The 115,343-nt window shown below is 41.6% G+C and carries 102 protein-coding genes, 1 tRNA gene, 24 pseudogenes and 1 riboswitch (2 of these 128 cut by a window edge); of the genes and pseudogenes, 102 read left to right on the forward strand and 25 right to left on the reverse strand.

Annotated elements, in window-relative coordinates; all coding sequences use genetic code 11:
* Positions 1-413 (forward strand): annotated as a pseudogene (locus M5V91_RS00325) (DEAD/DEAH box helicase); it begins 897 nt to the left of the window's first position.
* A gap of 260 nt (positions 414-673) precedes the next feature.
* A pseudogene (locus tag M5V91_RS00330) lies at positions 674-1,564 on the forward strand (deoxyribonuclease IV).
* A gap of 70 nt (positions 1,565-1,634) precedes the next feature.
* On the opposite strand, the gene M5V91_RS00335 reads toward M5V91_RS00330, so the two are convergent.
* Entirely contained in the window at positions 1,635-1,889 is a 255-nt protein-coding gene (locus tag M5V91_RS00335; RefSeq protein ID WP_019382849.1) for a DUF2624 domain-containing protein, read from the reverse strand.
* A gap of 159 nt (positions 1,890-2,048) precedes the next feature.
* Here M5V91_RS00335 and M5V91_RS00340 point away from each other — a divergent pair, with 159 nt between their 5' ends.
* From M5V91_RS00340 to zur, 3 genes are read left to right on the forward strand one after another with little or no spacing between them, the layout of a single operon-like run.
* Positions 2,049-2,849 carry a metal ABC transporter ATP-binding protein gene (locus tag M5V91_RS00340; RefSeq protein WP_019382848.1) on the forward strand — a complete coding sequence of 267 codons (801 nt, stop codon included), beginning with the start codon at positions 2,049-2,051 and terminating at the stop codon, positions 2,847-2,849.
* Positions 2,846-3,688, forward strand: coding sequence for a metal ABC transporter permease (locus M5V91_RS00345; RefSeq protein WP_009332976.1), 843 nt, complete (start codon positions 2,846-2,848; stop codon positions 3,686-3,688). Before M5V91_RS00340 ends, M5V91_RS00345 begins: the two co-directional genes overlap by 4 nt.
* Positions 3,689-3,740: 52 nt before the next feature.
* Entirely contained in the window at positions 3,741-4,154 is a 414-nt protein-coding gene (gene zur, locus M5V91_RS00350; RefSeq protein ID WP_019382847.1) for a zinc uptake transcriptional repressor Zur, read from the forward strand.
* 331 nt (positions 4,155-4,485) lie between these two features.
* Here the strand turns inward: zur and M5V91_RS00355 are convergent, their stop codons facing one another.
* A complete protein-coding gene (locus M5V91_RS00355) occupies positions 4,486-5,061 on the reverse strand; it encodes a 5' nucleotidase, NT5C type (protein ID WP_019382846.1) in 576 nt (191 codons plus the stop codon).
* A 386-nt stretch (positions 5,062-5,447) separates the two neighbouring features.
* Here M5V91_RS00355 and M5V91_RS00360 point away from each other — a divergent pair, with 386 nt between their 5' ends.
* On the forward strand, positions 5,448-5,807 hold the full coding sequence (locus tag M5V91_RS00360) for a hypothetical protein (RefSeq protein WP_157380206.1): 360 nt from the start codon (positions 5,448-5,450) through the stop codon (positions 5,805-5,807).
* 74 nt (positions 5,808-5,881) lie between these two features.
* Here M5V91_RS00360 and M5V91_RS31055 read toward each other — a convergent pair whose 3' ends face one another.
* From M5V91_RS31055 to M5V91_RS00370, 4 genes and pseudogenes are all read right to left on the reverse strand, one after another.
* Complete coding sequence (locus tag M5V91_RS31055) at positions 5,882-6,277, reverse strand: hypothetical protein (RefSeq protein WP_500797322.1); 396 nt, start codon at positions 6,275-6,277, stop codon at positions 5,882-5,884.
* Positions 6,278-6,316: 39 nt separating this feature from the next.
* Positions 6,317-7,002, reverse strand: a pseudogene (locus M5V91_RS31060) (flavodoxin/ferredoxin-dependent (E)-4-hydroxy-3-methylbut-2-enyl-diphosphate synthase); the annotation flags it as partial.
* A 109-nt stretch (positions 7,003-7,111) separates the two neighbouring features.
* Positions 7,112-7,258 carry a hypothetical protein gene (locus M5V91_RS31065; RefSeq protein ID WP_500797323.1) on the reverse strand — a complete coding sequence of 49 codons (147 nt, stop codon included), beginning with the start codon at positions 7,256-7,258 and terminating at the stop codon, positions 7,112-7,114.
* Between the two features lie 338 nt (positions 7,259-7,596).
* Positions 7,597-8,367, reverse strand: coding sequence for a DUF1189 domain-containing protein (locus tag M5V91_RS00370; RefSeq protein WP_251175143.1), 771 nt, complete (start codon positions 8,365-8,367; stop codon positions 7,597-7,599).
* Positions 8,368-8,600: 233 nt separating this feature from the next.
* On the opposite strand from M5V91_RS00370, the gene M5V91_RS00375 reads away from it, so the two are divergent.
* The 10 genes and pseudogenes from M5V91_RS00375 (at position 8,601) to phoU (ending at position 20,107) form a co-directional block, all read left to right on the forward strand.
* On the forward strand, positions 8,601-10,232 hold the full coding sequence (locus M5V91_RS00375) for a Na/Pi cotransporter family protein (protein ID WP_009332969.1): 1,632 nt from the start codon (positions 8,601-8,603) through the stop codon (positions 10,230-10,232).
* 152 nt (positions 10,233-10,384) lie between these two features.
* Positions 10,385-10,866 (forward strand): annotated as a pseudogene (locus M5V91_RS00380) (DUF456 domain-containing protein).
* Between the two features lie 210 nt (positions 10,867-11,076).
* The gene (locus M5V91_RS00385; protein ID WP_009332967.1) at positions 11,077-11,685 is read left to right on the forward strand and encodes a superoxide dismutase; all 609 of its coding nucleotides are present in this window, start codon (positions 11,077-11,079) and stop codon (positions 11,683-11,685) included.
* 140 nt (positions 11,686-11,825) lie between these two features.
* Positions 11,826-13,042: pseudogene (locus tag M5V91_RS00390) on the forward strand (MFS transporter).
* A gap of 131 nt (positions 13,043-13,173) precedes the next feature.
* A pseudogene (locus M5V91_RS00395) lies at positions 13,174-15,352 on the forward strand (peptidoglycan D,D-transpeptidase FtsI family protein).
* Positions 15,353-15,590: 238 nt separating this feature from the next.
* Entirely contained in the window at positions 15,591-16,559 is a 969-nt protein-coding gene (locus tag M5V91_RS00400; protein ID WP_009332964.1) for a PstS family phosphate ABC transporter substrate-binding protein, read from the forward strand.
* A gap of 133 nt (positions 16,560-16,692) precedes the next feature.
* Positions 16,693-17,649: a phosphate ABC transporter permease subunit PstC gene (pstC, locus tag M5V91_RS00405; RefSeq protein ID WP_009332963.1), complete on the forward strand. Its 957-nt coding sequence runs from the start codon at positions 16,693-16,695 to the stop codon at positions 17,647-17,649.
* Between the two features lies 1 nt (position 17,650).
* Entirely contained in the window at positions 17,651-18,535 is an 885-nt protein-coding gene (pstA, locus tag M5V91_RS00410; RefSeq protein ID WP_009332962.1) for a phosphate ABC transporter permease PstA, read from the forward strand.
* An 18-nt stretch (positions 18,536-18,553) separates the two neighbouring features.
* The gene (pstB, locus tag M5V91_RS00415) at positions 18,554-19,381 is read left to right on the forward strand and encodes a phosphate ABC transporter ATP-binding protein PstB (protein WP_009332961.1); all 828 of its coding nucleotides are present in this window, start codon (positions 18,554-18,556) and stop codon (positions 19,379-19,381) included.
* 66 nt (positions 19,382-19,447) lie between these two features.
* Positions 19,448-20,107 carry a phosphate signaling complex protein PhoU gene (phoU, locus tag M5V91_RS00420; RefSeq protein WP_026041601.1) on the forward strand — a complete coding sequence of 220 codons (660 nt, stop codon included), beginning with the start codon at positions 19,448-19,450 and terminating at the stop codon, positions 20,105-20,107.
* Positions 20,108-20,176: 69 nt separating this feature from the next.
* Here the strand turns inward: phoU and M5V91_RS00425 are convergent, their stop codons facing one another.
* Positions 20,177-20,662: an MltG/YceG/YrrL family protein gene (locus M5V91_RS00425; protein ID WP_251175146.1), complete on the reverse strand. Its 486-nt coding sequence runs from the start codon at positions 20,660-20,662 to the stop codon at positions 20,177-20,179.
* Positions 20,655-21,047: a hypothetical protein gene (locus tag M5V91_RS00430; protein WP_226280633.1), complete on the reverse strand. Its 393-nt coding sequence runs from the start codon at positions 21,045-21,047 to the stop codon at positions 20,655-20,657. The genes M5V91_RS00425 and M5V91_RS00430 overlap by 8 nt, the downstream gene beginning before the upstream one ends.
* Before the next feature lie 323 nt (positions 21,048-21,370).
* Here M5V91_RS00430 and M5V91_RS00435 point away from each other — a divergent pair, with 323 nt between their 5' ends.
* The 13 genes and pseudogenes from M5V91_RS00435 to M5V91_RS00500 all read left to right on the forward strand — a co-directional run bounded on the left by M5V91_RS00435 (position 21,371) and on the right by M5V91_RS00500 (position 31,817).
* Positions 21,371-22,030, forward strand: a complete 660-nt coding sequence (locus tag M5V91_RS00435) for a DUF4912 domain-containing protein (protein ID WP_251175147.1) — start codon at positions 21,371-21,373, stop codon at positions 22,028-22,030.
* Complete coding sequence (locus tag M5V91_RS00440; protein WP_284521648.1) at positions 22,008-22,838, forward strand: glycosyltransferase family 4 protein; 831 nt, start codon at positions 22,008-22,010, stop codon at positions 22,836-22,838. The genes M5V91_RS00435 and M5V91_RS00440 overlap by 23 nt, the downstream gene beginning before the upstream one ends.
* A 32-nt stretch (positions 22,839-22,870) precedes the next feature.
* Positions 22,871-23,242: a glycosyltransferase gene (locus M5V91_RS00445; protein ID WP_284522233.1), complete on the forward strand. Its 372-nt coding sequence runs from the start codon at positions 22,871-22,873 to the stop codon at positions 23,240-23,242.
* Positions 23,243-23,472: 230 nt separating this feature from the next.
* On the forward strand, positions 23,473-24,114 hold the full coding sequence (locus tag M5V91_RS00450) for a hypothetical protein (protein WP_009332955.1): 642 nt from the start codon (positions 23,473-23,475) through the stop codon (positions 24,112-24,114).
* Positions 24,115-24,191: 77 nt separating this feature from the next.
* Positions 24,192-24,340 (forward strand): annotated as a pseudogene (gene rpmG / locus M5V91_RS00455) (50S ribosomal protein L33).
* A 116-nt stretch (positions 24,341-24,456) separates the two neighbouring features.
* Positions 24,457-25,032 carry a 5-formyltetrahydrofolate cyclo-ligase gene (locus M5V91_RS00460; RefSeq protein ID WP_217026195.1) on the forward strand — a complete coding sequence of 192 codons (576 nt, stop codon included), beginning with the start codon at positions 24,457-24,459 and terminating at the stop codon, positions 25,030-25,032.
* Positions 25,025-25,716, forward strand: a pseudogene (locus tag M5V91_RS30215) (DUF92 domain-containing protein). Before M5V91_RS00460 ends, M5V91_RS30215 begins: the two are co-directional and overlap by 8 nt.
* A 145-nt stretch (positions 25,717-25,861) precedes the next feature.
* Positions 25,862-26,805 (forward strand): annotated as a pseudogene (locus tag M5V91_RS00475) (L-lactate dehydrogenase).
* A 92-nt stretch (positions 26,806-26,897) separates the two neighbouring features.
* Positions 26,898-27,098, forward strand: a complete 201-nt coding sequence (gene yqgO, locus M5V91_RS00480) for a protein YqgO (RefSeq protein ID WP_009332950.1) — start codon at positions 26,898-26,900, stop codon at positions 27,096-27,098.
* 223 nt (positions 27,099-27,321) lie between these two features.
* Entirely contained in the window at positions 27,322-28,842 is a 1,521-nt protein-coding gene (locus M5V91_RS00485; RefSeq protein ID WP_251175150.1) for a rhomboid family protein, read from the forward strand.
* Between the two features lie 171 nt (positions 28,843-29,013).
* Positions 29,014-30,474, forward strand: coding sequence for a spore germination protein (locus M5V91_RS00490; protein ID WP_009332948.1), 1,461 nt, complete (start codon positions 29,014-29,016; stop codon positions 30,472-30,474).
* 160 nt (positions 30,475-30,634) lie between these two features.
* The gene (locus M5V91_RS00495; RefSeq protein ID WP_009332947.1) at positions 30,635-30,835 is read left to right on the forward strand and encodes a YqgQ family protein; all 201 of its coding nucleotides are present in this window, start codon (positions 30,635-30,637) and stop codon (positions 30,833-30,835) included.
* A gap of 19 nt (positions 30,836-30,854) precedes the next feature.
* Complete coding sequence (locus tag M5V91_RS00500; protein WP_019380408.1) at positions 30,855-31,817, forward strand: ROK family glucokinase; 963 nt, start codon at positions 30,855-30,857, stop codon at positions 31,815-31,817.
* A gap of 65 nt (positions 31,818-31,882) precedes the next feature.
* Here M5V91_RS00500 and M5V91_RS00505 read toward each other — a convergent pair.
* A protein-coding gene (locus tag M5V91_RS00505; RefSeq protein WP_284521651.1) for an IS3 family transposase occupies positions 31,883-33,216 on the reverse strand; the annotation gives its coding sequence in 2 pieces (ribosomal slippage) (positions 31,883-32,844 and positions 32,844-33,216; 1,335 coding nt in all).
* Between the two features lie 216 nt (positions 33,217-33,432).
* On the opposite strand from M5V91_RS00505, the gene M5V91_RS00510 reads away from it, so the two are divergent.
* The 4 genes from M5V91_RS00510 to M5V91_RS00525 all read left to right on the forward strand — a co-directional run bounded on the left by M5V91_RS00510 (position 33,433) and on the right by M5V91_RS00525 (position 36,337).
* On the forward strand, positions 33,433-34,620 hold the full coding sequence (locus M5V91_RS00510; RefSeq protein WP_019380409.1) for a M14 family metallopeptidase: 1,188 nt from the start codon (positions 33,433-33,435) through the stop codon (positions 34,618-34,620).
* Between the two features lie 224 nt (positions 34,621-34,844).
* Entirely contained in the window at positions 34,845-35,495 is a 651-nt protein-coding gene (locus M5V91_RS00515; RefSeq protein WP_284521652.1) for a YqgU-like beta propeller domain-containing protein, read from the forward strand.
* Positions 35,458-36,006 (forward strand): YqgU-like beta propeller domain-containing protein, encoded by a 549-nt coding sequence (locus tag M5V91_RS00520; protein ID WP_284521653.1) that lies wholly within the window; start codon positions 35,458-35,460, stop codon positions 36,004-36,006. The genes M5V91_RS00515 and M5V91_RS00520 overlap by 38 nt, the downstream gene beginning before the upstream one ends.
* Positions 36,007-36,022: 16 nt before the next feature.
* Positions 36,023-36,337, forward strand: coding sequence for an MTH1187 family thiamine-binding protein (locus M5V91_RS00525; protein ID WP_009332943.1), 315 nt, complete (start codon positions 36,023-36,025; stop codon positions 36,335-36,337).
* A 97-nt stretch (positions 36,338-36,434) separates the two neighbouring features.
* Here M5V91_RS00525 and M5V91_RS00530 read toward each other — a convergent pair whose 3' ends face one another.
* Together M5V91_RS00530 and M5V91_RS00535 are read right to left on the reverse strand one after the other, a co-directional pair.
* Positions 36,435-36,608, reverse strand: coding sequence for a DUF2759 domain-containing protein (locus M5V91_RS00530; RefSeq protein ID WP_009332942.1), 174 nt, complete (start codon positions 36,606-36,608; stop codon positions 36,435-36,437).
* Positions 36,609-36,731: 123 nt separating this feature from the next.
* Positions 36,732-37,211, reverse strand: coding sequence for a hypothetical protein (locus M5V91_RS00535; RefSeq protein ID WP_009332941.1), 480 nt, complete (start codon positions 37,209-37,211; stop codon positions 36,732-36,734).
* Positions 37,212-37,299: 88 nt separating this feature from the next.
* On the opposite strand from M5V91_RS00535, the gene M5V91_RS00540 reads away from it, so the two are divergent.
* Together M5V91_RS00540 and M5V91_RS00545 are read left to right on the forward strand one after the other, a co-directional pair.
* Positions 37,300-37,935: an MBL fold metallo-hydrolase gene (locus M5V91_RS00540; RefSeq protein ID WP_251175081.1), complete on the forward strand. Its 636-nt coding sequence runs from the start codon at positions 37,300-37,302 to the stop codon at positions 37,933-37,935.
* A 205-nt stretch (positions 37,936-38,140) separates the two neighbouring features.
* A pseudogene (locus M5V91_RS00545) lies at positions 38,141-39,201 on the forward strand (class I SAM-dependent methyltransferase).
* Between the two features lie 45 nt (positions 39,202-39,246).
* Here M5V91_RS00545 and M5V91_RS00550 read toward each other — a convergent pair.
* Both M5V91_RS00550 and M5V91_RS00555 read right to left on the reverse strand, forming a co-directional pair.
* On the reverse strand, positions 39,247-39,492 hold the full coding sequence (locus M5V91_RS00550) for a DUF2626 domain-containing protein (RefSeq protein ID WP_009332938.1): 246 nt from the start codon (positions 39,490-39,492) through the stop codon (positions 39,247-39,249).
* A gap of 150 nt (positions 39,493-39,642) precedes the next feature.
* A pseudogene (locus M5V91_RS00555) lies at positions 39,643-40,339 on the reverse strand (helix-turn-helix transcriptional regulator).
* Between the two features lie 246 nt (positions 40,340-40,585).
* Between M5V91_RS00555 and M5V91_RS00560 the strand changes: the two are divergent.
* Positions 40,586-40,939 carry a Spx/MgsR family RNA polymerase-binding regulatory protein gene (locus M5V91_RS00560; protein ID WP_019380414.1) on the forward strand — a complete coding sequence of 118 codons (354 nt, stop codon included), beginning with the start codon at positions 40,586-40,588 and terminating at the stop codon, positions 40,937-40,939.
* Positions 40,940-41,179: 240 nt separating this feature from the next.
* Here the strand turns inward: M5V91_RS00560 and M5V91_RS00565 are convergent.
* Positions 41,180-41,251 (reverse strand) — tRNA-Gln (locus M5V91_RS00565).
* A 165-nt stretch (positions 41,252-41,416) separates the two neighbouring features.
* Between M5V91_RS00565 and comGA the strand changes: the two are divergent.
* The 9 genes and pseudogenes from comGA to M5V91_RS00610 all read left to right on the forward strand — a co-directional run bounded on the left by comGA (position 41,417) and on the right by M5V91_RS00610 (position 46,132).
* Positions 41,417-42,468, forward strand: a pseudogene (gene comGA / locus M5V91_RS00570) (competence type IV pilus ATPase ComGA).
* On the forward strand, positions 42,455-43,351 hold the full coding sequence (gene comGB / locus M5V91_RS00575) for a competence type IV pilus assembly protein ComGB (RefSeq protein WP_369425922.1): 897 nt from the start codon (positions 42,455-42,457) through the stop codon (positions 43,349-43,351). Before comGA ends, comGB begins: the two are co-directional and overlap by 14 nt.
* Positions 43,352-43,484: 133 nt before the next feature.
* On the forward strand, positions 43,485-43,808 hold the full coding sequence (comGC, locus tag M5V91_RS00580; RefSeq protein WP_019380175.1) for a competence type IV pilus major pilin ComGC: 324 nt from the start codon (positions 43,485-43,487) through the stop codon (positions 43,806-43,808).
* Positions 43,805-44,245 carry a competence type IV pilus minor pilin ComGD gene (gene comGD / locus M5V91_RS00585; RefSeq protein WP_019380176.1) on the forward strand — a complete coding sequence of 147 codons (441 nt, stop codon included), beginning with the start codon at positions 43,805-43,807 and terminating at the stop codon, positions 44,243-44,245. Before comGC ends, comGD begins: the two co-directional genes overlap by 4 nt.
* Positions 44,229-44,558, forward strand: a complete 330-nt coding sequence (locus M5V91_RS00590) for a hypothetical protein (protein ID WP_009332930.1) — start codon at positions 44,229-44,231, stop codon at positions 44,556-44,558. Before comGD ends, M5V91_RS00590 begins: the two co-directional genes overlap by 17 nt.
* Complete coding sequence (gene comGF / locus M5V91_RS00595; protein WP_226280632.1) at positions 44,509-44,988, forward strand: competence type IV pilus minor pilin ComGF; 480 nt, start codon at positions 44,509-44,511, stop codon at positions 44,986-44,988. Before M5V91_RS00590 ends, comGF begins: the two co-directional genes overlap by 50 nt.
* Positions 44,978-45,361, forward strand: coding sequence for a competence type IV pilus minor pilin ComGG (gene comGG, locus M5V91_RS00600; RefSeq protein WP_019380177.1), 384 nt, complete (start codon positions 44,978-44,980; stop codon positions 45,359-45,361). The genes comGF and comGG overlap by 11 nt, the downstream gene beginning before the upstream one ends.
* 39 nt (positions 45,362-45,400) lie before the next feature.
* Positions 45,401-45,869 (forward strand): annotated as a pseudogene (locus tag M5V91_RS00605) (shikimate kinase).
* A 77-nt stretch (positions 45,870-45,946) separates the two neighbouring features.
* Positions 45,947-46,132 (forward strand): YqzE family protein, encoded by a 186-nt coding sequence (locus M5V91_RS00610; RefSeq protein WP_009332926.1) that lies wholly within the window; start codon positions 45,947-45,949, stop codon positions 46,130-46,132.
* A gap of 46 nt (positions 46,133-46,178) precedes the next feature.
* Here the strand turns inward: M5V91_RS00610 and M5V91_RS00615 are convergent, their stop codons facing one another.
* Both M5V91_RS00615 and M5V91_RS00620 read right to left on the reverse strand, forming a co-directional pair.
* Positions 46,179-46,973: a YqhG family protein gene (locus M5V91_RS00615; protein ID WP_009332925.1), complete on the reverse strand. Its 795-nt coding sequence runs from the start codon at positions 46,971-46,973 to the stop codon at positions 46,179-46,181.
* Positions 46,951-48,637: pseudogene (locus tag M5V91_RS00620) on the reverse strand (DEAD/DEAH box helicase). Before M5V91_RS00620 ends, M5V91_RS00615 begins: the two are co-directional and overlap by 23 nt.
* Positions 48,638-48,817: 180 nt before the next feature.
* A riboswitch (glycine riboswitch) is annotated at positions 48,818-48,905 on the forward strand.
* 500 nt (positions 48,906-49,405) lie between these two features.
* On the opposite strand from M5V91_RS00620, the gene gcvT reads away from it, so the two are divergent.
* From gcvT to gcvPB, 3 genes are read left to right on the forward strand one after another with little or no spacing between them, the layout of a single operon-like run.
* Positions 49,406-50,509 (forward strand): glycine cleavage system aminomethyltransferase GcvT, encoded by a 1,104-nt coding sequence (gene gcvT, locus M5V91_RS00625; RefSeq protein ID WP_019380181.1) that lies wholly within the window; start codon positions 49,406-49,408, stop codon positions 50,507-50,509.
* Between the two features lie 15 nt (positions 50,510-50,524).
* Positions 50,525-51,871 (forward strand): aminomethyl-transferring glycine dehydrogenase subunit GcvPA, encoded by a 1,347-nt coding sequence (gene gcvPA, locus M5V91_RS00630; RefSeq protein ID WP_019380182.1) that lies wholly within the window; start codon positions 50,525-50,527, stop codon positions 51,869-51,871.
* Positions 51,864-53,324 (forward strand): aminomethyl-transferring glycine dehydrogenase subunit GcvPB, encoded by a 1,461-nt coding sequence (gcvPB, locus tag M5V91_RS00635; protein ID WP_284521654.1) that lies wholly within the window; start codon positions 51,864-51,866, stop codon positions 53,322-53,324. Before gcvPA ends, gcvPB begins: the two co-directional genes overlap by 8 nt.
* Positions 53,325-53,577: 253 nt before the next feature.
* On the opposite strand, the gene M5V91_RS00640 is transcribed toward gcvPB, so the two are convergent.
* Positions 53,578-53,961, reverse strand: coding sequence for a rhodanese-like domain-containing protein (locus M5V91_RS00640; RefSeq protein WP_009332920.1), 384 nt, complete (start codon positions 53,959-53,961; stop codon positions 53,578-53,580).
* 182 nt (positions 53,962-54,143) lie between these two features.
* On the opposite strand from M5V91_RS00640, the gene M5V91_RS00645 reads away from it, so the two are divergent.
* The 4 genes from M5V91_RS00645 to M5V91_RS00660 all read left to right on the forward strand — a co-directional run bounded on the left by M5V91_RS00645 (position 54,144) and on the right by M5V91_RS00660 (position 60,049).
* Positions 54,144-54,980, forward strand: coding sequence for a lipoate--protein ligase family protein (locus M5V91_RS00645; protein WP_019380183.1), 837 nt, complete (start codon positions 54,144-54,146; stop codon positions 54,978-54,980).
* A gap of 344 nt (positions 54,981-55,324) precedes the next feature.
* Complete coding sequence (locus M5V91_RS00650) at positions 55,325-57,886, forward strand: vitamin B12-dependent ribonucleotide reductase (protein WP_009332918.1); 2,562 nt, start codon at positions 55,325-55,327, stop codon at positions 57,884-57,886.
* 147 nt (positions 57,887-58,033) lie between these two features.
* Complete coding sequence (gene splB, locus M5V91_RS00655; protein ID WP_009332917.1) at positions 58,034-59,059, forward strand: spore photoproduct lyase; 1,026 nt, start codon at positions 58,034-58,036, stop codon at positions 59,057-59,059.
* Between the two features lie 105 nt (positions 59,060-59,164).
* The gene (locus M5V91_RS00660) at positions 59,165-60,049 is read left to right on the forward strand and encodes a patatin-like phospholipase family protein (protein ID WP_009332916.1); all 885 of its coding nucleotides are present in this window, start codon (positions 59,165-59,167) and stop codon (positions 60,047-60,049) included.
* Positions 60,050-60,178: 129 nt separating this feature from the next.
* On the opposite strand, the gene M5V91_RS00665 is transcribed toward M5V91_RS00660, so the two are convergent.
* Positions 60,179-60,505, reverse strand: a complete 327-nt coding sequence (locus M5V91_RS00665) for an SA1362 family protein (protein WP_284521655.1) — start codon at positions 60,503-60,505, stop codon at positions 60,179-60,181.
* 474 nt (positions 60,506-60,979) lie between these two features.
* On the opposite strand from M5V91_RS00665, the gene M5V91_RS00670 reads away from it, so the two are divergent.
* The 4 genes from M5V91_RS00670 (at position 60,980) to efp (ending at position 63,763) form a co-directional block, all read left to right on the forward strand.
* Positions 60,980-61,456, forward strand: a complete 477-nt coding sequence (locus M5V91_RS00670) for a YqhR family membrane protein (protein ID WP_439649970.1) — start codon at positions 60,980-60,982, stop codon at positions 61,454-61,456.
* A gap of 214 nt (positions 61,457-61,670) precedes the next feature.
* Positions 61,671-62,117: a type II 3-dehydroquinate dehydratase gene (aroQ, locus tag M5V91_RS00675; RefSeq protein WP_009332913.1), complete on the forward strand. Its 447-nt coding sequence runs from the start codon at positions 61,671-61,673 to the stop codon at positions 62,115-62,117.
* A 1-nt stretch (position 62,118) separates the two neighbouring features.
* The gene (locus M5V91_RS00680; RefSeq protein ID WP_009332912.1) at positions 62,119-63,180 is read left to right on the forward strand and encodes a M24 family metallopeptidase; all 1,062 of its coding nucleotides are present in this window, start codon (positions 62,119-62,121) and stop codon (positions 63,178-63,180) included.
* 25 nt (positions 63,181-63,205) lie between these two features.
* Positions 63,206-63,763, forward strand: coding sequence for an elongation factor P (gene efp, locus M5V91_RS00685; RefSeq protein WP_009332911.1), 558 nt, complete (start codon positions 63,206-63,208; stop codon positions 63,761-63,763).
* Between the two features lie 32 nt (positions 63,764-63,795).
* Here the strand turns inward: efp and M5V91_RS00690 are convergent, their stop codons facing one another.
* The 3 genes from M5V91_RS00690 to M5V91_RS00700 form a co-directional block, all read right to left on the reverse strand.
* Positions 63,796-63,963: a hypothetical protein gene (locus M5V91_RS00690; protein ID WP_009332910.1), complete on the reverse strand. Its 168-nt coding sequence runs from the start codon at positions 63,961-63,963 to the stop codon at positions 63,796-63,798.
* Positions 63,964-64,048: 85 nt separating this feature from the next.
* Complete coding sequence (locus tag M5V91_RS00695; protein ID WP_019380187.1) at positions 64,049-64,735, reverse strand: SIMPL domain-containing protein; 687 nt, start codon at positions 64,733-64,735, stop codon at positions 64,049-64,051.
* A gap of 73 nt (positions 64,736-64,808) precedes the next feature.
* Entirely contained in the window at positions 64,809-66,191 is a 1,383-nt protein-coding gene (locus M5V91_RS00700; RefSeq protein ID WP_251175083.1) for an alkaline phosphatase, read from the reverse strand.
* Positions 66,192-66,381: 190 nt separating this feature from the next.
* Between M5V91_RS00700 and spoIIIAA the strand changes: the two genes are divergently transcribed.
* From spoIIIAA to recN, 20 genes and pseudogenes are all read left to right on the forward strand, one after another.
* The gene (gene spoIIIAA / locus M5V91_RS00705; protein WP_019380189.1) at positions 66,382-67,305 is read left to right on the forward strand and encodes a stage III sporulation protein AA; all 924 of its coding nucleotides are present in this window, start codon (positions 66,382-66,384) and stop codon (positions 67,303-67,305) included.
* On the forward strand, positions 67,306-67,821 hold the full coding sequence (gene spoIIIAB / locus M5V91_RS00710) for a stage III sporulation protein SpoIIIAB (protein ID WP_009332906.1): 516 nt from the start codon (positions 67,306-67,308) through the stop codon (positions 67,819-67,821). It begins immediately after the preceding gene.
* 54 nt (positions 67,822-67,875) lie between these two features.
* Positions 67,876-68,082 carry a stage III sporulation protein AC gene (gene spoIIIAC, locus M5V91_RS00715; RefSeq protein WP_009332905.1) on the forward strand — a complete coding sequence of 69 codons (207 nt, stop codon included), beginning with the start codon at positions 67,876-67,878 and terminating at the stop codon, positions 68,080-68,082.
* 14 nt (positions 68,083-68,096) lie between these two features.
* The gene (gene spoIIIAD / locus M5V91_RS00720) at positions 68,097-68,486 is read left to right on the forward strand and encodes a stage III sporulation protein AD (RefSeq protein ID WP_172581968.1); all 390 of its coding nucleotides are present in this window, start codon (positions 68,097-68,099) and stop codon (positions 68,484-68,486) included.
* Positions 68,487-68,577: 91 nt separating this feature from the next.
* Positions 68,578-69,775, forward strand: a pseudogene (gene spoIIIAE / locus M5V91_RS00725) (stage III sporulation protein AE).
* 78 nt (positions 69,776-69,853) lie between these two features.
* A pseudogene (gene spoIIIAF / locus M5V91_RS00730) lies at positions 69,854-70,324 on the forward strand (stage III sporulation protein AF); the annotation flags it as partial.
* Positions 70,325-70,411: 87 nt separating this feature from the next.
* Positions 70,412-71,092 (forward strand): stage III sporulation protein AG, encoded by a 681-nt coding sequence (spoIIIAG, locus tag M5V91_RS00735; RefSeq protein WP_284522234.1) that lies wholly within the window; start codon positions 70,412-70,414, stop codon positions 71,090-71,092.
* A complete protein-coding gene (locus M5V91_RS00740) occupies positions 71,083-71,622 on the forward strand; it encodes a SpoIIIAH-like family protein (RefSeq protein ID WP_009332900.1) in 540 nt (179 codons plus the stop codon). The genes spoIIIAG and M5V91_RS00740 overlap by 10 nt, the downstream gene beginning before the upstream one ends.
* 378 nt (positions 71,623-72,000) lie before the next feature.
* The gene (gene accB / locus M5V91_RS00745; protein ID WP_019380191.1) at positions 72,001-72,507 is read left to right on the forward strand and encodes an acetyl-CoA carboxylase biotin carboxyl carrier protein; all 507 of its coding nucleotides are present in this window, start codon (positions 72,001-72,003) and stop codon (positions 72,505-72,507) included.
* A 13-nt stretch (positions 72,508-72,520) separates the two neighbouring features.
* Positions 72,521-73,873, forward strand: a complete 1,353-nt coding sequence (gene accC / locus M5V91_RS00750) for an acetyl-CoA carboxylase biotin carboxylase subunit (protein ID WP_009332898.1) — start codon at positions 72,521-72,523, stop codon at positions 73,871-73,873.
* Positions 73,874-73,893: 20 nt separating this feature from the next.
* Positions 73,894-74,301 (forward strand): Asp23/Gls24 family envelope stress response protein, encoded by a 408-nt coding sequence (locus M5V91_RS00755; RefSeq protein WP_009332897.1) that lies wholly within the window; start codon positions 73,894-73,896, stop codon positions 74,299-74,301.
* A 278-nt stretch (positions 74,302-74,579) separates the two neighbouring features.
* Entirely contained in the window at positions 74,580-74,969 is a 390-nt protein-coding gene (gene nusB, locus M5V91_RS00760; protein WP_019380192.1) for a transcription antitermination factor NusB, read from the forward strand.
* 107 nt (positions 74,970-75,076) lie between these two features.
* A complete protein-coding gene (gene folD / locus M5V91_RS00765; RefSeq protein WP_009332895.1) occupies positions 75,077-75,952 on the forward strand; it encodes a bifunctional methylenetetrahydrofolate dehydrogenase/methenyltetrahydrofolate cyclohydrolase FolD in 876 nt (291 codons plus the stop codon).
* 361 nt (positions 75,953-76,313) lie between these two features.
* Positions 76,314-77,654, forward strand: coding sequence for an exodeoxyribonuclease VII large subunit (xseA, locus tag M5V91_RS00770; RefSeq protein WP_019380193.1), 1,341 nt, complete (start codon positions 76,314-76,316; stop codon positions 77,652-77,654).
* A 5-nt stretch (positions 77,655-77,659) separates the two neighbouring features.
* Positions 77,660-77,893, forward strand: coding sequence for an exodeoxyribonuclease VII small subunit (gene xseB, locus M5V91_RS00775; protein WP_009332893.1), 234 nt, complete (start codon positions 77,660-77,662; stop codon positions 77,891-77,893).
* Between the two features lie 2 nt (positions 77,894-77,895).
* The gene (locus M5V91_RS00780; protein WP_009332892.1) at positions 77,896-78,786 is read left to right on the forward strand and encodes a polyprenyl synthetase family protein; all 891 of its coding nucleotides are present in this window, start codon (positions 77,896-77,898) and stop codon (positions 78,784-78,786) included.
* Between the two features lie 449 nt (positions 78,787-79,235).
* Positions 79,236-81,061 (forward strand): annotated as a pseudogene (gene dxs, locus M5V91_RS00785) (1-deoxy-D-xylulose-5-phosphate synthase).
* 3 nt (positions 81,062-81,064) lie between these two features.
* The gene (locus M5V91_RS00790; protein WP_251175084.1) at positions 81,065-81,907 is read left to right on the forward strand and encodes a TlyA family RNA methyltransferase; all 843 of its coding nucleotides are present in this window, start codon (positions 81,065-81,067) and stop codon (positions 81,905-81,907) included.
* Between the two features lie 267 nt (positions 81,908-82,174).
* A complete protein-coding gene (gene ahrC, locus M5V91_RS00795) occupies positions 82,175-82,624 on the forward strand; it encodes a transcriptional regulator AhrC/ArgR (RefSeq protein ID WP_009332889.1) in 450 nt (149 codons plus the stop codon).
* Positions 82,625-83,099: 475 nt separating this feature from the next.
* A pseudogene (gene recN / locus M5V91_RS00800) lies at positions 83,100-84,780 on the forward strand (DNA repair protein RecN).
* On the opposite strand, the gene M5V91_RS00805 reads toward recN, so the two are convergent.
* Positions 84,772-85,068 (reverse strand): hypothetical protein, encoded by a 297-nt coding sequence (locus M5V91_RS00805; RefSeq protein ID WP_284522322.1) that lies wholly within the window; start codon positions 85,066-85,068, stop codon positions 84,772-84,774. The pseudogene recN and the gene M5V91_RS00805 overlap by 9 nt on opposite strands.
* A gap of 67 nt (positions 85,069-85,135) precedes the next feature.
* Here M5V91_RS00805 and spoIVB point away from each other — a divergent pair, with 67 nt between their 5' ends.
* Together spoIVB and spo0A are read left to right on the forward strand one after the other, a co-directional pair.
* Positions 85,136-86,251 carry a SpoIVB peptidase gene (gene spoIVB / locus M5V91_RS00810; RefSeq protein WP_439649971.1) on the forward strand — a complete coding sequence of 372 codons (1,116 nt, stop codon included), beginning with the start codon at positions 85,136-85,138 and terminating at the stop codon, positions 86,249-86,251.
* A 367-nt stretch (positions 86,252-86,618) separates the two neighbouring features.
* Positions 86,619-87,407, forward strand: a complete 789-nt coding sequence (spo0A, locus tag M5V91_RS00815) for a sporulation transcription factor Spo0A (RefSeq protein WP_019380201.1) — start codon at positions 86,619-86,621, stop codon at positions 87,405-87,407.
* Positions 87,408-87,539: 132 nt separating this feature from the next.
* Here the strand turns inward: spo0A and M5V91_RS00820 are convergent, their stop codons facing one another.
* Positions 87,540-87,680, reverse strand: a complete 141-nt coding sequence (locus M5V91_RS00820; protein ID WP_009332885.1) for a YycC family protein — start codon at positions 87,678-87,680, stop codon at positions 87,540-87,542.
* Positions 87,681-87,699: 19 nt separating this feature from the next.
* Positions 87,700-87,936 carry a DUF2627 domain-containing protein gene (locus M5V91_RS00825; protein WP_019380202.1) on the reverse strand — a complete coding sequence of 79 codons (237 nt, stop codon included), beginning with the start codon at positions 87,934-87,936 and terminating at the stop codon, positions 87,700-87,702.
* Positions 87,937-88,090: 154 nt separating this feature from the next.
* Here M5V91_RS00825 and M5V91_RS00830 point away from each other — a divergent pair.
* The 18 genes and pseudogenes from M5V91_RS00830 to M5V91_RS00915 all read left to right on the forward strand — a co-directional run bounded on the left by M5V91_RS00830 (position 88,091) and on the right by M5V91_RS00915 (position 108,954).
* A pseudogene (locus tag M5V91_RS00830) lies at positions 88,091-90,156 on the forward strand (sigma-54 interaction domain-containing protein).
* A 207-nt stretch (positions 90,157-90,363) separates the two neighbouring features.
* Positions 90,364-91,266 (forward strand): phosphate butyryltransferase, encoded by a 903-nt coding sequence (yqiS, locus tag M5V91_RS00835; RefSeq protein WP_009332882.1) that lies wholly within the window; start codon positions 90,364-90,366, stop codon positions 91,264-91,266.
* Between the two features lie 111 nt (positions 91,267-91,377).
* Positions 91,378-92,472, forward strand: a complete 1,095-nt coding sequence (gene bcd / locus M5V91_RS00840) for a branched-chain amino acid dehydrogenase (protein ID WP_009332881.1) — start codon at positions 91,378-91,380, stop codon at positions 92,470-92,472.
* A gap of 163 nt (positions 92,473-92,635) precedes the next feature.
* A pseudogene (buk, locus tag M5V91_RS00845) lies at positions 92,636-93,737 on the forward strand (butyrate kinase).
* Positions 93,738-93,755: 18 nt separating this feature from the next.
* The gene (lpdA, locus tag M5V91_RS00850) at positions 93,756-95,177 is read left to right on the forward strand and encodes a dihydrolipoyl dehydrogenase (protein WP_009332879.1); all 1,422 of its coding nucleotides are present in this window, start codon (positions 93,756-93,758) and stop codon (positions 95,175-95,177) included.
* Between the two features lie 79 nt (positions 95,178-95,256).
* The gene (locus tag M5V91_RS00855; protein ID WP_009332878.1) at positions 95,257-96,252 is read left to right on the forward strand and encodes a thiamine pyrophosphate-dependent dehydrogenase E1 component subunit alpha; all 996 of its coding nucleotides are present in this window, start codon (positions 95,257-95,259) and stop codon (positions 96,250-96,252) included.
* Between the two features lie 11 nt (positions 96,253-96,263).
* The gene (locus M5V91_RS00860) at positions 96,264-97,247 is read left to right on the forward strand and encodes an alpha-ketoacid dehydrogenase subunit beta (RefSeq protein WP_019380204.1); all 984 of its coding nucleotides are present in this window, start codon (positions 96,264-96,266) and stop codon (positions 97,245-97,247) included.
* 124 nt (positions 97,248-97,371) lie between these two features.
* Positions 97,372-98,691: a dihydrolipoamide acetyltransferase family protein gene (locus M5V91_RS00865; RefSeq protein WP_284521657.1), complete on the forward strand. Its 1,320-nt coding sequence runs from the start codon at positions 97,372-97,374 to the stop codon at positions 98,689-98,691.
* A 199-nt stretch (positions 98,692-98,890) separates the two neighbouring features.
* Positions 98,891-100,753, forward strand: a complete 1,863-nt coding sequence (locus tag M5V91_RS00870) for a methylmalonyl-CoA mutase subunit beta (RefSeq protein WP_251175088.1) — start codon at positions 98,891-98,893, stop codon at positions 100,751-100,753.
* Complete coding sequence (gene scpA, locus M5V91_RS00875; RefSeq protein WP_251175089.1) at positions 100,743-102,935, forward strand: methylmalonyl-CoA mutase; 2,193 nt, start codon at positions 100,743-100,745, stop codon at positions 102,933-102,935. The genes M5V91_RS00870 and scpA overlap by 11 nt, the downstream gene beginning before the upstream one ends.
* Positions 102,936-103,082, forward strand: coding sequence for a hypothetical protein (locus M5V91_RS00880; protein ID WP_284521658.1), 147 nt, complete (start codon positions 102,936-102,938; stop codon positions 103,080-103,082).
* The gene (gene meaB / locus M5V91_RS00885) at positions 103,039-104,049 is read left to right on the forward strand and encodes a methylmalonyl Co-A mutase-associated GTPase MeaB (RefSeq protein WP_284521659.1); all 1,011 of its coding nucleotides are present in this window, start codon (positions 103,039-103,041) and stop codon (positions 104,047-104,049) included. Before M5V91_RS00880 ends, meaB begins: the two co-directional genes overlap by 44 nt.
* A 229-nt stretch (positions 104,050-104,278) precedes the next feature.
* Entirely contained in the window at positions 104,279-104,716 is a 438-nt protein-coding gene (locus M5V91_RS00890; protein WP_009332872.1) for a BrxA/BrxB family bacilliredoxin, read from the forward strand.
* Between the two features lie 324 nt (positions 104,717-105,040).
* A pseudogene (locus M5V91_RS00895) lies at positions 105,041-105,831 on the forward strand (transporter substrate-binding domain-containing protein).
* A 97-nt stretch (positions 105,832-105,928) separates the two neighbouring features.
* Positions 105,929-106,588: an amino acid ABC transporter permease gene (locus M5V91_RS00900; RefSeq protein ID WP_009332870.1), complete on the forward strand. Its 660-nt coding sequence runs from the start codon at positions 105,929-105,931 to the stop codon at positions 106,586-106,588.
* A pseudogene (locus M5V91_RS00905) lies at positions 106,581-107,302 on the forward strand (amino acid ABC transporter ATP-binding protein). The gene M5V91_RS00900 and the pseudogene M5V91_RS00905 overlap by 8 nt, the downstream one beginning before the upstream one ends.
* Positions 107,303-107,419: 117 nt before the next feature.
* Positions 107,420-108,411, forward strand: a pseudogene (locus tag M5V91_RS00910) (aromatic acid exporter family protein).
* A 21-nt stretch (positions 108,412-108,432) separates the two neighbouring features.
* Positions 108,433-108,954 (forward strand): L,D-transpeptidase, encoded by a 522-nt coding sequence (locus M5V91_RS00915; protein ID WP_009332867.1) that lies wholly within the window; start codon positions 108,433-108,435, stop codon positions 108,952-108,954.
* Between the two features lie 208 nt (positions 108,955-109,162).
* On the opposite strand, the gene prli42 is transcribed toward M5V91_RS00915, so the two are convergent.
* The gene (prli42, locus tag M5V91_RS00920) at positions 109,163-109,258 is read right to left on the reverse strand and encodes a stressosome-associated protein Prli42 (protein WP_019380208.1); all 96 of its coding nucleotides are present in this window, start codon (positions 109,256-109,258) and stop codon (positions 109,163-109,165) included.
* Positions 109,259-109,437: 179 nt separating this feature from the next.
* On the opposite strand from prli42, the gene mce reads away from it, so the two are divergent.
* The 6 genes and pseudogenes from mce to gnd form a co-directional block, all read left to right on the forward strand.
* The gene (gene mce, locus M5V91_RS00925; protein WP_009332866.1) at positions 109,438-109,848 is read left to right on the forward strand and encodes a methylmalonyl-CoA epimerase; all 411 of its coding nucleotides are present in this window, start codon (positions 109,438-109,440) and stop codon (positions 109,846-109,848) included.
* Between the two features lie 3 nt (positions 109,849-109,851).
* Positions 109,852-111,401 (forward strand): annotated as a pseudogene (locus M5V91_RS00930) (acyl-CoA carboxylase subunit beta).
* Positions 111,402-111,478: 77 nt separating this feature from the next.
* A complete protein-coding gene (locus M5V91_RS00935; protein WP_009332864.1) occupies positions 111,479-112,591 on the forward strand; it encodes a tripeptidase T in 1,113 nt (370 codons plus the stop codon).
* A 137-nt stretch (positions 112,592-112,728) separates the two neighbouring features.
* Positions 112,729-113,205 (forward strand): chemotaxis protein CheW, encoded by a 477-nt coding sequence (locus M5V91_RS00940; RefSeq protein ID WP_009332863.1) that lies wholly within the window; start codon positions 112,729-112,731, stop codon positions 113,203-113,205.
* A 121-nt stretch (positions 113,206-113,326) separates the two neighbouring features.
* Positions 113,327-114,619 (forward strand): DNA polymerase IV, encoded by a 1,293-nt coding sequence (locus tag M5V91_RS00945; RefSeq protein WP_034296531.1) that lies wholly within the window; start codon positions 113,327-113,329, stop codon positions 114,617-114,619.
* 171 nt (positions 114,620-114,790) lie between these two features.
* Positions 114,791-115,343: the beginning of an NADP-dependent phosphogluconate dehydrogenase gene (gene gnd, locus M5V91_RS00950; protein WP_009332861.1), read on the forward strand. The gene runs 857 nt beyond the window's last position; the window shows 553 of its 1,410 coding nt (coding positions 1-553); the start codon lies at positions 114,791-114,793; its stop codon lies off the right edge, out of view.

Below are 115,343 nucleotides of genomic sequence, written 5' to 3' on the forward strand. Positions count from 1 at the left end.
ATTGTGGCAACAGACCTGGCAGCCCGGGGCATTGACATACAGGGAATCAGCCATGTAATCAACTATGAACTTCCGACAGATCTTGATTTTTATATACACCGGGTTGGCCGGACAGCGCGTGCAGGATTCTCGGGAATTGCTGTGACGGTGTATGAGACTTCCGATGAAGATGCATTAAACAGACTTGAAAAAATGGGATTGGAATTCCAGCACAAAGATCTGCAAAAAGGTGAATGGACAGACCTGGATAATCGCAATAAGCGAAAAACAAGACAGAAACAAACAGATGACATTGATAAAAAAGCTGCATCACTAGTGAAAAAACCAAAAAAGTAAAACCAGGATATAAAAAGAAAATGAAATGGGAAATGGATAAAATTAAAAAACGCGAAAGAAGAATAAAGCGCAAATAAATTTTTGCAAGACTTTTGACCTGCTAACTCGTCTTAACCACTGAGTTGGTTGGGAGCTGATGGGATTTGATTCTTGAAAAGTTAATTCAAGGAAGCTTAGTCAAAGTCCTGCGGGAGGAGAGGGAGTGAGAGACCCTGCAGTCGAATCCGAGAAGGCTCTCATTCCTCCGGAAATCAAAATGCACGCAGTGGAAATCAACGGGCATGGTTTATAAGTAAAACAAATTTTTAAAAGAAATATTAAAGGGAGAGGTATCGTCATGCTGAAAATTGGATCACATGTGTCCATGAGCGGAAAAAAATGCTTTTAGCAGCAAGTGAAGAAGCTGTTTCATATGGCTCCAATACATTTATGATCTATACAGGAGCCCCGCAAAACACAAGAAGAAAAAATCGAAGATCTGAACATTGAGGCCGGGCTGAAGCATATGGCAGAGCACGGGATTGCTGATATCGTTGTACATGCTCCTTATATTATCAATATCGGGAATACTTCAAACCCTTCAACATTTGAATTAGGCGTTAATTTCCTTCGCTCTGAAATCGACCGCACCGAAGCGATTGGTGCTAAGCAGATTGTTCTTCATCCAGGTGCACATGTAGGAGCTGGAACAGAGGCCGGCATCAAACAAATCGTGGAGGGCTTGAATGAAGTCTTAAATGGCGAAGAAAATGTGCAGATCGCACTAGAAACCATGGCCGGAAAAGGTTCGGAGTGCGGGAAATCCTTTGAAGAGCTGGCTATGATTATAGAGGGAGTCAATTATAACAACCATTTATCTGTATGCTTTGATACTTGTCATACGCATGATGCAGGATATGATATTGTAAATGATTTCGATGGTGTATTGGAAGAATTCGATAAGATTATTGGGCTTGACCGCCTGAAAGTGCTCCATATTAATGACAGTAAGAATGAGCGCGGAATGCGTAAAGACCGTCATGCGAATATCGGATTTGGCCACATTGGCTTCAGTGCGTTAAACTACATTGTTCATCATCCTCAATTACAGGATATCCTTAAAATTCTGGAGACTCCTTATGTTGGCGAAGATAAAAACAATAAAAAAGCGCCTTATAAGCAAGAAATTAATATGCTGCGCAGCCAGGAATTCAATGAAAATCTACTAGAAGCCATTACGGCTGGATAACTATAATAAAAAGCTGTGCCCGAGAATGCACAGCTTTTTGCATGAGTAATTAAGTATTATAAGCCAAGTCCTATTTTGTAAATTGCAAAAACAGCCTGTTTACTTCCCTTGCAGTTTCCGGACCCGCAATCCTGGCAATTTCTTTTATTATTTTTGTCCGTTCCCGATCATCAAAGATGTTTACTTGCTTTCCTCTCAAATGGTCTGCAATTTTCTGAGCCTGCGCTTTAGTAATTCTGATGTTGAACTGCTCTCCATATTTTAATAATTCATCTGCTGTAATATTGCTTAGTTTGTGATTAATGATGTTTTCGAATATTTTCATGTTCATCACTCCTCCTCAGTACTTTATGAGTTAAGAATATGAATAGTGACAATAAGTTTTGAAATTCCAATAAATAAGCATGTACCTTTACTTTGAATGCAGGTTCCTGTATACTGTGTTAGTAAATCGTAATGATTCTTAATATGTAAGGTGATAAAAATGGCACAGCCAATTATTGAAATAGATCATGTTTCTTATAGATATGAGAAAGAAAATGTCCTGGAGGATATTAATCTGACCATTAATTCAGGAGATTTCCTTGGAATCGTCGGGCCAAATGGTTCGGGAAAATCAACCCTGCTAAAGCTTATCCTGAATTTGCTTAAAGTGCAGAAGGGGAGCGTTAAACTGTTTGGCAATGAAATAAGCCGCTTTAAGGATTGGCAGAACATTGGGTTTGTTTCTCAAAAGGCAAATTCATTTAACACAGGATTCCCGGCAACGGTCTTTGAAGTCGTTTCAAGCGGCCTTACAAAGAAGCTGGGGCTTTTTAAATTTATGGGCAAGGCCGATCAGGCAAAAGTTCTGCATGCTATTGAATCTGTTGGCATGCAAGAGTTTGCCGGACGCAATATAGGCGAGCTTTCAGGCGGGCAGCAGCAGCGGGTTTTCATTGCCCGGGCATTGGTAAGCGATCCAAAATTGCTAATATTGGATGAACCCACAGTAGGTGTAGATGTAAAAAATGTCCAGTCTTTCTACGAGATGCTTGATGATTTAAATAAGAAGCTTGGTATAACTCTATTGCTGGTTACACATGACATTGGCACAATTTCTGATAAAGTCACTCATGTGGCTTGCCTGAATAAGAATTTGCATTTCCATGGAAATACAGCAGAATTTGAAAGCTTAAATATCAATGAAATGTCAGAAATCTACGGGCATGATGTACATGTTCTGACACATAATCATGACCATCATCATGACCATCATCACCACGATAAAGGAGCAGGCAGATGATTGCAGGAATCCTTCAATATGAATTTTTACAAAATGCTTTTTTAACGGGAATCATCATCGGAATCATTGCTCCTCTACTGGGTGTGTTCATTGTTGTCAGGAGGCTGTCTTTAATTGCCGATGCTTTAAGTCATGTGACACTTGCTGGGATCGCTGCAAGCTTGCTGCTTGAAAAGAAATTTATCGGATTGAGCGGGTTGAATCCGTTATATATGGGGATGGCTTTTTCCGTAGCAGGGTCATTGTTTATTGAAAAACTGAGGGCTGTTTATAAACATTATCAGGAGCTTGCTATTCCTATTATTTTATCTGGAGGCATTGGGCTTGGAGTAATATTTATTTCACTCGCTGACGGGTTCAATACTGATTTATTCAGTTATCTCTTTGGCAGTGTCAGTGCGGTCAGCCGGCTGGATTTATGGACGATTTTAATCATCAGCGTGTTTGTTATTGCACTTGTGGTGCTGCTCTATAAAGAATTGTTTCTGCTGTCATTTGATGAAGAGCATGCCAAGGCATCTGGAATAGCTGCTAAAAGTGTCCACTTCATATTTATTGTCATGGTAGCTTTGGTCATAGCTGCTTCCATGAGAATAGTGGGTATTTTATTGGTTTCATCACTTATGACTTTGCCGGTTGCTGCCAGCATCAGAATCGCAAAAGGATTCAAACAGACGATTTTCCTGTCCATGCTTTTCGGTGAAATTTCAGTTTTAGGCGGGCTGACGATTTCCTACTATATAGATTTAGCTCCAGGCGGAACAATCGTCATGATTGCCGTGTTAATACTGATTGTGACAATCTTGTTTAAAAAAATTGCAGGCCTGAGGCCGGCATAATATAAAGGAATTCTATCCGAAGTTATTTCAGAGCAAACAATGAGGTGAAAGTATGAATGTTGATGAAGCCATGCAGCTTTTAAAGGATAAAGGCTATAAGCATACAGGGAAGAGGGAAGAAATGCTTCAGCTATTTGCTGATAGCGATAAATATTTAACGGCAAAAGATGTTCTGGAAAAAATGAAGGATAATTACCCTGGACTCAGCTTTGATACAATCTACAGAAACTTATCATTATTCGTGGACCTGGATATTTTTGAGATGACAGAGCTATCAGGGGAAAAACACTTCCGCTTTACTTGCTCACATGAACATCATCATCATCACTTTATATGTCTGGATTGCGGCAAAACGAAGGAAATCGAAGTCTGTCCCATGAAGCAGGTACAGGAAAATCTCAAGGGATATGATGTTTCTGGACATAAGTTCGAAATATATGGGAAGTGCCCGGAATGTTTTCAATAAGGAAATAAAAAAGAGGCATGGAGCTATTTATTATAGTCCCATGCTTCTTTTTGTAATCTAGGAAATAAAAAAATATAAAGATGTGAACTTTGTGGAGAAATAATAATCTGCATCCAGCTACAGCGCCTAGCCTCTTGGTTCATAAGCCAAATTACTCCAGAAACCAGGAACAAGAAATGCTTCGGCAGCGATACATCGCCCGACCAAAGTAGCTTTGGGAGGTTTCCTGCGTGATTCGTCTTATGCCTGCCGGACTTGCACAGGATGTGCTGGCTTCAACGTTCGCCACATGAGGTGGCGGTTTTTAGTTTGAGTTCATCTGATCAAGGCGCTACCGCTTTTGTTCCTGCAGCCAGTCTTCCACCCATGCATATGCTTCCTTCCAGCTTCTTACTCTAATGACGCCATTGGGAAGGGGTTCCTGGTTATAGGGTGTATCGAATAAGATGACAGGAATTCCACATGCCTCATGAATCATAACTGCATTATCATGTTTGTCTTCAAAAAATATATCCACTTCATATTTTTTTGCTGCTTCGATTTTATCATGGCTCCCGATCAGTTCAATATGATCGAACTCCAATGTGTTCTCTAGAAACCATTCCTCTGTTATTTGCTGAAGGTGAGAACCCCTGGCACTTATAAAATACAATTCATGCTTGCGTTTCCAGTTGGTCAAAGCTTCCTTTGCGCCTTTTGCAATGGGTGATTCTTTGTATATAATGGGCTCATTTTCATAAAACCAATCTGCAAATTGTTCTTCTGAAATCGTCACCAAAGGTGTTAAATCATATTGCTTAATATCATTTAAAGTAATATTCAGATTAAATGCTTCATTTAAATACGGAACCATGGCTTCAGGGCGCGTAACCGTTCCGTCTATATCAATGCCAAAACGCTTCTTCATCATTATGATCTCCTTTAATGCATATATCCCTTATCTTAACAAAAGTCCCGGCCTTGAAAAAGAGTGTTGCCTGAACAGGTATGAAAGTTAAACATTTACATCTTAAAAAGGGCTTATATCGCAAACACTATAAATGCTCCATTAAGCAATACTTTTTAGTAACACAGCAAAGGAAGCGAGGGATCATGATGGCAGACCAAGAGCGCAGTAATGAAGAGTATGACCTTCGATACAGTGAGCGGATTGGCGAAGCAGATCCAGATTATTCTGAAGAAGCTGCTGCAGAAATAGCAGCTCCAGGTATCTACGGCAGATCGCTGGATCGGGATGAGGAAAACGAAACAGCTGCAGTCCATGAAGATTATTCTGAAGAAGCTGCTGCAGAAATAGCAGCTCCAGGTGTCTACGGCAGATCGCTGGATCGGGATGAGGAAAACGAAACAGCTGCAATTCATGCAGATTATTCTGAGGAAACCTCTGCCGAAATAGCAGCGCCTGGTGTCTATAATAGATCAGCGAACAGGGATGAAGAAAATGAAACAGTTGCAGCCGGCAGAGGAGTCGGATATGCTGCCCTGGCACTTTCCATTTTATCTTTGTTTGTGCTGCCGGTTCTTTTTGGAGCAACAGGAATTGTCCTTGGTTTTATCGCACGCCGCAGGGGTTCAGAAAGCCTTGGGGGCTGGGCGATTGCAATAGGGGCTATATCCATTATTGTCGGTATGTTTATTCTGCCGTTTTTTTAGAAAAAGAAAAAAGCCTGGCTCCCAAAATTATTTGGTGCCAGGCTTTTTCTATTTCGGAAAGGGACAATATTGCCTTACGGCAGCAGGCTTTCTGCCTGTGCTTTTTCCTCTTCCTGTTTGGCAAAATACTCTGCAGCGATTTTGTCGATTTCAATCTTAAGTTCTTCAACCATTGTCTCTTCTGGAACTTTCCTTACAATCTGGCCTTTACGGAAAAGAAGCCCTTCACCGCGGGCACCTGCAATGCCGATATCAGCTTCCCTGGCTTCACCAGGCCCGTTAACGGCACAGCCCAATACAGCAACTTTAATTGGCGCTTTAATTTTTTGAATATAGTCTTCCACTTCATTTGCAATGCTGATTAAGTCAATCTCGATCCTTCCGCATGTTGGACAGGAAATTAAAGTTGCTGCATTGGAGGATAATCCAAACACTTTAAGAAGTTCACGGGCAACCTTTACTTCTTCCACGGGATCTGCGCTAAGTGAAATTCTTAACGTATTTCCAATTCCTTTGCTTAAGATTGCACCAAGTCCAGCGGCACTTTTTACAGTACCTGCAAAAAGTGTGCCTGATTCTGTTATACCTAAATGGAGAGGGTAGTCAAATGCTTGTGCTGCTTTCTCATAAGCCTCAATGGCCAAATTAACATCGGATGCTTTCATAGAAACGATGATGTCATGGAAATCAAGGTCTTCTAAAATTTTGATATGATGCAGGGCGCTTTCAACCATACCATCTGCAGTAGGATATCCATATTTCTCAAGGATTCTTTTTCAAGAGAACCTGCATTTACACCAATGCGGATAGGGATGCCTTTTTCTTTTGCAGCCTTGACCACTGCTTCCACTTTTTCACGTTTACCAATATTTCCAGGATTAATTCGGATTTTATCTGCTCCGCCTTCGATTGCCTTCAATGCTAGCTTGTAGTCAAAGTGGATATCAACAACAAGCGGTATGTTAATTTGTCTTTTAATATCTGCTATGGCATTTGCAGCTCTTTCATCCGGGCAGGCAACACGCACGATTTGACATCCTGCTTCTTCCAGCCTTTTAATTTCAGCTACAGTCGCTTCAACGTCATGTGTTTTCGTAGTGGTCATACTCTGGATGAACAGCTCATTGCTTCCGCCAATTGTTAATGGCCCAACTTTAACAGGCCTTGTTTTAGTGCGATGTATAATTTCACTCAATGGAGATTCGCTCCTTTTTATCTTTTCATATAACAGCTGAGATGTATGCTGTTAGAGAAGGTTCCACTTTATTGTATCAATGAACCGCTGAAATTGACAAGAATGATGATTAGTTGTCCTGAGTATATTTTGGAAATTTATAGGTCGTCCCTGATTTAATGTCTTCAGGCTGCATTCCATTGTTTAATTCCGAGAAGTCTGACACAACCTGGTCTATGGCTACAGGAATGGGACCATCAAGGTTTAGTTCTATAATTGATAGAACTGTTTCTCCAGGATTGACCTTTTTTCAAAATAGGGTTCACCTGTTTCTGTGGGGAGGGAACTTGCCTCCAATGCTTGCTTTTGTCCAGCGGGCAGTGTGCCATGATTAAGGTCATAAAAGATTACATATATAACTAGGATTGAAAGCAATACTCCCCAAGCTTCTTCATACTGGCCAAACCCCTTGTTTACCCAATATGTATGCTTGTCCAAATATGATTAGACCAAAAAAAGTCCTCAATTTGTATTATTCTGCATTAATAACTGCTTTATTTATAAAATTACTCCTCTTTTTAATTGCAAAAATAAAAACGCGCCATTGGCACGTTTTTATTTAGAGTTATGAGATGGGACTTCCTTTATGGACAAGAGGAGGATGATAAGAGAAACAAACCAGTTAATAATCGCTCCGTTTTGCACTGCTGTCTGCAGGGCTGTCATGATAGTAAAGAAAATGGCTGGCAAAGTAATGCTGTAAGCAGACATGCGCCATAAATGACGATACTCCAATTTCTTGGCAAGAGCTTTTTTAATAAGCAGACCTGCAAGTGCTAACAGGGAGATCTCGATAAATCGAATGCCCGCTGCAAAAATATAAATGACAATCGCTATTAAGGGAATAATAATCGGCATAAGGGATTCTGCAGATGCAAGGAAGTCTGATAAGTCATTTTTTGTTAGTGTGCCGCTTGTCAGTAATGTATATGGATATGTCTGTTCCTGTCCTTCAGCAAGTATGTAGACTTCATTTTTTAATAAGGCAATCGTATTGCCGCTTTCGGATAAAACAGAAGGGTCTACTGCTCCTGTCGAATCAACAATGATTGTAAAGTTATTTTTATTGAGGGTTACAGGTACTTCCTCCTCTGTGTGAAGCTGTCCTTCTGCAATTTCAAAATCCGGTAAATTACTGTCAATTGTTTCATCAATAGCATTTAAACCATTAATGATTGCCGAACCGGAATAAAACAAGGTTGGCAGTGCTGATAGCAGGGTAAGGAAAAACACATACAAAATAGTCTTTCCTATGCCCTGACGACGAAATAAAGCGATATCTTTAGGAGAAAACAAGCTTTTATAAAACTGAAGAAAAATATTCATTTGGACACACCCTTTTTGAGATTCACTATTATATTTTAGCCAAATATCCAGATGTTACAAGTAAACGCGTTTGCAAGGCTTTTTGGAGTTTGTAACAAAAATGTAATATAAGCATGTAATGTTAAGGAATTGTAAATTTAGTCCGCAACAGGTTTACATTTCTATAGGTTTCCATTAATAATTGTATGGGGTTTGATGAATCATGTCGAATAAACAGTTATAGGGGTTGGATAATGGTGGAACTTAATGTTCAGCAAATGCTTTTTGAGTTTTTGGGCGGGCTTGGTATTTTCCTTTATGGAATCAAGTTCATGGGTGATGGGCTCCAAAAATCAGCTGGTGACCGGCTGAGGGATTTATTAGATCGCTTTACTACAAATCCAATCATGGGTGTATTGGCGGGTGTTCTTGTCACCATTCTTATACAGAGCAGCTCTGCAACCACTGTTATTACAGTTGGATTAGTATCTGCCGGATTCATGACATTGCGCCAGGCAATAGGTGTTATTATGGGAGCAAATATCGGGACAACGGTAACTGCTTTCATCATCGGAATAGATATCGGGGAATACGCTTTGCCGATCATTGCTTTAGGCTCTATTCTATTGTTTTTCTTTAAAAGCAAAAAAGTTCACAATGCCGGTCAGATTGTATTTGGCTTTGGTGCATTATTCTATGGACTTGAATTAATGAGCGGGGGAATGAAGCCTCTTCGTACATTGGAAGCTTTTCATGACTTGACCGTAAGCATGAGTTCAAATCCAATTCTAGGTGTGGTTGTCGGAACAGTGTTTACTGTTATTGTTCAGAGCTCAAGTGCCACAATCGGTATTCTCCAAGGGCTGTTTTCTGAAGAGCTGATAAACCTGGATGCAGCATTGCCTGTTCTGTTTGGAGACAATATTGGAACGACCATCACAGCTGTTTTAGCCGCTATTGGAGCATCTGTTGCTGCAAGAAGAGCTGCAGCCGTGCATGTATTGTTTAACTTAATTGGTACTACTATCTTCTTGATTTTATTAAAGCCGTTTACATTATTGATTGAAACACTGCAGGGGAAAATGGATTTAAATCCTGAAATGACCATTGCCTTTGCGCATGGAATTTTTAATAGTACTAATACACTTATTCAACTGCCATTTGTAGCCGTGCTGGCATGGATTGTAACGAAGCTTATTCCGGGAGAAGATGCGGTTGCTGAATATAAAGCAAAACATTTGGATCCTGTTTTTATAGAACAATCCCCTTCGATTGCTCTTGGACAAGCTAAAGAGGAAGTGCTTCGCATGGGGGCATTCTCTTTACGGGGACTTGAAGAAACGGTTCAATATTTGAAAACCGGCAATCAAAAACATTCCGAAAGTGCATACCAGTTAGAGGACGCGATCAATAATCTTGACCGCAAAATTACGGATTATCTGATTAAGTTATCTACAAGCTCACTTTCAGCACATGAGTCGAACGAGCATACCGTGCTGATGGATACAGTAAGAGATATTGAGCGTATCGGTGACCATTTCGAAAATGTAATAGAATTGATTGATTATAAACAGGCAAATAAAGTGTCCATTACCGATTCAGCTATGGCTGATTTAGAACAAATGTTCAAATTGACCATTTCTACTGTAAAAGAAGCTCTTCAGGCACTGGACCACAATGATAAAATTGCTGCAGAGCATGTTGTAAAAAAAGAAGAAGAGATAGACAAGATGGAACGAAAGCTTCGCAAACAGCATATTCTTCGCCTGAATGAAGGAGTCTGCTCTGGCCAGGCGGGCATTGTATATGTAGACATTGTCAGCAACCTTGAGCGTATCGGCGATCACGCGGTGAATATTGCTGAAGCTGTTTTAGGAGAAGAATAAATGGTAAAATAAGCAAGGGGAAATCCCTTGCTTATTTATTTTAAAATAAATAATGTAGAAATTTTGAAGTTAGAAAAATGTCTAGCGCAAGCAGCCTGCCCCCTCGAGGTGTGGGCAATGCGCTTTCATGTTTTCTAGAAAGGGTGCTGATCATGGAGATAATTTATTGGACGCTGATCATTCTGTTATTTATTATCGCTTTTGCGGGCTTGGTTTTTCCGATTATTCCAAGTGTGCTGTTTTTGCTTGGCGGTTTTATCCTGTATGGAATTCTTTTTCTTTCGAACCTTTTAACTGGCTATTCTGGACGATTCAGGTGCTTTTTGTCCTGCTGCTATTTGGTGCAGACTACGTAGCAAATATGATTGGGGTAAAAAAGTATGGCGGATCAAAAGCGGGTGTCTGGGGAAGTACAATCGGCCTGCTGGCAGGTCCATTTGTCATCCCTGTATTAGGAATTTTAATTGGGCCTTTTTTGGGAGCGGTCATTGCTGAACTCGCAGTAAATAAGGCCAGCTTCAATGATGCATTGAAGATCGGTTTCGGATCTGTAATCGGTTTTGTCAGCAGTGCAGCAGCCAAAGCGGTGATACAAGGGGTAATGATTACTTATTTTCTAATTGTGGTCCTTTGATGACCCGCTCGGGTGATTTGAATTTAATGGAATAATAAAAACAAATTAGGATATTGTATATATGTAGTAAAGCATTTTGTTTGAAACAAAAAACCAACTTTGGTAATCTTAAACTAAAGACCTTAGAAATATTCTAAAATCAGAATTTTATAAATGATTGGAGTGTTTCAGGGGGCTTAATAAAACAGATACATAGGGAGGAATTTTATTATGGCATTCGAATTACCGCAATTACCTTACGCTTATGATGCATTGGAGCCAAACATCGACAAAGAAACGATGAATATTCATCATACAAAGCATCACAATACTTATGTAACAAACCTTAACAATGCTTTAGAAGGAAACGAAGAGCTTCTTTCTAAAACTGTTGAAGAAGTAGTTTCTAACCTGGATGCCGTACCTGAAGCTGTTCGCACTGCAGTACGCAACAACGGCGGCGGCCATGCAAACCATTCTCTATTCTGGCAGATCATTTCTCCAAATGGCGGCGGTGAGCCTACAGGTGAATTAGCAGACGCTATCAGCAGCAAATTCGGAAGCTATGACAGCTTCAAAGAAGAATTTGCTAAAGCAGCAACAACTCGCTTCGGTTCTGGCTGGGCTTGGCTGGCAGTAAACAATGGCGAATTGGAAGTTACAAGCACCCCTAACCAGGATTCTCCTTTAATGGAAGGTAAGACACCAATCCTTGGGCTTGATGTTTGGGAGCATGCTTATTACTTAAAATATCAAAACCGCCGTCCTGAATACATCAATTCTTTCTGGAATGTTGTTAACTGGGATGAGGTTTCTAAGCGTTACAGCGCTGCAAAGTAATAAATGAAACAGCACGGCAGATTACATCTGCCGTGTTTTTTTGCTCCAAATTCCGGAGGCTTTCCCCTAATTTCTAAATCATTGCATAACCGCACTGTCTTTGTAGGAGACTACCCTTAGAACCAAAGGGGAGTTTTTTTATGAGCAGATTTAAAAAACTGATCGGTGATGTCGATTTAACCAAAGACTTAACATTGCTTTTATTTATAGGGGGGCTTTATTCTTTAAGTGCTGCCCTTTCAAACACATTTGTTAATATTTATCTCTGGAAGCAGTCTGGTGAGTTCAGCGATCTGGCTTTATATAACCTGGCCATAGTGGTGCTTCAGCCTTTGACGTTTATCCTGGCAGGGAGATGGGCGAAAAAATTGACCGTGTCATTGTGCTGAGAATCGGCGTGATTTTTTTGGCTCTATTTTATCTGACAGTGCTTTTCATTGGAACGAATGCCTCTAAATTTCTATTGCTTCTCGGGGCTCTGCTGGGAGTCGGGTATGGGTTCTACTGGCTTGCATTCAATGTACTCACTTTTGAAATTACTGAGCCGGAGAATCGCGATTTCTTTAATGGATTCCTTGGAATACTAACATCCGTTGGGGGTATGATTGGACCGATAGCAGCGGGTTTCATTATTTCAAGGATGGAAAAGTTCACGGGCTATTCCGTTATCTTCGGCATCTCCCTGACACTTTTTTCAATAGCGGTATTTTTAAGCTTTTTTCTAAAAAGGCGGCCAGCTGACGGAAGGTATTTATTTGGAAGAATCCTTGCAGAACGAAAAAACAGCATGAACTGGCGTATGATTACAAATGCCCACTTTTTCCAGGGGCTCAGAGAGGGAACCTTTATCTTTGTCATATCAGTATATGTTTTTATTTCAACTGGCAGTGAACTGGCTCTTGGTACATACGGATTGGTCAACTCAAGTATATCTTTTTTGGGGTATTTTCTTGTATCAAGACTTTTAAAGAAGGAATATCGCAAAAGGGCCATTCTTATTGGCGGGTTATTACTGTATGGTGCCATCTTCTTTATCGTTTTTGAGGTTACGTATCAAAAGCTGCTGATGTATGCAGCCACTATTGCTATAGCGTATCCTCTCCTGCTTGTGCCATATATCTCATTAACATATGATGTCATTGGCAGAGGCTGGAAGGCTGCAGAGATGAGAATTGAGTATATCGTAGTAAGGGAAATCTTCTTAAATGCAGGACGTATAGTATCCATTTTAGGTTTTTTAGCTGCCGTATCTTTTTTCAATGAAGAAAAAAGCATCCCTATTCTTCTCTTAATCATTGGGGCCGGGCATTCGGTCATATATTTATTCGTCAGGAAAATACAATTTCAGTCTGCATGAGAGAGAGGAAAATTCTCTCTCTTTTTTACCAGTAAAAATATCTCTGTCGAAAAAGGGTTCTTTATAGTATTTATTGTTATTTTCTTTTAGAATGGGGTTATGAGAATTTTTTAAAGGAAGTGTGCGTAATTTTGAATAGGAAGAAAAAGAAGAAGACCCATGTTCCTTTCCGTCTGAATATGCTCTTCTTTGCTGTGTTCTTATTGTTTTCCATGCTGATCCTCAGGCTTGGAATGGTTCAGATAGTTTATGGTGATGATTATAAGCGGGAGATTGAAAGAACGGAAGATGTTACAGTCAACAGCCCGGTGCCGAGAGGAAAGATGTTTGACAGAAATGGCCAGGTGATTGTTGATAATACGCCGCAAAATGCCATCACATTTACTAATAATGGATACAAGCAGGACGAAATGCTTGAGGTGGCAGAAAGGCTGGCCAAGCTAATACACAAAGATACTGAAAAAGTTCAGGAACGAGATAAGAAGGATTACTGGATTATGAAAAATCCTGAAGAGGCTGAAAAAAGATCTCTAAAAAAGACAAAGAGAAGCTTGAAAAAAGTATGAAGGCGACCAGAAAGAATTGGACAAAGCCATCTATCAGCTCACATTGGATCGAATTACAGAAGATGAATTAAGCGAATTGACAAAAGATGACCTTGAAGTACTTGCCATCTACAGAGAGTTTACAAGCGGATATGCATTAACACCGCAAATTGTCAAAAATAAAGAAGTCACTCCTGAGGAATTCGCGGTTGTCAGCGAAAATCTTCAAATACTTCAGGGAGTTGATACAACAACCGACTGGGAAAGGTATTATGCCTTCGGAGATACATTAAAATCAGTGCTGGGTAATGTGACAAGCTCTGATGAAGGGCTGCCGGCTGAACAGCTTGAATACTATATGGCCCGTGATTACAGCCGTAACGACCGTGTAGGAAAGAGTTATATTGAGATGCAATACGAAGAAGTGCTTCACGGCCAAAAGGCAAAAGTGAAAAATGTTACAGATAAAGCCGGCAATGTCCTTGAAACGGTACCCATCACTGATGGACAAAGAGGAAAGGACCTTGTGCTTAGCATTGATATGGATCTTCAGAAGGAAGTAGAGAAAATCATTGAAGAGGAACTGCGTGAAGCTAAGGCATCAGCAGGGACAGGATTATTGGACAGAGCATACGTTGTGCTGATGGATCCTCATACCGGAGAGGTTCTTTCAATGGCCGGCAAAAAGATTGTGAAGGATAAAGAGACAGGAAAATCTGTCATGCAGGACGATGCATTGGGCAACATCACTACTACTTATAATGTAGGTTCTGCTGTGAAGGGTGCTACAATTCTTACCGGATATAAGACGGGCGCCATTAACCCCGGAACCGTTTTTTACGACCGGCCTTTAAAAATTAAAGGAACACCTGTAAAAAAATCCTGGAGAAATTTTGGTGCTTTGAATGATATTAATGCGCTGAAATTTTCTTCCAACGTTTATATGTTTGAAACTGTCATCAATATAGGCGGCGGGAAATATGAGTATGAGCAGCCATTGCGGATAAATGAAAAAGCTTTTAGCACTGTAAGGGATTCCTTCGCTCAATTCGGACTTGGGGTCCGGACAGGAATTGATCTGCCGAATGAGCAAACAGGCTTTAAAGGGATGAGTACATTGCCTGGTTTCATGCTTGACCTTTCGATTGGCCAGTATGATACTTATTCCAATATGCAGCTTGCCCAATATGTTTCGGTCATTGCCAATGGCGGAAATAGGATGGAGCCTCATATAGTAAAGGAAATCCGCGAGCCATTGATGGAAAATAATGAACTTGGACCTATTGTCCAGGAAATGGAGCCGAAAGTCCTTAATCGGGTAGAGCTTGAAGCTGGCTGGATGGACCGTGTCCAGGAAGGCTTCCGCAGAGTCATGCAGGAAAAAGGCGGAACAGCTTACGGTTTGTTTGGCAGTAAGGACTATAAGCCGGCCGGAAAAACCGGAACTGCCGAGGCATTTTATGATGGACCGGAACGCAGCAAGTTTGGCAAAGAGCCGCCTGAAGTCATGAACCTAAGTCTTGTAAGCTATGCTCCGTCTGAAAATCCTGAGGTAGCTATGGCGGTATTAGTTCCATGGGCTTACCAGGGAAGCGTGGATCACGGAGCCAATAAAGAAATTGGAGAGCGTGTCCTTGATGCTTATTTTGATCTTAAAAAGGAACGGCATAAAAAGGGCGATGATAGTGAAGAATCTGTTCAAAAAGTGGAAAATATAGATGAAGTACTTGAAGGGCAGGAAGATGCCCGCAAAGAAGATGAATGAGTTTTGATAAACTGTCTCCTTATAAAAAGGGAGGCAGTTTTTCTTTTTCCTGAATATGAATTGCAAGCAGGCAATGACGGAAAGATAAATTAATGTTATACCTCTTATTCGACATATTTACACAAGAATCGTCCACATTTACAAAAGCTTTACAATCAGTTAAAACCGCGTTAACAGTAAACCCTTATTCTAATACTCGTAGGACAAAACAACCAATTTTCTTAGGGGGAATTCAGGAATGAAACGTCTTAAAAAAATGAGCCTTTTACTAATGCTGGCGGCTGTAATGGCATTCACTGCAGCTTGCGGAGGCGGAGATACAAATGAAGGTGCAAGCGGAAATGGCGAAAAAAGTGAAGAGCTGGAAGGCAGTGTAGTAATAGATGGTTCTGGGACTGTTTATCCATTTATGGCACGCATGGCTGAAAACTATATGGGAGAACAGGAAAATGTCTCTGTAGAAGTTAGCCGCTCCGGAACTTCAGCTGGCTTCAAGAAATTCCTTGCAGAAGACGGAACAGATTTTAACGATGCTTCCCGCCAAATTAAAGATGAAGAGAAAGCTTCTGCTGAAGATCTTGGCATTGATGTACAGGAAATGAAGGTTGCTTTGGATGGCATCACGATTGTCATCAATAAGGAAAATGACTGGGCTACAGAACTTACACAGCAAGAAGTTGTTGATATCTTCCTTGCAAGTGCAGGAAAGAAAAAATGGTCAGATGTTCGCCCTGAATTCCCGGATGAAGAAATTCAGACATATGGCCCAAATGAAAACCACGGCACTTACGAATTTATGTTTGAGAATATTCTCGAAGAACAGGATCTTCCTGAAAATATCAACTTGCAGCAGGACTACTCAACTTTAGTGGATCTTGTCTCTAAAGATAAAAATGCCATCGGATTCTTTGGCTATGGTTACTATGACAGCAACAAAGATAAATTGACTGCAGTAAAAGTAGACTTTGGAAGCGGACCTGTTGAACCATCATTAGATACAATCAAAGAAGACGGAGATTATGCTCCATTTACACGCCCGGTATTCACATACTTGAATACAAATATGGCTAAAGAAAAACCGCAAGTGCTTGATTATGCTATTTATACAATGGAAAATGCACAGGATGTTGCAGCAGAAACTGGATTTGCTCCATTATCAGATGAAGATATCCAGGCTTCTCTAGATGCTTTGAACGGATTGAAGTAAGTGATTGAAAGTATTGTCATGGGAAGATGAGAAGTTTGCCTTCTCATCTTCTTGTGATGTTACTAGTTTTTTCCTTTGTAGTATGAGCTAAAGAGTACTTCTTTGGATGAGAAGGCTGAAAGGGGTTTTACACTTGGCAAAAAGTGCTGTTCAACACGATAACAAAAAGCTGAATGTACGTGAAATCATTCAGCAAAAGAAAAAATCACGAAGTGTTAATAATTACACTGAAAAATTAATACCAAAGATCTTATTTGGCATAGCCGCAATCTCGGTTTTTACGACTATTGGAATTGTACTTACCTTAATTACGGAAACAATCGCCTTTTTTAAAGACGTTCCTTTTATAGATTTCTTTACAGGCACTGAATTAAAGCCTTTAGGAGAAAATGCTGTCTTTGGTGTTCTTCCCTTACTGACGGGAACAATCATTTCCACACTAATCGCCATGCTTGTTGCGATTCCAGTGGGACTGATGACAGCGATATTTTTAAGTGAATACGCATCTGAAAAAACAAGAAAGGCATTAAAGCCTCTTCTTGAAATCCTGGCAGGTATCCCTACTATTGTCTATGGATTTTTTGCTTTTACATTTGTAACACCTTTACTGAGATCCTTTATTCCAGGACTTGAACCTACGAATATTTTGAGTCCAGGGATTGTAATGGGAATTATGATTATTCCGATGGTAGCATCACTTTCAGAAGATGCGATGAGTTCTGTGCCAAATGCAATGAGGGAAGGTGCCCTTGCATTAGGTGCTACTAAGCTTGAAGTAACCTGGAAAGTAGTTGTTCCGGCAGCTATTTCAGGTATCATTGCTTCTTTTGTGCTCGGTATATCAAGAGCAATCGGGGAAACAATGATCGTAACGATTGCAAGCGGAAGTTCAAAGAACTTTACATTTGACGTAACACAGTCCATGCAGACCATGACTGCTTATATCGTGGAAGTTACAGGAGGGGAAGCGGCAGCTGGAACAACATTATATTATAGTCTTTATGCTGTTGCTATGACATTGTTTGTGTTTACGCTGATTATGAACCTGCTCGCTCAGTATATCTCTCGCAAGTTCAGGGAGGAATATTAATATGAAATATGTGGATTCAGAACAAGTGCATAAAAAGATGGGCAGCCGCCTGCTAGCCAATAACCTTGCTAAAACACTCTTCTTTATGGCCACTTTATTTGGCCTTGTCGTATTAATTGTTTTGATCTATCGGGTTCTTGCTGATGGTTTAGGCTGGATCAACATGGATTTTCTGATGAATCGTTTATCGACGGATCCTGAAAGAGCCGGTATCTGGGGAGCAATAACAGGAACACTATGGCTGATGCTTGTTGTTGCACCTGTCACGATGATTTTAGGAGTAGGCACAGCAATTTATCTTGAAGAATATGCAGCCAAGGGACGCATTTCTTCATTTATTAAAACGAATATCTCCAACCTGGCGGGCGTTCCGTCAGTTGTTTTTGGAATCCTTGGTTTAACTGTTTTTGCAAGAGCATTGGATTTAGGTTCTGTAGTTCTCGCAGGAGGTCTTACGATGGCACTGCTGGTTCTTCCTGTTGTAGTAGTTGCCAGCCAGGAAGCTATTCGTGCAGTTCCTCAATTCTTAAGAGAAGCCTCTTATGGTATGGGAGCGACAAAGTGGCAGACTATTAAAAATGTGGTCCTTCCCGCAGCTCTGCCGGGAATTCTTACGGGTGTCATTCTTGCACTGTCCCGGGCAATCGGGGAAACTGCGCCATTGGTTGTTATCGGTATTCCGGCATTGTTAATTCCCGTTCCTGATGGAATTTTTGATAAATTTACGATTTTGCCGGTTCAGATTTACTATTGGACAATTGACTCTGCCCTTGTAGCGGAATATGCCAACCTGGCAGCTGCAACTATCGTTATATTATTGATTGTATTGTTTGCGATGAATTCAATCGCTATTTTGATCCGCAATAAATTCCAAAAAAGATTTTAGTCCGGGAGGTTTAATAAAATGCCTGTAGTTACAGAAAAAGCCAATCTGAATACTAAAACAGCTAATCTAAGCCAAAAAGCAAAAGAGAATAAAAAAGTTGTTTATCATACAAAAGATCTTAACCTTTGGTACGGGGAAGGCCATGCGTTAAAAAATATAAATCTGGCCATTAATGAAAATGAAGTAACGGCCATTATCGGTCCATCCGGATGTGGAAAGTCCACATATATCAAAACCCTGAACCGCATGGTCGAGCTTGTTCCTTCTGTGAAGATTTCCGGTGAAATTTTATACCGCGAGCGCAATATTCTTGATAAATCATTTAAAGTGGAGGATTTAAGAACAAGTGTAGGAATGGTTTTCCAAAAGCCTAATCCATTTCCAAAGTCCATTTATGAAAATGTGGCATATGGACCGAAAATACACGGAATCCGTGATAAAAAAATCCTGGATGAAATTGTTGAAAAAAGCTTAAGGGGAGCTGCAATCTGGGATGAAGTAAAAGATCGCCTGAACCAGAATGCGTACGGCTTATCAGGCGGGCAGCAGCAGCGTCTTTGCATTGCACGCTGTCTTGCAATTGAACCGGATGTCATTTTAATGGATGAGCCTACTTCTGCACTTGACCCCATTTCCACTTTAAAGGTAGAGGAGCTAGTGCAGGAGCTTAAGGAAGAATTCAGCATCATTATTGTTACGCATAATATGCAGCAGGCAGCCCGTATTTCTGATAAAACAGCCTTCTTTTTAAATGGTGAAGTAATCGAGTTTGCCGAAACTGATAAGATTTTCTCCACTCCTTCAGATAAGCGGACTGAAGATTATATCACAGGAAGATTCGGCTAATTATTGTGTGCAGGTTTAATGAAAGAATATAATCCATACTTGAATGGATGAAGGGGGATTACCATGATGGCAGTACGTGAAAGGTTTGAATATGATCTGCAGGAGCTTCAAAAGAAACTGATTGAAATTGGCAATTTTGCAGTAGAGGCCCTGCATAGATCGGTTGAAGCGCTTGAAACACAAAATATAGAATTGGCTCTTGAAATCATTGATGACGATAATCAGGCTGATATTTTATATGAGGAAATAAATGATTTAGCCATTCTGCTAATTGCCAAACAGCAGCCTGTGGCCATTGACCTTCGCCGCATCATTGTCGCTATAAAAATCGCAACAGACATTGAACGGATTGCTGACTTTGGAGTGAATATAGCGAAGTCTACCATACGCATTGGGTCAGAACCTCTTATTAAGCCGATTGAACATATAAAAGAAATGTACGAAATCTCTACAGAAATGCTGCGTCTATCCCTGGAGGCTTTCACTGAAGAAGATATTGCAAAGGCAAAAAAAGTTGCCGATATGGATGATCAGGTAGATGACCTATATGGTGAAACAATTAAAGAGCTGCTGCAGATCAACCTGCAGAAACCGGAATATCTCCCTCAGATCACTCAGCTTTCTTTTGTTTGCCGATATTTAGAAAGAGCAGCTGATCATGTAACCAATATCTCAGAACATATTTTTTACCTGGTTAAAGGACGTCAATATGATTTGAATAATTAAATTAGGAAAGCTTAAGCGCCTTGCACGCTAATGCTGGACAGTAAAAAAGCTAAAAGGATTCAGCTCCTTTTAGCTTTTTGTTATGATTTTTGCGATTTCTTTATAGCTCATATCAGCGGTCAGTTTAAATGTGCCCAGCTGTATTTTTTTGCTGAACCCGTATTCTTCAAGGTAAATGCCGAAATTTGCTGCCTGATCGATTACATTCGCCTCTTCAAGCTGTGCTGCGATTTCCCCAGGCGTCATGCCGCTCTCAATTGTAAGCTGATAGACTTCCTGTGAACCTTCTTGCGGCTCGGTATCTTTCTCAGCAGGTTCTTCTTTATCTTCCGTATTCTTATTTGCTGGATCCTCGGATTTAGTCTGCTGCAATAGAGTATATTCTTCCTCTGTTAAAACAGTATAGCCGTTTGCCTGAAGAAATTCTTTCGCACTGCTTACATCAATTTTTCTATTTTCAGACTGATTCGGCTTTATGAAAAAATAGGGTGTACTGAAGGCTATGACAGCTGTAAGGATGCCAAATGCAAATGCCCGGGTATTTCTTTTATTCATAGCCATGACCTCTAAATTTCATTTCTGTTTGAATGGTTCTTACTTCATCAGGAGAGAGTGATGATTGTCTTGCAATTTGCTCTACTGACAATCCTTGCCTGGTAAGCAGCATCACCTGATTTTTTATAATTTCATGAACTTCCCTTTTCACTAAGGAATGAGCAGAGGACTCTGCAGGGACTTGCTGAATAAATGGTTCTTCACCCACCAGCAGTTCTTCTTCCAATACTTTTAATTTCTTTTTAATCTGATACATTTCCTGAATCTGCTGCATGGACATTTGGTCCATTTCTTCGCGCAGCTCTTTATAAGGATCTTTCAAGAACACTGAAAGAATAAATAGCCCTATAGACAAGATCAATAATGCCAGCATGATTGATTCCAAAAAAGTCACCTCATATTCATTGAACAGAAATATTTTACCATCAAAAATGACAAATTTCGATATGCAATCCATAAACAGGTGAAAATTAAAGATTTTTGTCGCTGGAACTCTGTCGAAATAGCTTCCCGGCATACTTTAGAAATTTTTTTCTTATTCATTTTCAAGCAGGCATGTGCATTCGCAGGAAGCGACAATTTCCGTTCATTGTAGGCTATCCATATCAGTGATAACATTGGGTTATATAAATAGTCATAAAATTTTGCCTTTCGTCATATATATTCCTTTTTTATTTGCTTATGAAAAAAATCCAAGAGGTGCCGGGTATGATCGATGAAATTATTAAGCTTCGCCGCAGAGGGCTTTCATTTCGCAAAATTGCCAGTGAGCTTGATACAACTGTAGGAAAAGTGCAATATCAGTGGACCAAACTTATCCAAAATAAAGCAAAACGCGACAGCGAGGAATCTGCCGTGAATAATATGACAGCTGAAGAAAATGACGTTCCTAAACAAACGAAAGATCAATTGATATTAACACGCTTAACATTTGATAAGGTAAAAGTATTATGGAAATTATCTAATCATAAAGAGGAAATGGCTTCACTTTACTTGGAAGAGCCTGTCTCTTCCAGGAGAAAATCTTTAAGAATATATGATGTTACCGGGATTTATTTTGATGGGGCCAATGCGGTCGCTGATCATGAAGTAATCCTGTCCCATCAATCAGAATGGATCTTCAAAGGGCTCAAACCTGGCAAGGTGTATTGTGTAGAGCTGGGCATAAAATTGACGGAAACTCATTTTTTCCCATTGCTTCGCTCAGAAGCAATTCATACTTCTGAGGAAATGCCTTATCAAACATCGGGAATAGGCGAAGCTGAGAGGCAGCCTGCTGAATGGACTGTGAATGTGAGTACATACACTTATTATGAATCAATGAGTGAAGGGGAGAAGGTAAAGAATGATGGAAACGGTAACTGCTGAGCGAAATAAAAATACCTGCCATAAAGGTATGCCTAAGATCCTTCTTCTTTCGTGGGAATATCCTCCACATGTTGTAGGCGGCTTATCAAGACATGTGCATGGACTTGCAGGAGGCTTGAAACAGGATTATGAGGTCCATGTTCTGACAGCTAATCCGGGCGATCTTTCCAGCTCTGAACTTAAAGATGGTATCTATATACACCGAGTCAAACCCCTTAATGAAAAAGATCCTAACTTTTTGCATTGGATATTAGGATTGAATTTGGCGATGGAGCAAAAAGCCAATGAACTGACATCTTTCCACCACTTCGAGCTCATCCACGCACATGACTGGCTTGTAGGTGCATGCGGCCTGTCACTAAAGGAAAGGTTACAGTGTCCTTTAATCACGACCATACATGCAACCGAATATGGAAGGAATAATGGGATTTACACAGAATTGCAGAAGTTTATCCATAGAAAAGAAGAGCAGCTGATACTAGGGTCAGATCAGGTTATTGTCTGCAGTGAATATATGAAGGAAGAAGTACTTCAGCAATTTGCTGTCGAAAGCGAGAAAATGTCTGTTATCGCAAATGGAATCAGCAAGGAACCCCAGCTTGATGACCCTGATTCTTTATTGGAGGGGCTGCAGGTGAAAAAAGGAGGCAGGCTGATATTTTCCATTGGGAGGATGGTCAGGGAAAAAGGGTTTGATACCTTGATCGAGGCAGCGCCTATTATTAAAGAAAAGTACCCGGAAACTTATATGATTATAGCCGGCAAAGGTCCTATGCTTGAAGCCCACAGAAAAAAGCGAAAGAACTGAATGTTGACGATGTAATTCGTTTTCCGGGATTTATTAATGATATGCAAAGAGTAGCCCTCTTTCTAAAGTGCGAGTTCGCTGTTTTTCCAAGTCATTATGAGCCATTTGGCATTGTTGCCCTTGAAGCAATGATTGCAGGAAAACCGGCGATAGTATCTAATACTGGCGGGCTAAAGGGAATAGTAAAACATGGATTTTCCGGCTTGTTTATGACCCCTGGAGATCCTGGCAGTTTCGCAGAGCAGGCGTCCGCTCTCCTTGAAGATCCAAAAGCAGCCCTTACAATTGGCAGACAAGGTCAAAAGGTCGCAGAAAGCCTATTCAGCTGGGGACGCATTTCGGAGGAAACAAAAAGAGTATTCCAAGAAACCCTAATCAGCCAGAAGCTTGAAGACCTTGTTTAAAGCTTTTGCAGTATTAGCAGGCTGAAAATTTTTAAGCACTGAGTTGATTGTAGCGGAGGGCACTTGACTCCTGCTCAGAGGAGAGGGAGCGGGAGACCCCGCAGGCGAAGCCGAGCAGGCTCTCGTTCCTCCCCGCGGAAAGCATGTGACTGTAGCGGAAATCAACGGGTAAAATATGACAAACCTTTTATTAAAATTCTTAAAAAATATAAAGAAAAAGGTGCATGAAGATGAATACATTAAATTGGATTCAATCTGATGTTTATGAAGAAATGGAGAAAGCGCCGATCGGGAAATTGAAAATGATTCCGGGTTTATGGATAGACGGGAAAACTTACTGGATGGAGAATGGCAGTAATGAGATATTTCCTGATGAAAATATTTCTGTTCAAATTAAGACAGAAAAAATACATTCTAAAATTTCATATTTTAAAAGCTATATCACTAACCATGTGGACGAGCCCAGAAAGATTAAGCTCTTATTGCAGCACAGACATGAGTATTCTTCCCGTGAACATCTCTCCTTCATTTCTCCCGCAGAAAATGTCATCTTTCATTTGGCTGATTCCAAGCTGTTTTTGGTCAATGGCCAGCTAAACGGCAAAAAAATGAAAGAGTGTACGATTCAGCCTTACTGGAACGTATACAGTGACCAAATTTGGAACTGCAGAAAGAAAGGGACTTTAAAGTATCATCCTATGGTCCAGGGAAATGCAATAAGCGTCTTCTCGCTTAATGCAGTATTCAATGGCAGAGGGACAATAGAAGGGGAATCATGGATTATTAACGGGGTCAGCAAATCAGAAATCCTTCGGTATAACAACCTGCTGATAGGCAGGGTTAAAGAGGGCACTTTTAAAAAAACGTACTAGCATTTCGAATTAAAAAGTGATATTATAGAAAAGTCGTATGAACGAACTAGTTTGAACATAGTTTGGAGGGAAATTACATGCGTGTAAACATTACGTTAGCTTGCACAGAATGTGGAGATCGTAACTATATTTCTAAAAAAATAAACGAAATAATCCAGATCGTCTTGAGCTTAAAAAATATTGCCCAAGAGATAAGCGTTCGACTACACATCGTGAAACAAAATAAGCGGTAGGATCATTCCTACTGCTTTTTTTGTTGACTTTTTTATGGGTATACTTCCCTTTTCTGGATAAATCATTGAGGGGATTTGCAGATGTCATCTTCTGTTGGAGGGGTTTGGTATGGAAATGGATAAAAAAGCGCTTAGAAAGCAAATGCTGGATAGAATGAAGGAATTGAGTAAGCCTGAGTATGAACAGCTATCATATGAAATTGCCCGCAGCCTTTACAGCAGTCCTTTATGGCTTCAGGCTAAAACGATAGGTATAACGGTTTCAAAGCCGCCTGAGGCGGATACGTGGCAGATTATCAGAAAAGCATGGGAAGATGGAAAAAGGGTTGCTGTCCCGAAGTGCATTCCCCAAGCAAAGCAAATGGTGTTTCGTGAACTGAAAAGCTTCATGGAATTGGAGTCTGTGTACTATGGATTATGGGAGCCAAGTCCAGAAAAGACAGAAGAAGTTCTCAGTGAGGAAATCGAAACTTTAATCGTACCTGGGCTGGCATACATGAAAAACGGCTTCCGCCTGGGGTTTGGGGGAGGCTATTATGATCGTTTTCTCGAGCAATATAAAGGAAGAGCCGTTTCACTGGCTTTTGAACTGCAGGTCATAAACGATTTTCCAGTGGAAAACCATGACAAGCCGGTGGAAATGATTATTACCGATCAGCGGGTCTGGGCATCCGGAAATGCTTGAATCTATTGTTATTTTTATTATTATATTAATCACGGCGCTTGCTGGATATTTTTTTCGATTACTGACCCTTTCAGGCAGTATAGCTGCATTCATTGTAGGTGCGGCAACAGGATGGGGATTTGGCTTTTACGGTCTCCTTGTGCTGGGGTTCTTTTTTGCGAGTTCCAGCTTTTGGTCAAAATTTAAAAGCCATAGAAAAGAGACATTCGAAAAAAGCATGCAAAAGGGTCAAGAAGGGATTGGCAGCAGGTGGCAGCAAATGGAGGAATTGCAGCTATTGCCAGCATAATCCATCTCCTGATACCATCACCGGTTTGGCTGATAGCATTTCTAATTGGCCTGGCCGCAGCGAACTCGGACACCTGGGCATCAGAAATTGGCTCATTAAGTCAAAAACCTCCCATTTCGTTGAGGACCTGGAAGCCAGCAGAGACGGGAACTTCAGGTGCTGTCAGCATTCTGGGCACAATTGCAGCTTTGTCAGGTTCTTTTACAATAGCACTTCTTTCATTCATGCTGTTCAGCGTTTCACTTTATGAGGTTATGCTGATTGGGATCTTTGGATTTGCGGGAAATCTGATTGATTCCATATTGGGGGCCTTTTTCAGGCTGAATACAAGTGCCTGGTGTGCAATGAAAGTGTTGAAAAAACCGAACATTGCGGGCAGCCGGCCTCATTGGTAAAAGGCAGGCGTTTTGCAGATAATGACTTTGTTAATTTTTGTTCAGGTTTAGCTTCTGCCTCGGTGGGAATTCTTCTATATATTCTATTGACATAGAGGGACTGAGATGCTGCTGTTCCTTACCTTAAGTGAAAAGGGGAGTTGTTATGAAAAATCGGGTGAACAGAGTCGTGCTGATTGGAACTGGCTTTGTAGGCTCAAGCTATGCCTTTGCACTATTAAATCAAGGTGTTACAGAGGAATTGGTTCTGATTGATTTAAATAAGGATAAATCTGAAGGAGATGCGATGGACTTGAATCATGGCATGCCATTTGCTCCTTCCCCAACATCGATCTGGTTTGGAGATTATTCAGATTGCAAAGAGGCTGATTTGGTTGTCATAACTGCTGGAGCAAATCAAAAGCCTGGAGAGACACGTCTGGATCTAGTGGAAAAAAATTCAAAAATCTTTAAAGGCATTGTGAATCATGTTATGGATAGCGGTTTTGATGGCATTTTCCTGGTTGCGACAAATCCAGTAGATATTCTGACCTATGCAGTCTGGAAATTCTCCGGACTGCCAAAGGAAAGAGTAATCGGATCCGGAACGATATTGGATACAGCCAGATTCAGGTTTCTGCTGGGGGAGTATTTCAAAGTCGATACGCGCAATGTTCATGCATATATTATAGGTGAACACGGGGATACTGAATTGCCTGTATGGAGCCATGCTGATATTGCAGGGAAAAACATTGATGATTGGATAGGGAAAGAAGAGAATTTTAGAAAGGAAGATCTTAATTCGATATTCCTTAATGTCAGAGATGCAGCTTATCAGATTATTGAGCGAAAAGGGGCGACTTATTAGCCATGGGCCTGGTCAGACTGACGAAAGCCATCCTTCAGAACGAGAATTCGGTCCTTACGGTGTCAGCTTACTTAGATGGAAAGTATGGTCATGATGATGTTTACATTGGGGTACCTGCTATAGTCAATAGAAACGGCATTCGCGACATTATTGAACTTGACTTAAACAGCGAAGAGATTGATCAGTTTACCCAATCAGTAAATGTTCTCAAGAAAACGCTGGAACCAATAAGGAAGGATTAGCCAGCTTGCATGGGCGGCGGATTTTATTTTGTTCTGAAGCATGGATAAAAATTATTTCCTCTTCTCACAATAAGGAAGAGGAGGGATTTTTAATGTCTCGATTACTATCCATATTTATGATAGGGCTTGGTACTTATTTTGCCTATCATAACCGTTATCGATTGATTAATGTTATTTTTGGGAACGTCTTTTTGCGGAAACTGCTAGTCACTTCAGTAATGAGTTTTCCGCTTGTCCGCGACAGGATGATGAGCTCTGTTTTCTCTTCTGGGCAATCGGAAGGGCAGCAATAATGTAAAGAAAGCTGCAGCGCCTCCCCCGACACCTCAAGGGGGAGGCGCTGCAGCTAGACAGTTGTCAACATTCAGGATTTTATTTTTTTAGTAATTAGACCGTAATGGTCTTTTTATTTTGGATAAATATTTAGGTGCTTTTTCTTTTACAAAAGGTTTCTTTTTTGCCTATAGTTAAATAAAGTATTGTAATCATTGCAACATATAGAGAGTGGGGGAAGAATTGGCCGTTCAAGAGGATTATTTATTTTGGAAACTTGCGGATTATTTCATATCTGATCAGGGGTACAGGATGATTCAGCTATCTGGTGATCAGGATGAATTATGGCTTGAAAAGATGGAGCATAAAACGATTAAGGCAATCAGGCTCTTAAAATATAATCTTGACTGGAGCAATTGGCTGCAGCGGGATATCGAAGTTACTGCCCAAAAAGCAGAATCTGTCAGGAAGCAGCTTGGCAAAAGGGAGATGCCGGTATTAAATATCTATGTCACTAAGTACCTGCCTGTAGATGACTATGAATTCCGCATCACAGTCCCCTTCATGCCTGAAAATGCGAAAACCTCTGTCCAAACCCTAATCATTGAGTCCGGCAAACCGGATAGCCTTAGTGCGGTTGAGGCCATTTTTGAAAAACCGTTAACGTTTCTGTCCGGAAATTATACGGAAATGGATGTTGATGCACTGAAACATGCCGCTCTTTCTAAAGCAGTAAAAACAGCGAAGAAAGAAAAGGAAATGTTTAATTTTGGGAAGCCCTTCTTTACGTATATATTCATTTTTATTCAAGTTGCTGTTTTTTTAGTTTTGGAAGCAATGGGCGGGAGCACAGATACATCGACTTTAATCAAGTATGGAGCTAAATTCAACCCATTAATTCTTGATGGAGAATGGTGGAGATTTTTGACCCCGATTGTTCTCCATATTGGGCTGCTGCATTTATTAATGAATACACTTGCCTTATTTTATCTAGGTTCGGCAGTAGAACGCGTGTATGGAAATTTAAGGTTCCTATTCATCTATTTGGCTGCAGGTTTTGGCGGGACATTAGCCAGTTTCATTTTTAGTCCTACCCTTTCAGCTGGGGCAAGCGGAGCTATTTTTGGCTGCTTCGGTGCACTTTTATATTTTGGGCTCATTTATCCAAGTCTTTTCTTCCGTACAATAGGATTTAATATAATTGTCGTATTGGGGATCAACCTTGCATTTGGGTTTACCATTCCAGGAATTGATAACGCAGGCCATATCGGCGGGCTGATTGGCGGATTTCTTGCTACTGGCATTGTGCATTTTCCCAAGAAGAAACGGCCATTGCTCCAGTTCCTGTTTTTAGCAGCATCATTCTGTCTGGCGGCTGGATTGTTGAAATATGGTTTCAATGAACCAGGAAGGCTTTTAAATGAACAGACTGCAATGGTGATGGCCCAGGAGCATATTAATGCTGAAGAGTATGAAAAGGCTCGTTCAATGCTTGCTGATTTTGTTAAGGAAGGGAATGCCTCTCCAGAAGCTTATTTTCTGTTATCATATGCGGAAATAAAAGCGGGACAACTGGAAGAAGCAAAAGTGCATCTTCTCCATGTCGTTAAGGAAGAAGCCTCTTTCCACGAAGCACATTATAATCTGGCACTGATCTATTTAGAAGAAGATAACACGGAAAAAGCAAGGCATCATGCTCAAAAAGCCGCTGGTCTTAAATCGGAACACGAAGAGTATCAAAAGCTATTAAACCAAATAGAATAAAAAAACAGCTGATATTTTACTGAATTTTCAGCTTACTACCCGGGAAATAATATCTTCATTTCCGGTGAATTTTCATGAATCATGCCAATCATTGGTATGATTTTTTTTGCATGTCTATGATGTTGAATAGTATGCAAGGAAAAGAATGGAACAGAATGCTGAGGTGGGATTTTGGAGAAAGTCAGAAGAGAGCCTGTAAAGGTTTCGCTGAAAGAAAATATAGAATATCTTAGAGATGCACTTGGAGTTGAAAAAAGCTTTGATGTGATTCAGCTGGATGTTGAATATGCAGAAAGGGAAATGGCCCTATATCTTGTAGATGGCTTTGTAAAAGATGATATATTGCACTATCTGATGAAAATGCTTGCAGGATTGGATGCTGGTCAGCTGGAAGGGGATACGCTTTCCAGGTTAATAAAAACGTATATACCCTATGTTGAGGTTGAAACCACTGATGATCTGAATAAAGTTGTGGATATGGTGCTGGCTGGTCCAACTGCATTAGTCGTGGATGGTGTCGATGAAGTGATTCTCATTGATGCCCGTACATACCCTGTAAGAGGCCCACAGGAGCCTGATATCGAACGTGTTGTCCGCGGTTCAAGGGATGGTTTTGTCGAAACACTCGTCTTTAATACAGCCTTAACGAGGAGAAGAATTAGAGACCGGACACTCCGCATGGAATATATGCAGGTGGGCAGGCGGTCTAAAACAGATGTTGTTGTCAGTTATATTGAAGACATTGCAGATCCTGAAATGGTCCAAAAAGTTAAGGATTCTATTTCTAAGATTGACACTGATGGGTTGCCAATGGCTGAAAAATCAATAGAGGAATTCATTTCTGGCCGGCATTGGAATCCATATCCGATGGTAAGATATACCGAGAGGCCTGATACAGCAGCAACCCATCTTTATGAAGGGCATGTCTGCATCATCGTCGATGGTTCGCCCAGTGTGATCATTACACCGACAACCTTCTGGCATCACCTGCAGCACGCTGAGGAATACCGGAATAAGCCCCTTGTAGGTGCATATTTGCGATTTGTCCGCTTTTTGGCTGTCTGGGCGTCCATTTTTCTTTTGCCTTTATGGTACTTATTTGCTATAGAGCCACAGCTGCTGCCTGATGCATTATCATATATCGGGCCGAATGAAACAGGACAGCTGCCATTAGTCATTCAGTTCCTTATGATAGAGCTCGGTTTGGATATGCTGAGGATGGCTGCAATCCATACTCCATCCGCACTGGCCACTGCACTCGGACTGGTGGCTGCCCTGATGATTGGCCAAGTAGCTGTTGAAGTTGGATTGTTCATTAATGAAGTAATTCTTTATTTAGCAATAGCAGCAATTGGAACTTTTTCAACACCAAGCTATGAAATGAGCCTGGCCAACAGGCTGATAAGAATCGCCCTGCTGATTGCAACAAGTATTTTCCATACTTATGGATATGTAGCTGGCATCATGCTGCTGATAATCATGCTGGCGAGAATGAAATCTTTTGGAGTGCCATACCTGTGGCCATTCATCCCTTTCAATCTGAGAGCATTCAGGGATGTATTGCTCAGATCGCCAATACCATTGAAGAACAGGCGGCCGCGTTTCCTGCATCCCAAAGATCCAGATCGCTAAATGTAAAAAAATCCCTTACTGGCTGCTGTGCCAGGAAGGGATTTTTTACGTTAGTCCAGGAATCTTATTTATTTCCGGGAGCTTGTCCATCTTGAGAAGGATGGACATTTAGATTATACTTTATTGTGGTATAAACTTATCGATAAAGCAGAGGTACAGAATGAAAACCATTTATGATATACAGCAATTCCTGAAGAAATATGGGACAATTATCTACATAGGGAATCGTGAAGCTGACTTGGAGCTTATGGCTGCGGAATTAAAAGAGCTATATGATTCTCAGCTTATTGATGTGAAAGATTACCAGAGCAGCATCTTGATTTTACGGACTGAAATTCAGAATCTTAAAGAGAAAAAATAGACAGAAAAGGTGATGGAGTTTGGCAGAGAAATGGCTGGTTGGGGTAGATTTAGGCGGAACAACTACAAAACTTGCTTTTATCAACTATTATGGGGAAATCATTCATAAATGGGAAATTCCCACTGACAATAGTGAAGAAGGAAAAAATATTACGATAAATATAGCTAAAGCCATCGATCATAAATTGGAGGAACTGGATATAAGCAAGGATAAAATCATCGGCATTGGCATGGGGGCTCCAGGTCCTGTAAATCTTGCAACAGGTGTTGTATATAACACTGTTAATTTAGGCTGGAAAGATAATTACCCGCTGAAGGATTTGCTTGAAGTGGAAACATCGCTTCCAGTCATCATTGATAATGATGCTAACTGCGCTGCTCTGGGCGAAATGTGGAAGGGAGCCGGAAATGGCGCTAAAGATCTTGTATGTGTAACACTTGGCACAGGTGTCGGCGGCGGAGTAATTGCCAACGGAGATATTGTGCAGGGAGTCAGCGGAGCTGCAGGTGAAATTGGCCACATTACTTCCGTTCCTTTTGGCGGTGCTCAGTGCAATTGCGGAAAAGCGGGCTGCCTTGAAACAATAGCATCAGCTACAGGCATTGTCCGACAGGCTCTTGAAAACCTAAAATCGGGTGGAGAAGGGGTTCTTTCCAATTTATATAGGGAGAATGGGTTTATCACAGCAAAAGATGTTTTCGATTCAGCAAGGAATGGGGATGAAGCATCTCTTCTGGTAGTCAATGAAACAGCTATGCACCTGGGACTGGCATTGGCAAATATAGCAAATACCTTGAATCCGGAAAAAATAGTATTAGGCGGAGGAGTATCCAAAGCAGGTGATGTCCTGCTGAAGCCTGTTATTGAAAACTTCGCTAAATTTGCGTTTCCAGGAGTGAAGGAATCCACCGTCATAGATATTGCCACATTGGGCAATGATGCCGGCGTAATTGGAGCAGCCTGGCTTGCTAAAAATAAATAAATAAATTGAAAAAAGCGCCTGATTGCGTGAACTGTGCCCCGATTTACGGACAGTTTAAAAAGCGCCTATGCGGCTAGTAAATGGCCCCGGTATTGCTCCGGGGTCATTTTATTTAAGCCCCATTGATAACGATGCTGGTTATATTCCTCAATCACTCGATCCACTTCTTTTCTAACATCTCCTAAATTATCTAATGATTTATACTCTGCTAAATCCTTAAAGTGCCCAAAGAAACTTTCCATTGGTGCGTTATCCCAACAGTTTCCCTTTCGGGACATCGATTGTATTAAGCCAAGTTCTTTTACTTTGCTTTGGAATTGGGGATGGGTATAGTGGAAACCTTGGTCAGAGTGCAGTATGGCTTTTGGATGAAAATGATCGCCAACAGCTTGTTTTAACTTTTTAAGCGTCTTATATACAATATCCATTTCTAACGAAGTGGATAGATGATAAGCGACAATTTCTTTGGTAGCTCCATCTTTTACGCAGGATAAGTATGCTTTTTGTCCCTTTCCGAAATAGAGATAAGTAATGTCAGTAAGCAGGACTTTTCCTGGTTCTTCTTGATTAAATTCTCGGTTAAGGAGGTTGGGACAAGATCGATGCTCATGGGTTGCCTTAGCCATTTTACGATAAGGATTGGCTTTCCTTACTTTTGTTACAAGATTATATTTTGCCATCAGACGCCTAATCTTTTTGTGGTTCATTACCGATGAATAATCATTCTCCATAATCATTTTGATCTGGAGGACACCTACTTTTTCTTTTTTACTTATGAATATTTCTCGAATTAACTCTATATCCAATTGATCCTTCTCGTCACGTTGTGCCCGTAATTGTGCTGCCTTCAGCCAATCATAGTAGCCACTTCGACTTACGCCTGCCAGTTCACACAGGTAGGAAACAGATTTTTTCAACTGATATGTTCTGATGGTTTTCTCAATTAAAGAAAACTTCTCAGCTGCCGTTAGAATCGTTTCTTCATCAACGCCTGCCTTTCTAGTTCTTCCAGCTTTTTTAAGAAGTCATTCTCTGCCTCAAGGAATTTAATCCTTGCCTCAGCCTTCCTTAGTTTCTCCTCAATGGAAAGTTGTTTAGAAGAAGGACGTCCAGTGCTCCCTTTACCTCGACGTTCCGTAAGGAAACCTTCCTCCCCGAACCTTTCGAATGTTTCTCTCCAACGCTTAAGACAACGTTTTGGCTGTTCCTTGCCAATCATCTCGAGATCAAAGCCTTGTTCAATAAAGATTTGCGATGGTGTTTTCCCACTTTTGTACTCCGCCACTGCTTTTATCTTAAATTCAGAACTATAGGAGATTGACCTCTCAGAAGCCCTCAAAACATTAGGATTCTTTTCAAGCTCTTTCATTTGGAATTCATTATAGATATTCTTACTCATAAAAAATCCTCCGCCTTATTCATTAAAACTATTGAAACACAAAAAACCCCAGAAAGGGGCACTTTTTTATCAGTGTCCACTATCTAGGGTATAGTTCAGCGTGCAGGTGCTTTTTTCTTTGCCCACTTTCGACACTGCGGATTCAAATTAACACAGGTAAACAGTCATCTTTTTTCTTTTTCTCATAAAATTGAAATGATGGAAAGGGGGAGAAAGATGAAAGTCAAAGTCCGGTCCGGAGACTCCATCTGGTATTACAGTCAGCTCTTTATGGTGCCAATCAATCTCATTGCTGATTCCAATCCCGGCGTAAATCCTGCATTGCTGCAGATAGGCCAGGAAATTAATATTCCCGGCTTTACACTGCAAAATTATACGGTAAGACCAGGAGACACCTTTTGGAAGCTGAGTACTTCCAGAAACCTCTCTGTAGATGCTCTTCTCCTGGTTAATCAATCCCTTAATCCAAACAGTCTGGCCCCCGGTACAGCCATAAAGCTGCCAAGGCGGGTAATAACTCCAATTGTATCAGGCAGGAGAAGTTATGCTTACAAAGCTTTAACAGCCGATATTACCATGCTGTCGGATATTTATCCGTTCATAAAGGTAAAATCAATTGGCCAAAGTGTCCTTGGAAAGCCAATTCAGGAGATACGTCTGGGAAAAGGGAATAAGAAAGTGCAAATTAATGCATCCTTTCATGCAAATGAATGGATTACAACCCCTATATTAATGGCTTTGCTGAACAGCTTTCTCTTATCCATAACAAATGTCCGGCCGATAAGAGGCGTGTCAACAATGCCTTTATATAATTCCGTTGACCTTTCCATAGTGCCGATGGTGAATCCTGATGGAGTAGATCTTGTCTTAAATGGGCCACCTCCAGAACTCAGGGAAGAAGTGATTGCCATAAATAGGGGAAGCACTGATTTCACAGGCTGGAAGGCCAATATTAGGGGTGTAGATTTAAATAATCAGTATCCTGCCAAATGGGATTTTGAAAAAGAGAGAAGTGAACAAAATGCTCCGGCACCAAGAGATTATCTTGGGGAAGCCCCGTTAACAGAACCAGAAGCCATAGCAATGGCGGAACTGGCAAAAGATAATCAATTCGATCGAATGCTTGCCTTCCATACACAAGGAGCAGAATTTTATTGGGGATTCGAGGGATTGGAGCCGCCGGAATCACAGGTACTCGCGCTAGAGTTCGAGCGTGTCAGCGGGTATAAAGCAGTTCAATACATTGATAGTTTTGCGGGTTATAAGGATTGGTTCATACAGGAGTTCCGGAGACCGGGATTCACAATTGAACTTGGAAGAGGCATCAATCCCCTGCCCCTGTCACAATTTGATGATATTTATGAAGAAGTGCTGGGCATTTTTCTTGCATCGCTTTATATGTGAAAAATTAACCTTGAAAATGTTTCTTTATTGTATTTTAGTGAAACAGACATTAAAATAACTATCATACTAACTTCACAAGCCAATAGTTCTATGGTAACCGGCCGCTTTTCCAAATCGAAGACGGAAAAACGGCTTTTTCCTATTAAATACATTAATTCTATTATTTTTGAAACATTTTCATGCCGTTTACGTACTTATATTTAGGGAGATAAGGAGGTGCGGATTTGTTGGACACTCAATCTACATATCAAGGGAAGCTTCTTTTTTTATTTTTTGTTATGATGGTTTCCCTATTTTTAATAACCGGCTGTGAACAGCCGGAAAAAGCAGAGATGCAGCAAAAAAAGAATCAAGAAACAGAAGCCTCTGAACCGTCCGCACCACCTGATAATGCTGAAAATAGGAACGTTAAGCCTATCCGGATTAAAGAAGGGGAATTTCAGGGAGCAAATGGCTGGCTCAACGATGATAAAATTGTTTACACTGTAAGTGAGGGAACAGCTTCCAGGGTTTTTTCTTATAACCTCTTTTCTGGCGATCAAAATCTTCTCTATGAAAGTTCACATCCGATTGCGTCCGTAACGGTCAGCCCGGCTGGCAAATACATTCTGATTCGAACATCACCAGGAACCTATGAAGGAACTTTAACCGCGATAAAAGCAAATGGGAAAGTTGTTTGGGAGAAAAATATATCTGGCTTTGACTTTGCTGTTGAGTGGAACCCTTATCATGAAGAATCATTATTAATTTCTTCATTTACTGAAGACTGGGACTTTACTTCCTACCATATCGACATTGCAAAAGGTACATCAGAAGAATTAAACCTAAGGGAGCCTTTTGCCAAATGGGGGATTCAAATCTTCTTTTTTCCTTGATTGGGGCAATGAAAACCCGTCACTTTTTGCACCGCTGGTTAAACAATCTATTGATGGAAATAATGAAACCAAGGTTTTGGCAGACATTTTTCAATTCGATGCTGCCAAAGACAGGCTAATGACCATCACTGTGCCGGCAGATCAGTCAGATCAGGCTATGTATACTTTTATGGATAATGACTTCAGGAAGTTATCTTCAATCTCAGTACCTCATTTGACAAGGTTTTCGGATTGGCTGGTACCGTATTATGACTGGACTCCTCAGGGCATCATAACTTTTCAGCCATTGTATAGCGCTGAAAGTGATATGTATGCAGGGGGATTTCAGCTTATATCCGTTGACAGTGAAACAGGAGATAAGGAAGTGCTTCTGGAAGACATGGAAAATGCGCCGCTCAGCTGCTCACCTAATGGGACAGCCTGTTTAGCGGGTTTTTATCTCGAAGAATTAATAATGCCTGACAAAAGAGAAATCTTTCGGTTAGTAGAACATAACGATAAATCAAGTTAGATAGAGGGGTAAAGATATGGCTATTGCAGACGTTACTGTTATTCCAATTGGAACGGAAACACCAAGTGTCAGCAGTTATGTGGCAGACATTCAGCGTGTATTAAAAAAGTATGAAGAAAGCGGTAAAATCCGATTTCAGCTGACACCCATGAATACCATTATTGAAGGGGAACTTACTGATTTGTTTGAGGTCATCCAGGCAATGCATGAAGTCCCTTTTGAAAAAGGCCTAATGAGGGTGGCAACTAATATCCGCATTGATGACAGACGTGATGTCAAAAGGAAAATGGAAGAGAAGGTCCGAAGGGTTGAAAGTCAGTTAAATGGCTAAAATAAAAGGGCTCCCCATTGAGGGAAGCCCTTTTATTTTTTAAAAGTCAAGCATCAGACGCCATCTGCTAATGCTTAGCAGGCTGGTTGCGCTTTTCTTAGTGAACAGCAGGATATCCACTGTTAATTATGGTCATTACAGAGAACCATCCGAAAACAGCAAGTGTTCCTACAGCAAAAACCAAGCCAAGGAAGTTCTTGTTTTTCAGTGCGCTAAACGCACCAAAAGCTGCAAGAACTGCGACTAATGCAAAAATGATTGGTAGTCCCATTAAAACAGCCCCCTTTATTTCGTGATCAGCAGGCAAAAGCCATATCAAAATCATTCTTCAGGTTATATACCCATTATGTAAAACCAAAGTATTACATTCGTCCTTTATTTTATATTTTTTCTTCTATTTGTCGAGGTCTAAAAATGACACTTGTATGTCATATGCTTCAGCAATGCCGATTATTAAATCCTTTAAGTGAAGTTCTGAAAAATAAACCAATGGCACTTCTTCTTCTTTTGCGGTAAAGACTAAATGCTCCTGAAATTGATAGACAGCCATCCGGACATCTTCTGCACTGCCCCCGGTTATAGTAAAGGCGCTAAGGAGCTCGGTGAACAAGCAGAACCCGCTGTCTGTTTCTATGGCAAAGTCATCAAAAGTTTCTCCCTTTACACCAGATTTTATGTACCAGAGATTAAAAAATTCTTCGAATAGCCCGGCTTCGACAAGTACACTTCTTGTGAATTCGGCATGAGCCATCTGCTCAAACAGAAACGTGCTCTGCTGAAAATCGAACAGTTCAGTCTCTTTTTTTATTAGATCCATGAATTCGGGCACATCTTGAATAATATAGCTGGCTTCAACACCAAATAGGATTTTCATCTTATTCTCCTTTTGCAGATATAAGGCATTCCATTCTGATATAGTGTAAAATAATAAACAATTAAACCAACACTGGGAGGTGTAAGCAATGGAATGGAATCAGATCCCTCTTGGCCCATTGCAAACAAACTGTTATGTTCTTTCGAATGAAACCAAAGATTGTTTAATCTTCGATCCGGGTGAAGAGAGCGGAAAACTAAGCGGTATTATTGAACAGAAAGGACTAAAACCTCTAGCTGTAATTCTTACTCATGCTCACTTTGATCATATTGGCGCTGTAGACGAAATAAGAGATGCATTTTCTATTCCTGTATACATACATGAAAAAGAAGCAGCATGGCTTTCAGATCCAGCCTTAAACGGATCTCACCTTTTTAAAATAGGCAAGCTGATAAAAGCAAGGCCCGCCGACCATATTATAACAGGGGAACAAGAGTTGAGCATAGGTGAATTTAACTTGAAAATTCTAGAGACACCAGGCCATTCTCCGGGCAGTATTTCACTATATTTTGAAGATGCAGATCTCGTGGTTGCCGGGGATGCTTTATTCAGCGGGAGCATTGGACGCACAGACCTTCCTGGCGGCAATCATCAGCAGCTTCTTGAAAGTATACATAATAAGCTTTTAACATTGCCTGAAGAAACAGAAGTACTCCCTGGACATGGACCGGTAACGACAATTGGGCAGGAAATGGATTCAAACCCCTTCCTGAATGGGTTCTGAATGTAAAATAGAAAAGCCCTTCTCCAATGAGAAGGGCTTTTCTGGGGATGTTTTATTCATATAAAAAATGGGAGGGGATATAGTTAAGCTACTACATTAACAATATAACAGAGAAAACACTATGTCAATAGTGAAAAAAAGTGATCAAAACAAGATTGCATGGCTGTTTCCAATAAGCTAGAATTTTTTAAAAAAGGGAGTTCTTATGCGGAATTTTTTAATGAATTTTATAGAAAATACTCCTCAGCAAATGATCAGCTATGCTGAATATATCCAGCAGGCCCTGTATCATTCCGAATATGGTTATTATATGAAAAACACACCAAAAATTGGGCCGGCAGGAGATTATATAACAAGCAGCAATATTTCTGATATATATGGAAGGACGATTTCAAAGTGGTTTTTTCAGATGGCAAAGGAGTATAAGCTGCCTTTTCAGGTCTGCGAAATAGGGGCGGAAATGGGCGTTTCGCCCGAGCTTTTATTGATGAATGGAAGCTTATTGCTGATGAAGAGATTCATTACTGCATTTTTGAAACAAGTCCCTATCACAGAAAGCTGCAGGAGGAACAGATTGTATTTTCTGAAAGTATAAGACAAATAGATAGCTGGAATGAAATCACCCCATTTTGCGGCATGATTTTTTCAAATGAGCTGTTTGATGCCTTGCCCGTACATGTGGTTGAAAAAAGGAAGGATCAATTGCATGAAATTATGGTTACCGTAAAAGAAGGGGAGCTTGCAGAGATAGCTGTGCCATTAACAAATGGAGATATTTACTTATTTCTTGAAGAAAGCGGTCTGTCACCTAGCAATGGCCAAAGAATTGAAATTCCTCTGCAAATGGAACAGATGATCAAGAGCTTGTCTGCTGCTCTGGATAAAGGCATTGTACTGACTGCCGATTATGGGTATACAGATGAGGAATGGCAAGAGCCGATGAGAAGGGATGGAAGTCTTAGAGGCTATTACAAGCATTCTTTAATGAATAATGTACTCGAGCACCCTGGAAAGATGGATATAACCAGCCATATCCATTTCGATTCCCTGATCCGCATTGGAGAAAAGGAAGGGCTGAACTTCCATTTTAAAATGAGACAGGACGAATTCTTGCTGTCTGCAGGCATACTACAGGAACTTGAAGATCATTATGATTCTAACCCGTTTTCTCCTATCAGCAAAAGAAACAGGGCAATCAGAAGTCTGATTATGCCTTCAGGTATGAGTTCAGCATTTCACCTGGTTCTTCAGGCTAAGAAAATATGAGAAAAATAAAAAAGCGATGGTTTCATCGCTTTTTTATATCGGCAATTAGTGGCCGCCCGCGCCTGGTGTCATCATAAATGTTGACCAATAAGTGAAGCCTACGAAGAAAACAGTCAAGTATGCTCCAAAAACATAAATATACATACGTTCGGAAAGCTTTAAGTAGCTTAAAAGCAGGAAAAATCCTGTTTGGCCGAAGAAAATCAGGGACGTTGTATACATGTCGCCAAGGTAAAACATAACTGCGAAAATTCCCGTCCAGAAGCCTAATACTCTGTACATACGATCCATATGTATCCCTCCTTTTACCCTTACAAGTCCATCACTACAATATTATAAAGTAAATGCTTAATAAAAGTAAATAATGGTTTCAAAATAGTCCAGAAAAGAGCAGGAAAAACGATATGCTTGTTAAGCTGGTTTTTTCCTGGATCTGTTTTTTTAGTTTCCAACAAATGCCTGATAGGAGCATGCATCACAGCCAGTCAGCATATTTTGCTTTTCCACCAGCTGAATAGAATGAAACAAACTTTCGAACATACCCTTCAAATATTCATTATGCATATTGCACACAGGCTCTCTGTGGCGGGCTGCAACTTCTTTAAATGGGCAATTATAAATTTGGAAATAGACAATAGTCTTTTCGGCGTTTACATCAAATTCAGGATGAAAACCTGACATATCGGCAGCATGCTTTAGGATGTTTAATTTCTGGTCAAAGGTAAGTTTTTCTGTTCCTGCAAATCTTTTAAGCTCTTGCTGGATCAGTTCTCTGCCAAATTTCTTTCCTGTCGAATACAGTGCCTTTCTGCCTTCTTCACCTAACTCCAGCATTGTCTCCATGGTTATTTTTGCAAGCAGCTGATAATCCCTGTAAGGAAAATGCAGCTGAATCACGTCATCAGATAACCGATATAAGCGGCTTGGCCTTCCGCCTTTGCCTGTTTTTTGTTTCAGATACAAGCATATTGACATCTTCGAGCTTGGATAAATGCAATCTTGCAACATTGGGATGAATGCTGAAATTATCTGCAATCTCCTGTACGGTCACATCTTTATGTCTTTTCGTAATGTATTGATAAATATAATAGCGGGTTGGATCGGATAACACATTAGTTATTTTTAATGTTTGCTCCATTTATTGTCACCTCAAAAGGGTAATTTATTCCCGAGGTCATCAGCTGTCACTTATATGAATGAGCTGGCGCCTTCCTGGCATGCTTCCATTATAATACAGTCGATTTAGGTTAACACTGTAATCACTATAAGTTTAGAAAATGTTCACAAATGAAGTTTAATTACGTATACAAATGTGTATACGTTTATTGTACAAATGATGTACAATTTAAGTAAAATAATATTGAAGTTTGTGAGGAGAAGAGTTATGAGCCAATTGACATTTTTCACATATCCCAGCTGTACTTCCTGCAGAAAGACGAAAAAATGGCTGACAGCCCATTCAATTGATTTTGAAGAAAGGCATCTCTTCAGGGAGACTCCATCATCAAGAGAATTACTAAAAATACTTTCCTTAACAACAAGCGGCCTTGACGAACTGCTCGCTACCCGCAGCCAGACCTATAAAAAACTGGAACAGAACCTTGAGGAATTATCTTTATCAGAAGTGGTGCAAATAGTAATTAAGGAGCCAAAACTGCTGCGGAGGCCCATACTGACAAATGGAGATAAAATTGTCATAGGCTATAATCCGGATGCATTTAAGAATATTGCCAAATAGATTTTATCGCAGTCTAACGGGCAGTAAAATTCCCGTTACAAGAATCAGAGGAATCAATTGAGGATAAGTGGTGGGCAAAATGCCCGTATAGGCCCGATTGGTTCAACTAACAATCAGTGGGTTATAAAAAAACCACTGATTGAAATTTGAAATTTCACTTTATGGGAAATGCGTATAGATTGCGCATTTCCTTTTTTTGTAGTAAAAAAGGAAGGAACACCTGGTGTCCTTCCATAATTACTGGGCTAGCAGGATTCGAACCTGCGCATGACGGAGTCAAAGTCCGGTGCCTTACCGCTTGGCTATAGCCCATCAATTCATTTGGTACACTTTTATTATGAAAAGAAAAAAATAATTTATTCACAAATTCGTCAAAAAGATTTGCCGAAATATGGAGGTTATACTCGGGATTAGGCGAATTATTATCTATAACAATTAATAAAGGTGGTGCATAATTAGTTGAGTGTAATTGAAAGAATGGCAGAACGAATTATCAAAGACGCCGTCAGGAGCCATGCTTCCGACATCCACATTATTCCCCGAAGAAAAGACACTCTAATTCAGCTCAGGTTCGGCAGCCAATTGACCCCCAGGCTTTATCTTCCTAAAGAAGAGTGCGACAGACTGATTTCTCATTTTAAATTTACCGCTTCGATGGACATTGGTGAAAAGAGACGGCCGCAAAGCGGTGCCTATTCTCTTGAAGTAGATGGACAAATGATTGGACTGCGTTTTTCAACCCTCCCATCAAGCCACAGCGAAAGCCTCGTTATCAGAATTCTGCCCCAGCAGGAACAAATTCCTTTTTTCAAATCAGCCTTTTTCCAGACATGACCAGAAAAATGCTGGCATTGCTGAAACATGCTCATGGATTAATTATTTTCACAGGACCAACTGGAAGCGGAAAAACCACAACATTGTATTCTCTGCTGAATGAAACCTCTCATATGTTCCATCGCAATGTGATTACCCTGGAAGATCCGATTGAAAAAGAGAATGACTTGGTCCTTCAAGTTCAAGTCAATGAGAAAGCGGGCGTATCTTATTCCGCAGGCTTGAAAGCAATCCTTCGCCATGACCCCGATATCATTATGGTGGGTGAAATCAGGGATGCGGAAACTGCGAAGATTGCTGTTAGAGCAGCACTTACAGGTCACCTTGTCTTAAGCACGATGCATACTCGGGATGCTCAGGGGGCTGTATATCGTTTAGCTGAGTTTGGGGTGAATATGATGGAAATTGAGCAGACACTAGTGGCTGTCACGGCTCAGCGCCTTGTCGAATTGAATTGCCCTTATTGTGAAGGGGAATGTTCTCCATTCTGCTATGGATACGGCAGGTGGAAAAGGGCAAGTGTGTTTGAGCTTCTTGCAGGAAGAGCGCTTAATGCCTCCATAAAGAAGGCGAGAGGCGAAAGAAGCCTTGTTAAGTATCGCACACTTAAAGAGGTAATAACTAAAGGGATTGCTCTTGGATATATAAAGGAAACTGAGTACAGCAGGTGGGTGCACGATAATGCGGAAACATAAATGGACCATTCAAGAACAGGGCTTGTTTCTGAAAAATACTGGTGAACTGCTGTCCAGAGGGTACCCCTTATCTGAGGCACTGGAATCAATGATGCATCAGCTGCCGCCAAAACGAAAACATGAAATTAGTCAGTGCCTCTCTCAATTGAAAGAAGGATTTCCTTTTTATCAAATCCTTGCAAACATGAACTTTAATAATAATCTGATCGGCTATGTGTTTTTTGCCGAACAGCATGGCGGCCTTGCTTCTGCATTTCTTGAAGGAAGCGAAATGGTGCTGAGAAAAGGAAGGGACATTCAAAAATTGCAAAAACTGATGACCTATCCTATTTTCCTGATGTTCATTACCGCATTCCTATTTGTTTTCGTTGATAAAGTCCTGCTGCCCCGTTTCTCTTCCTTATTCGTTTCCATGCACCTTAAGCCTAATTTCTTCACAAAAGCCGTTTATTTGTTTGGGGACCTTCTCCCATTATTCATTCTGATTGTACTCTTCGGTTTAGTCACTTTACTTATATACTATTTTTTTAGATTCAGAAACCTTTCCCCTATCCAGCAAAAGATGGTCATAGTAAAAATTCCTGCTGGAGGCCATTTTCTTCGTCTTTACTACACCCATTTCTTTGCTGTACAGCTCAGTCACCTCTTAAACGGCGGCCTATCCACACATGAGGCGCTTAGTCTTTTTGAAAAAAATGATAAGCAGCCTTTTTACAGCGCCCTTGGTGAAGCCGTGAAAATCAAACTCCGTGAGGGGAATAAGCTTGAGGATATACTAATTAGTTATCCTTTTTTTGAAAGGGAGCTGGCCAATATTATCAGACATGGTCAAAAAAATGGCAGGCTGGACCAGGAATTATCTTTTTCAGCAGGCATTGCCTAAATAAATTGGAGGAAAAGACAGAAAAACTTCTTAAAATGATTCAGCCTGTTTTATACATGTTTATCGGTTTTTTAATAGTGTCAATGTATTTGGCAGTTCTGCTGCCTATGTTTCATCTATTGGAGGGATTTTAATGAAATGGCGTACAGTAAATAATGACAAAGGGTTCACGCTCATTGAAATGATGATTGTTTTATTGGTGATTTCCGTACTCTTAATCATCACCATTCCGAATGTAACGAAACACAATTCAAAAATAAACAGCAAGGGATGCGATGCGTTTGTTAAAATGGTGCAGGCCCAGGTTCAGGCATATGAAATTGACAATAAAGAGCTTCCTTCAGGTATACAGGATTTAGTGGATGCCGATTACCTCAATGCTGAAACCACGACTTGTCCAAATGGAGATGCCATTAAGATTTCTGCAGAGGGGAAGGTTGAATCTTCAGGGTTATGATAAAGAACAAAGAGGGCTTTACATTAATAGAAACTCTTTTCGTTTTCAGTATTTTCCTTATAATTGCCACGATTACCTCTATTCTTCTTAAACCGCAATTCCTCTATCTTGAAAAGAGAATGTTCTTTTCCCAATTAAAGTCTGACCTGCTTTATGCCCAGAATTATGCCATCACCCATCAGACAGATGTAGCTATTCAAATTGTTCCCGAGGAGAAAAGGTATTACGCCCAGGTAAAGTTTGCAGCTGATCCTATCTTCAGCAGAGAATATCCTGGAATCATTGAGATTAAGGAGGGTACCATGCCATTGTATTTTCAATACGGGCCAGGGGGAATTACAAATAAATTTGGTACTTTCTATGTCAAAACAGACAATGAGCAATACAAAATTACCTTTTTAATCGGAAGAGGGAGATTTTATGTGGAGAAGGAATGACGGCTTCTTTTTGGCTGAGCTCCTTCTGTCTTTATCGGGGATGCTGCTTGCAGCGGGTGTAATGTTTCCTCTTGTCATTAAGGCTATTGAGCATTCTGAAGAGGTAAAACAGGATTACGAAAGCACACAGCTGCTTTATGAGAGTCTCCAGGAAGCCGCCTCGGAAGGGAGTTATCCTGTGGGGAAGACTATTATAAAAAATCAAACCGTCTATGAAATAGTCCCTATGGAAAACCAAGGATTTATGGAGGTTTGCATAAGATATGAAAACGTACGGGATAGATCGAAAGAAAAGTGTGAAGTATTCCAATAATAAAGGATTTACCATGCTGGAAATGCTGTTTGCGTTTGCAATATTCTTAATGATTGCTTCCTTTTTGCCTGTCAGCATTAATTTCCTCTTTCAGGACTGGAAAATGGAAGCCAGGACACAAAGACTTGAGTGGCATGTATTTATCAATCAGCTGAAAAAAGAGATTAGGCTTGCTGATGCTGCAGAAATATCACCTGTTTCCATTGTATTAACCATAGACGGGAAAAGTGTGATTTATGAAAAATATGGTTCCAATTTGAGGAGGAGAGTGGATATGAAAGGCCACGAAGTTGTCCTGCAAAAACTTGATAGAATAACATTCAGTTCCATTAATGGCGGAGTTGAAATAAATGTATCAGATAGTTTTGATCAGGAGCATTCGGCCTGTCTTTATTACCTGATGAATATGGAGGATATTGATGTACCGTAATCAGGATGGATTTTCTTACCCTCTTACTTTAACAATCATTCTGGCTGCACTCTTTCTCCTTACGATTCAATTAGATCAGTTTATTTCTGAGAAAAGGATAGTGAATCAGGCGGAAACCGTCATAATGCAGGAGTATTACTTACTATGTTCCTTTAAAAAAACTGAAAAAATGCTGAGCGAAAATATAGACCCTGATAAATCAGGAATTTTTTCGTTTAAAAATGGATCTGTTTCATATGAAATCTCCCCAGTGGCAACAAGCTTAATTCAAATTACCTTCAAAACGAAAATTGGCTCTGATAAGGAAATTTCCGGATATGCTTACTATGACACGGATCTGCAAAAAATGATAAAATGGATTGAAAAAAACTGAGTGGGGATAAAGATGAAGCCAATTTACTTAATCGGATTCATGGGTGCCGGCAAAACAACAATTGGAAAAGAGCTTGCATCCTGCTTAAACCAAGAAGTAATCGATACAGATGAAGAAATAGTTATGCGGGAGAAGAAAAATATTAATGATATTTTTGAAGAGCATGGAGAGGAATACTTCAGAAATCTTGAAACGCTTATATTAAATGAGTTTGACAATAGAGCGGGAATTGTTACTACTGGCGGGGGAATTGTAGTTAAGCCTGAAAACAGAAAAAAGCTGAATGAAAAAGGAATCGTTTTCTTCCTTTATGCTTCGCCGGAAGAAATATTTAAACGGATTGAAAATGATCATTCCAGACCCCTGCTGAAAGGCGATAAAAAAGCTGATTCAGGAACTTTATGAAAAAAGGATGCCGCTTTATAAAGAAACCGCCCATGTAGTCATTGATACCACCAATAAAGATAAAGCAGAAATAATTCAGGAAATAATAGATTGTTTAGGGTAAAAACTCGTTGGACATACTTGTAAATATAAATAGCAGGTTGTAATTGCAATATGTGCAGAAAAAGGCAGGTATGACAAATGAAATCCAACGATTATGTAAAGTATCTTACCCAGACAGTAGTAAAATATATAGATCAGCCCAAAGATGAGCGAAAACGGCATAGAATAGAGAAAAAGGACATGAAAGAGCCATTTTTATTCAGGTGGTTTGGCATGTTTTCATATGTTTTCTATTTGGGCATGAGAAGAAAAAAACATAAGTAGATTTCACGCAAAAAACCGGCAATTTCTGCCGGTTTTTTGTGTGCTTTCATACTGCGCTGTCTGTCAGATAGAAGAGGCCTCCATTTATTATAGAGATATTAATCTTTGGCTCATATTGCTCTTGAAGGGCTGCTTTCTCGTTTTCATAGCTTTCGCCCTTTTCTTCTGCATCTTCATAAAAATGTTCAAGAAGGCTGAGATCCTTTTGCCAGCGCTTGCGGGCTTCATCAGCCCATAAATGTTCTTCCTGTTCAATTACGGACTTTATGAAATTAGCTACCCTGAATACACCGCTTCCCGGCATAATGAGCGGTGACAGAGTGAAAGAGTAGTCGGGAATCTTTGGTGTAAGGCTCATGCCAAGCAATCTGTCATGAAAGCTTTCAACCATTTGCCCATTTATTAATTGGAGGCCGATGGATTTAAAGACATCTCTTTTTCGGTCGCATTGATAAGATACACGGACGTTCATTCCCAGCCATGGCCTTAATGGAACCTGCATGCCTGGTGCCTCCCGGTGGTTTTCATACAATCGTATATAGCCTGCCAGGTTCCGGGCAGAATGAAAGATCTGGTGAAGTCTTGGGGAGCCAAAATGAATGACTTCCCCCTTAATATGTGCAGGGGCGAGCTGCTGGTTTGTAATAAGTGTAAGCTGCATTGGGTTAGGAACTCCGCCTGTTTTTTCGAGATAATGCCAGTAAAAGGGGCGATTCATTAATTCCTTATCCAGATCAATCGTCAGCTGTACGGTCATATACCCCGGGCCTTTATCAATTATTTCGCATCCATTTGCGTGAAAATACCTTTCAAGGAATTTATGAATTTCCTGTTGCTGCATTCAGTCCACCTTCTTTCATATCCTCAGCAAATTGAATCATGCTCGTAAGGTTCTCCATTTTGATTCTCATTTCACCTTCAGAAGCAGATCTTCCGAAAATGTCAACAAGGTGATCGTCAATACTGCCAAATTCAAGTTTTGTTAAAATATCATCCAAATCACCTATGACTTTTTCAAAAAGATGTATTTTCTCATATAAAAGCTTCATTACATGTTCTTCGACTGTATCTTTAGTGGCAAAATTATAAATCATGACATCCTTTTCCTGGCCGAGACGATGGATACGTCCTATCCTTTGTTCGAGACGCATTGGATTCCAGGGGAGATCAAAATTAATGATATGATTGCAGAATTGCAGGTTTATCCCTTCTCCTCCTGCTTCTGTTGCAATCAGGACTTGAGCATTCTTTTGGAAAAGCTCCCTCATCCAGTCCTTCTTGCCTCTTTTAAATCCTCCCCTGAACGGCACAGATGTAATCCCATATTGTTTTAAAAACCACTGAAGATACATTTGTGTTGCTCTGTATTCAGTAAAGATTATGACCTTGTCATTTATGTTTTGTATTAATTCCAGAGCTTTTTGAGCTTTGGAATTTTGCTGGACAGCTTCCACTTTTTTAATAAGGTATTGAATTTGTTCCTGAAAAGCTATTGAGGGCTGTTCCTGTCTTTTTAGCATATTCTGAAGGGTGAAATAGACAGCTTCCCTGCTGCTGCACGCCTCTCTTTGCAGGGTCATCACAGAAAATTGGCTCGAACTGACCCAGTCACCTTCACCCCGCAGCTCTGTTACAGCTTCATAAAGCTCGCGCTCAGCCTGCGAGAATTCAATCGGTATTGTTTCCACCTGTCTTTTGGTCCATTCAATTCCTGTATCTGCCCTGCGGTTGCGGATCATTACTTTGTTTACGAGTTCTTTTAGATGTGCATCATCGTTTAAAGAACGCGAGTCCTTTTATAATTCTCATAAAAGGCTGATTCATTGCCCAGATGGCCTGGTTTGAGCAAAGACACAAGGTTGAATATCTCACTTATGCGATTCTGAATAGGTGTCGCTGTTAAAAGGAGGCAAAACTTCTTTTTCAGGTTTTGCACAAACTCATAGTTTTTGGTTTTATTATTTTTAAGCTTATGAGCTTCATCTATAATGATCAGATCATAATCAAGGCTGTAGATAATATCCCGATGGGGATTTCGTTTGGCTGTATCAATGGATGATACCACTACATCGCATTGTTCCCATACATAGCTTTTCCGCTGTGCCACAGCCGGAATAAAAAATTTGCTGTTGAGCTCCATGGCCCATTGTGAAACGAGGGAAGCAGGAACGAGTATAAGGACTTTTTTACGAGTCCCCTGATCATATATTCCTTTAATATCAAACCAGCTTCAATCGTTTTGCCGAGACCGACCTCATCAGCAAGGATCGCTTTGCCGTTCATGCTTTCAACAACCTGCTTGGCTACTTCCAGCTGATGGGGAAGGGGAGTAAGATTCGGCAGATGCTTTGGAGCCTGCAGGCCTTCAAAATCAGGAATAGTCGTGTGGTTTTCAACCTCAACAGCCAATTTATAAAGCTCCCAATTTCCCCATGGGCCGTCGTCATCAATTCTTTTTAAGAATTCATCCTGCCAGGCAGAATCAAAGCCAATTTGCACTGTCATAAAAACAGCTCCTTTTATCTATATAAAGATATTGCCCAAACCTCGTTAAGGTGGTACGATGTTAATAGCTTTGAAAGTTTTGAAAGTTAACACATTACATTTAGTTAACCGAAATAATGGATTTTTTATTTTTTCTGTTTGGTATAAGTATGACCAACTTGGAAAATTTTATAAATGCGAATGACAACAAGGGGAGAGACTACTTTGTAGCGCCGAAGGAGCAAGCAAAATCTGTGAATCTCTCAGGCAAAAGAACTCTTGTTTGACGCAGCTCTGGAGAGTGCTTTTTAATAAGCCACCCAAGGGGAAAGCCGATTTCGGTAAACTTTCAGGTGCAAGGACAGAGATCTTCTCATATTTGAGGGGATACTCTGTCCTTTTTTATGTTCAACAAGAAATTTTTGAACTTCGAGAACTGTCTAGCTCCATCGCCTACTCCCTCGAGGTCACAAGCTTGTCTTGTTTCGGCTTCTAGGGACTCGGGGTCATAAGCCGTTTCCTTTCAGAAGGAAAAACGCCTTCTTACAGGAACCGTCTTATGCCTGAGGCCCCCAGGATGAGGGTCATGCAGACGTTGCCACAGGACGTGGCGCTCTCAGTCTGCGTTCCTTGAAAGGACAATCGCCTCCACATTTCGAGCAATCCTCCCAAAAAGGCAAAGAACGCCTTTCCGTGAGGCTTGTCTTGTGCTTGTCGGGGGTGGGCAAGGCGCTTCCGCTTTTCTTATGTTCCTGCAACAACTTCAAAAGATTTAAGGGGGACGAGTAAATGTCACAGTTAAAACGCACGCCTTTATTTGAGGTGTACAAAGATTACGGAGCAAAAACCATTGATTTCGGGGGCTGGGACCTTCCTGTTCAATTTTCAAGCATTAAAGAAGAACATGAAGCAGTCCGTACAAAAGCCGGGCTTTTTGATGTATCCCATATGGGTGAAATCGAAGTGAAGGGGACGGATAGCCTTAAATACCTTCAAAAAATGATGACGAACGATATTTCCAAATTAAAGAACTCAGGTGCTCAATATACAGCCATGTGTTATGAGAATGGCGGAACTGTTGATGATTTACTTGTCTATAAAATAGAGGATGATCATTATTTGCTGGTTGTAAATGCTTCCAATATTGAAAAGGACTTCAACTGGCTTCAGGACCATGCTGAAGGGAATGTGGAATTGAAAAACCTTTCTGAAGATATGGCACAGCTTGCGATTCAGGGACCGCTTGCAGAAAAAGTGCTCCAAAAGCTTGCTGGCACGAACCTGTCGGATATCGGATTTTTCAAATTCCAGCAGGATGTAGATCTGAATGGAAAGAAAGCGCTAGTCTCCAGAACAGGTTATACAGGAGAAGACGGATTTGAAGTTTATTGTGATGCCCAGGATGCAGTCGCATTATGGATTGAAATCCTTGAAGCAGGCAAAGAAGAAGGCGTGCTGCCATGCGGGCTTGGCGCAAGGGATACTCTTCGTTTTGAAGCCAACCTGGCACTCTATGGGCAGGAGCTCTCGCCTGAAATCACACCTCTTGAGGCAGGAATCGGCTTTGCTGTAAAAGTCAATAAAGAAGCTGATTTTATCGGCAAAGAAGTGCTTAAGAATCAAAAAGAAAATGGGGTTCCCCGCAAGCTGGCTGGAATTGAAATGATTGACCGCGGCATTCCGCGCCATGGCTATCCTGTATATAAAGGGGAAGAACTGATCGGGGAAGTGACAACAGGAACTCAATCTCCGACATTAAAAAAGAATATTGGCCTTGTTCTTATCAAGAAAGAGCATGCGGAGCCGGGAACTGATTTGGAAGTGGAAATCCGCGGCAAACGACTGAAGGCTAAGATTGCAGCAACACCTTTTTATAAAAGAGAAAAGAACTAACCGGGGGAGAAAATGATGAAACATCGCTATTTACCGATGACAGAGTCTGACCAGAAAGCAATGCTTGAAAAAATCGGCGTCAGTTCTGTGGAAGAACTATTCAGTGATATTCCCGAAAGTGTAAGATTTAAGGGTGAATATAAAATCAAGCCGGCAAAATCTGAGACAGCCTTACTGAAAGAGCTTACTAAAATGGCTCAGAAAAATGCTGATCTTCGTACAAATACATCTTTCCTTGGTGCGGGTGTTTATGATCATTACATGCCAATCATTGTTGATCATGTGTTATCCCGTTCAGAGTTTTATACTGCCTATACTCCTTACCAGCCAGAAATCTCCCAGGGAGAGCTCCAGGCAATTTTTGAATTCCAGACCATGATCTGTGAGTTAACAGGAATGGATGTTGCCAACTCATCTATGTATGATGGCGGAACAGCACTTGCTGAAGCAGCCATGCTAAGCGCAGGCAGCACACGCCGCAAGAAAATTCTTATCTCAAGCGCCGTTCATCCTGAATCTAAAGAAGTAGTAAAGACATATGCAAAGGGCCAATATATTGAAGTGATTGAAATTCCTCATAAGGACGGCATCACAGATCTTGAAGCTCTAAATGGAATGATTGGCGATGATATCGCAGCTGTCATTGTACAGTATCCTAACTTTTTTGGCAGAGTCGAGCCTTTACAAGAGCTTGAGGAGATTATCCATGCCCATAAATCCATGTTTGTTGTTTCAAGCAACCCGCTTGCTCTTGGCGCACTGACACCTCCTGGTAAATTCGGAGCAGACATTGTAGCAGGAGATGCCCAGGTTTTCGGAATTCCTACAGCTTTCGGAGGCCCGCATTGCGGATATTTTGCCGTTACAACCAAGCTAATGAGAAAAGTGCCGGGCCGTCTTGTCGGACAAACGGTAGACGATCAGGGGCGCCGCGGCTTCGTGCTTACTCTTCAGGCGCGTGAACAGCATATCCGACGCGATAAGGCAACCTCAAATATTTGTTCCAATCAGGCTCTAAACGCACTTGCGGCATCTGTAGCGATGACTGCTCTTGGCAAGAAGGGCGTAAAGGAAATGGCTGCTGCCAATATGCAAAAAGCCCATTATGCGAAACAGCAATTTAAGGCTGCCGGTTTTGAAGTTCCATTCGAAGGCCCTTCATTTAATGAATTTGTCATCAAATTGAATAAGCCTGTTAAAGAAGTAAATCAAAAGCTTCTTGATAAGGGCATTATTGGCGGCTACGATTTGGGCAGAGATTATGCTGACCTGAAAAATCATATGCTTGTTGCTGTAACAGAATTGAGAACGAAGAATGAAATTGATGCATTCGTTAAAGAAATGGGGGATTACCATGCATAAGGAAGATCAGCCACTCATCTTTGAATTAAGCACAGAAGGCCGTATCGGCTACAGCCTGCCTGAAATGGATATTCCAGAAATTGACCTGGGCGAACTTCTTCCCGAAGGCTACCTGCGAGAGGAAGAGCCTGAGCTGCCGGAAGTGTCTGAACTTGATATCATGCGTCATTATACTGCACTTTCAAAACGCAATCATGGCGTTGATTCAGGGTTTTATCCACTGGGCTCCTGCACAATGAAATACAACCCTAAAATCAATGAGAATGTAGCGCGCTTCAATGGTTTTGCCCACTTGCACCCGCTGCAGGATGAAAGCTCTGTTCAAGGTGCTCTGGAACTGATGTATGATCTGCAGGAGCATCTGATTGAAATTACGGGAATGGATGAGGTTACACTTCAGCCAGCTGCAGGAGCACATGGAGAATGGACTGGATTAATGATGATCCGTTCTTATCATGAAGCAAATGGCGATACAAAGCGCACTAAAGTAGTCGTTCCTGACTCTGCCCACGGAACAAATCCTGCATCCGCGACAGTCGCAGGCTTTGAAACAGTAACTGTTAAATCTGATGAAAATGGGCTGGTGGATTTAGAGGATCTAAGAAGAGTGGTTGGCGAGGATACTGCTGCCCTTATGCTGACTAACCCGAATACTTTAGGTTTGTTTGAAGAAAACATTCTTGAAATGGCTGAGATTGTTCACGGCGCCGGCGGGAAGCTATATTATGATGGAGCTAACCTGAATGCTGTACTTTCAAAAGCACGCCCTGGAGATATGGGATTTGACGTGGTTCACCTTAATCTTCATAAAACCTTTACAGGACCGCATGGCGGCGGCGGACCGGGATCAGGGCCAGTCGGGGTAAAAGCGGATCTGATTCCTTTCCTTCCAAAGCCTGTTTTGGTAAAGAACGGTGACCAATATGAATTTGATTATGACCGCCCGCAATCAATCGGCCGTGTAAAGCCATATTACGGAAACTTTGGAATCAATGTCCGGGCTTATACTTATATCCGTACTATGGGGCCAGATGGACTGAAGGCTGTTACGGAAAGTGCGGTATTAAACGCAAACTATATGATGAGAAGGCTTGCGCCATTCTTTGACCTGCCATTTGACAGACATTGCAAGCATGAATTCGTTTTAAGCGGCAAGCGCCAAAAGAAACTTGGCGTGCGTACATTGGATATTGCCAAGCGTCTTCTTGACTTTGGCTACCATCCGCCAACCATCTACTTCCCGCTTAACGTGGAAGAGTGTATTATGATTGAGCCGACAGAAACAGAATCAAAAGAAACGCTGGACGCTTTTGTCGACGCCATGATTCAAATAGCTAAAGAAGCTGAGGAAAACCCTGAGATTGTTCAGGAAGCACCTCACACAACAGTAATTGGCCGTCTTGATGAAACAATGGCTGCAAGAAAGCCGGTTCTTCGCTATCAAAAGCAATAAAACGAAAAAGGGTGTCCCTAAGAGGGCACTCTTTTTTTGCGTCTTATAGACTACTTGTGAACTCTGGGAAGGAATAGGGAAATTTGGGAATTTGCAGCGATTCCGGGGAATGGAATCGAAAACCTGGGCATGAAACAAGCTAAATGAGAAAAGAACAGCGGTTTTGGCGAATAGATTATATGATTGAACTTAGAAGAGGGGTTTCCAATCAATAGACCCCGTTAAAATAACGGGGTCTTTTTAAATATTGCTATTATTTTTTCGCTTTCACTTTTCCTGTCCATTTTTTAAATCCGCCCTGCAGGTGTGAAAGGTCTTTGTAGCCTTTACGATGCAAAAACTGGGCAGCTCTCGCACTTCTCATGCCGCTTTGGCAATATAAGTAGACTGGCTTGTCCGGACGCAATTCCTTCATGCGCATTTTCATTTGTGAAAGCGGTATATTGCGGGCACCTAAAATATGGCCGTTTTCAAATTCATTTGGTTCACGTACATCGATTAATTGGGCTTTTCTGTAGCCTTCTCTGAACTGGTCTTCCGTAAGCGTTTTAACAATTCGGCGCTGATAAAACCAGGTTATCACGGAATAGGTAATGATTGCACCCAAAATGATAAGAATGAAATAAAGTGTTTCCAATATGTCTTTCTCCTTTCACACATAGGTAAGCCAACTAATATTATATAAGCCTTTCCTAATAGGAGTAAAGGAAATCTGTTAAATTTGTTATGGAAATTCAACTTGCTTTAAATTTCACTGGAATTTTGGTAGACTATTAACCGCAAATGACTAGTTAAAGAATCTGAAAATGAGGGCTACATATGACTAAAGAGGTTTGGCGTTTTATCGATTCAAAAGAGGGGTCACCTTCTTTTAATATGGCTTTGGATGAGGCGTTGCTTGACTGGAACAGTGAGGGCAAAATGCCTCCTGTAATCCGTTTTTACGGCTGGAATCCGGCGACTCTTTCAATCGGCTATTTCCAAAAGGTTGAAAAAGAAATAGATATGGAAGCTGTGAAGCAGCATGGATTGGGATTTGTCCGAAGGCCTACAGGCGGAAGAGGCGTACTTCATGAACATGAACTCACATACAGTGTGATCGTACCTGAAGCCCACCCCGAAATGCCGAATACAGTAACTGAAGCATACAGAGTTATTTCGGAAGGGATTTTAAAAGGTTTTCACGGACTTGGGATGGAAGCTTATTTTGCAGTGCCGAAGACAGCTGAAGAAAGGGACTCTCTGAAAAATCCAAGATCTGCTGTTTGTTTTGATGCCCCCAGCTGGTATGAACTTGTTGTAGAAGGCCGTAAAGTGGCTGGGAGTGCACAAACAAGGCAAAAAGGGGTAATCCTTCAGCATGGTTCCATTTTGCTTGATTTGGATGAAGACAAGCTGTTCAGCTTGTTCAAATATCCGAATGACAGAGTCAAAGAGAGAATGCAAAAAGCTTTTAAGAATAAAGCTGTTGCTATAAATGAGCTGACAACTGAAAAAATTACCCTGGATCAAGCAAAAGCAGCTTTCAAAAAGGGATTTGAAGAAGGCTTGAATATTGAACTTGAACCTTACAAGCTTACAGATGAAGAAATGGCATATGTACAAAAAATCGCAAAAGAGCGATATGAAAGTGATGACTGGAACTATAAGAGATAAAAGCGGCAAAGTCGCTTTTTCTCTTTTTTTAATGAATAATTTTCCAATTGTTGCCCTGGAAAAGTGCAAGCTTCAAAATATGTTAAAATTTATCGTTAATTGTCGGAAATCGGCTATTAACTCTGTTTTTCTTTAAATTTTGGTATATTTTAAGTTTGACAAAATCACTTTTAGTTGAACTAGACACAATATGTAGTGGTGTCGAAAATATTTAGGACACTATATATTGATTTTGGGGTTTGAGGTATGATAACTTTAGGGTACTCTTTTAAAACAGATAGATTTACCCTATCTGCCAGAATACTTACACAAATTGATAATTGAATTTAGAAGGAGTTGTAACAATGTCTGTTGCTCTAGGACAAAAAATGAAATTGAACATTGATCGTTTAAACAAGGATATCCGTCTTTTTCCTCAGGTTCACCCTGTAACCCCAGATATGAAAATGACCCACAAAGGTGTTTCCCGCTTAGTTATGCTAGATCGTTACACCTTCAAAGACACCGAGAAAGTGACACTCACAAACGGTGACTTCGTCGTCCTCACAATCAAGGAAGATCCAAAATTTCCGGCACGAGGCTTAGGATTCATCCAGGATATTGACTGGGAAAACAAGACAGCCAAGGTTTTAGTCGAGGAAGACTACAGAGGAGTACTGGATGATCCGGAAGAATCGAGAACAGGCATTATTACAAAGCCTCTTGATGTAATCGAGAAACCCCTTGAAATCTTCTATGAGCAAATCGCCAAGCGTAACGCAACAGGCCTGGCATCTGTTGAGAAAACCGAAGAAAAAAGAAAAGAATGGTTTGAAAAGTTCTATCAGGAATTGAAAAACTTGAATTTCATTCCGGCTGGCCGCGTATTGTATGGAGCGGGTGCCGACACAGATGTTACGTATTTCAATTGCTACGTAATGCCATTCGTACAGGACTCCCGTGAAGGAATTTCCGAGCACCGAAAGCAGGTAATGGAAATCATGAGCCGAGGCGGAGGAGTTGGGACAAACGGTTCAACCCTAAGGCCGCGCAACACACTGGCTAAAGGAGTAAACGGCAAGTCATCGGGTTCAGTATCCTGGCTTGATGATATTGCGAAGCTTACACACCTTGTGGAGCAGGGAGGTTCCCGCAGAGGCGCTCAGATGATTATGCTGGCAGATTGGCACCCGGACATCATCGAATTCATCATCTCGAAAATGCAAAACCCAAGAATTTTACGATTCCTTCTTGAAAATACAAATGATGATACAATAAAAAAATATGCTAAAGAAAAATTAAAATTCACTCCATTTACTGAACAGGAAATAGCCATGTACCAGGGTATTATCAATTACAAGAGCATTCCCGGCTATGGCGGTTTCAGCGATAAAATCATACAGGATGCTGAAGAAAAACTGGCGACTGGCGGTACTTACAGTGTTCATAATTCTGAATTCCTGACCGGGGCAAACATTTCAGTCTGCCTGACAAAAGAATTTATGGATGCAGTTGAAAATGATGCAGAATATGAGCTTCGCTTCCCGGATGTTGAATCATATGATGCTGATACCATGAAAACCTACAACGAAGAATGGCATAAAGTCGGTGACGTCAGAGAATGGGGAAAACTTGGCTATAAAGTCCGTGTTCACCGCAAAATCAAAGCGAAAGAACTTTGGAACCTGATTAATATCTGTGCAACATACTCGGCAGAGCCAGGTATTTTCTTTATTGATAATGCCAATGACATGACCAATGCACAGGCTTACGGACAAAAGGTTGTAGCAACAAATCCGTGTGGCGAACAGCCTCTTGCACCATATTCAGTCTGCAACCTTGCAGCAGTGAACCTTGCAGAAATGGCAGATAAGGAAAATAAGACCGTTAATTTTGAAAAGCTGAAGCGTACTGTTGAAGTGGGAGTACGTATGCAGGACAATGTAATAGATGCTACACCATACTTCCTTGAAGAAAACAAAAAACAGGCATTAGGCGAGCGCCGTGTTGGTCTTGGCGTTATGGGGCTTCATGACCTGCTGATCTATTGTGAAACAGAATATGGTTCTGAGGAAGGCAATGTGCTGATTGACAAAGTCTTCGAAACCATTGCAGCCACAGCTTACAGAGCTTCTGTAGAGCTTGCGGAGGAAAAAGGGAGCTTCCCATTCTTAACAGGTGAAAATGCTGAAGAAACAAATCGCCTGCGCAAAGCTTTTACAGAAACAGGCTTCATGCAGAAAATGCCTGAGGATATCCGTGAATCCATTTTACAAAGCGGAATCCGTAATTCACATCTTCTGACTGTTGCACCTACTGGATCCACAGGTACCATGGTTGGAGTATCTACAGGTCTTGAACCATATTTCTCCTTCTCATACTTCAGGAGCGGCCGCTTAGGCAAGTTCATTGAAGTAAAGGCAGATATTGTTCAGGAATATTTAGACCGCAATCCGGATGCAGATCCTAATAATCTGCCTGAATGGTTTGTGGCAGCAATGGATCTGGCTCCTGAAGCCCACGCAGATGTTCAATGTGTTATACAGCGCTGGATCGACAGCTCGATCAGTAAAACAGTAAATGCACCGAAGGGCTACAGTGTTGAACAGGTTGAGCAAGTGTATGAACGCTTATACCGCGGCGGTGCAAAGGGCGGCACTGTCTATGTAGACGGCTCACGCGATTCTCAAGTATTGACGCTGAAAGCTGAAGAGAACAGCTTTGAAGATACAGATACAGTCAAAAAAGAAAAATCAAAGCAGCATGTAGTTCTGGTTGATACAATCAGCGACCTGCGTTCAACCGATGTAACAATCGGTTCGGAAGTCGGCAATACATGTCCAGTATGCCGTAAAGGAAAAGTCAAAGAAATCGGCGGCTGCAATACTTGCACAAACTGTAATGCCCAGCTGAAATGCGGTTTATAAAAGAATAATTTAAACGAACCAAGAAGATGGAAATAATTGTTCCATCTTCTTTTTTTGCTGTTGGATTAATTGGTTCATACTACAGACATAGGGTTCTGCTGACATTTTTCCGCTGGCAGGACAAATTGATAAAGTGAGGTATGCCTAATGAAGCCATTTATCCCTCAGCTAGTTTATATAGAACCTCAAGCTCTCGAATATCCCCTAGGAAGAGAGCTAAAGGAAAAATTTGAAAAAATGAACTTGGAAATTAGGGAAACAACATCACATAACCAGGTGAGAAATATTCCCGGTGATAACGAATTGCAAAAGTACCGCAATGCGAAATCCACTTTGGTGGTAGGCATCAGACGAACTCTGAAATTTGATACATCCAAGCCTTCGGCAGAATATGCCATTCCGCTTGCTACAGGCTGCATGGGCCACTGCCACTATTGCTATCTGCAAACCACACTTGGAAGCAAGCCATATATTCGCACGTATGTAAACCTTGAAGAAATCTTTGAGCAGGCCTCTAAATATATGGAGGAGAGAAAGCCGGAGCTTACACGATTTGAAGCTGCATGTACATCCGATATCGTAGGGATTGATCATTTGACCCATTCTCTGAAAAAAACAATTGAATTTATTGGCCAGACGGAGTATGGCCAGCTCCGCTTTGTCACTAAGTATCATCATGTCGACCATCTGCTTGATGCTAAACATAATGGGAAAACCCGATTTCGATTTAGTGTTAATTCGCGGTTTGTAATAAAAAACTTTGAACCGGGCACTTCCTCTTTCGACGATCGGCTTGAAGCTGCCCGCAAAGTAGCTAATGCCGGCTACCCGCTTGGCTTTATCGTAGCGCCTATTTACATGCATGATGATTGGCGTGAAGGCTATCATGAACTTTTTCAAAGGTTAAGCAAATCGCTCGAAGGCATCAATCTGGAAGGATTAACTTTCGAGTTAATCCAGCACAGATTTACAAAACCAGCCAAAAAGGTAATTGAAAAACGCTACCCGAAAACAAAGCTGGAAATGGATGAAGAAAAACGCAAATACAAGTGGGGAAGATATGGAATAGGCAAGTATGTTTATCCGACTGATGAAGCAAAGGATCTTGAAAATACGATTAGGGGGTATATTCACTCTTATTTTCCAGAAGCAGAAGTGCAATATTTCACCTAAACCTGAGTTTTTGCTTGTCAGCCGTACTATTTTAAAAAGCTCCTGATTAAAGATGTATAAGTAAGAGTTCCTCTATGGGCAAGTACATCGACAGGAGTGGCTTACATGTATATAGATGGGGTTTTTTCAGGAGGAGGCATCAAGGGGTTTGCGTTAATCGGTGCTTATGAGGAAGTTCACAAAAGAGGCTTTCGATTTAAGCGGGTTGCAGGGACAAGTGCTGGTTCCATCGTTGCTGCTTTAATTGCTGCCAATTATACAAGTGATGAAATATATCAGCTCGTCGATCAGTTTGATGTAAAAAAGCTTCTTGATGAAAGAAAAACCTTTATTCCCTTCGCAGTAGGAAAATGGCTTAACCTTTATTGGCGGCTGGGATTATATAAAGGATCCGAGCTGGAAACCTGGATTGCTCAAAAGCTGGCTGACAGGGGGATTAGAACCTTTTCAGACCTTCCTCCGCAATCGCTGAGAGTCATAGCTTCTGACCTGACAAACGGAAGACTGGTAGTACTGCCCGATGATCTTATAAATTATGGGATTGACCCCGCTTCGTTTTCGGTAGCAAAGGCGATAAGGATGAGCTGCAGTCTCCCGTATTTTTTTGAGCCGGTTAAGCTGAACGCATACAGCAGCTCGAGTGTCATTGTGGATGGCGGGGTTCTAAGCAATTTTCCCATGTGGCTTTTTGATAAGGAAAACGTGAAAAAGACAAGGCCTGTCCTCGGGATAAAGTTAAGCCATAATTTAAGCGAACGGCCGCCGAATAAAATTGACAACGCCATCCAAATGTATGCTGCGCTTTTTGAAACGATGAAGGATGCACATGATGCCAGATACATCTCCAGAAAACATGCACAAAACATTATTTTCATTCCAACGGATGGCGTGCTGACTGCTGAATTTAATATAACCGAGCAAAAGAAAAAAGATCTTCTGGAGCACGGCAGGCAATGTGCGGAGCAATTTTTTTCATCATGGAGCTATTAAAGAGAAAAGCCAGAGCCCGATTCTTGAAGGTTCCCCAGAATTCAGGACTTATCATATAAAAGTAAAAAATCGAGCCCGAGTTAAAGGGAGGCTCGATTTTTCTTTTGCCTTTTTTGCCTTCTATGACTGTCAAGTGTGGAGAAGATTTTTCTTAGCCTTTTTAATTGAAGTAAGGGAACCTACAGAAGCCTTTCTTCCATTGGCTGAGCCCGTTTCTTTATTGTTAAAGCGCCTTTTTGATTTTTTGGCTGCCTTTATAAAAGCTCGCTGTTCCCGCTTTGAGGGATTAAATCTGTTAAAGCGCTGAAAAAGAAAGTATACAACAGCACCAATGATGACAATGACAGCTATTCTCTGCAAAAAACCGGCAGGATTTGAGATCAGGCTGACGGCAACTCCGATAACAGCTAGCAAAATGAGCCCGGAGACAATATAAAATGTAAATGGTTTTTTCAAGAAAGCCACCTCCCTAAAAGCATGATGAGCAATTTTATAAGCTTTTAAACTATATAAGCTAAAGTTTATCGAAATAATTAATGAAAGTTGTCTTCATATTTTTCTTTTCCTATTTCTTTACAATTTAAACAGCGGAATATATCTTTTAATAAGTATCGGGAATAGCTGGATGCTGCCTATACTTAAATTTATGCTATGCACACAAGTCCCGGAACACACATTACCTCAAATAAGCACAAAATCAAAGGACTGTATCATTAATTATTTTATTCGACCTAAAATCTCATAAAACCTCTATACAACAGGAAATTATATAAAAAATATGGACGATCTTTGCAGGATAGTTAATCCAATCTGCATTTATTTTAAATCTGGTGCAATGGAATAAATGCGTGTGGACATAATAGGAAAAGGAGGTGGCGCAAAGTGGCAGAAGAAAAGGAGCGCTTGGAACAGGATCAAAGGGAAAAACCAATGTCTTTTATGGCAATGGTGGTCATTACCGGACTGGTTGGAGGCATTCTTTGGAGCGGCCTGGCCTATCTGGCATACGTGTTTAATTTTACCGAAATTCGCCCTAATGTCATTCTCGAACCCTGGACGATTGGTGCCTGGAAAGAGGGCTGGCTGGGAACATTGATCTCAATTCTCTTTATTGGAGGAATATCAATTGTGGCGGCCTTAATTTATTATGCAGCGCTGCGGAAATTTCAAAGTATTTTCGTGGGGGCTGGCTATGGAGTTGCCCTTTTTTTACTGGTATTTTTTATACTCAACCCAATCTTTCCTGGAATCAGCCCGTTTTGGGATCTTGAGCGGAATACAATTATCACATCGATCTGTTTCTATATATTATTTGGCGTTTTCGTAGGGTATTCCATTTCATATGAAGCCCAAGAAATCAGAGGCAAGACTGAAGATGAAAAAAGACCCGCACAGATCCGGATTTAACTTGATGAACAAAGCATAATGACGAATGTTTTATCTTTGTGCATGATTGCTGTTAAGTGATGAAAAATTATGCGAAAAGCGCTATACATCAGAACTGTATGAAATTTTGCTTTATGATAGAATGTTCTTAATGGGCATTCTTTTTCGATGCTGTCAGGGAAATGACTTGAATAGAAAGAGAAGCCCGTCAGCAACTATGTTAAAGGGGTTGAACATGGGGAAAATACTCCTGTTAAATGGGCCGAATTTAAATCTGCTCGGCAAAAGGGAACCAGGTGTTTATGGAAAAGAAACGCTTGATCAGCTGGAGCAAAATATGAAAGCATTGGGTGCTTCGTTTGAGACAGAAGTGTCCTGTTTTCAGTCAAATCATGAAGGGGAACTCATTGACAAGCTTCACTCCGCCAATGAAGATGGCACACAGGGTATTATTTTCAATCCCGGGGCATTTACCCATTATAGTTATGCGATCAGGGATGCTGTTGCAGGAATCCAGGTTCCTTTGATCGAAGTACATATTTCTAATGTTCATGCCAGAGAAGAATTCAGGCATACTTCTGTCATTGCACCTGCTGCAATAGGGCAAATAGTTGGCCTGGGCTTTAAAGGATATGAACTTGCTTTTCATGCATTATTGGATATTCAAAAGGGGAGAGGATAAGATGGAGAAAATACAAAAATTACGCGAACGCTTTACAGAGTCTGGGATAGATGGAATGCTGATTACCAGCAGTTACAATCGCCGCTATATGACTGGCTTTACCGGTTCAGCCGGCGTCGTATTAATCAGTGCGGATAAAGCAATCTTCATAACCGATTTCCGCTACACGGAACAGGCAGCTAAACAGTGTGAAGGGTATGAAATTGTAAAGCATACTGGTGCAATTCCTGAAGAAGTTGCCAAACAGGCTGAACAGCTTGGGATCAAAAAGCTTGGCTTTGAAGAGAATCATCTAACTTTTTCTTCCTATAAGGCTTATGAAAAAGCTGTTAACGCTGAACTTGTCCCTGTTTCTGACACAATTGAAAAGTTACGCTTGATAAAGACCGAATCAGAGATTAAGATAATAAAGGTGGCAGCTGACATTGCAGATGCTGCGTTTAAACATATTCTTGATGTCATTCGGCCGGGAATTACTGAACTGGAAGTTTCGAATGAATTAGAATTTTTTATGAGAAAAGCGGGTGCAGTTTCATCATCGTTTGATATTATCGTAGCATCCGGATACCGTTCAGCACTTCCGCATGGAGTCGCCAGTGATAAGGTTATCGAAAAAGGCGATTTTGTCACACTGGACTTCGGCGCTTATTATAAGGGCTATGTTTCAGATATTACCCGCACGGTTGCTGTTGGAGAACCTGAAGATAAGCTGAAAGAAATCTATACAATCGTGCAGGAAGCTCAGGAGCGGGGGATGGAAGGCATCAAACCGGGAATGAGCGGCAAAGAAGCAGATGCCTTAACTCGTGATTATATTTCTGGTAAAGGCTATGGCGAGTATTTTGGCCATTCTACCGGACATGGCATCGGGCTTGAAGTGCATGAAGGGCCTGCATTGTCATTTAAGTCTGATGTTATCCTTGAACCTGGAATGGTTGTAACGGTGGAGCCGGGCATTTACATACCGGGCCTTGGCGGTGTCCGCATTGAGGACGATACAGTCATTACAAAGGATCACAACGAAACGCTTACTCATTCTACTAAAGAATTGATCATTCTTTAATTGTACACAATAGGAGGACAAACTCATGATTTCTGTAAACGATTTTCGTACGGGATTGACGATTGAAGTTGATAACGGCATTTGGCGTGTAATGGATTTCCAGCACGTTAAACCTGGAAAAGGAGCGGCATTTGTACGTTCCAAATTGCGCAACCTCCGTACAGGTGCCATTCAGGAAAAAACCTTCCGCGCAGGTGAAAAAGTAGGGAAGGCACAAATTGATAACCGCAAAATGCAATACCTTTATGCAAATGGAGATCAGCATGTTTTCATGGACAATGAGTCTTATGAGCAAATCGAGCTGCCTGCATCTGCAATTGAGTACGAATTAAAGTTTCTAAAAGAAAACATGGAAGTTGCTATTATGCTTTACCAGGGAGAGTCTCTTGGAATCGAGCTTCCTAACTCTGTTGAACTTACAGTGACTGAAACAGAACCAGGCATTAAAGGGGATACTGCTTCCGGCGGAACGAAACCTGCTACACTTGAAACAGGCCTGACTGTACAAGTTCCTTTCTTTGTCAATGAAGGGGATAAGCTGATCATCAATACAACTGATGGTTCCTACGTGTCTCGTGCATAATTTGAAAAAAATCCCGATTTCTCGGGATTTTTTTATCCTTTATATTTCCTGCCTTCAGCTCCAGGGGATATGTCAGTATCATTGCGATTATTATAATCAGGGTCAGATGCAGGAGCATTTCTGTTATCGCGTGTTCCGCCAAGATAAGCCCTGTCGCCTTTTTTCTGGTATTTTAAAAATTCACCTAAGTTCTCATTCATCCTTAAACCTCATTTCTCTGGGAAGTTACTAAGTGAGACATTATTAGTATTAGCTTTATCCTCAAGATTATAAGACGAAGATCTTTTAACTATAATATGTGAACTCTGCTGTGATTTGGCTTTCTATGTCTATGGTTCCCGGCTGGATAGGTGTACTGACGGCACTTTTCACAAAAGTGGAGGATTGAAACGAAATAGGCTGCTCCATGCCTAAAGTTCCTTCCGCAACGGATAGCGGGGTGCTGATTAATTGTACTCTTAGTGCAGAGGCAATTGTTTCTGCCTTTTTGTAAGCATCCATAACGGCCAGACTTAATGCCTGCCGGTACAATTCAGACTGGTTTTCAGCTTCAAAATGAATTCCTCTGATAGTGTTTGCACCATTATTCACTGCTGTATCCACAACGAGTCCCGTATTTTCTATCTCATCGACAGTAATGCCTAGTATATGCTCGACCCTGTATCCGCGGAAAATTTGCTTGCCATCCACAAAATCGTATTGCGGAAAAATGGTGAAATCGGACGTTTTAATCTGCTGATCTGTTATTCCAATAGCATTAAGAGCCTTTTTGACACTTGAAATGGCATCTGCATTCTGTTCCTGTGCCTTCAGAAGCTCCTTGTCTTCTGTTAAAACTCCCAGTTTTATGTTAGCCTGGTCAGGCTGTACAGCTAGCTTTCCCTCACCTGAAACCCTTAAAATATTTCTGTTTGATCTGGAATGGCTACCTGTTTGTACAGAATTGCGGACAAAGGGCTGATAATAATACATGAATTTCATTCCCCGCTTTCATTGAGGTATCATTCTAGAATTACGCCGGGGAAAGAGAGAAAATGCTACATAATTAATCCCAGCTGTAATTCATCAGCTCCGCAATTCTCTTTGGGATATCTGTATTCTCCATCACTCCTGTAAAAGTTTCGCTTCCATTGCCATAAGCAAATAAAGGGATCATATTGCCTGTATGTCCTCCGGTTGAGCTGAGAGATCTTACTTTATTTGTTAAAATGCCCCCATGATACTTTTCTGCAATCAGGCTTCCTATTTCCCATGCTGCTATATATTGAGGATAAACTTGGCTGTCTGTGGTCATCAGCTTGCCATTAAATGCTTTAATTTCCTGCTCGGTTAAATCAATATTTGCATACTTTTTTAAAACATCCTTCACGCTTTCTGACCGGTAAGTACCTCTGTTTTCACCTTTTGCAAATTGGCTGACCATATACTGCGGCGTCGCCTTGATTTCTTTTAACTGCTGTATATCCAGCGGTTCTGATGCTGATATCCCCATTGTTTCATGATCAGCGGCAACCAATACCAGTGTTTCTTTGTCCTTTTTTGCCCATTCAACTGCATATTTTACAGCTTCATCAAATTCAATGGTTTCTTTCCAGATGCTTGTAATATCGCCTGCGTGAGAAGCATGGTCAATCCTTGCGCCTTCTGCCATAAGAAAAAATCCCTGTTTTCCTTTTGAAAGTACACTGATCGCTTTTTCAGTCATCTCTTTTAAGCTTGGTTCTTTGCTGTTTTTTAGAGGACGGTCCAGTTTAAAGTTCATATATCCATTATTGAACAATCCGAGAAGCTTTCCCCCTTTGGCATTCTGCATTTCCTCCCGATTGGCTGCATAGTCATACCCTTTCAGCCTGGCCTCGTTAATTAAATCCTTCCCATTTTGCTTATCCGGGCCGAAATAGGCTCTCCCGCCTCCCATTAACACATCGACCTCATTATTCAGCTGCTGGCGTGCAATTTCCTCCTGTCCGGACCATCTGTTTGAAACACTTGCTGTAAAGGCGGCAGGTGTTGCATCTGTAATTGTATTGGTAGAGATAACCCCCGCCTTCTTTCCGTTTTTCTTGAATAAATCCAGAATGCTGTCTATTTCCTTGCCATCAGGAGTAACTCCAATCATTTCATTATTCGTCTTTTTTCCAATTGCAAGTGCAGTACCACCGGCAGCTGAGTCTGTAACGAAATTATTGGCAGATTCGGTATGCACCAATGCCGTGTGGGGGAGAGATTCCAGGAACAGCCGCCCATCCTTTCCATATTCCAGTTTTCTTGCAATCTCAATCTGGCCTATTCCCATTCCATCTCCAATCATAAGAATGACATTTTGCGGTCCTTTTGTATTTCCCTGAAGAGCCATTCCTTCTGAAGGGAAGATGCCAAGGACTAAAAGAAGAAAAATAACCAGAATGTAAGTGCATTTAGCTTTCATAAATTGACACCAGCCTTTTTCAATGTTCTTATTGGATTATTTTTTGAAAAAAAGATTTTTTTACTCAGCAAAAAGCTTGTCCTAAATAATTATGAAGCTTGCAAATCTAAGTCATATTGTTTTGCCTCAGGCATACATTTTAAATAATGAGAAGCTAGTCCGAAATCAGATGATGAATGGAGGAGCAGACATGGAAACGATTATAGCCTTTTTGCCGAAAAAAATTGCCGAACAAATACAGAGAATCCCTCCGCAAATCTTAGAGGATCTGGAGGAAATCAGGGTCCGTATTTCCAGACCCATTGAGCTGACAGCAAGGGGGATGCCGCATTATCTCCCATATATAGTTGAGTCAGAGGATGCTGTGCATTTGCTGAATAAAATAAGCCATTTTTCCATTTACACACTGGAGGAAGAACTGAAGAGAGGTTATATCACGATTGAAGGCGGCCATAGGGTAGGACTAGCAGGGAAGGTCATTCTTGAACAAGGGAAGGTTAAGGCAATCAGGGATATTTCCTCTTTTAACATAAGAATTGCCAGGGAGAAAATTGGCATTGCCCAGAATCTGATTCCCAGAATTTACAGGGATGGGTGGCTGCATACCATGATTATTGGTCCGCCGCAGACTGGTAAAACCACCTTACTGCGCGACATTGCAAGAATCATTTCATCTGGTGATCCAAATAATGACTTTCCTGCCAGCAAGGTTGGGATTGTGGATGAACGCTCCGAAATAGCAGGATGTGTGAACGGGATTCCGCAAATGACATTTGGGAATAGAATTGATGTCCTTGATGCCTGTCCAAAAGCTGAAGGCATGATGATGATGATTCGTTCCATGAGCCCCGAGGTTCTGGTTGTTGATGAAATTGGCAGGCATGAAGATGCAGAGGCCATAATGGAGGCTGTAAATGCCGGAATAAAGCTGATAATGACTACACATGGGAATTCACTGGAAGAAATTAAGAAGCGCCCCACTTTAAAAGCCATATTGGAAATGGGCATTTTTCAGCGATTTATTGAACTGGGCAGGAAAGAAGGGCCAGGCAGCATTGTGTGCATTAGAAACTCAGACAGTGCGGGATATCCTCATAAAGCGGGCGTGATGTAAATGATGAAGGTTATTGGAGCTGTTTTGATCATCGTTGCTACAACGTGGGCAGGATTTGAAGCTTCGAGGCATCTGACCGAACGGCCGCGCCAGCTTCGCCAGCTTAAATCGGCACTGCAGTCCCTGGAGGCTGAAATTATGTATGGACATACGCCACTTCATGAAGCAGCCAGAAGACTTTCTGCCCAGCTTTCCAAGCCATTATCCTGGTTCTTTGAATCCTTTGCAAAGAAATTGACTGATTCCGAGACGACCGTTAAGGACGCCTGGGAAGAAAGTTTGAAGGAAATATGGAAAATGACGGCTTTTAAACAAGGGGAATTCGAGATTATGAAGCAATTTGGCGAAACACTTGGAAGACATGACCGTCTTTCCCAGCAAAAGCAGATTATGCTGACCCTTTCCCACCTGGAACGTGAAGAAGCAGATGCACATGACAGACAAGTGAAATACGAGAGAATGGTCAAAAGTCTGGGTTTTTTATCCGGATTGCTCTTAATCATTTTACTAATGTAGGAAACGCCGGCAGCCTGAATGCCGGACGCTGATCAGAGCTTAGGGGGAGAAAAGATGGGCCTAGAGGTAGATATCATATTTAAGATTGCAGGTGTCGGAATTGTTGTAGCCTTTTTGCATACTATTCTTGATCAGGTGGGCAAAAAGGAATACGCACAATGGGTGACGCTGTTCGGATTTATATATATCTTGTTCATGGTTGCTTCCATTGTAGATAACCTATTCCAAAAAATAAAATCTGTTTTTTTGTTTCAGGGTTAAAAGGGGGCTCAGCCATTGAAATTCTGCAGATAGTCGGATTTTCGCTTGTAGCCACTTTCCTGGCGCTGATTGTTAAGGAGCAAAAACCCAATTTTGCTTTTTTGCTGATTGTTTTTGTCGGCTGTGCCATCTTTCTTTTTCTGGTAGACCAAATTTATGCCATTATCCATATGATTGAAAAGATTGCCGTCAATGCAAAGGTGAATATCGTATATGTTGAAACCATTTTAAAGATAATCGGAATAGCCTATATTGCTGAATTTGCAGCCCAGATCACGAAAGATGCAGGTCAGGGGGCCATTGCAGCAAAAATTGAAATGGGCGGGAAAATACTTATCCTCGCCATGGCTATCCCGATCCTTACTGTATTAATCGAAACCATCATTCGCATGATTCCGAGCTAGCTTATGCCGGCCTGCTGAATAGGCTGGGCGCCGGAATGGACAAGCACATATTGCGGGCATTAGACAGGGTCTTTTAAAAGAGGTGAAAAAAATGAAGCAAAGGATGCAGAAAACGTTATGGTTAAGCTTAATTCTATTCTTTTTCCTGGCACCAATTGTACAAGCCTCACCTAAGACCGGCGAAGCAGAGGAAACGATATCCCCCAGGATTTAGTGGAATCACAGGTGGAGAAGTTAGATCTTAATGAATTGAAAGGGTTTTGGGAAGAAATCACAACAGAGTATGGAGGCTTTTTGCCTGAAAGCCAAAAGGGGAGCCTTTATGAATTTATAAAGGGAGAAAAAGAATTCTCACTAAAAGAGTGGGCTGCCGGCGCAATGAAGTTTGTGTTCCATGAGTTTATTGTAAATGGAAAACTGCTTGGAACCTTAATATTGCTGACGGTATTTAGCATGTTCCTCCAGTCCCTGCAGAATTCATTTGAAAAAAGCACTGTCAGTAAAGCGGCCTATTCAATCGTTTTCATGGTTTTAATAATTATTGCACTGAATAGCTTTCATGTTGCGATCACTTATACACAGGAAACCATTTCAACCATGGTGTCATTCATAATGGCTCTAATACCGCTGCTGCTTGCACTGATTGCTTCTTCGGGAGGTGTGGTATCCGCTGCTTTTTTCCACCCGGTGATTTTATTTCTGATGAATGTCAGCGGACTATTTATCCAGTATATCATCCTTCCACTCTTATTCTTATCCGCTCTGTTAAGCATCGTCAGTACATTGTCAGAGCATTACAAGGTAACCCAGCTTGCCAATCTGCTGCGGAATTGGAGCATAGGACTTCTCGGCATGTTCCTGACAGTCTTTTTAGGAGTCATTTCAGTTCAGGGAGCCTCAGCGGCGGTTACCGATGGAATTACCATACGTACAGCGAAATTTATTACTGGAAATTTCATTCCAGTCATTGGGAGGATGTTTACAGATGCGACCGATACAGTCATTAGCGCTTCGGTGCTATTGAAAAATACTGTTGGGATAGCAGGAGTCGCCATTCTCCTTATTATCGCAGCTTTTCCTGCAATCAAGATTTTAATGATTGCGTTTATATATAAATTCGCGGCTGCCATTTTACAGCCGCTGGGGGAGGGCCGATCATATCCTGCCTGGATATAATCAGCAAAAGCATCATCTATGTTTTTGCCGCTCTGGCCATCGTCTCCCTGATGTTTTTCCTTAGTATTACGGTTATTATAGCAGCCGGTAATTTGACCATGATGGTCAGGTAGGGAGGGAATGAAGTGGATTTCATAAAAGAATGGGTAACGAACATCATATTATTTGTTCTGCTTGCCACTGTCATAGATATGCTCCTCCCCAATTCAAAGCTTCAGAAATACACAAAAATGGTGACAGGGCTGCTGCTGATTGCGATTATTCTTACACCGATTTTAAGAATTATATCAAGTGATTTTGAAGAGGCTCTTGTTTCAGTGCCAGTTTTTGAGGCATCTGGTGAAAAAAACATGGAAAATTTAATAGAAATGAAGAAAAAAGAAATACAAGCCTCAAGTGATGCATATATTTTAGAACAAATGGCTGTCCAAATGGAAAAGGACGCAGAAGAGGAGTTGATGGAACAGTACGGTCTGGAAATTGCCAACATTGATATTTTAGTAGATGAAAGCAGTGATCAAGCCTTCCCGGATAACCTGCAAAAGGTCATGATCCAACTTAAAGCAGAAGATGCAGAAGCAGAAGCTGTAGAAGTGGTTAAAACAGTGGATATCAATACCGGGGAACCTCTTCCATCCAGCGGACCCGATCATGAAGACACAAAAGGAATCGCTTCTTTTCTCGCACAAAAGTGGAATGTAGACGCAAACTCAATCGAAGTTCTGGCAGAAGGGGGAATATGGATAAGGATGGATAATGAAAAAGGACCTTTCACGTGGATAAAAAAGATAATTTCCAAAGACGGGCAGTCTGACAAGAAGCCTGGGAAATTCCATTATTTGCTTCTAGTTCTCCTTTTTGGAGCAGCGATCATGCTGATCAGCAATACACTGTTTCAAGAAGACAGCTCCACCGAGGATTTGTCCGTTTTTAAAAATGGGGAAGAAGCGAAGCAGAAAGAAGAGGTGCCGGTATTCGGCCAGCAGAAATCCGGAGGAAATGATACAATCTCCAATTATGAAAAGGCATACGAAGCTCAAATAAAAGAGGCCCTTGATGCAATCGTAGGGGTTGAAGATGCAACAGTTGTGGTAAATGTGGATGCCACAGAGAAGAAAGTCCTTGAAAAAAATAAAACGACCCAAACACAGAAAACCGATGAAACTGATCGGGAAGGCGGCAAAAGGAAGGTTGAGGATCAGTCACAGGAAGAACAGCTTGTGATCGTCCGAAATGGAGAAAAAGAGGTTCCGATTGTCATAGAAACCAAGAAACCTGAAATAAGGGGAGTGCTGGTCGTGGCAAAAGGGGCAGAAAATATACAAGTGAAAAAATGGATTATTGAGGCAGTAACAAGGGCACTCGATGTCCCAAGTCATAGAGTATCCGTAATGCCTAAAAAACAAAGGGGGAATAATAGATGCTTTTAAAGAAACAAACAGTCTGGCTTTTAACAATGCTAAGTTTGGTGGTTGTATTATCCGTATATTATGTAACATCTCCGGAGCAAAAAGGCAGTGACCTGGCTGCTATGGAAGAGAAGGCAAAGGGTGAAATGGAATCAGTTGAAAGTGAAGATGGCAAGGCGATTATTACAAACACTGCCAGTGATGAAATGTTTGAAACTTTGCGCCTTCAGCTTGACGATGAGCGCAGCCGCATGAAGGAAGACCTTACGTCAGTTCTTGGGCAAACAGATCTTCCGGCTGAAGAAAGAATGAAGGCAAAAGATCAAATTGATGAATTAAATGAAATCGCCCAAAAAGAAGCGATGCTTGAAACATTAATCAGAGCGATGGATTATGAAGATGTACTTGTCCGTGCTGACGGCAAGAAGGTTCAAATTACGGTTAAAGCAAAAGATCATTCAGCTTCTGCTGCAAACAATATCATTCAGGAAGTAAGGAACGAAATTGGACAGCTTGAGGCAGTCGCCGTTGAGTTCCAGGTTGAAAAGTAAATAATATAGAGGGAGCCTGCATAATTCCTGCGGGCTCCCTTTTATAATTTTATTTTATGTTTGGTAACTTTTTCATATAAGTGCATAATATAAAAGTCCTGTTTACTATAGAAATCTGGCTGAATTTCATGTAAAATCCTTAAATATTTCACAAAAAATTAGAAAAATATTAAAATGGAACACAGGATGGATAGAGAAATTATTATCCAGTACATAATAGGATGTTGAAGTTTTATAAGGTCTTATCGTATGATATTAGTATCTAGTCATAATTAAATCATGCAGAACATTCCTGCCGTATGTTCTAATTCTTTGCATCAAAAGGATAAATACGGATTAAAGGGATTGTCATGCAGTGAGAAAACAAGGGGTGCCAAAATGTTAAAAGTACAAGAAATCCGTGAACTGATTAAATTAGTTGATCAGTCAAATATTGATGAATTTGTATATGAGCATGAAGGTTCAAAAATTAAGATGAAGAAAAAGGGCAATGAAGCAGCCGTTGTTCAGCAAGTTCAGCCGGCAGCTGTTCAAGCGATAGCTCCTGCTCCGCAGCCAGTCCAGCCAGCTGCTGTAAAAGTGGAAGAGCCAAAAGCAGAAGCGCCAGCGCAAGTGCCGGCACCACAGGCTGATGCCGCGGAAGATTTACATAAGATTGTTTCACCAATGGTAGGGACCTTTTATCAATCATCTTCACCTGATGCCGATGCTTATGTAAAAGCCGGCTCCAAGGTTACAAAAGATTCCATTGTCTGCATTGTAGAAGCAATGAAGTTATTTAATGAAATTGAAGCAGAAGTTAATGGCGAAATTGTAGAAGTGCTTGTAAAGGATGGCCAGTTAGTAGAATATGGCCAGCCACTATTTTTAGTAAAGCCTGAATAAGGAGCGGTTACAGATGATCAAAAAACTCTTGATTGCCAACAGAGGAGAAATAGCGGTGCGCATCATTAGGGCAGCCCGCGAGATGGGGATAGAATCTGTAGCTGTATTTTCAGAAGCTGACAGGGAAGCACTCCATGTTCAGCTGGCCGATGAGGCTTACTGCATTGGCCCAACAGCGTCAAAGGACAGCTATTTGAATTTCACCAATATAATTAGTGTCGCTAAGCTTACAGGCTGTGACGCGATCCATCCAGGTTATGGATTCCTTGCTGAAAATGCGGACTTTGCTGAACTGTGCAGAGAATGCAATATTATCTTTGTCGGCCCGACTCCAGAAGCCATCAGCAAAATGGGCACAAAGGATATTGCAAGGGAAACCATGAAGGAAGCAGGAGTACCGATTGTTCCTGGCTCCAACGGAATCATAAAGGATACAGAAGATGCTATTCAGCTTGCTGAAAAGATTGAATATCCGGTAATTATTAAAGCGACTGCCGGCGGAGGCGGGAAAGGAATCCGTGTAGCCCGTACTGAGCAAGAGCTTATTAAAGGAATTACGATCACTCAGCAGGAAGCACTAACGGCTTTCGGAAATCCTGGCGTTTATATTGAAAAATATATTGAGGACTTCCGCCATGTGGAGATCCAGGTTCTTGCAGATAATTACGGGAACACCGTTCATCTGGGAGAAAGGGATTGCTCCATTCAAAGGCGTCTGCAAAAGCTGCTGGAGGAAACGCCTTCACCTGCCCTTGACGGGGAAACACGCGAAGAAATGGGAAATGCAGCTGTTAAAGCAGCAAAAGCGGTTGATTATACAGGCGCTGGCACGATAGAATTTATATACGATTATCAAAATCGCAAATTCTATTTCATGGAAATGAACACGCGTATTCAAGTGGAGCATCCAGTTACAGAAATGGTTACAGGGGTCGATTTAATCAAGGAGCAAATTAAGGTTGCTTCAGGTGAAAAGCTTAATTTCACACAGAGTGATGTTACTTTTAGCGGCTGGTCGATCGAATGCAGAATTAATGCGGAAAACCCTGAGAAGAACTTTATGCCATCAGCAGGAAAGATCAATATGTACCTGCCTCCTGGCGGGCTGGGTGTCAGAGTGGACTCTGCTGCCTACCCTGGCTATATGATTCCTCCATATTACGATTCAATGATTGCAAAAGTGATCACTTACGGCAATACTAGAGAAGAAGCCATTTCCCGAATGAAACGGGCATTAAGTGAATTTGTAGTGGAAGGGGTACATACAACAATCCCATTCCACCTCAAGCTCCTAAGCCACGAAAACTTTGTGGAAGGGCAGTTTAATACGAAATTTCTTGAATTGCATGATGTAATGAATTCTTAAAGACTTGTGGAGGTGCTAAAATGAGCGAAAATAATATTCTCGAAATGAGCCCTGAAAATTCTGGCCTTGGCAAGGTGGAAATTGCACCGGAAGTTATTGAGGTTATTGCCGGCATTGCTGCTTCGGAAGTAGAAGGCGTAGCGCAAATGCGCGGAAACTTTGCTACAGGAGTGGTTGAAAGGCTCGGTAAGAAGAACCATGGCAAAGGCGTAAAAGTCGAATTAACAGAAGAAGGCATCAAAGTTGATGTATATTGTCTGATGAAATTCGGCGTCTCCATTCCAAGCGTTGCCCAAAAAATTCAGGATAACATCCGTCAGGCCCTCCTGAATATGACAGCCCTTGACGCCCAGGAAGTAAACATCCACGTAGTAGGAATCATGTTTGAAAACCAAAAGCATGAGGTTGAATACGAACAGGAAATGTAACCCACCATCAAGCCAAAGACATAGAATTCGTCTTTGGCTTTTCTCATGGTTCAGTCTCCTTCATCATTCACTCCTTAAGACGTAATAAAGGAGTTTTTAAAGGGAAAATTAAATTTATAAGTTTCCAGCCTGAAATCATGTTTCTGTCCAAACATAATGCTCTTGTTGTAGTGCGAAGATTCCTTACTTATGCTATTATCTTCTTATGCAATTTTTGGACGTGCAAATGCTCAAAAATGAAAAATTACTATGTTAAGCCATAAAGGGGTTTTATAAAGATGAAGAGAAGAACAGCCAGAGAAAAAGCATTGCAGGCTTTATTTCAAATTGATGTAAGCCAGGCAGAACCGGAGACCGCCATCGAACATGTTTTAGAGGGTGAAAAAAGCGATGAGTACCTAAACAAACTAGTATCGGGTGTCCTGCAGCATAAAGAAACAATTGATGGCAAAATCAAAGGATTTCTTGAAAAATGGACACTGGAGAGGCTTGCTACTGTAGACCGCAATCTTCTGCGCTTATCCGTTTACGAGCTGCTGTATTTAGCGGAGGAAGTCCCGGCCAATGTGGTGCTCGATGAAGCTATTGAAATCGCCAAACTTTACGGTGATGATCAATCAAGCAAGTTTATTAATGGTGTTTTATCAAAGGTAAAAGAAAAGCTTTAAAAATAATAGAGTTCTGACTCATACTGGATGTGCTGGCACTTTTTAGATGCAAGCGAGCCGGCAGTCCTTATCATAGGCGCTTCCGAGTTCCTGATAGGGGGATGAAAATGGCTGCAGAATTAATAGATGGAAAAGAAATTGCAAGAAAGAAACAGGATCATATCGGTTCAGAAGTTCAAAAGCTGAAGGCGGAAGGGATCACGCCAGGCCTGGCCGTTATTTTAGCAGGGAATAATCAGGCATCCAGGACATATGTGAAAAACAAGCAGAAAACATGCGATAAGCTGGGAATGAATTCTATGCTTATTGAACTTCCCGAAAGCGTCAGTGAGCAAGAGCTTATCAGAAAAATCACTGAGTTAAACGAAAGTGAAGATATCCATGGAATCCTTGTCCAGCTTCCGCTCCCAAGCCATATTAATGAAAAAGCCATCATCGAGGCCATATCTCCTGACAAAGATGTAGATGGGTTTCATCCCATAAATATTGGCAGGATGATGACAGCTCAGGATGCATTTATCCCCTGTACTCCCGCAGGGATAATTGAAATGCTGGATAGCATTGGTACAGACATTTCCGGAAAGCATGTAGTGGTTATTGGGAGAAGCAACATTGTAGGAAAGCCCGCCGGGCAGCTGTTCCTCAATGAAGACGCTACTGTCACATACTGCCATTCGAAAACGGCTGATTTGAAGGAATATACAAAGCGGGCGGATATACTGGTGGCAGCAGCAGGCAAAGCGAAATTAATCACGAAAGACCACGTTAAAAATGGTGCAATCGTGATAGATGTCGGCATGAATCGAAATGAGGGAGGAAAGCTTTGCGGCGATGTTGATTTCGAGGCAGTGAAGCACAAAGCAGGATTTATTACTCCTGTTCCAGGCGGAGTGGGGCCGATGACAATTACCATGTTAATGCATAATACGCTAAAAGCAGCAAAGCTTTCCATAAGCAAAGTTAAAAGTAATGGCCGCCATTGATGCAAAATCTGTCCATTTCCATTATCCTGTATTTAGGAAACCTGTCATGCAGGAAAAAGCATGCAGGCAGAATGGAAGGACAGTTTTTTTGATAGATAGGAAAGTATAACCTTGAACTTTGATAACTGTCCAGCTTCGCAAGGAAAGCTTCGACAGCTTTATCATCGCACGAATAAAAGCGCTAGCTTTTAGAAGGAGCGCCTACCCCTCGAGATCATAAGCCGTGCCTCACAAAAAGGCAAAGAACGCCTTTCTATGAGTCGCGTCTTGTGCTTATCAGTGGTGGGCAAGGCGCTTGTGCTTTTCTTGCGTTATTGCTCTGCAGGAGATGCAATGCAGCTTCAGCATAAAGGAGATTGTTATGAAGGAACAGCAGTATCTGACAGTAAACGCACTGACCAAATACATAAAACGAAAATTTGATGCCGACCCTCATCTGCAAAATATTTTGGTTAAGGGGGAAATCTCAAACTTTAAACAGCATTCAAGCGGTCATATGTACTTCACTTTAAAGGATGAGAAAGCCCGAATTTTAGCCGTAATGTTTGCAGGAAATGCGAGGACAATGAAATTCAGGCCGGAAAATGGCATGAAAGTCTTAGTTCGCGGAGCCATATCCGTTTATGAATCCAGCGGGCAATATCAAATATACGTACAGGAAATGCAGCCCGACGGGATAGGAGAACTTTATCTGGCTTATGAACAGCTTAAAGAAAAACTTGAGAAAGAAGGATTCTTTTCACCTGCGCATAAAAAAGATATACCGCGTTATCCAAAAACAGTTGCGATAATCACATCCCCTACTGGAGCTGCAATCAGAGATATTTTGACAACGCTCAAAAGGCGCTATCCAATTGCGAACATACTTATATACCCTGCGCTTGTTCAGGGGAACCAGGCAGCTCCCTCAATTGTGAAAGCGATAACGGAAGCTAATACCTCCAGGGATGCAGATGTCTTAATCATCGGACGGGGCGGAGGCTCCATTGAAGAGCTTTGGGCCTTTAATGAAGAAGCCGTAGCAAGGGCAATATTTAAGTCTGAAATACCTATAATTTCAGCTGTAGGCCATGAAACGGATTTTACAATAGCAGATTTTGTTGCAGATTTAAGGGCCCCAACCCCAACGGGAGCTGCAGAATTGGCTGTTCCGCATATCGATGACTTGACGGAAAGACTTTTCAACAGGCAATCACGGCTGATAAGAGCGATGAAAGAACAAGTTGCACTGCAAAATGAAAGGCTTCTAAGGGTGCAGAAATCATACGCTTTCCGGTACCCGCAAAAATTGTATGAGCAAAAAATGGAACAGCTGGATAAAGTGACCGAACAGCTAATGAGAGGTTCAAGAAGGCTGCACGATTTAAAGCTTGAGCAGGCAGAAACCCTGCAAAAAAGGCTGGTTCGGAGTCATCCAGGGCAGCTGAAGAATCAGGCGAAAGAAAACAATGATCGGCTTCATAAACTTTTAAACAGAACAATGACAAACATCCTGGCTGCAAAAGAAAAGGACTTTGCGAGAGTTATTTCAACCCTCGAGGCGCTCAGTCCGCTAAAAATTATGGATAGGGGCTATAGCCTTGCTTATACAGAAAATGAAACCCTGATAAAGACCGTGTCCCAAGTTAAAGCGGATGATATGATAAAATTGAAGGTGTCTGATGGAAGCATTGAATGCAAGGTAACGGATATTGAGGAGTGAATGGCATGGCGGATGAAAAACAACTTTCATTTGAACAAGCAATGGAAGAACTTGAAGTTATTGTGGAAAAGCTTGAAGAGGGAGATGTTCCCCTTGAAGAGGCTATTAATATTTATAAAAAAGGCATGGAGCTTTCAAAATTATGCCATGATAAGCTTAAAAATGTAGAATCACAGCTTACGGAAATACTGGCGGAGGATGGCCGTAAATCGAACTTTGCCATTCCGGAGGAGGAATAATTTTGCATCAATCCTTAAGTTCTTTCTCTGAACTGCATAAAGAGAAACTGGAAATTCATTTAAAGGATTACGTACATAAATTAAATGCTCCTCCTGAGGTCAAGGAATCAATGCTGTATTCACTTGAAGCCGGAGGAAAGCGGATAAGGCCAATGCTGTTATTTGCTTCATTGGCTGCTTTTGGCGAGGATACGTCGAAAGGGCTGTGGACTGCGGCGGCGATTGAAATGGTCCATACTTATTCGCTCATTCACGATGACTTGCCAAGCATGGATAATGATGACTTAAGAAGAGGCAAACCGACGAACCATAAAGTATTTGGAGAAGCATTCGCCATCCTGGCAGGCGATGCCTTGCTTACATACAGCTTCCAAACAATTGCGGAAACGCCTGACGAATTTGCTTCTGCTGAAACAAAGCTTTCTTTAATTAAAGAGCTGTCGAAAGCTTCCGGTGCTGAGGGGATGGTAGGCGGCCAGGCAGCAGACATTAAAGGGGAAGGCAAGCAGCTGGGCTTAGAGGATCTTGAGTACATCCACGTGCACAAAACGGGCAAACTGCTGGAATGCAGTGTTGTATCAGGAGCAATTTTGGCAAATGCCAGTCAGGAAACAATTCAGGCTCTATCTAAATTTGCCTATCACCTGGGACTGGCTTTTCAAATCAGGGATGATATCCTCGACCTTGAAGGGACAGAGGAGATAATCGGGAAGCCTGTAGGCAGTGATGAATCAAAAGATAAAAGTACTTATCCATCTCTTCTTTCAATGAGCGGGGCGAAAGAGGCGCTTGAAGAACATATCAGATCTGCAAAAGAAAAGCTGAGGGAAACAGGCCTTCAAACAGAGCTGCTCGAAGAAATAACAGATCTAATTGCAAACAGGGATCACTAAATCGGAAGTCAGGGTGCCAAAAATGAATTAGAAAAACGATGGTCTTGCCGCTGTACTTTTGTATCAGCGGCATTTGCTGTTTAATAAAATGATGGTCTTCAATGTGTATATTTTGGTATCATAGGAATTGCTGCTGGAGAAGCTTGCACTTTTTTCCTGTGGATGCATTGGCCAGCGGAAGAGACACCATCAAGACTAAAGCTGTTTAATATGAAAAGCATTTGGAAAATCTCCTGTAATAAGGTAATCTTAAGATACTATCTTTTAGACAGGCTAGACGCTGTAATAAATAGGCTTGTTTTGTTTAGGCTTATACAAACACTGCCTAACATTACGTAAAAAGAAAACGGATGAATAAGAAACGAAAGTGAGTGGTCCGCAGTATGGATCTGTTATCAATTAAAGACCCTTCCTTTTTAAAAGGGCTCTCGAATAAAGAATTGGAAAGTTTGAGTCAGGATATCCGCACTTTTCTAATAGAAAAGCTTTCAGGCACCGGGGGGCATATTGGGCCTAATCTTGGAGTTGTTGAGCTGACTGTCGCATTGCATAAATGTTTTGACAGTCCGAAGGATAAAATTATTTGGGATGTCGGACATCAGTCTTACGTCCATAAAATTCTTACGGGCCGTGCGTGTCAATTCGATACTTTAAGACAATATAAAGGTCTTTGCGGTTTTCCGAAAATGATTGAAAGCGAGCATGATGTATGGGAAACGGGGCACAGCTCCACTTCTTTATCTGCAGCAATGGGAGTGGCTATTGCCAGAGACTTGAAAAAGAGAACAATTATGTCATTCCAGTAATTGGGGACGGTGCATTAACAGGCGGAATGGCTTTAGAAGCCTTAAACCATATCGGTCATGAAAAAAAGGACATGATTGTCATATTAAATGATAATGAAATGTCAATTGCACCTAATGTTGGTGCTCTTCACAATGTACTTGGAAGGTTAAGGACTGCAGGCAAGTATAATTGGGTGAAAGATGAACTTGAATATTTATTAAAAAAGGTTCCGGCAGTCGGCGGAAAGTTGGCCTCAACTGCTGAAAGACTGAAAGATAGCCTAAAGTATCTGTTTGTGTCAGGCATGTTCTTCGAAGAATTAGGTTTTACCTATTTGGGACCTGTCGATGGGCATAACTATGAAGCCTTATTCGAGAACCTTGCTTATGCTAAGAAAACAGAAGGCCCAGTGCTCCTCCATGTTATAACGAAAAAAGGAAAAGGCTATCACCCTGCAGAAAGCGACCGGGTTGGCACATGGCATGGTACGGGACCTTATAAAATGGAAACAGGCGACTTTTTGAAACCTGCAAGTACACCGCCAGCATGGAGCAAGCTTGTCTCGGAAACCGTCAGGAAGCTTGCGAGAGAAGATGAAAGAATCGTTGCAATTACTCCTGCAATGCCTGTTGGCTCGAAGCTTGAAGGCTTTGCAAGTGAATTTCCGGATCGGATGTACGATGTTGGTATTGCTGAACAGCACGCAGCAACGGTAGCTGCCGGGCTGGCAACCCAAAACATGAAGCCGTTTCTTGCAATTTATTCTACTTTCCTGCAGCGTGCTTATGACCAGGTGGTACACGATATTGCTCGCCAGAACTTGAATGTATTTATCGGAATAGACCGGGCAGGACTTGTGGGTGCAGATGGTGAAACCCATCAGGGTGTATTCGATATTGCGTTTTTAAGGCATTTGCCGAATATGGTATTGATGATGCCAAAAGATGAAAATGAAGGCCAGCATATGGTAAAAACAGCTATAGAATATAATGATGGCCCTATCGCAATGCGTTTCCCGCGCGGAAATGGCATAGGAGTACCTATGGACACAGAACTTAAGCCAATTCCAATTGGAACATGGGAAGTTCTGCTCGATGGCAATGATGGAGCGATTTTAACCTTTGGGACAACCATTCCAATGGCTTTGAAGGCAGCACAAATCCTGGAGAAACAGGGACACTCCATTAAAGTCATTAATGCAAGGTTTATTAAGCCGCTTGATGAAAAGATGCTGCATGAATTGTTCACAGCCAATATGCCAATTCTCACTATAGAAGAAGCTGTGCTGCAGGGTGGCTTTGGCAGTGCAATTCTTGAATATGCTCACGAACATGGCTTCCATCATGCGGAAATCGACCGTATGGGGATACCTGATAAATTTATTGAGCATGGCAGTGTAAATGAACTATTAGAAGAAATCGGCATGACTTCAGAAGATGTTGTTGAGAGAATGGGAAAACTGGCAAGAAAAAAACAAAAAAGGGCTTAAAAAATGAAAACAAAGAAAGAACGATTAGACGTTTTATTAGTTGAAAGAGGTCTTGCTGAGACAAGAGAAAAAGCGAAAAGAGCCGTTATGGCCGGCCTGGTGTTCAGCAATGAAAGCAGGATGGATAAGCCGGGCGAGAAGGTTAGTGCGGACATTCCGCTTACTTTAAAGGGGAAGGTCATGCCTTATGTCAGCCGGGGAGGCTTGAAGCTTGAGAAAGCTCTAAAAGTTTTTAATTTAGAAATCGAAGGCAAGATCCTCCTTGACATTGGGTCCTCAACCGGGGGCTTCACAGATTGTGCCCTGCAGAATGGCGCCAAATTGTCATATGCATTAGATGTCGGATATAATCAGCTTGCCTGGAAATTAAGGCAGGATGAACGAGTAGTTGTAATGGAAAGGACCAATTTCCGGTATGTAACCCCTGCCGATCTTTCAGCCGGTATGCCTGATTTTGCTTCCATTGATGTTTCGTTCATTTCTCTAAAGCTTATATTGCCTGTATTAAAAACGCTGCTTGTTCCGGGCAGTGACACAGTTGCCCTAGTGAAACCCCAGTTTGAAGCTGGACGGGAACAGGTTGGGAAAAAGGGGATTGTCAGAGATCCTAAAGTACATGAAGCAGTGCTTGATAAAATTATCGGATTTGCACTGAGCCTCGGTTATGATGTCAAGGACGTTTCCTATTCACCCATTACAGGCGGAGACGGCAACATAGAATTTCTCCTCCATCTGTATTGGTCAGGCAGCAGAGAGGAAGGAGAAAACCTTCTTAAAGCCCAGACAGATGAAGTTGTTAAAGAAGCCCACGCCGAACTGAAAACGAAGGTTAGAGAAGAGGAATAGGCTGATGCCTGTTCCTCTTTTTAAAAAGGATATATAATGTCTGCTTCGAGAACTATCCAGCGCAAGCAGCCTGCCCTTCGAAGGTTTCGGGTGGGAATGGCCCTTGCGCTTTTCTTAAAGGAATTTGTCGAGTTTGAACGAATAATAATAAATAATATACGGGAAAATTGTACTTTATTGAGAAAATCAGCTAACATTAGAGTACAAAATACTTTAAATTAATTTTTTTCTGCCCGCTGTTAAGCGGCTGATTATAGAGGTGAAAAAATGAATAAAGGGCAAAGACATATTAAAATCCGGGAGATTATTACAAATAACGATATTGAAACACAGGATGACCTGGTGGATGAATTGAAAAACGCCGGGTTTAATGTAACTCAGGCGACTGTCTCAAGAGATATTAAAGAGCTTCATCTGGTAAAAGTTCCTTTGATGGACGGAAGATATAAATACAGTCTTCCAGCGGACCAGCGCTTCAATCCGCTGCAAAAGCTTAAACGAAATTTAATGGATGCCTTTGTCAGAGTGGATACTGCAGGACATCTCCTTGTAATGAAGACTCTCCCGGGCAATGCCATGGCTATTGGCGCACTTATTGATAACCTTGACTGGGAAGAGATTCTGGGGACAATCTGCGGGGACGACACATGCCTGATCATATGCAAAACCCCAGAAGATACAGAAGCAATTTCAAACCGTTTTCTTGAAATGCTGTAGATATTTCAAGCTCCGAGCGCCGTCGCTTATGCCGATAGGCTGGTGTTCATCGTGTTTCTTAAAAGATAAGAATGTATGAATACTGAAGTTAGATAACTGCCTAGCTCCAGAGACTGCCCCATCGAGGTCACAAGCTTGTCTAGTTGCGGCTCCTAGAGACTCTCAGATCTAAGCCGTTTCCTTACAGAAGAAACGCCTTCTTACAAGAACCGTCTTATGCCTGAGGCCCGCAGGACAAGGAAAGCTTCGTCAGCATAAACATCGCACGACCGAAAGCGGAAGCTTTTGGAAGTGTACGGGTCATGCAGACGTTGCCATAGGACGTGGCGCTTTTAGTCTGCATTCCTTGAAAGGGCAGTCGCCTTCACATTTCAAGCAAGCCCCCAAAAAGGCAAATAACGCCTTTCCGGGAGGCACGTCATGTGCTTGTCGGGGTTGGGCAAGGCGCTTGCGCTTTTCTTAAGAGGTGATATGATTGTTAAACGAATTATCCATACGAAATTTTGCCATAATCGAAGCCCTTTCTGTCTCATTTGAAAAGGGCTTAACTGTTTTAACTGGTGAAACAGGGGCGGGAAAGTCCATCATTATCGATGCCATTCACTTGCTGGCTGGAGGCAGGGGATCTGCAGAATTTGTCCGCCATGGTGAGGATAAGGCTGAAATTGAGGGGCTTTTTATCCTGGATGATCTTAAACATCCTTGCTATAAACGGTCTGCTGAATTTGGGATAGAGATTGAAGATGGAATGATTGTTCTCCGCAGGGATATATCAAAGACAGGGAAAAGCGTCTGCAGAGTGAACGGAAAACTTGTCACTATATCTGTATTGAGAGAAATCGGAAGTTCCCTTATTGATATACATGGCCAGCACGAACATCAGGAATTAATGGATGAAACCTTTCATCTTCCTCTCCTCGATCAGTTTGGGGGATCCAAATTATCCGCTGCTTTAACTGAATACCAGGATATCTACAGGTTATATGAAAACACACTGAAAAAGCTTAAAAATTTAAGTGAGAATGAACAGCAAATGGCGCACCGGCTTGATTTAATTCAATTTCAGCTGGATGAAATTCAATCTGCTCAGCTTAAATTGAACGAAGATGAAGATTTGATTGAAGAAAAAGAAAGCTTTCCAATTTTGAACGTATTTTTGATTCTCTTCAGTCAGGCTATAATGCCCTTCAAGGAGAACAAAAAGGGCTTGATTGGATCGGAATGGTTATGGGCTATATGAATGATGCCGCGGAACTGGACCCCGCCTATAAAGAAATAGCGGAAAATGTGGCAAACAGTTTTTATTTGCTTGAAGATGCAGCGAGATCACTCCGCAATGAAATGGACTTTATGGAATATGATCCCCAAAGACTTAATGAGATAGAAAGCAGATTGAATGAAATTAATGGGTTGAAAAGAAAATATGGAAAAACGGTTGAAGAAGTGCTGGAATACGCTGCACAGATAGAAGAAGAAATTGAAACCCTGCTAAATAAAGAAACCCATATTGATAAGCTGCAAAAGGAAGTTGCTGCCCTGAAAAAGACCTTCTGGTTGAAGGAGAAGAATTGAGCAAGCTGCGCAGAAAATCTGCCCTTAAACTTACCAAGTTAATTCACAAAGAGCTTAAGGAATTATATATGGAAAAGACAGTCTTTGAGGTCAGATTCTTTTCTGATTCCGAAGTCTTCCTGAAAAACGGAATTGACAGGGCTGAGTTCTACATTTCCACCAATCCGGGAGAACCGCTTAAGCCGCTGTCTAAAATTGCATCAGGCGGTGAATTGTCCCGAATCATGCTTGCTTTAAAGAGCATATTTTCAAAGCATCAGGGTGTCACAAGTATTATTTTCGATGAGGTGGATACAGGCGTGAGCGGCAGGGTTGCACAAGCCATCGCGGAAAAGATTCATCACGTTTCCGTGGATTCACAGGTTCTGTGCATCTCTCATCTTCCTCAGGTTGCGGCCATGGCAGATACTCATTTATTTATTGCTAAAAACACAAAGGATGGGCGGACAAAAACAACAGTAAAACCGCTCACTGAAGATGAGAAAATCAAAGAAATCGGCCGTATGATTTCCGGGGTGGAAATTACTGATTTAACAAAAGAGCATGCGAAAGAGCTGCTGCACCTGGCTAATCAGCTAAAGTAATTTTGATCCATTATAAGGTCTGTTCCCGCCAGCGGCGCTATCAGATCTAATACCTTGAAAAGCTATCCAAAGCAGGATAGCTTTTTTTATGTGAATGGCTGTTATAAATGCCCTCAATGCAGGCAAAATTAAAGATGTAGCCATTTGACGTGGATGGACTAGAAGCGAGGAGAGTGAAAAATTTGACATATGATGTTTTACGCAAAATAATTGGTGGAATTCTCCTTGTTTCATTAATTGCTTTAGGTTTTTCCAAGCCTGTTCAGGAATATTTGCAAGTACCTGCAAATATTACTCTTTTGAAGGGCAGCAGCTGGACATTGCAAAGGCAGAAGCAGTGTCGGCCGGACTGTCCATAGATAATACAAGTGTTTCACTTAAAGAAGATAACCATTCGATTTCGCTTCATGCAAAAGAAAATGGAAAAAATGAAATGCTTCTCGAACTGGCAGGTTTTCCGATAAAGAAAGTTGATGTTAACATCTTAAAAGATTTTAAAGTTATTCCAGGAGGCCAATCGATTGGGGTTAAACTGAATACAGTAGGCGTGTTAGTAGTTGGACACCATCAGGTTAATACGGCTGAAGGAAAAGCTTCGCCTGGCGAAACGGCCGGCATAAAAATTGGAGATATCATTACAGAAATCAATGGAACGAAAATAGAAAAAATGTCAGATGTTGCTCCCTTTGTTCAAGAAGCTGGCAAAAGCGGCAATCCGCTCCAAATTATCGTAAGCCGTGAAAGCGGAAAGGTGAAAACAGAGCTGACACCCTTGAAAGAAAACGGGGAAGAAACCTATAAGCTTGGATTATATATACGTGACTCTGCAGCAGGTATTGGGACGATGACCTTCTATCACCCGGAATCGAAAAAATATGGAGCACTCGGCCATGTTATTTCCGATATGGATACAAAGAAGCCAATTGTGGTTGAAGACGGGCAAATTGTCCGATCAACTGTTACTTCAATTGAAAAAGGAAGCAATGGCAATCCTGGTGAAAAACTTGCACGATTTTCTTCAGATAAAGAAATAATCGGGAATATTGTCAGAAATAGTCCATTCGGAATATTTGGGGAATTAAACCGGGATATGAAGAACGGAATTTTTGACAAACCGATGCCTATAGCCTTATCTCATCAAGTCAAAGAGGGCGCTGCCCAAATTTTAACTGTGGTCGACAATGACGAAGTACAATTGTTCGATATTGAAATTGTCAGTACGATTCCGCAGAAGTTTCCGGCAACAAAAGGAATGGTCATAAAAGTGACGGATCAGAAGCTGCTTGATAAAACAGGCGGCATAGTCCAGGGGATGAGCGGAAGCCCGATTATCCAGGATGGCAGGATTATTGGAGCAGTGACCCATGTATTTGTAAACGACCCTACTTCAGGATATGGTGTTCATATTGAATGGATGTTAAATGAAGCAGGTATTGATATATATGAAAAAGCTGAAGAAAAAGCATCCTAATACTGAATGGATCTTAAAAAAGGCGGGTTAAACCCGTCTTTTTTTTACTGCTCTTGCAGTGAAAAAACAGGCCGCATTATAGGCTAAACAAAAACTATGAGTAAAATAGTTATGTTAAAATGAAAATAAAGAATTTTCGACAAAGAAACACGGATTGTAAAGAGTATGACGAAATCGGTCGAAAACAGAAGAAAACAAAAGAATAAATGAGGTTTAGTTGGTTTTTTAAGAAAATTTCAAAAAAGTAGAGGAATTTTTGTTGCATTGTCGAATTTCTCATTTAGAATAGAAAATAGATATCAAAAAGAGCATGTTCGAAAATGAACATTTATTAAAGAGACCATAATTGGACCGAGGAGGAAAGTAAGTGAAGAAAATAAAAGTTTGTGTTGTGGATGATAATAGGGAACTGGTCGGGCTTTTAGAGGAATATATATCTTCTCAGGAAGACATGGAAGTTGCCGGTGTGGCACATAATGGACAGGATTGCCTCGAAATATTAGAGCATACACAGCCCGACGTTCTTGTATTGGATATCATCATGCCTCACTTGGATGGACTTGCTGTACTCGAAAAAATGAGAGATTTAAATTTGAAAACACTCCCTAATGTAATCATGCTCACTGCATTCGGACAGGAGGATGTTACCAAGAAGGCAGTGGATTTGGGAGCCTCATACTTTATCCTTAAACCATTTGACATGGACAATTTGGCAAGTCATATACGCCAAGTCAGCGGAAAATCGAATTCATTTCTCCGCAAACCCGCTCAATCTTACCGTCCTCAGGGAGAAGCAAAGCCTAAGAACCTGGATGCCAGCATCACCAGCATCATCCATGAAATTGGCGTTCCTGCCCATATTAAAGGATACTTATATCTCCGTGAAGCCATTTCAATGGTATACAACGATATAGAACTTCTCGGTTCCATTACAAAAGTGCTGTACCCTGATATTGCTAAGAAGTTTAATACTACTGCAAGCCGTGTGGAGCGTGCAATCCGCCATGCGATTGAAGTTGCGTGGAGCCGCGGTAATATTGATTCCATTTCCTCTCTTTTTGGGTATACAGTCAGCATGACAAAAGCAAAGCCAACCAACTCGGAATTCATTGCAATGGTTGCAGATAAGCTGCGTCTGGAGCACAAAGCTTCTTGAAAGGGTAAGGACTTATAACAAAATCATTTATTTTTTATGCTGCGCTCCTTATGGGGCGTTTTTTTATTGTCCTCAAAATTCAGCGGAAACAAAAAAGTTCAGTTTGAAATTTTTCAAACTGAACTTATTAATTTATTTCTTTTCTTCATTCTCAAGCTCCATCATCTTTTGAATCAAAATGTGCTGAGGCATGTGCATGATTTGCTCAAGAGGAAGATTTAGTTTTTCAGCAAGCTTTAATGCTGTTTCCGGTGATAACTGCAGCGGCTTCACTTTTTATCCCCCCACTAACTTATTTGGTTTTAAATCGTTCCTGAACTTTGTTTCTCTTTCGATCGCGATAAAGAATAAATCCTGCGATAAAGCCAAGACCTATGATTAAGAAAAGGAAACCTGAAACAAATTGAAGCCATAAATATGGAAATGGGCTTTGCAGGATGCCAAAGACCATATCTCTCATTAATTTTATCCCATAGACAGCCAATATGCCTGGCAGGAGTAAAATTAATAAAGCAATTAGTCTAATCATAAAAAAATTCCCTTCAAATCGAATTACCTATCGAAATCATAAATCATTAAATAAATTTGTCAAGTACCGCTGCTGTGCTAAAATAAATTCATGAAGAATGTTGCACGGAATAATGTCAAGCGTGCAAGAATTTTCAATGAAAGCAGGTAGAAAAATGCAAACAGTAATGATTGTCGGTGCAGGTAAAGGCGGTACGGCCATCCTTAAAATTATAAAGGAAACGGCTGTTCTGGATGTAAAAGCTATGGTGGACATTAATCCGGGTGCTGAAGGACTTCGGATTGCCAAAGAAAGCGGCATCCCGATTGGCACTGATTGGCGTTATTTTATGGATCAGGATATTGATATCATTATTGAAGTTACCGGAAATGAACAGGTGTTTATCGACATCAGGGAAGCCAGGAGCAAAAATACGGTCCTGATTCCTGGAAGTGTAGCTTTCTTAATCGCGAAATTACTTGAAGAAAAGGAAGAACTGATTTCAAAATTCAGAAATGAAACGTATAAGCATGATTTGATTTTTAATTCGACTGATGACGGTATGATTGTAATCAACAACTTTAGTGAGATTACAGTCTTTAATCGAAGTGCGGAGAGAATGACAGGAATTAAGAGGAAAGACGCTTTAGGGAAAAAATTAATGAAGTCATTACAGACAGCATGCTTCCCAGAGTTATGGCAACAAGGAGAATTGAAGCGAATCAGGAAATGACTTTGGCAAATGGCCTGAAAATTATTACGACAAGAATACCGATGCTTGGAGAAAATAACGAATTAATGGGTGCGTTTGCTGTTTTTAAGGATATAACAGAAGTAGTCTCGCTTGCGGAAGAAATTACGAATTTGAAAGAGATACAGACAATGCTTCAGGCGATTATTCAATCAAGTGAAGAAGCCATTTCTGTGGTTGATGAAAATGGGAAAGGGATTTTGATCAATCCGGCATATTCGAGGCTAACAGGCCTTGAAGAAGAAAAAGTGATCGGGAAGCCTGCCACAGCTGATATTTCCGAAGGTGAAAGTGTGCATATGAAGGTTCTTCAAACGAGAAGGGCAATGAGAGGTGTGGCCATGAGGGTCGGACCGAAAAGAAAGGATGTTATTGTAAATGTTGCGCCTGTCATTGTTGATGGAAAGTTAAAAGGAAGTGTGGGAGTTATTCACGACGTATCGGAAATTCAGAATCTGAATCGTGAATTAAGCCGGGCAAGACAGATTATCCGTACATTGGAAGCGAAATATTCATTCGAGGATATTATTGGATCATCTGAAGAGATGAAGCTTGCAATTGAACAGGCAAGACTCGGGGCTAAAACTCCAGCTACCGTTTTGCTAAGAGGAGAGTCAGGGACAGGCAAAGAATTGTTCGCCCACGCTATACATAATGCCAGCGACCGAAAATATAACAAGTTTATCAGGGTTAATTGCGCAGCATTATCAGAGTCTCTTCTGGAAAGCGAATTATTCGGTTATGAAGAGGGGGCGTTCTCAGGAGCAAAAAGAGGCGGCAAACGGGGTTTGTTTGAGGAAGCTGATAAAGGCAGTATCTTTCTGGATGAAATTGGCGAGCTGACAGCTAACACTCAGGCGAAACTGCTCAGGGTTCTTCAAGAACATGAAATTACAAGAGTGGGAGGGACCAAGCCCATTTCAATAGATGTTCGAGTTATTGCTGCGACCAATGTGAATTTAGAAAAAGGAATTGCAGACGGCACTTTCAGGGAAGACTTATACTACAGGCTGAATCGAATGCCTATACATATTCCTTCATTAAGACGCAGAAAGGAGGATATTCCTCTTCTATGCAGCAGGCTTATTCAAAAGATCAACCAGGAATATGGACGGAATGTAGAAGGTGTAACAGAACAAGCAGTTAATAAACTAATGGCCTATGATTGGCCGGGAAATGTGAGAGAACTTGATAATATCCTCGGCAGAGCCATTATTTTTATGAATTACAACGAAACAGATATAGAGGAAAGGCATATTCCGGATTTGATAGGTGCCAATAAGCCGTCTCCAAGTGTTGAAAAAAGTGAAGAAGCACAAACTAAAACATTAACTCAGCTGGTAGAGCAATATGAGGCAAAAATGATCAGACAAACACTTCACAAGCTGGATGGAAATAAAACCAAGACTGCTAAATCGCTTGGACTCTCTGTCAGGAATCTTTACTATAAATTGGAGAAATACGATATTGCAAAAGATGGCATGCAATAAATTTCACAGTGTGCAATTAATTGCGCACTTTAACTCAGTGAATAAAGCGTTTTCACAGTAATTTTAAGTTGGCACACTTCTTGCAGGTATAATAAACGGATGGACATCAAGAAAAAGGCGCCGGTAATTGTCTAGCACAATCAGCCTGCCCCGCGAGGTGCCGTGGGAGGGCGAGGCGCGCGCTTTTCTAGTAAGGGGGTTGAACAGATGAAATTGGATTCGCTTCTAACGAAAGCAACCCAATATGGTGAGAAAACAGTAGCCGTAGCCGCAGCGGAAGACGAAGAAGTTCTCGAAGCAGTTGCTGAAGCAATTAAGCTGAACTTAGCAAGCTTTTTATTATTTGGGGATCAAGTAAAAATCCGCGAAATCATAAATCGGAACCATAGCGCAGCAGCTGAAAGCCCTAAGCTTGAAATCCTTCATGCAGAATCGCCTGCATATGCTGCAGAATTGGCAGTAAGGGCTGTAAAAGAGCAGAAAGCCAATGTGCTGATGAAGGGAAATATCCCGACGGCAGGTATTTTAAAAGCTGTCTTAAATAAAGAATTCGGCTTAAGAACAGGAAATGTTTTATCACATGTGGCGGTATTTGAGGTTCCAGGTTTTGAACGATTTACGATTGTCACTGATGCAGCAATGAATATTGCACCGGACCTCAATCAAAAAGCACAAATCCTGAAAAATGCAGTTGAAATTGCAAGGAGCATAGGAATAGAAAAGCCTCTTGCAGCCCCGATTGCTGCAGTAGAGGTTGTTAATCCTGCTATGCAGGCAACTCTGGATGCCTCAGCATTAACTCTTATGAACCAAAGGGGCCAGATAAAAGATTGTCTTGTCGACGGTCCCCTGGCTTTGGATAATGCAATTTCTTTTGAAGCGGCTGAACATAAGGGGATCAAAAGTGAAGTTGCCGGACAGGCAGATATTTTATTGGTGCCGACTATAGAAGTTGGGAATACTTTATATAAATCACTTGTCTACTTTGCGAAAGCAAAAGTAGGAGCTGTTATCGCAGGTGCCAAAGCGCCGATCGTTCTTACTTCAAGAGCAGATTCGGCAGAAAGCAAGGTTTATTCCCTTGCTTTAGCGATATGCTCAGCAAAGTAATGGGCTCTGAAAGAAAGAAATTAATTCATTCAGTATTTTATAAATCGTAAATTAAATTTTTTTAACAAAACGAACATATTACTTTTAAAGAATCCGGGGAGGAATTATAACATGGAAATCTTCAAATACCTAGAAACTTATGATTACGAACAAGTGGTGTTTTGCCAGGACAAACAATCAGGATTAAAAGCTATTATTGCTATTCATGATACCACTTTAGGCCCAGCACTAGGCGGTACACGCATGTGGACTTATGAATCTGAAGAAGCTGCTATTGAGGATGCATTGCGTCTTGCACGCGGCATGACATATAAGAATGCAGCAGCTGGTTTAAATCTTGGAGGCGGTAAAACAGTTATTATCGGCGATCCGCGCAAAGATAAAAACGAAGAAATGTTCCGTGCATTCGGACGCTATATCCAAGGTTTAAATGGACGTTACATTACTGCTGAGGACGTGGGTACTACAGTAGCTGATATGGACCTGATTCATGAGGAAACAGACTATGTAACAGGAATTTCACCTGCGTTCGGCTCTTCCGGCAACCCTTCACCAGTTACAGCTTATGGCGTATACAGAGGTATGAAGGCTGCAGCAAAAGCGGCATTCGGAACTGATTCTCTTGAAGGCAAAACAATTGCTGTTCAAGGAGTTGGAAACGTTGCGTTCAATCTTTGCCGCCATCTGCATGAAGAAGGTGCACAGCTGATTGTTACGGATATTAATAAAGAAGCAGTTCAGCGTGCAGTTGAAGAGTTCGGTGCTAAAGCAGTTGAACCAAATGAAATTTATGGAGTTGAATGTGATATTTATGCTCCTTGTGCTTTAGGTGCGACAGTTAATGATGATACAATCCCGCAGCTGAAAGCAAAAGTAATCGCTGGAGCTGCCAACAACCAGCTTAAAGAAACACGCCACGGTGATTTAATTCATGAGATGGGCATCGTTTATGCTCCTGACTATGTAATTAATGCAGGCGGAGTTATTAATGTTGCGGATGAGCTGTACGGATACAACCGTGAACGAGCAATGAAAAAAGTTGAAACTGTATACAATAATATTGAAAAAGTTATTGAGATTGCTAAAAGGGATGGAATTCCGACATATAAAGCGGCTGACCGCATGGTTGAGGAAAGAATTGAAAGAATGCGTAATTCACGCGGACAATTCCTCCAAAATGGCCATCATATTCTAAGCCGCAGATAAGCTTTAGGGAGGAGTAACTTTCCTGAAATGCAAAGCGCTGAATGGAATATTCAGCGTCTTTGCCTTTAAAAACAGAGTAGAAAAAATTCGGCGGCAGTTAATAGTACCTGAGTAAGAGTATACTTTTACAAGGGAGATTTCCGCTCTTTATGGAGGTTTAAACGTGCTAGAACAAGAACATCGAATTCTCGTCATCAATCCGGGATCCACTTCAACTAAGATTGGAGTTTTCGATAATGAGATCTCTGTCCTGGAGAAGACATTGCGCCATGATGCAGATGTCATTAACTCTTATGAAAGTATTATCGATCAATATGAATTCCGAAAGCAGACCATTCTGGAAACATTGGATCACGAAGGAATCAATATCTCCAAATTAAGTGCAGTGTGCGGCCGCGGGGGCTGCTGCGACCGATTGAAGGAGGCACATATTCAGTTAATGATGCAATGCTAGAGGATCTTCGTGCCGGTTTTGCTGGTCAGCATGCTTCAAACCTTGGCGGAATACTGGCATATGAGATTGCTTCTGGTTTAAATATTCCTTCGTTCATTGTCGATCCGGTGGTGGTTGATGAATTGGATCCAATTGCCCGAATTTCAGGCTTTTCAATGATAGAAAGAAAAAGTATTTTCCATGCCTTGAATCAGAAAGCTGTTGCCCGGAGAGTAGCCAAAGAACTTGGCAAAAAGTACGGGGAGCTTAACCTAATCGTTACGCATATGGGCGGAGGTATAACTGTAGGTGCTCATAAAAAAGGCAGAGTGGTGGATGTTAATAACGGACTTCATGGAGACGGGCCATTCAGTCCGGAACGGGCAGGTACAGTACCTGCCGGTGATTTGGTGGGACTTTGCTACTCCGGAAGCTTTTATCGTGAAGAAGTGATGAAAAAGCTTGTTGGACAAGGCGGTCTCGTTGGTTACCTGGGAACAAATGATGCAGTAAAGGTTGAAAAGATGATTGAAAGCGGAGATGAGAAAGCAAAGCTTGTCTACTCCGCAATGGCTTATCAGGTGGCTAAGGAAATCGGATCTGCCAGTGCAGTGCTTGGCGGAAAGGTTGATGCCATCATCCTTACAGGGGTCTTGCCTATGGCAAGGACTTTGTAAACGAAATCAGTGAACGGATTAACTGGATTGCAGATGTCATCGTACAGCCTGGTGAAAATGAACTGCAGGCACTCGCTGAAGGTGCTCTTCGTGTACTCCGCGGTGAAGAGACTGAAAAAGAATATCCTGGAAAAAAGCTGACAAAGCAGCGTTGAAATAGAAGGGGAAGCAATTTGGCACAGGAATATGATTTGGTGATTTTAGGCGGAGGCACAGGCGGCTATGTAGCTGCCATCCGTGCTTCACAGCTTGGTTTAAAAACGGCAATCGTTGAAAAAGGAAAACTTGGAGGTACTTGCCTTCATAAAGGCTGTATACCAAGCAAGGCTTTATTAAGAAGTGCTGAAGTGTTTGCTACCGCAAAGCACAGTGAAGATTTTGGCGTAGTGACAAGTGATGTATCCATCAATTTCAATAAGGTACAGGAAAGAAAAAATAAAATCGTTGATCAGCTTCATAAAGGTGTTCAGCACTTGATGAAGCAAGGCAAGATTGATGTATTCGAAGGAACAGGCCGCATACTTGGACCATCTATTTTCTCTCCGATGCCAGGCACAATTTCTGTTGAAATGAACAATGGGGACGAAAATGAAATGCTGATCCCTAAAAATGTTATTGTAGCAACTGGATCACGTCCTCGTACTCTGCCAGGATTGGACATTGATGGACAACTTGTAATGACTTCGGATGAGGCTTTAGCTTTGGAAGAAGTGCCAAGCTCCATTATAATTGTTGGCGGTGGAGTCATCGGCATCGAATGGGCATCTATGTTATCAGACTTTGGTGCTGAGGTAACAGTAATCGAATATGCTGACCGCATTATACCTACGGAAGATAAAGAAATTTCAAAAGAAATGCAGCGCCTTATGAAGAAAAAGGGAGTCAAAATTGTAACAGGAGCAAAAGTGCTTCCTGAAACCCTTCAGAAAGGCGACGGAGTTACGATTTCAGCTGAAGTGAAAGGATCTCAGCAGGAATTCTCCGCCGAGAAATTGCTTGTTTCAGTGGGGCGTCAGGCAAATACAGAGGGTATTGGCATTGAAAATACTGACATTCAGATAGAAAAGGGATTTATTTTAGCAAATGAATACTTCCAGACAAAGGAATCCCATATTTATGCGATTGGTGACGTCATTGGCGGCCTTCAGCTGGCTCATGTTGCTTCTCATGAAGGAATCGTAGCCGTTGAGCACATTGCCGGCAAGAATCCTTCTCCAATTGACTATAGCCTGGTTTCTAAATGCATTTACAGTTCACCTGAAGCGGCAAGTGTAGGATTAACAGAGGATGAAGCAAAAGAAAAAGGCCATAATGTCAAAACGGGCAAGTTCTCATTCCGGGCAATCGGAAAGGCACTGGTATTTGGTGAATCCGACGGTTTTGTGAAAATTGTGGCAGATAAGGATACCGATGATATCCTGGGTGTCCATATGATAGGCCCGCACGTTACAGACATGATCTCAGAAGCAGGTCTGGCCCGTGTTCTTGATGCAACTCCATGGGAAGTAGCACATACAATCCATCCTCATCCGACGTTATCTGAAGCAATCGGTGAAGCTGCCCTTGCAGTTGATGGAAAAGCTATCCACGGATAAAGTTCCAATTGAATAAACAGAAAAGTCCAGGCTTCTTTTGGGAGCCCGGTGATACATATTAGCTTAGGAGGTTGTATAAATGGCTGAAAACCGACATAAAGATTTAGGTTTAAGTGATGAGAAAGTTCTTGAAATGTATGAGACGATGCTATTAGCTCGCCGTATTGATGAGCGTATGTGGCTTTTAAACCGCGCGGGAAAAATCCCTTTCGTTATTTCTTGCCAGGGACAGGAAGCTGCTCAGGTAGGTGCTGCATTTGCACTTGATCGCGAGAAGGATTATGTCCTGCCATATTATCGCGACATGGGAGTAGTCCTTACGTTCGGCATGACAGCCAAGGAATTAATGCTGTCAGGGTTTGCTAAAGCCGAAGATCCAAATTCAGGCGGCCGCCAAATGCCAGGACATTTCGGTCAAAAGAAAAACCGAATCGTAACGGGCTCTTCACCTGTTACTACACAGGTGCCTCATGCTGTTGGAGTTGCTCTTGGCGGAAAGCTGGAAGGAAAAGATCTGGTAACCTTTGTAACTTTTGGTGAAGGTTCTTCAAACCAGGGGGACTTCCATGAAGGTGCGAACTTTGCAGGTGTTCATAAGCTCCCTGTTATCTTTATGTGTGAGAATAATAAATATGCAATCTCTGTACCGATTGAAAAACAGCTTGCTTGCGAAAACGTATCTGACAGAGCTATCGGCTACGGTATGCCAGGTATAACAGTTGATGGAAACGATCCGCTTGAAGTCTATAAAGCTGTGAAAGAAGCAGCGGACAGAGGCCGCCGCGGAGAAGGGCCGACATTGGTCGAAACCATTTCATACCGTTTAACACCACACTCATCTGATGATGATGACCGAAGCTACCGTGCTCCTGATGAAGTGGCTGAAGCGAAAACAAAAGATCCGATTATTACTTTTGGCGCATACCTGAAAGAAAATGGTGTAATGGATGATGCGATTGAAAAGGAAATTAATGACCGGATTATGAAATTGGTAAACGAAGCAACTGATTATGCTGAAAACGCTCCATATGCAGAAGCGGAATCTGCTTTAAAGCATGTCTATGCTGAACAGTAAGGGGAGAGAATATGGCTGTAATTTCTTATATCGATGCGGTAACTATGGCAATCCGCGAGGAAATGGAAAGAGATTCAAAGGTATTTGTTTTAGGTGAAGACGTAGGTAAAAAAGGTGGCGTGTTTAAAGCGACACAAGGACTGTATGATAAATTTGGCGAAGACCGTGTAATTGATACTCCGCTTGCTGAATCAGCAATTGCAGGGGTTGGAATCGGTGCAGCGATGTATGGAATGCGCCCGATTGCTGAAATGCAATTTGCCGACTTTATAATGCCGGCGGTTAACCAGATTATTTCTGAGGCAGCACGCATCCGCTATCGTTCCAACAATGACTGGAGCTGTCCGATCGTTGTTCGTGCACCATATGGCGGCGGTGTTCATGGAGCACTATACCATTCCCAATCTGTCGAAGCAGTATTTGCGAATCAGCCGGGACTTAAGATTGTTATGCCTTCTACGCCTTATGATGTTAAGGGATTATTGAAAGCGGCAATCCGTGACGAGGATCCTGTACTGTTCTTTGAGCATAAGCGTGCATATCGCCTGATTAAGGGTGAGGTTCCTGATGATGATTATGTGCTGCCAATCGGAAAAGCGGATGTAAAACGCGAGGGTGAAGATATCACTGTGATCACTTATGGCCTATGCGTTCATTTCGCACTGCAGGCTGCTGAAAGACTTGCCAAAGATGGCATCTCAGCGCATATCCTTGATTTAAGGACGGTATATCCGTTAGATAAAGAAGCAATTATCGAAGCTGCGACAAAAACAGGAAAAGTGCTTCTTCTTACTGAAGATAATAAAGAAGGCAGCATTATGAGCGAAGTTTCTGCCATTATTGCAGAGAACTGCCTGTTTGAATTGGATGCACCAATCAAACGCGTTGCCGGTCCTGACGTGCCAGCAATGCCTTACGCCCCGACTATGGAAAAATACTTTATGGTTAACCCTGATAAAGTAGAAAAAGCAATGCGCGAATTGGCTGAATTTTAATAAAGGCATTAGTTAATAAAAATGGAAAGAGCAGATGGTGCAGCTTTCCGGCTGGAATTCATACCGGATCAGCTGTACTAGCTGCATGACCCGCAAATGCGGGCAGCTAGAAGGAGGTTACCCAATGGCTATTGAGCAAATTAAAATGCCCCAGCTTGGGGAAAGTGTTACTGAAGGGACAATCAGCAAATGGCTGGTTTCCGTTGGAGATAAAGTAAATAAATATGATCCGCTTGCTGAAGTAATGACTGATAAAGTAAATGCTGAGGTCCCATCCTCTTTCTCTGGTGTAATCAAAGAGTTGGTTGCAGAAGAGGGAGAAACTTATGAAGTTGGCCAGGTTATTCTGACAATTGAAACTGAAGGCGGCGGAGAAGCAGCTCAGGAAGCCCCATCAGAATCTAAAGCAGAGGACAAAGCTGAAGCTGCACCTTCAGGTGTGGCGCCTTCTGCACCAGCGGCACCTATTTCGGCAGATGCTCCAAAAGGAGTCCGCTATTCACCTGCCGTCTTAAAGCTTTCTCAAGAGCATGGCATTGACTTAAACCAGGTGACAGGTACAGGCGGAGGCGGACGCATTACGCGTAAAGACCTTATGAAAATCATTGAGTCCGGAGATATTCCTACAGCGGCAGCTGCTGCATCAGCACCAGCACCGGAAAAGACAGAGGCACCGGCTCCAGCACCTTCCCAGCCTGCACAGAAACAGGCAGCGCCAGCACCTAATGTTCCAGTAATGCCGGGTGATGTTGAAATCCCTGTTACTGGAGTGCGTAAAGCGATTGCAGCCAATATGCTTCGCAGCAAACATGAAGCACCACATGCCTGGACAATGATGGAAGTAGATGTTACAAATCTTGTTGAATACCGTAACAGCATTAAAGGTGAGTTTAAGCAAAAAGAGGGCTTCAACCTTACGTTCTTTGCTTTCTTCGTGAAAGCTGTTGCGCAGGCCCTTAAAGAATTCCCGCAGATTAATTCTATGTGGGCAGGTGATAAGATTATCCAGAAGAAGGATATCAACATCTCCATTGCAGTTGCAACAGATGACGCGTTATTCGTTCCGGTCATCAAAGCAGCTGATGAAAGAACGATTAAGGGTATTGCCCGTGAAATCAATGATCTTGCCTTAAAAGTACGTACAGGTAAATTGACTTCCGCTGAAATGCAGGGTGGAACTTTCACTGTAAATAATACCGGTTCATTCGGGTCTGTCCAGTCAATGGGCATTATCAATTATCCTCAGGCTGCAATTCTTCAGGTTGAATCCATTGTGAAGCGTCCTGTAGTAATGAACAATGGCATGATTGCTGTCCGTGATATGGTTAACCTTTGTATGTCACTCGATCACCGTGTATTAGACGGCCTGGTTTGCGGCCGCTTCCTGCAGCGTGTGAAGGAAATTCTGGAGAACACTTCTAAAGAAAATACAACTATTTATTAGTAATTAAAATTGCCGCTGTCCTGCTTTGGGACAGCGGTTTCTTATTGTTCATTGCTTGTTTCTCTTTTGTATACTAAAATAGGTATATGGAGAATTTAGAATTTTATTATAATTTTCTTGCGGCATTGTTTCTTATAAGAAACGGGTCCGCTGCCGCATGAGGGGAGGGAACGCTGTCAGCTACAAGGACAGCAAATTTATGTCATTAAAGAAAATGATTGAAGAAAAATTCCCGCAGCAGACAAATGAAGATTGGGAACAAAGTGCGGAAAGAACTCTTAAAGGGAAATCCTTAGAAACATTATCACGAAATACATATGAAAACATAAAATTGAAACCGCTTTATTCCAGAGAAGACCTGGAAACAGGTGCATTATCACAGTATCCGGGCTTAGAAGATTTTAGAAGAGGTTCCTATGCAGCCGGATACCTGTCTGAAGAATGGAAGGTTGCACAGAAAATTAGTGCTTCCTCTTCCGAAGAGCTGTCAGATAAACTTCTTGCTGCCATCAAGACAGGGCAGACAGCTCTTGCGTTTGAGCCTGAACAGTTAAAAAATCCAGAGAAGATAAGCCTGTCTGTAGGCGAACTTTATGAAAGGTACCCTTTCAGTGTGGATGCCGGACGAAATCAGCATGTATTAATAGCAGGACTTGGAAAAGTAAAAGAAAGAGAAAAAGTCTCCGGATATGTTGCCGCAGATCCACTTGCTATTGCTGCTGCCGATACATTGAACGACCGCTCAATCGATGAACTATACGAAGCTTTGAATAAAACGATGAGTAATGCAGAAGAAAATCTGCCAAGCCTGAAAACAATCATGGTGAATTCAGCGGTTTATCATAATAGCGGTGCAAATGCCGTCCAGGAACTTGCATTTTCTCTTGCAGCAGGAGTAAATCACCTGCAATATCTTCTTGATAAAGGCAAAGGCCTTGAACAAATATTATCTAAAATGGTCTTTAAGTTTGCTGTTGGCTCAAACTTTTTTATGGAAATTGCCAAGCTGCGTGCTGCAAGAGTATTATGGGGCAAAGTGGCGGAAGCATTCGGAGCTGGGGGTGACAGTAAAAAAATGGTCATTTCAGCAGAGACGTCCTTCTTTACAAAGTCTGCCTATGATTCCTATGTAAATATGCTGAGAGCGGGGAATGAAGCGTTCGCAGCAGTATTGGGAGGAATACAATACCTTCATGTCAGTCCATATAATGATCTGGAAAGAGCCAAATCTCCTTTTTCAGAACGGATTGCCCGCAATACTCAGTTGATTTTAAGGGAAGAGGCGCATTTACTAAAGGTCTCTGATCCAGCAGGCGGCTCCTGGTATATTGAGCATCTGACAAATGAACTGATTTCCAAATCATGGGGACTTTTCCTTGAGATAGAAGAGCTGGGAGGAATGAAGGATGCCCTTCAAACAGGATGGGTTCATGATCAGATTACCCAAATTCTTGAAAAGAAGAAGAAAGATGTTCATACAAGAAAACAAAGTATCATCGGAACGAATATATATGCAAATCTTGATGAAAAGCCGCTTCAGACAGAATTGGAAACCGTCCAGAACAGCAGGAGTGATCTCAAGATTATCCAGCAGGTTCGTCTTTCTGAGTCCTTCGAGGGTTTGCGGAATTTATCTGAAAGATTAAAAGGAAAGGGCATTCGTCCAGAAGCAGGTCTTATCTGTCTGGGAGCATTGAAAGACCATAAGGCGCGTGCTGATTTTATTTCAGGCTTCCTGGCTCCTGGCGGGGTTGAGGCAGTTAAAAGCGGTTCGGTATATAATCCTGAAGATGCTGAAGCATTTATTCAAAAAACAAATTGCAGGCATTATTTTATTTGCGGATCAAATGAACTATACGATAGCATAGCTGTACCTTTAATTAAACAATTGAAAGAAACTTTCCCGTCAGCTGAAATCTATTTAGCCGGCCTTCCCGAAGAGAGGAAAAAGGATGAATATCAGAACGCTGGCATCGGCGGATACATTCATGTAAAAAGCGATTGCTATGAAACTCTCTTAAATATGCTGAACGAGATGGAGGCGGCAAGCAATGGCCAATAAACCTGATTTTAAAAGCCTGGATATTCTTGAAGTAAAACAATCAGCCAAAGATGACTGGAAAAGAAAAGCAGAGGAAGAAATCGATTCATCCATTGATCAACTTCTCTTTGAAACAAATGAGCAAATAAATGTAAAGCCTCTGTACACAAATGAAGATCTTAGAGACATGGAGCACCTAAACGATAAGCCTGGACTGCCCCCTTATACAAGAGGGCCATATTCAACCATGTATGTGAACAGGCCATGGACTGTCCGGCAGTATGCCGGTTTTTCTACTGCAGAGGAAAGTAATGCCTTTTACCGGCGCAACCTTGCAATGGGTCAAAAAGGCTTATCAGTCGCTTTCGATCTGGCTACTCATAGAGGCTATGATTCAGATCATCCAAGAGTCGAGGGAGATGTCGGGAAAGCTGGCGTAGCCATTGATTCCATCCTGGATATGAAGATGCTGTTTGATGGGATACCTTTAGATCAAATGTCTGTATCCATGACGATGAATGGAGCGGTATTGCCTGTCATGGCTTTTTATATTGTTACAGCGGAAGAGCAGGGAGTAATCCAGGAGAAACTTTCTGGAACGATCCAGAATGATATCCTAAAAGAATATATGGTGCGCAACACATATATATATCCTCCGGAAATGTCCATGAAGATCATTGCCGATATTTTTGAATATACTTCAAAATACATGCCTAAGTTCAATAGCATCAGTATTTCTGGCTATCATATGCAGGAAGCGGGGGCTCCTGCTGATATTGAACTTGCCTATACGCTGGCTGATGGTCTCGAATATGTAAGAACCGGCCTTAAAGCTGGAATCGATATCGACTCCTTTGCGCCAAGGCTCTCGTTTTTCTGGGCAATCGGCATGAATTACTTCATGGAAGTGGCAAAAATGCGCGCAGCCCGCTTCATTTGGGCAAAAATGATGAAGACCTTCGAGCCGGATAATCCCAAATCAATGGCGCTTAGAACGCATTCGCAAACTTCCGGCTGGAGCTTAACAGAGCAGGATCCGTTTAATAATGTAACAAGGACTCTCATTGAGGCGCATGCAGCTTCAATGGGCCATACACAATCCCTTCATACTAATGCGCTGGATGAAGCCATTGCATTGCCGACAGACTTTTCTGCCCGTATAGCCAGAAATACGCAGCTGTACCTTCAGGAAGAGACAGGGATCACGAATGTAATTGATCCATGGGGCGGCTCTTATTATGTTGAAGCTTTAACAGATCAGTTAATTAAGCGAGCCTGGGAGCATATTAAAGAAATCGAAAATCTTGGCGGAATGGCCAAAGCGATTGAGACAGGCTTGCCAAAAATGAGAATCGAAGAAGCGGCAGCCAGAAGGCAGGCACAAATTGATTCCGGAAAAGAAACCATTATTGGTGTGAATAAATACCGGCTGGAAAAAGAAGAGCCGATTGATATTCTTGACATTGACAACACGGCTGTCCGATTAAAGCAAATCGAGAAGCTGGAGCAGCTAAAGGCTTCCCGCGACAATGAGAAAGTTGCTGAAGCTTTGGCGGCTATTACAAAAGCTGCAGATACAGGGGAAGGCAATCTTCTTGAGCTAGCAGTAAATGCAGCCAGGGTTCGAGCCACTCTCGGGGAAATTTCTGAAGCGATTGAAAAAGTTGCCAACCGCCATAAAGCAATTATCCGTTCTATCAGCGGCGTGTACAGTTCTGCTTTTTCCAACGAAGAAGAAATTGCAGAAGTAAAGCAGATGACAGATGAATTTCTTGAAAATGAGGGAAGGAGACCGCGGATTCTGATTGCCAAGATGGGGCAGGATGGACATGACAGGGGAGCAAAAGTGATTTCAACAGCCTTTGCCGATCTCGGTTTTGATGTGGATATCGGCCCTCTTTTCCAGACACCGGAAGAAACAGCCATGCAGGCTGTAGAAAATGACGTTCATGTCATTGGGATCAGCTCACTTGCTGCCGGTCATAAGACTCTTCTGCCGCAGCTCGTTGCTGAACTGAAAAAATTGGATAGGGGAGATATTATTGTCGTAATTGGCGGGGTTATCCCTGCGCAGGATTATCAGTATTTATATGAGCATGGAGCATCTGCCATTTTTGGACCGGGCACAGTCATTCCAGTGGCAGCCCAAAAAGTCATCAGGGAGATCTACAGCCGTCTCGGGTATGAGGAAGTGACCCAGTAAATGACTGAGGATAAGAAACCGGAATGGTTTGATGAAGAAAAGGCAGATAATTTTACAAGCATTGTGCGCGGTGGTGTGGATACAGGCGAGCCGGAGCTGAAATTTGAGAAAAAAGGCAGGTTTCAAAAAATCTGCCTCCCTCCCTGATCTAAACGTTCTTGAAGAAGGCATTTTGAATGGCAGCAGAGGTCTGCTTGCCAGAGCGATCACTCTGATTGAAAGTAACGCTGAACATCATTTTCTCCATGCACAGGAAATCCTGCACAAACTTTTGCCCCATTCAGGACAATCGCTTAGGATTGGGATAACAGGAGTGCCGGGAGCAGGAAAGAGCACGTTCATTGAATCTTTTGGGACATACTTATGTGATTTAGGGTTAAAAGTAGCGGTGCTTGCGGTCGATCCGAGCTCCAGCTTGAGCGGCGGCAGCATCCTTGGCGATAAAACAAGGATGGAGCAGCTTTCCAGAAATCCCCGGGCATTCATAAGACCTTCACCTTCTGCAGGAAAATTGGGTGGAGTTCACCGGAAAACGAGAGAGACCATGCTGCTGTGTGAAGCGGCAGGCTTTGATGTTATTCTGGTAGAAACAGTTGGTGTGGGACAAAGTGAAGTCATTGTCAGGGACATGGTGGACTTTTTTATGCTATTAACGCTGACAGGGGCTGGCGATGAATTGCAGGGAATGAAAAAAGGCATTATGGAACTGGCTGATGCGGTAATTGTCAACAAAGCCGATGGAAGCAACAAAAAATTAGCGGAGAAAACAAAAGCAGAGTATAACCGTATACTTCACTTTCTCCAGCCTGCTACAAAGGGATGGCAAACCAGAGCCTACACCTGCTCTTCTGTTTTGAAAGAGGGCATCCCTGAGATATGGAAAGTGATCAAAACGTTCGAAGATACTGCAAAATCTTCAGGTGTATTTGAGGAAAGAAGAAGACTCCAGACAAAACAATGGATCCATTCCATGATCCTGGATCAGCTTCAATTCAGCTTTTTTTATCATCCTGCCATTAAGCCGCTCCTTCCGAAAATCGAAAATGAGGTTATCTCAGGAAACAGGACGGTTACATCTGCAGTGGAAGAATTGTTTAATGTCTATTCGAAATGAAGCTGTCCTTCAACAGGGCAGCTTTTCCTGAAAAAATGGCCAGTGCCTTGTGGGCACTGGCGAATCTAGGGAGTTTAGGGGTATGGATCTAGCTGTAGTTTTATCTTTCCCCCATAACCCAGATGCTAAACTTTTTTATTCAAAAAAATGACTTGATTGTAAATTTTGTTCTTGTATTGGTATTATGTATATAGTGAAAAAGATTAATCAGCATAAGGAGCGATGATCTATGAATATGGATTTCAATTTATTTATGAATGATGTTGTAAGGCAGGCACGCCAGGAAATCGTGCATGCCGGCTATACAGAATTAACTACACCGGAGGAAGTGGATGAAGCCCTTAATAAAAAAGGCACCACACTTGTAATGGTGAACTCAGTCTGCGGATGTGCAGGCGGAATTGCCCGCCCTGCGGCCATGCATTCCCTGCATTATGATAAGCGCCCTGACCATTTGGTGACTGTATTTGCCGGCCAGGACAAAGAAGCAACCGAAAAAGCAAGATCTTATTTTACCGGCTATCCGCCATCATCACCATCTTTTGCTCTTCTTAAAGACGGAGAATTATGCACGATGATCGAGCGCCATGAAATTGAAGGCCATGAGCCAATGGCTGTTGTTCAAAAACTGCAGGATACCTTTGAGAAATATTGCGAAGAGCTTTAAACAGGAAAAGCGGAAGCGCCTTGCTCGCGAAGGAACGCCACTTCCTCCCAAAAGCTGCCGCTTTCGGTCGTGCGATGTAAAGCTGTCGAAGTATTCCTTTTGGAACTAGATAGTTTTCGACGTTCAAAGTTTTCTTTTTTATTTCACCAGGAAAAGTCCCGAATTACGGGACTTTTTTTATGTCCATTTATCTGAATAATTAAACTTCTAATAAATATTTAAAAATCTTATTGCATAAATATAAAAATCTGTTAAAATTCATTTTAGTGAATATTTATTAATAGTTATGCAGAGATTATTCATATTTTATAGGGGGAAACTAAAATGAAAAAAGTCATCATGTTTGCTTTAAGCATACTTTTAGTTGGCGTATTAGCTGCATGCGGCACAAGTGAAGAAGCCAGCACTGGAAGCGGCTCAGGGGAAAACTCAGATAAAAAAGTATTAACTATGGGTACATCAGCTGATTATCCGCCATTTGAATATGTAGATTCCGCAAAAGGGGAAGAAATCATCGGTTTTGATGTGGATTTGGCCAAAGCGATCGCTGAAAAATTGGGTTATGAGATACAAGTGAAGGATATGGACTTTAACGGACTGATTCCTGCATTGGAAACTAACCAGGTCGATTTTGTTCTTTCGGGGATGACACCTACTGAAGAGCGCAAGCAAAACGTTGATTTCAGTGATGTATATTATACAGCGAGTCATATGATCGTTTCGAAAAAGGAAGCGGAATTGAGTCATTGGAAGATTTGAACGGCAAAACTTTAGGTGTGCAGCTTGCCTCTATTCAGGCTGATAAAGCAGAAGAAATTGGTGAGACAGTTGATATGAAAGTAGAAAACCGCAACCGCATCCCTGAATTGATTCAGGAAATTATGGCAGACCGTTTTGATGCTGCCATGATTGAAGATATTGTTGCAAAAGGATACTTTGAAAAAAATGAAGATCTTGCCGGTTTTACGATCGAAGAAGCTGAAGCGGAGGCAGGTTCTGCCATGGCTTTTCCAAAAGGCAGCGAATTAACTGAGAAATTTAATGCAGAGCTTGTGAAGATGAAAGAAAACGGTGAATTGGAAGACCTGATCGTAAAATGGTTTGATAACAAATAATTCCGCTGGGAATTGGCGTCCAAGGCATATTTTCCTTTGGACGCTTTATTCTTCTTGGAAACTAGTAAACTATTTATAGAGAGAGGATGGAAAGATAGTGAATCTGGATTTTCAGCAGTTCGTTCCCTCCCTTCCATATATACTTAAAGGCATTGGCGTTACGCTACAAATAGTTTCTATGGCAGGCATATTGGGTTTTGTATTAGGCATTATTCTATCATTCTTTAAAATCAGCAGATTTAAAATTCTTGGGTGGATAGCAGATGCCTATACCTCCGTTTTTAGAGGAACACCTCTTGTTCTTCAGCTGATGCTCATTTATTATGGATCGCCCCAGCTGATCGGGTATAAAATTGATCCGTCAACAGCTGCCGTCCTGTCATTTGGACTAAACTCAGCTGCCTATATTTCGGAGATTATCCGGGCAGGCATCCTGGCTGTTGATAAGGGCCAAAGTGAAGCGGCCATGGCTTTAGGTGTCCCATATAGGCCGGCCATGATGGATATTATTCTCCCGCAGGCGATGAAAAACATTTTGCCTGCTTTGATGAACGAGTTTATTACCCTTACAAAAGAATCTGCAATCGTAACAGTTATTGGGGTAACAGACGTGATGCGCCGGGCTTACATCGTGGGAGGCGAAAAGTTTTCCTACTTTGAACCAATACTGATTGCCGGGCTTATCTATTACATTATGGTAATGATCCTGACTGTGCTTGGAAAAGGGATTGAAAGGAGAATGAGACGCAGTGATTAAAGTGGAAAATTTGCATAAACATTTCGGTAAACTTGAAGTTCTTAAAGGAATTTCAACCAGTATTCAAGATGGCGAAGTAGTAGCTATTATTGGTCCATCCGGTTCCGGCAAGTCAACATTGCTGCGCTGCATCAATCTCCTGGAAGTGCCTGCAGATGGCAGGATCATGATTAACGGGCAGGACATTACGGATAAGGGCACAAACATTATGAAAGTGCGCCAAGATGTGGGAATGGTTTTTCAGCATTTTCATTTATTTCCGCACAAAACGGTTCTTCAAAACCTGACCTATGCACCAATGAAGGTTAAGGGAGTTTCGAAATCGGAAGCTGAGAAAACAGGGCTCGAGCTTTTGGAGAAGGTCGGATTATCGGCCAAAGCCTACGAATATCCAAATCGGTTATCCGGAGGACAGAAGCAAAGGGTTGCGATATCCAGAGCTCTTGCTATGAAACCTGATGTCATGCTGTTTGATGAGCCCACATCCGCTCTTGACCCGGAAATGGTGAAAGAAGTACTGGACGTTATGAAAAATTTAGCCCATACAGGCATGACAATGGCGATTGTTACCCATGAAATGGGATTTGCCCGTGAAGTGGCAGACAGGGTGCTTTTCCTGGATGGCGGCGTGCTTGTAGAGGATTCTTCACCTAAAGAATTTTTTCTAATCCTAAGAGTGAACGTGCAAGGGATTTCTTGCAAAAAATGCTATAATCGATATATGCTATGGGAGAAGATGGTCAAAAGGATCATCTTCTCTTTCACTTTTCTTAAAACAAACAGCCTTCTTTAAATTTAGGTGCGGGCAAATGAATATAGGAGTTTGACTATATGAAATACAGAATTGGCTACCGGACAATCAAGACTGCCGTGGGAACTTCCATTAGCATCATGATTGCACAGATGCTGCAGCTTGACAATTTTGTCTCTGCAGGAATATTGACTATTTTATGCATAAAAGTAACGAAGAAAAAATCTCTGCGAGCTTCATGGGACCGTTTTTTTGCCTGCTTAATGGCAATGGTGTTTTCTTCCTTGTTCTTTGAGGGGATTGCCTATCATCCGCTTGTAATAGGACTGCTGCTTTTGTTTTTTATTCCCGCAGCTGTCATGTTAAGGGCCAGCGATGGTATTGTGACAAGCTCCGTTATTATTCTGCATATTTATTCAGCAGGGGAAGTTTCAAAGGAACTCCTGCTGAATGAGCTGGGCATTATTACTGTCGGAATTGGTGTGGCGCTCATCGCAAACCTCTATATGCCAAGTCTGGAATCGAAGCTTAAGGAGTATAGGCTCGAGATAGAAGATAACTTTAAGATTATCTTTGATGAAATCGTGAAGTATTTGCGTACACATGAAAGCAGCTGGGATGGCAGAGAAATCACTGAAACGATGGAATTAATCGATAAGGCTAAAACATTGGCCTTCAGAGATGTCGAAAACCACTTCCGAAGGAATGATAACTTATATTATCACTATTTTAAAATGAGGGAAAAGCAATTCGAGATTATTGAGCGTGTTCTTCCAAGCGTAACGTCCCTAGCCCTGCCTGTTGAACAGGGGAGATGATTGCTGATTTTATTGAGGAGCTATCGGACCACATTCATCCAGGGAATACGGCCATTCAATTTCTGGATAAATTATACAGAATGAGAGTTTCCTTTGAAAATATGGAGCTCCCCAAGACAAGAGAGGAATTTGAGGCACGGGCTGCGCTGCTTCACTTTGTAAAAGAAATGGAACAGTATTTAATTATAAAAAGCTCTTTTAAAGGATTAAAGGATAGGGAAATGAATCAAGACCGGACAGCAGAAGCAAACTAAGGAAAAGGAATTGGAGCGTGAATGATCATGCTGAAGTTTGCTGCAGCGGCCATCATGTTTTTTTCATTTTCCCCAATCTGGCCATTGGGACCCAACCCGCTGCCCGGAGATCCATTTTTAATTGTCAATAAACAGACAAATGAAGTCGCGTTTATTCATGATCATAAAGTACAAAGTGTAATCACAGCTGCAACCGGGAAAACCGATGATCTTACACCTGAAGGGATGTTCACTGTCACTGTTAAGGCAGCTAATCCTTATTACAGGAAAAAGGATATTAAGGGCGGTGACCCACGTAATCCACTCGGGACTAGATGGATTGGATTTGACGCAGAGGATACAGATGGAAGGATTTATGGCATTCACGGTACGAACGACCCTGCATCCATCGGCAGGTACGTCTCAAATGGATGCATTAGATTGCAGAATGAAGCAGTCGAGTCGTTATATGAATCTGTACCGGTTGGTACGAAAATTTTAGTTGTCAGCTCCCCAAAAAATTTTGATGAACTTGGAAGAGAGTACGGGGCAATAAAAAAATGATCCTTTGAAATAATAATTAGCTGCATCTGAATGGATGCAGTTTTTTTATGCATTGCAGAGCGTTTAAGAAGTAAAATAAAATGGTATGCATGTTAGGTAAATTGAGAATATGCTGAATAAAAAATAGAACATAAGAAAAATTCATGCCAGAAAAAAAGCTGCCCGGAATTGCCCTCCGCAGCAGCTGAAAAAGTCTACATAATTTCTGTTATAAAAACATCGACATCCCCATAATGAGGGTAGATGCGAGCATTGCAAATATCATTAAATAAACAATCACTTTTGTCATTTTCTTATTTGACATTCTATTCCTCCTCGTTCCAATTCTTACTATTATTTTACTAAGAATCTTCAAATTGAACAACCGCTCAATTTTTAAAAGGATTTTCGACATTTTTAACGAATATTTAAATAATAGACCCAAAATATGCCCGCATTCTGCGGGAAATTGATAAATTCCGACATCCATGAGGAGGAAAACATATGATCAAGAAGGTGGACCATATAGGTATCGCTGTCAGGTCTCTTGATGAAGCGCTTCCATTTTATATTGAAGTGCTTCAGCTTGAATTTCTCGGAATTGAGGAAGTGGACAGCCAAGGAGTAAAGGTTGCTTTTATTAAAGCAGGGGAAACGAAACTTGAGCTGCTTGAGCCGACAAGTGAAGAAAGTCCAATTGCCAAGTTTATAGAGAAGCGAGGCGAAGGTCTTCATCATGTAGCATTAGGTGTTGACAGTATACAGGAACGCATTAATCAAATGAAGGAACAGGGCATCAGGATGCTGCAGAATGAACCGAAGATTGGTGCTGGCGGTGCCCAGGTAGCCTTTATGCACCCGAAATCAACAGGTGGCATATTATATGAATTTTGTGAAAAGAAAGGATTGAAATAAAGCATGGCAGACATCTATGAGAAAATAAATGAGTTATACGACCGCCGCAGGGAAGTCGAACTTGGCGGAGGGGATGAGCGTATACAAAAACAGCATGAAAAAGGGAAGCTGACTGCCCGTGAACGAATCGATTTATTAGTTGACCCGGGCACATTCGTTGAGCTGAATCCATTTATTGAGCACCGCAGCACGGATTTTGGATTGGAAAACCAAAAAGGCCCTGGCGATGGTGTTGTAACTGGCTATGGTAAAGTCAACGGACGTCCTATCTTCTTATTTTCCCAGGACTTTACTGTTTTTGGCGGCGCCCTGGGGGAAATGCATGCAAAAAAATTGCTAATGTAATGGATTTGGCAGCTGAAAATGGGGCTCCATTTGTAGGCTTGAATGATTCCGGCGGTGCCAGAATTCAGGAAGGTGTTGTTTCCCTTGATGGGTACGGCCATATTTTCTACCGGAATTCCATTTATTCAGGAGTGATTCCGCAGATCTCTGTCATTATGGGGCCATGTGCAGGCGGAGCGGTTTATTCTCCAGCGATCACGGATTTTGTCTTCATGGTGGAAAAGACGAGCCAGATGTTCATAACTGGCCCAAAAGTAATCGAAACGGTTACTGGGGAAAAAATTTCACCGGAGGATTTGGGCGGTGCCCGTGTGCATAACACAATCAGCGGAAACGCACACTTTAGAGGCGAGTCCGAAGAGGAAGTTATTGAGCAGGTACGAAGTCTGTTAAGCTACCTTCCGCAGAATAATGAGGAAAAACCGCCAATGTCAGAACGGGATGAGGACGATGATTACCGTCCGGATCTCACAGACGCCATTCCTTTTGATGCCCTTCGTCCATATGACGTCCGAAAAGTCATTGAACAGGTAGTGGATAAAGATACTTTTATGGAGGTACAGCGTGACTTTGCTAAAAATATTGTAGTCGGGCTTGCCCGAATCAAGGGTGAGACGGTGGGACTTGTCTGCAATCAGCCGAAGGTAATGGCAGGAGGCCTTGATATTGATTCTTCCGATAAGGCTTCAAGGTTTATCCGGTTCTGTGATTCCTTTAATATTCCCCTTATTACATTTGAGGACGTTACAGGCTTTTTCCCAGGTGTTAAACAGGAGCATGGCGGGATCATACGGCATGGCGCAAAGATTCTTTATGCTTACTCAGAAGCAACAGTGCCAAAGCTTACTGTAATTTTAAGAAAAGCATTCGGAGGAGCCTACGTTGCCCTGAACAGTAAATCTATTGGCGCAGATCTTGTATTTGCATGGCCGAATGCGGAAGTAGCTGTAATGGGTCCTCAAGGTGCAGCCAACATTATTTTTGCAAGGGAAATCCAGAATAGTGAAGATCCTGAGGCTACCAGGGCACAAAAAATCGAGGAGTACAGAGAAAAGTTCGCCAATCCATATGTGGCAGCAAGCCGAGGCATGGTGGATGATGTCATCGATCCGCGAGAAACCAGAATCAAGATCATTCAGGCGCTTGAAATGCTGCGAAATAAAAAAGAAAGCAGGCCTCATAAAAAGCATGGAAATATCCCGCTATAATGGATTCCTGATTTGCTGTGCCAAAATATTGGAGTTATACTTGCTTAGTAAGCTTAAATTTGGAGGTTTGTACATAAATGATTAATGAGGAACGGTTATTAAACGAATTTCTGGAACTGGTGCAAATTGATTCTGAAACAAAGTATGAAGCTCAAATTGCAAAAGTGCTGAAGAAAAAATTCAGGGATCTTGGGGTTGAGGTATATGAAGACGATACAACTGCACAGACCGGACACGGTGCAGGCAACCTCATCTGCACTCTTCAGGGAACCAAAGAAGGAACAGATATAATCTATTTCACTTCCCACATGGATACGGTTGTTCCTGGAAAAGGTATTAAACCTTCCATCAAGGACGGCTATGTTGTAACCGATGGAACAACGATCCTGGGTGCCGACGACAAAGCAGGACTTGCCGTTATGCTTGAAGTTGTTAAAGTCCTGAAAGAGCAGAATATTGCTCATGGAACTATCCAGTTCATTATCACAGTTGGGGAAGAATCCGGACTGGTCGGAGCGAAGGTACTCGACCCTTCACTTGTTAAAGCGAAGTTTGGCTACGCACTGGACAGTGACGGCAAAGTCGGAAATATTATCGTTGCCGCCCCGACACAAGCGAAAGTTAAGGCTGCTATTCTAGGGAAAACAGCACATGCCGGTGTAGCCCCTGAGAAAGGCATTTCGGCTATCACTATGGCAGCGAAAGCGATCTCAAGAATGCCTCTGGGCCGCATTGATGAAGAAACAACGGCTAACATTGGCCGTTTTGAAGGCGGACAGCAGACGAATATCGTGTGTGACCATGTTGATATTTTAGCAGAAGCACGTTCATTAATTCCTGAAAAGATGGAACAGCAGGTTGCTAAAATGAAAGAAGCTTTTGAAAGTGCTGCTGAAGAAATGGGGGGCAAAGCTGAAGTGGATGTTCAGGTTATGTACCCTGGCTTTAAATTTGGCGAAGGCGACCATGTCGTTGAAGTGGCCCGAAAAGCGGCTGAAAAGATTGGCCGAAGCTCCGAGCTTCTTCACAGTGGCGGCGGAAGTGATGCGAACGTTATTGCCGGTTTAGGCATACCAACAGTCAACCTTGCTGTTGGCTACGAAGAAATTCATACAACCAATGAGCGCATGCCTATTGAAGAATTAAATAAACTGGCTGAAATGGTCATTGCCATTATCGAAGAAGTCTAAAGTCTAAGCTTAAAGAAAGGGAACCCGAAGCGGTTCTCTTTTTTATATCACTTAATTCTATTAGATCCTCTCTAGTTAGAAAATAATGCCTATGGTATATTAGTTCTATACATAAGAGTTTCCGGGGAGGAAATGGAATGACTGAAAATAATAAAGCTGTCGTTTTCCGGGCAGGAAATGAGGAATATGCCACACCCATTCCCTTTGTTATATCCATTGAGAAAATGGAAGGCATAACACCGATCCCTCATTTGCCCAGTTATGTAAGAGGAATTGTCAAAGTCAGAGGAGAGCTAATTCCTGTTGTTGATTTTGAAGAAATTCTTTACAGCCGGGCACTGTCCGATAGCGGTTCGGCAAGGATGATCGTGCTGCAGACAGAAGAGCTATCATTTGCAGTGCTGGTGACTGAAGCCAAGGAAATTTTAGATATTCCAGCAGACTGCCTGAAACAGCCAGGTTTGATTGCCTATCAAAAAACCAATTATTTTACAGGGGTAGCCAATATCGATCATAGGCTGATTACTATAATCGACCCTGCAAATCTGGTGGAATCTCTGGAAGGAATAAGGGAAATAAAAGAGTATATGAAAACACAGAAAACAACAGCATAGCGGGCGAATTCAAAAACAGAGGAGCAAGATTCTCTGTTTTTGCTTTTATAATCCTCATAATAAAAGAAAAGAAGAATATCTGCTAAAATAGAAGTGAATGATTTTACAGGGAAGTGCCGGCATGAAGCAAATGTATCCGAAAAACGGGAGAGTTATCCTCCATGTTGATATGAATAGTTTTTATGCTTCGGTTGAGATGGCTTATGATCCCACATTAAAGGGCAAGCCTTTAGCGATCGCAGGCAATCCGGAGGAGAGGCGCGGAATAATCGTGACTTGCAGCTATGAGGCAAGGAGCTTCGGGGTAAAAACCACCATGCCTCTGTGGGAGGCTAAAAAGCTCTGTCCCCAGCTGATTATTATGAAGCCAAATTTTGAGAGATATCGTGCAGCTTCTATGGGAATGTTTGATATATTGCACGAATATTCCACTCTTGTTGAACCTGTATCCATTGATGAAGGATATGTGGACATTACAGACAGCTATGAGTTTGGGAGCCCAATAGAAATTGCTGAGACGATACAGAAGCAGATTTTCCAGCAGCTCGATTTGCCCTGCAGCATCGGTGTTGCTCCCAACAAATTTCTAGCCAAGATGGCTTCTGACATGAAAAAACCAATGGGGATTACAGTTCTTAGAAAAAGAGATGTACCCCATATTTTATGGCCGATGCAAGTGGAAGAAATGCACGGAGTCGGCAAGAAGACCGGGGAAAAGCTGAGAAATCTGAACATCGCCACAATCGGTGAATTGGCAAAAGCGGATGAAATTGTATTAAAAGCAGCCCTGGGGATCAATGGCCCGAGACTGAAACAAAAAGCCAATGGCCAAGATCTTAGGAAAGTTGATCCGGAATCGGCATCCGAATTTAAAAGTGTAGGAAATTCCACCACACTGCCAAGGGATGTTTCGAATCAAAGAGAGCTGCTTCAAGTATTTGAAAAATTGTCTTCACAGGTTTCTTCCAGACTGAAAAGAAAAAAGGTAATGGCGGTTTCTCTGGGGATTACCATTAGGTATAAGGATAGAAAGACCATTACCAGAAGCCGCAAACTGAAGAATCCTATTCAGCAGGATGAAGAAATTTATCGAATGGCAAAGGAGCTTTTTATAAAACATTGGAATGGAAACGCTGTACGGCTGCTGGGCATTACAGGAACAGACCTTGTCGAACCCGATCAGGCAGTTAAACAGCTGGATTTATTCAGTTTTGAAAAAGATGCTAAAAAAGAGCCGTTATTTCAGACAATGGACCTTTTGCGAAAGAAATATGGGGCTAAAATAATTGACAATGCAGGTGCACTTTCGGAAATGAAATTGCCCCGCCCCAAAATCGGCACTGATACCAGCTTTAATAAAGACTTTTTGCAGAGTAGGCCAGGGAAGGGCAGTAAAAAAGATGATATTTCATGAGTTTTTCAGGCGGCTATAAGCTAAACTAAGACAGGAAAGTTGAATAAGAATAGGAATCTTGCTAAAGTAAAGTGGATTCTTTTATTGGATGATGTTCAAATAATCTTAATAAAGATCTTCTTTTTGAACAAGCAATTACACGCTTAAAGGCTGGAAGGGAAGTAATAAAAGATGACGAAATCACAGTTTGGTGTTATCGGCTTAGCCGTAATGGGCAAAAATCTTGCCATGAATATTGAAAGCAGAGGCTACTCTGTATCCGTTTTTAACCGGTCACGCGAAAAAACGGATGAGATGCTTAAGGAAGTCGAAGGAAGAAATTTTAAAGGTACATATACAATTGAGGAGTTTGTTGATTCCCTGGAAAAACCGCGCAAAATCATGCTTATGGTTAAAGCAGGCGGCCCGACAGATGCGACCATTGAGCAGCTAAAGCCTTTATTGGATAAAGGGGATATTTTGATTGATGGCGGAAATACCTTCTTTGTGGACACGCAGCGCCGCAATAAGGAATTAAGCGAGCTGGGCATACACTTCATCGGTACTGGTGTATCCGGCGGTGAAGAAGGCGCATTAAAAGGGCCTTCCATTATGCCTGGCGGCCAAAAAGAAGCCTACGAGCTGGTTGCCCCTATTTTTCAAGATATCGCGGCAAAGGTTAATGGCGAAGCATGCACAACATACATCGGTCCGGATGGGGCAGGCCATTATGTGAAAATGGTCC

Source organism: Cytobacillus pseudoceanisediminis (genome assembly GCF_023516215.1).
Classification (GTDB): Bacteria; Bacillota; Bacilli; order Bacillales; family Cytobacillaceae; genus Cytobacillus; species Cytobacillus pseudoceanisediminis.

Excerpts from the sequence above, each read along its gene's own strand:
- M5V91_RS00355 (WP_019382846.1), bottom strand. The coding sequence starts at position 5,061 with ATGAAGAAGCGTTTTGGCATTGATATAGACGGAACGGTTACGCGCCCT.
- yqgO (WP_009332950.1), top strand. The coding sequence starts at position 26,898 with ATGTCTCGATTACTATCCATATTTATGATAGGGCTTGGTACTTATTTT.
- comGF (WP_226280632.1), top strand. The coding sequence starts at position 44,509 with ATGAAAACGTACGGGATAGATCGAAAGAAAAGTGTGAAGTATTCCAAT.
- gcvT (WP_019380181.1), top strand. The coding sequence starts at position 49,406 with ATGTCACAGTTAAAACGCACGCCTTTATTTGAGGTGTACAAAGATTAC.
- M5V91_RS00660 (WP_009332916.1), top strand. The coding sequence starts at position 59,165 with ATGTATATAGATGGGGTTTTTTCAGGAGGAGGCATCAAGGGGTTTGCG.
- comGC (WP_019380175.1), top strand. The coding sequence starts at position 43,485 with ATGAAATGGCGTACAGTAAATAATGACAAAGGGTTCACGCTCATTGAA.
- M5V91_RS00540 (WP_251175081.1), top strand. The coding sequence starts at position 37,300 with ATGGAATGGAATCAGATCCCTCTTGGCCCATTGCAAACAAACTGTTAT.
- spoIIIAC (WP_009332905.1), top strand. The coding sequence starts at position 67,876 with ATGGGCCTAGAGGTAGATATCATATTTAAGATTGCAGGTGTCGGAATT.
- M5V91_RS00935 (WP_009332864.1), top strand. The coding sequence starts at position 111,479 with ATGATTAATGAGGAACGGTTATTAAACGAATTTCTGGAACTGGTGCAA.
- M5V91_RS00700 (WP_251175083.1), bottom strand. The coding sequence starts at position 66,191 with ATGAAAGCTAAATGCACTTACATTCTGGTTATTTTTCTTCTTTTAGTC.
- M5V91_RS00345 (WP_009332976.1), top strand. The coding sequence starts at position 2,846 with ATGATTGCAGGAATCCTTCAATATGAATTTTTACAAAATGCTTTTTTA.
- M5V91_RS00525 (WP_009332943.1), top strand. The coding sequence starts at position 36,023 with ATGGCTATTGCAGACGTTACTGTTATTCCAATTGGAACGGAAACACCA.
- mce (WP_009332866.1), top strand. The coding sequence starts at position 109,438 with ATGATCAAGAAGGTGGACCATATAGGTATCGCTGTCAGGTCTCTTGAT.
- spoIIIAA (WP_019380189.1), top strand. The coding sequence starts at position 66,382 with ATGGAAACGATTATAGCCTTTTTGCCGAAAAAAATTGCCGAACAAATA.
- M5V91_RS00535 (WP_009332941.1), bottom strand. The coding sequence starts at position 37,211 with ATGAAAATCCTATTTGGTGTTGAAGCCAGCTATATTATTCAAGATGTG.
- yqiS (WP_009332882.1), top strand. The coding sequence starts at position 90,364 with ATGAAATTGGATTCGCTTCTAACGAAAGCAACCCAATATGGTGAGAAA.
- phoU (WP_026041601.1), top strand. The coding sequence starts at position 19,448 with ATGGCAGTACGTGAAAGGTTTGAATATGATCTGCAGGAGCTTCAAAAG.
- prli42 (WP_019380208.1), bottom strand. The coding sequence starts at position 109,258 with ATGTCAAATAAGAAAATGACAAAAGTGATTGTTTATTTAATGATATTT.
- M5V91_RS00615 (WP_009332925.1), bottom strand. The coding sequence starts at position 46,973 with ATGCAGCAACAGGAAATTCATAAATTCCTTGAAAGGTATTTTCACGCA.
- comGG (WP_019380177.1), top strand. The coding sequence starts at position 44,978 with ATGTACCGTAATCAGGATGGATTTTCTTACCCTCTTACTTTAACAATC.
- M5V91_RS00590 (WP_009332930.1), top strand. The coding sequence starts at position 44,229 with ATGTGGAGAAGGAATGACGGCTTCTTTTTGGCTGAGCTCCTTCTGTCT.
- M5V91_RS00450 (WP_009332955.1), top strand. The coding sequence starts at position 23,473 with ATGAATACATTAAATTGGATTCAATCTGATGTTTATGAAGAAATGGAG.
- M5V91_RS00425 (WP_251175146.1), bottom strand. The coding sequence starts at position 20,662 with ATGAATAAAAGAAATACCCGGGCATTTGCATTTGGCATCCTTACAGCT.
- M5V91_RS00855 (WP_009332878.1), top strand. The coding sequence starts at position 95,257 with ATGGCTGAAAACCGACATAAAGATTTAGGTTTAAGTGATGAGAAAGTT.
- comGD (WP_019380176.1), top strand. The coding sequence starts at position 43,805 with ATGATAAAGAACAAAGAGGGCTTTACATTAATAGAAACTCTTTTCGTT.
- efp (WP_009332911.1), top strand. The coding sequence starts at position 63,206 with ATGATTTCTGTAAACGATTTTCGTACGGGATTGACGATTGAAGTTGAT.
- M5V91_RS00560 (WP_019380414.1), top strand. The coding sequence starts at position 40,586 with ATGAGCCAATTGACATTTTTCACATATCCCAGCTGTACTTCCTGCAGA.
- M5V91_RS00755 (WP_009332897.1), top strand. The coding sequence starts at position 73,894 with ATGAGCGAAAATAATATTCTCGAAATGAGCCCTGAAAATTCTGGCCTT.
- spoIIIAG (WP_284522234.1), top strand. The coding sequence starts at position 70,412 with ATGGATAATGAAAAAGGACCTTTCACGTGGATAAAAAAGATAATTTCC.
- M5V91_RS00870 (WP_251175088.1), top strand. The coding sequence starts at position 98,891 with ATGTCATTAAAGAAAATGATTGAAGAAAAATTCCCGCAGCAGACAAAT.
- M5V91_RS00335 (WP_019382849.1), bottom strand. The coding sequence starts at position 1,889 with ATGAAAATATTCGAAAACATCATTAATCACAAACTAAGCAATATTACA.
- accC (WP_009332898.1), top strand. The coding sequence starts at position 72,521 with ATGATCAAAAAACTCTTGATTGCCAACAGAGGAGAAATAGCGGTGCGC.
- splB (WP_009332917.1), top strand. The coding sequence starts at position 58,034 with ATGAAGCCATTTATCCCTCAGCTAGTTTATATAGAACCTCAAGCTCTC.
- scpA (WP_251175089.1), top strand. The coding sequence starts at position 100,743 with ATGGCCAATAAACCTGATTTTAAAAGCCTGGATATTCTTGAAGTAAAA.
- M5V91_RS00385 (WP_009332967.1), top strand. The coding sequence starts at position 11,077 with ATGGCATTCGAATTACCGCAATTACCTTACGCTTATGATGCATTGGAG.
- M5V91_RS00790 (WP_251175084.1), top strand. The coding sequence starts at position 81,065 with ATGAAAACAAAGAAAGAACGATTAGACGTTTTATTAGTTGAAAGAGGT.
- nusB (WP_019380192.1), top strand. The coding sequence starts at position 74,580 with ATGAAGAGAAGAACAGCCAGAGAAAAAGCATTGCAGGCTTTATTTCAA.
- M5V91_RS00865 (WP_284521657.1), top strand. The coding sequence starts at position 97,372 with ATGGCTATTGAGCAAATTAAAATGCCCCAGCTTGGGGAAAGTGTTACT.
- M5V91_RS00880 (WP_284521658.1), top strand. The coding sequence starts at position 102,936 with ATGACTGAGGATAAGAAACCGGAATGGTTTGATGAAGAAAAGGCAGAT.
- M5V91_RS00890 (WP_009332872.1), top strand. The coding sequence starts at position 104,279 with ATGAATATGGATTTCAATTTATTTATGAATGATGTTGTAAGGCAGGCA.
- M5V91_RS00690 (WP_009332910.1), bottom strand. The coding sequence starts at position 63,963 with ATGAATGAGAACTTAGGTGAATTTTTAAAATACCAGAAAAAAGGCGAC.
- M5V91_RS00370 (WP_251175143.1), bottom strand. The coding sequence starts at position 8,367 with ATGAATATTTTTCTTCAGTTTTATAAAAGCTTGTTTTCTCCTAAAGAT.
- M5V91_RS00680 (WP_009332912.1), top strand. The coding sequence starts at position 62,119 with ATGGAGAAAATACAAAAATTACGCGAACGCTTTACAGAGTCTGGGATA.
- M5V91_RS00940 (WP_009332863.1), top strand. The coding sequence starts at position 112,729 with ATGACTGAAAATAATAAAGCTGTCGTTTTCCGGGCAGGAAATGAGGAA.
- pstA (WP_009332962.1), top strand. The coding sequence starts at position 17,651 with ATGAAATATGTGGATTCAGAACAAGTGCATAAAAAGATGGGCAGCCGC.
- xseA (WP_019380193.1), top strand. The coding sequence starts at position 76,314 with ATGAAGGAACAGCAGTATCTGACAGTAAACGCACTGACCAAATACATA.
- M5V91_RS00650 (WP_009332918.1), top strand. The coding sequence starts at position 55,325 with ATGTCTGTTGCTCTAGGACAAAAAATGAAATTGAACATTGATCGTTTA.
- gcvPB (WP_284521654.1), top strand. The coding sequence starts at position 51,864 with ATGCATAAGGAAGATCAGCCACTCATCTTTGAATTAAGCACAGAAGGC.
- bcd (WP_009332881.1), top strand. The coding sequence starts at position 91,378 with ATGGAAATCTTCAAATACCTAGAAACTTATGATTACGAACAAGTGGTG.
- pstB (WP_009332961.1), top strand. The coding sequence starts at position 18,554 with ATGCCTGTAGTTACAGAAAAAGCCAATCTGAATACTAAAACAGCTAAT.
- M5V91_RS00440 (WP_284521648.1), top strand. The coding sequence starts at position 22,008 with ATGATGGAAACGGTAACTGCTGAGCGAAATAAAAATACCTGCCATAAA.
- M5V91_RS00435 (WP_251175147.1), top strand. The coding sequence starts at position 21,371 with ATGATCGATGAAATTATTAAGCTTCGCCGCAGAGGGCTTTCATTTCGC.
- accB (WP_019380191.1), top strand. The coding sequence starts at position 72,001 with ATGTTAAAAGTACAAGAAATCCGTGAACTGATTAAATTAGTTGATCAG.
- xseB (WP_009332893.1), top strand. The coding sequence starts at position 77,660 with ATGGCGGATGAAAAACAACTTTCATTTGAACAAGCAATGGAAGAACTT.
- aroQ (WP_009332913.1), top strand. The coding sequence starts at position 61,671 with ATGGGGAAAATACTCCTGTTAAATGGGCCGAATTTAAATCTGCTCGGC.
- M5V91_RS00495 (WP_009332947.1), top strand. The coding sequence starts at position 30,635 with ATGAAAACCATTTATGATATACAGCAATTCCTGAAGAAATATGGGACA.
- M5V91_RS00375 (WP_009332969.1), top strand. The coding sequence starts at position 8,601 with ATGGTGGAACTTAATGTTCAGCAAATGCTTTTTGAGTTTTTGGGCGGG.
- M5V91_RS00915 (WP_009332867.1), top strand. The coding sequence starts at position 108,433 with ATGATCATGCTGAAGTTTGCTGCAGCGGCCATCATGTTTTTTTCATTT.
- M5V91_RS00825 (WP_019380202.1), bottom strand. The coding sequence starts at position 87,936 with ATGATTAGACTAATTGCTTTATTAATTTTACTCCTGCCAGGCATATTG.
- M5V91_RS00550 (WP_009332938.1), bottom strand. The coding sequence starts at position 39,492 with ATGGATCGTATGTACAGAGTATTAGGCTTCTGGACGGGAATTTTCGCA.
- ahrC (WP_009332889.1), top strand. The coding sequence starts at position 82,175 with ATGAATAAAGGGCAAAGACATATTAAAATCCGGGAGATTATTACAAAT.
- M5V91_RS00460 (WP_217026195.1), top strand. The coding sequence starts at position 24,457 with ATGGAAATGGATAAAAAAGCGCTTAGAAAGCAAATGCTGGATAGAATG.
- M5V91_RS00945 (WP_034296531.1), top strand. The coding sequence starts at position 113,327 with ATGAAGCAAATGTATCCGAAAAACGGGAGAGTTATCCTCCATGTTGAT.
- M5V91_RS00610 (WP_009332926.1), top strand. The coding sequence starts at position 45,947 with ATGAAATCCAACGATTATGTAAAGTATCTTACCCAGACAGTAGTAAAA.
- M5V91_RS00510 (WP_019380409.1), top strand. The coding sequence starts at position 33,433 with ATGAAAGTCAAAGTCCGGTCCGGAGACTCCATCTGGTATTACAGTCAG.
- M5V91_RS00530 (WP_009332942.1), bottom strand. The coding sequence starts at position 36,608 with ATGGGACTACCAATCATTTTTGCATTAGTCGCAGTTCTTGCAGCTTTT.
- spoIIIAB (WP_009332906.1), top strand. The coding sequence starts at position 67,306 with ATGATGAAGGTTATTGGAGCTGTTTTGATCATCGTTGCTACAACGTGG.
- M5V91_RS00400 (WP_009332964.1), top strand. The coding sequence starts at position 15,591 with ATGAAACGTCTTAAAAAAATGAGCCTTTTACTAATGCTGGCGGCTGTA.
- M5V91_RS00670 (WP_439649970.1), top strand. The coding sequence starts at position 60,980 with ATGTCTTTTATGGCAATGGTGGTCATTACCGGACTGGTTGGAGGCATT.
- M5V91_RS00695 (WP_019380187.1), bottom strand. The coding sequence starts at position 64,735 with ATGTATTATTATCAGCCCTTTGTCCGCAATTCTGTACAAACAGGTAGC.
- M5V91_RS00740 (WP_009332900.1), top strand. The coding sequence starts at position 71,083 with ATGCTTTTAAAGAAACAAACAGTCTGGCTTTTAACAATGCTAAGTTTG.
- gcvPA (WP_019380182.1), top strand. The coding sequence starts at position 50,525 with ATGAAACATCGCTATTTACCGATGACAGAGTCTGACCAGAAAGCAATG.
- comGB (WP_369425922.1), top strand. The coding sequence starts at position 42,455 with ATGCGGAAACATAAATGGACCATTCAAGAACAGGGCTTGTTTCTGAAA.
- M5V91_RS00645 (WP_019380183.1), top strand. The coding sequence starts at position 54,144 with ATGACTAAAGAGGTTTGGCGTTTTATCGATTCAAAAGAGGGGTCACCT.
- M5V91_RS00860 (WP_019380204.1), top strand. The coding sequence starts at position 96,264 with ATGGCTGTAATTTCTTATATCGATGCGGTAACTATGGCAATCCGCGAG.
- M5V91_RS00340 (WP_019382848.1), top strand. The coding sequence starts at position 2,049 with ATGGCACAGCCAATTATTGAAATAGATCATGTTTCTTATAGATATGAG.
- folD (WP_009332895.1), top strand. The coding sequence starts at position 75,077 with ATGGCTGCAGAATTAATAGATGGAAAAGAAATTGCAAGAAAGAAACAG.
- zur (WP_019382847.1), top strand. The coding sequence starts at position 3,741 with ATGAATGTTGATGAAGCCATGCAGCTTTTAAAGGATAAAGGCTATAAG.